106 protein-coding genes are annotated in these 100349 nt (G+C 64.7%); 52 read left to right on the top strand and 54 right to left on the bottom strand.

All coding sequences use genetic code 11. The features are described 5' to 3' along the window. Positions 1–477: 477 nt before the first annotated feature. From J1C52_RS12845 to J1C52_RS12865, 5 genes are all read right to left on the bottom strand, one after another. Positions 478–1584: a flagellar basal body P-ring protein FlgI gene (locus J1C52_RS12845; protein WP_227428348.1), complete on the bottom strand. Its 1107-nt coding sequence runs from the start codon at positions 1582–1584 to the stop codon at positions 478–480. Then, positions 1581–2588 (bottom strand): flagellin, encoded by a 1008-nt coding sequence (locus tag J1C52_RS12850; protein ID WP_227428349.1) that lies wholly within the window; start codon positions 2586–2588, stop codon positions 1581–1583. Before J1C52_RS12850 ends, J1C52_RS12845 begins: the two co-directional genes overlap by 4 nt. 1 nt (position 2589) lies before the next feature. After that, complete coding sequence (flgK, locus tag J1C52_RS12855; RefSeq protein WP_227428350.1) at positions 2590–4032, bottom strand: flagellar hook-associated protein FlgK; 1443 nt, start codon at positions 4030–4032, stop codon at positions 2590–2592. A 30-nt stretch (positions 4033–4062) separates the two neighbouring features. Continuing rightward, positions 4063–5361 carry a flagellar hook protein FlgE gene (locus J1C52_RS12860; RefSeq protein WP_227428351.1) on the bottom strand — a complete coding sequence of 433 codons (1299 nt, stop codon included), beginning with the start codon at positions 5359–5361 and terminating at the stop codon, positions 4063–4065. Positions 5362–5433: 72 nt separating this feature from the next. Continuing rightward, the gene (locus J1C52_RS12865) at positions 5434–6222 is read right to left on the bottom strand and encodes a flagellar motor protein MotB (RefSeq protein WP_227428352.1); all 789 of its coding nucleotides are present in this window, start codon (positions 6220–6222) and stop codon (positions 5434–5436) included. Positions 6223–6392: 170 nt separating this feature from the next. Between J1C52_RS12865 and J1C52_RS12870 the strand changes: the two genes are divergently transcribed. Beyond that, a complete protein-coding gene (locus J1C52_RS12870; RefSeq protein WP_227428353.1) occupies positions 6393–6977 on the top strand; it encodes a lytic transglycosylase in 585 nt (194 codons plus the stop codon). Here J1C52_RS12870 and J1C52_RS12875 read toward each other — a convergent pair whose 3' ends face one another. Both J1C52_RS12875 and J1C52_RS12880 read right to left on the bottom strand, forming a co-directional pair. Next, entirely contained in the window at positions 6978–7187 is a 210-nt protein-coding gene (locus J1C52_RS12875) for a hypothetical protein (protein WP_227428354.1), read from the bottom strand. 6 nt (positions 7188–7193) lie between these two features. Next, the gene (locus J1C52_RS12880) at positions 7194–7631 is read right to left on the bottom strand and encodes a LysE family translocator (RefSeq protein ID WP_227428355.1); all 438 of its coding nucleotides are present in this window, start codon (positions 7629–7631) and stop codon (positions 7194–7196) included. Between the two features lie 56 nt (positions 7632–7687). Here J1C52_RS12880 and J1C52_RS12885 point away from each other — a divergent pair, with 56 nt between their 5' ends. The 4 genes from J1C52_RS12885 to lpxK are packed head-to-tail and all read left to right on the top strand — an operon-like array spanning position 7688 to position 12032. Next, entirely contained in the window at positions 7688–9049 is a 1362-nt protein-coding gene (locus tag J1C52_RS12885; protein ID WP_227428356.1) for a TldD/PmbA family protein, read from the top strand. Next, positions 9042–9842, top strand: coding sequence for an inositol monophosphatase family protein (locus J1C52_RS12890; protein ID WP_370633272.1), 801 nt, complete (start codon positions 9042–9044; stop codon positions 9840–9842). The genes J1C52_RS12885 and J1C52_RS12890 overlap by 8 nt, the downstream gene beginning before the upstream one ends. Before the next feature lie 28 nt (positions 9843–9870). Then, positions 9871–11043, top strand: coding sequence for a 3-deoxy-D-manno-octulosonic acid transferase (locus tag J1C52_RS12895; RefSeq protein ID WP_227428358.1), 1173 nt, complete (start codon positions 9871–9873; stop codon positions 11041–11043). After that, the gene (lpxK, locus tag J1C52_RS12900) at positions 11043–12032 is read left to right on the top strand and encodes a tetraacyldisaccharide 4'-kinase (protein ID WP_227428359.1); all 990 of its coding nucleotides are present in this window, start codon (positions 11043–11045) and stop codon (positions 12030–12032) included. The genes J1C52_RS12895 and lpxK overlap by 1 nt, the downstream gene beginning before the upstream one ends. Here lpxK and J1C52_RS12905 read toward each other — a convergent pair. From J1C52_RS12905 to J1C52_RS12915, 3 genes are read right to left on the bottom strand one after another with little or no spacing between them, the layout of a single operon-like run. Then, complete coding sequence (locus J1C52_RS12905; protein WP_227428360.1) at positions 12029–13015, bottom strand: YcjF family protein; 987 nt, start codon at positions 13013–13015, stop codon at positions 12029–12031. The genes lpxK and J1C52_RS12905 overlap by 4 nt on opposite strands. Continuing rightward, positions 13012–14433, bottom strand: a complete 1422-nt coding sequence (locus J1C52_RS12910; protein ID WP_227428361.1) for a YcjX family protein — start codon at positions 14431–14433, stop codon at positions 13012–13014. The genes J1C52_RS12905 and J1C52_RS12910 overlap by 4 nt, the downstream gene beginning before the upstream one ends. Before the next feature lie 24 nt (positions 14434–14457). Next, on the bottom strand, positions 14458–15096 hold the full coding sequence (locus J1C52_RS12915) for a glutathione S-transferase (protein WP_227428362.1): 639 nt from the start codon (positions 15094–15096) through the stop codon (positions 14458–14460). 89 nt (positions 15097–15185) lie between these two features. On the opposite strand from J1C52_RS12915, the gene J1C52_RS12920 reads away from it, so the two are divergent. Continuing rightward, the gene (locus J1C52_RS12920) at positions 15186–15803 is read left to right on the top strand and encodes a class I SAM-dependent methyltransferase (RefSeq protein WP_227428363.1); all 618 of its coding nucleotides are present in this window, start codon (positions 15186–15188) and stop codon (positions 15801–15803) included. A gap of 34 nt (positions 15804–15837) precedes the next feature. Here the strand turns inward: J1C52_RS12920 and J1C52_RS12925 are convergent, their stop codons facing one another. Then, a complete protein-coding gene (locus J1C52_RS12925) occupies positions 15838–16707 on the bottom strand; it encodes a branched-chain amino acid aminotransferase (protein ID WP_227428364.1) in 870 nt (289 codons plus the stop codon). Positions 16708–16875: 168 nt separating this feature from the next. Between J1C52_RS12925 and J1C52_RS12930 the strand changes: the two genes are divergently transcribed. Together J1C52_RS12930 and J1C52_RS12935 are read left to right on the top strand one after the other, a co-directional pair. Further along, the gene (locus J1C52_RS12930) at positions 16876–17382 is read left to right on the top strand and encodes a MarR family winged helix-turn-helix transcriptional regulator (protein ID WP_227428365.1); all 507 of its coding nucleotides are present in this window, start codon (positions 16876–16878) and stop codon (positions 17380–17382) included. Further along, a complete protein-coding gene (locus tag J1C52_RS12935; protein ID WP_227428366.1) occupies positions 17382–18101 on the top strand; it encodes a response regulator in 720 nt (239 codons plus the stop codon). Before J1C52_RS12930 ends, J1C52_RS12935 begins: the two co-directional genes overlap by 1 nt. A 37-nt stretch (positions 18102–18138) precedes the next feature. Here the strand turns inward: J1C52_RS12935 and purD are convergent, their stop codons facing one another. Further along, entirely contained in the window at positions 18139–19401 is a 1263-nt protein-coding gene (gene purD / locus J1C52_RS12940; RefSeq protein ID WP_227428367.1) for a phosphoribosylamine--glycine ligase, read from the bottom strand. Between the two features lie 77 nt (positions 19402–19478). Between purD and xseA the strand changes: the two genes are divergently transcribed. After that, entirely contained in the window at positions 19479–21020 is a 1542-nt protein-coding gene (xseA, locus tag J1C52_RS12945; RefSeq protein WP_227428368.1) for an exodeoxyribonuclease VII large subunit, read from the top strand. Here the strand turns inward: xseA and J1C52_RS12950 are convergent. Then, entirely contained in the window at positions 21017–21652 is a 636-nt protein-coding gene (locus J1C52_RS12950; protein WP_227428369.1) for a TetR/AcrR family transcriptional regulator, read from the bottom strand. The two genes, xseA and J1C52_RS12950, sit on opposite strands and share 4 nt — an antisense overlap. A 120-nt stretch (positions 21653–21772) precedes the next feature. On the opposite strand from J1C52_RS12950, the gene J1C52_RS12955 reads away from it, so the two are divergent. The 3 genes from J1C52_RS12955 (at position 21773) to J1C52_RS12965 (ending at position 26238) form a co-directional block, all read left to right on the top strand. Next, positions 21773–23809 carry an NADH:flavin oxidoreductase gene (locus tag J1C52_RS12955; RefSeq protein ID WP_227428370.1) on the top strand — a complete coding sequence of 679 codons (2037 nt, stop codon included), beginning with the start codon at positions 21773–21775 and terminating at the stop codon, positions 23807–23809. Positions 23810–23923: 114 nt separating this feature from the next. Continuing rightward, on the top strand, positions 23924–25159 hold the full coding sequence (locus J1C52_RS12960; RefSeq protein ID WP_227428371.1) for an aromatic ring-hydroxylating oxygenase subunit alpha: 1236 nt from the start codon (positions 23924–23926) through the stop codon (positions 25157–25159). 5 nt (positions 25160–25164) lie between these two features. Continuing rightward, the gene (locus tag J1C52_RS12965; RefSeq protein ID WP_304621952.1) at positions 25165–26238 is read left to right on the top strand and encodes a hybrid-cluster NAD(P)-dependent oxidoreductase; all 1074 of its coding nucleotides are present in this window, start codon (positions 25165–25167) and stop codon (positions 26236–26238) included. A gap of 208 nt (positions 26239–26446) precedes the next feature. Here the strand turns inward: J1C52_RS12965 and J1C52_RS12970 are convergent, their stop codons facing one another. The 6 genes from J1C52_RS12970 to J1C52_RS12995 form a co-directional block, all read right to left on the bottom strand. Continuing rightward, entirely contained in the window at positions 26447–26707 is a 261-nt protein-coding gene (locus tag J1C52_RS12970) for a 3-ketoacyl-ACP reductase (RefSeq protein WP_227428372.1), read from the bottom strand. Positions 26708–26859: 152 nt separating this feature from the next. Beyond that, complete coding sequence (uvrC, locus tag J1C52_RS12975; protein ID WP_227428373.1) at positions 26860–28725, bottom strand: excinuclease ABC subunit UvrC; 1866 nt, start codon at positions 28723–28725, stop codon at positions 26860–26862. Between the two features lie 322 nt (positions 28726–29047). Further along, a complete protein-coding gene (locus J1C52_RS12980; protein ID WP_227428374.1) occupies positions 29048–29824 on the bottom strand; it encodes an SDR family oxidoreductase in 777 nt (258 codons plus the stop codon). Between the two features lie 2 nt (positions 29825–29826). Beyond that, positions 29827–30768, bottom strand: a complete 942-nt coding sequence (locus tag J1C52_RS12985) for a calcium/sodium antiporter (protein WP_227428375.1) — start codon at positions 30766–30768, stop codon at positions 29827–29829. A gap of 3 nt (positions 30769–30771) precedes the next feature. Then, on the bottom strand, positions 30772–30963 hold the full coding sequence (locus J1C52_RS12990) for a hypothetical protein (RefSeq protein WP_227428376.1): 192 nt from the start codon (positions 30961–30963) through the stop codon (positions 30772–30774). A gap of 4 nt (positions 30964–30967) precedes the next feature. After that, entirely contained in the window at positions 30968–31765 is a 798-nt protein-coding gene (locus J1C52_RS12995) for a S49 family peptidase (protein ID WP_227428377.1), read from the bottom strand. Positions 31766–31874: 109 nt separating this feature from the next. Between J1C52_RS12995 and J1C52_RS13000 the strand changes: the two genes are divergently transcribed. Together J1C52_RS13000 and J1C52_RS13005 are read left to right on the top strand one after the other, a co-directional pair. Beyond that, a complete protein-coding gene (locus J1C52_RS13000; protein ID WP_227428378.1) occupies positions 31875–32774 on the top strand; it encodes a LysR family transcriptional regulator in 900 nt (299 codons plus the stop codon). Continuing rightward, complete coding sequence (locus J1C52_RS13005) at positions 32771–33706, top strand: NAD(P)H-binding protein (protein ID WP_227428379.1); 936 nt, start codon at positions 32771–32773, stop codon at positions 33704–33706. The genes J1C52_RS13000 and J1C52_RS13005 overlap by 4 nt, the downstream gene beginning before the upstream one ends. Here the strand turns inward: J1C52_RS13005 and J1C52_RS13010 are convergent. Both J1C52_RS13010 and J1C52_RS13015 read right to left on the bottom strand, forming a co-directional pair. Then, complete coding sequence (locus J1C52_RS13010) at positions 33703–34311, bottom strand: SH3 domain-containing protein (RefSeq protein ID WP_227428380.1); 609 nt, start codon at positions 34309–34311, stop codon at positions 33703–33705. The genes J1C52_RS13005 and J1C52_RS13010 overlap by 4 nt on opposite strands. Positions 34312–34370: 59 nt before the next feature. Then, entirely contained in the window at positions 34371–35777 is a 1407-nt protein-coding gene (locus J1C52_RS13015) for a helix-turn-helix domain-containing protein (RefSeq protein ID WP_227428381.1), read from the bottom strand. Positions 35778–35918: 141 nt separating this feature from the next. On the opposite strand from J1C52_RS13015, the gene J1C52_RS13020 reads away from it, so the two are divergent. The 6 genes from J1C52_RS13020 to J1C52_RS13045 are packed head-to-tail and all read left to right on the top strand — an operon-like array spanning position 35919 to position 42303. Continuing rightward, positions 35919–37136 (top strand): pyridoxal-phosphate-dependent aminotransferase family protein, encoded by a 1218-nt coding sequence (locus J1C52_RS13020; protein WP_227428382.1) that lies wholly within the window; start codon positions 35919–35921, stop codon positions 37134–37136. 23 nt (positions 37137–37159) lie between these two features. Then, positions 37160–38101 (top strand): HpcH/HpaI aldolase/citrate lyase family protein, encoded by a 942-nt coding sequence (locus J1C52_RS13025; RefSeq protein WP_227428383.1) that lies wholly within the window; start codon positions 37160–37162, stop codon positions 38099–38101. A 22-nt stretch (positions 38102–38123) separates the two neighbouring features. Next, positions 38124–39296, top strand: coding sequence for a malate--CoA ligase subunit beta (locus J1C52_RS13030; protein ID WP_227428384.1), 1173 nt, complete (start codon positions 38124–38126; stop codon positions 39294–39296). 15 nt (positions 39297–39311) lie between these two features. Then, a complete protein-coding gene (gene sucD, locus J1C52_RS13035) occupies positions 39312–40208 on the top strand; it encodes a succinate--CoA ligase subunit alpha (protein ID WP_227428385.1) in 897 nt (298 codons plus the stop codon). After that, on the top strand, positions 40208–41086 hold the full coding sequence (locus tag J1C52_RS13040) for an FAS1-like dehydratase domain-containing protein (RefSeq protein WP_227428386.1): 879 nt from the start codon (positions 40208–40210) through the stop codon (positions 41084–41086). The genes sucD and J1C52_RS13040 overlap by 1 nt, the downstream gene beginning before the upstream one ends. After that, the gene (locus J1C52_RS13045) at positions 41083–42303 is read left to right on the top strand and encodes a CoA transferase (protein WP_227428387.1); all 1221 of its coding nucleotides are present in this window, start codon (positions 41083–41085) and stop codon (positions 42301–42303) included. The genes J1C52_RS13040 and J1C52_RS13045 overlap by 4 nt, the downstream gene beginning before the upstream one ends. A 98-nt stretch (positions 42304–42401) precedes the next feature. Here J1C52_RS13045 and J1C52_RS13050 read toward each other — a convergent pair whose 3' ends face one another. The 5 genes from J1C52_RS13050 to J1C52_RS13070 all read right to left on the bottom strand — a co-directional run bounded on the left by J1C52_RS13050 (position 42402) and on the right by J1C52_RS13070 (position 48019). Beyond that, entirely contained in the window at positions 42402–43214 is an 813-nt protein-coding gene (locus J1C52_RS13050; RefSeq protein WP_227428388.1) for a hypothetical protein, read from the bottom strand. Next, a complete protein-coding gene (locus J1C52_RS13055; RefSeq protein ID WP_370633270.1) occupies positions 43211–44785 on the bottom strand; it encodes an acyl-CoA synthetase in 1575 nt (524 codons plus the stop codon). The genes J1C52_RS13050 and J1C52_RS13055 overlap by 4 nt, the downstream gene beginning before the upstream one ends. Then, positions 44782–45951 carry an acetyl-CoA acetyltransferase gene (locus J1C52_RS13060; protein WP_227428389.1) on the bottom strand — a complete coding sequence of 390 codons (1170 nt, stop codon included), beginning with the start codon at positions 45949–45951 and terminating at the stop codon, positions 44782–44784. Before J1C52_RS13060 ends, J1C52_RS13055 begins: the two co-directional genes overlap by 4 nt. Before the next feature lie 121 nt (positions 45952–46072). Next, positions 46073–46363, bottom strand: coding sequence for an HU family DNA-binding protein (locus J1C52_RS13065; RefSeq protein WP_227428390.1), 291 nt, complete (start codon positions 46361–46363; stop codon positions 46073–46075). Positions 46364–46546: 183 nt separating this feature from the next. Further along, positions 46547–48019: an AMP nucleosidase gene (locus J1C52_RS13070; protein WP_227428391.1), complete on the bottom strand. Its 1473-nt coding sequence runs from the start codon at positions 48017–48019 to the stop codon at positions 46547–46549. Positions 48020–48133: 114 nt separating this feature from the next. Between J1C52_RS13070 and J1C52_RS13075 the strand changes: the two genes are divergently transcribed. Genes J1C52_RS13075 through dxs form a run of 4 tightly spaced genes read left to right on the top strand, consistent with a single transcriptional unit; the run spans position 48134 to position 52128 of the window. Then, positions 48134–49069: a histone deacetylase family protein gene (locus J1C52_RS13075; protein ID WP_227428392.1), complete on the top strand. Its 936-nt coding sequence runs from the start codon at positions 48134–48136 to the stop codon at positions 49067–49069. Further along, entirely contained in the window at positions 49066–49308 is a 243-nt protein-coding gene (locus J1C52_RS13080) for an exodeoxyribonuclease VII small subunit (RefSeq protein WP_227428393.1), read from the top strand. The genes J1C52_RS13075 and J1C52_RS13080 overlap by 4 nt, the downstream gene beginning before the upstream one ends. After that, positions 49305–50180 (top strand): polyprenyl synthetase family protein, encoded by an 876-nt coding sequence (locus tag J1C52_RS13085; RefSeq protein WP_227428394.1) that lies wholly within the window; start codon positions 49305–49307, stop codon positions 50178–50180. Before J1C52_RS13080 ends, J1C52_RS13085 begins: the two co-directional genes overlap by 4 nt. Before the next feature lie 31 nt (positions 50181–50211). After that, positions 50212–52128 (top strand): 1-deoxy-D-xylulose-5-phosphate synthase, encoded by a 1917-nt coding sequence (gene dxs / locus J1C52_RS13090; RefSeq protein WP_227428395.1) that lies wholly within the window; start codon positions 50212–50214, stop codon positions 52126–52128. Positions 52129–52170: 42 nt separating this feature from the next. Here the strand turns inward: dxs and J1C52_RS13095 are convergent, their stop codons facing one another. From J1C52_RS13095 to J1C52_RS13110, 4 genes are all read right to left on the bottom strand, one after another. Further along, the gene (locus J1C52_RS13095; protein ID WP_227428396.1) at positions 52171–52707 is read right to left on the bottom strand and encodes a GNAT family N-acetyltransferase; all 537 of its coding nucleotides are present in this window, start codon (positions 52705–52707) and stop codon (positions 52171–52173) included. A gap of 12 nt (positions 52708–52719) precedes the next feature. Beyond that, complete coding sequence (locus J1C52_RS13100) at positions 52720–52977, bottom strand: YjhX family toxin (RefSeq protein WP_227428397.1); 258 nt, start codon at positions 52975–52977, stop codon at positions 52720–52722. 237 nt (positions 52978–53214) lie between these two features. Then, positions 53215–53439, bottom strand: coding sequence for a DUF1150 family protein (locus J1C52_RS13105; RefSeq protein WP_227428398.1), 225 nt, complete (start codon positions 53437–53439; stop codon positions 53215–53217). Between the two features lie 11 nt (positions 53440–53450). Further along, positions 53451–53867 (bottom strand): Hsp20 family protein, encoded by a 417-nt coding sequence (locus J1C52_RS13110; RefSeq protein ID WP_227428399.1) that lies wholly within the window; start codon positions 53865–53867, stop codon positions 53451–53453. Between the two features lie 178 nt (positions 53868–54045). Between J1C52_RS13110 and J1C52_RS13115 the strand changes: the two genes are divergently transcribed. From J1C52_RS13115 to J1C52_RS13125, 3 genes are read left to right on the top strand one after another with little or no spacing between them, the layout of a single operon-like run. Beyond that, entirely contained in the window at positions 54046–54264 is a 219-nt protein-coding gene (locus J1C52_RS13115; protein ID WP_227428400.1) for a YdcH family protein, read from the top strand. A gap of 59 nt (positions 54265–54323) precedes the next feature. Next, positions 54324–54806 carry a 5-(carboxyamino)imidazole ribonucleotide mutase gene (gene purE / locus J1C52_RS13120; protein WP_227428401.1) on the top strand — a complete coding sequence of 161 codons (483 nt, stop codon included), beginning with the start codon at positions 54324–54326 and terminating at the stop codon, positions 54804–54806. Then, the gene (locus tag J1C52_RS13125; RefSeq protein ID WP_227428402.1) at positions 54799–55872 is read left to right on the top strand and encodes a 5-(carboxyamino)imidazole ribonucleotide synthase; all 1074 of its coding nucleotides are present in this window, start codon (positions 54799–54801) and stop codon (positions 55870–55872) included. The genes purE and J1C52_RS13125 overlap by 8 nt, the downstream gene beginning before the upstream one ends. Positions 55873–55998: 126 nt before the next feature. Here the strand turns inward: J1C52_RS13125 and parA are convergent, their stop codons facing one another. After that, positions 55999–56640 carry a ParA family partition ATPase gene (gene parA / locus J1C52_RS13130; RefSeq protein ID WP_227428403.1) on the bottom strand — a complete coding sequence of 214 codons (642 nt, stop codon included), beginning with the start codon at positions 56638–56640 and terminating at the stop codon, positions 55999–56001. A 61-nt stretch (positions 56641–56701) separates the two neighbouring features. Then, positions 56702–57154 (bottom strand): Lrp/AsnC family transcriptional regulator, encoded by a 453-nt coding sequence (locus J1C52_RS13135; protein ID WP_227428404.1) that lies wholly within the window; start codon positions 57152–57154, stop codon positions 56702–56704. 87 nt (positions 57155–57241) lie between these two features. Between J1C52_RS13135 and J1C52_RS13140 the strand changes: the two genes are divergently transcribed. From J1C52_RS13140 to J1C52_RS13155, 4 genes are all read left to right on the top strand, one after another. Continuing rightward, complete coding sequence (locus tag J1C52_RS13140; protein WP_227428405.1) at positions 57242–57838, top strand: LysE family translocator; 597 nt, start codon at positions 57242–57244, stop codon at positions 57836–57838. An 86-nt stretch (positions 57839–57924) separates the two neighbouring features. Then, on the top strand, positions 57925–58884 hold the full coding sequence (locus J1C52_RS13145) for a TAXI family TRAP transporter solute-binding subunit (protein ID WP_227428406.1): 960 nt from the start codon (positions 57925–57927) through the stop codon (positions 58882–58884). A gap of 23 nt (positions 58885–58907) precedes the next feature. After that, positions 58908–59348 (top strand): DUF1850 domain-containing protein, encoded by a 441-nt coding sequence (locus tag J1C52_RS13150; RefSeq protein WP_227428407.1) that lies wholly within the window; start codon positions 58908–58910, stop codon positions 59346–59348. Positions 59349–59365: 17 nt separating this feature from the next. Continuing rightward, positions 59366–61396 (top strand): TRAP transporter permease, encoded by a 2031-nt coding sequence (locus J1C52_RS13155; protein ID WP_227428408.1) that lies wholly within the window; start codon positions 59366–59368, stop codon positions 61394–61396. Here J1C52_RS13155 and J1C52_RS13160 read toward each other — a convergent pair. Further along, on the bottom strand, positions 61326–61682 hold the full coding sequence (locus J1C52_RS13160; RefSeq protein ID WP_227428409.1) for an ArsR/SmtB family transcription factor: 357 nt from the start codon (positions 61680–61682) through the stop codon (positions 61326–61328). The genes J1C52_RS13155 and J1C52_RS13160 overlap by 71 nt on opposite strands. Before the next feature lie 214 nt (positions 61683–61896). On the opposite strand from J1C52_RS13160, the gene J1C52_RS13165 reads away from it, so the two are divergent. From J1C52_RS13165 to J1C52_RS13185, 5 genes are all read left to right on the top strand, one after another. Continuing rightward, positions 61897–62235, top strand: coding sequence for an AtpZ/AtpI family protein (locus tag J1C52_RS13165; protein WP_227428410.1), 339 nt, complete (start codon positions 61897–61899; stop codon positions 62233–62235). Between the two features lie 40 nt (positions 62236–62275). Continuing rightward, positions 62276–62983 (top strand): F0F1 ATP synthase subunit A, encoded by a 708-nt coding sequence (locus tag J1C52_RS13170; protein WP_227428411.1) that lies wholly within the window; start codon positions 62276–62278, stop codon positions 62981–62983. Between the two features lie 53 nt (positions 62984–63036). Continuing rightward, the gene (locus tag J1C52_RS13175; protein ID WP_071797553.1) at positions 63037–63273 is read left to right on the top strand and encodes a F0F1 ATP synthase subunit C; all 237 of its coding nucleotides are present in this window, start codon (positions 63037–63039) and stop codon (positions 63271–63273) included. 77 nt (positions 63274–63350) lie between these two features. Further along, a complete protein-coding gene (locus J1C52_RS13180; protein ID WP_227428412.1) occupies positions 63351–63869 on the top strand; it encodes a F0F1 ATP synthase subunit B' in 519 nt (172 codons plus the stop codon). After that, on the top strand, positions 63869–64429 hold the full coding sequence (locus J1C52_RS13185) for an ATP F0F1 synthase subunit B (RefSeq protein ID WP_227428450.1): 561 nt from the start codon (positions 63869–63871) through the stop codon (positions 64427–64429). The genes J1C52_RS13180 and J1C52_RS13185 overlap by 1 nt, the downstream gene beginning before the upstream one ends. 62 nt (positions 64430–64491) lie before the next feature. Here the strand turns inward: J1C52_RS13185 and J1C52_RS13190 are convergent, their stop codons facing one another. From J1C52_RS13190 to J1C52_RS13200, 3 genes are all read right to left on the bottom strand, one after another. Next, on the bottom strand, positions 64492–65259 hold the full coding sequence (locus J1C52_RS13190; protein ID WP_227428413.1) for a FadR/GntR family transcriptional regulator: 768 nt from the start codon (positions 65257–65259) through the stop codon (positions 64492–64494). Between the two features lie 117 nt (positions 65260–65376). After that, the gene (locus J1C52_RS13195) at positions 65377–66015 is read right to left on the bottom strand and encodes an OmpA family protein (RefSeq protein ID WP_227428414.1); all 639 of its coding nucleotides are present in this window, start codon (positions 66013–66015) and stop codon (positions 65377–65379) included. A gap of 91 nt (positions 66016–66106) precedes the next feature. After that, positions 66107–66958: a methylated-DNA--[protein]-cysteine S-methyltransferase gene (locus tag J1C52_RS13200; protein WP_227428415.1), complete on the bottom strand. Its 852-nt coding sequence runs from the start codon at positions 66956–66958 to the stop codon at positions 66107–66109. Positions 66959–67079: 121 nt separating this feature from the next. On the opposite strand from J1C52_RS13200, the gene J1C52_RS13205 reads away from it, so the two are divergent. Next, the gene (locus J1C52_RS13205; RefSeq protein ID WP_227428416.1) at positions 67080–68243 is read left to right on the top strand and encodes an MFS transporter; all 1164 of its coding nucleotides are present in this window, start codon (positions 67080–67082) and stop codon (positions 68241–68243) included. Here J1C52_RS13205 and fmt read toward each other — a convergent pair. From fmt to def (J1C52_RS13220), 3 genes are read right to left on the bottom strand one after another with little or no spacing between them, the layout of a single operon-like run. Beyond that, positions 68240–69145, bottom strand: a complete 906-nt coding sequence (fmt, locus tag J1C52_RS13210; protein WP_227428417.1) for a methionyl-tRNA formyltransferase — start codon at positions 69143–69145, stop codon at positions 68240–68242. The two genes, J1C52_RS13205 and fmt, sit on opposite strands and share 4 nt — an antisense overlap. 38 nt (positions 69146–69183) lie before the next feature. After that, positions 69184–69678 (bottom strand): peptide deformylase, encoded by a 495-nt coding sequence (def, locus tag J1C52_RS13215; RefSeq protein ID WP_227428418.1) that lies wholly within the window; start codon positions 69676–69678, stop codon positions 69184–69186. Further along, positions 69675–70196 (bottom strand): peptide deformylase, encoded by a 522-nt coding sequence (gene def / locus J1C52_RS13220; RefSeq protein ID WP_227428419.1) that lies wholly within the window; start codon positions 70194–70196, stop codon positions 69675–69677. The genes def (J1C52_RS13215) and def (J1C52_RS13220) overlap by 4 nt, the downstream gene beginning before the upstream one ends. 98 nt (positions 70197–70294) lie before the next feature. Between def (J1C52_RS13220) and J1C52_RS13225 the strand changes: the two genes are divergently transcribed. Next, the gene (locus J1C52_RS13225) at positions 70295–71467 is read left to right on the top strand and encodes a MalY/PatB family protein (protein ID WP_227428420.1); all 1173 of its coding nucleotides are present in this window, start codon (positions 70295–70297) and stop codon (positions 71465–71467) included. Positions 71468–71671: 204 nt separating this feature from the next. Here J1C52_RS13225 and J1C52_RS13230 read toward each other — a convergent pair whose 3' ends face one another. Next, complete coding sequence (locus J1C52_RS13230; RefSeq protein ID WP_227428421.1) at positions 71672–72598, bottom strand: MBL fold metallo-hydrolase; 927 nt, start codon at positions 72596–72598, stop codon at positions 71672–71674. Positions 72599–72731: 133 nt separating this feature from the next. Further along, the gene (locus tag J1C52_RS13235; RefSeq protein ID WP_227428422.1) at positions 72732–73532 is read right to left on the bottom strand and encodes an endonuclease/exonuclease/phosphatase family protein; all 801 of its coding nucleotides are present in this window, start codon (positions 73530–73532) and stop codon (positions 72732–72734) included. A gap of 190 nt (positions 73533–73722) precedes the next feature. Between J1C52_RS13235 and J1C52_RS13240 the strand changes: the two genes are divergently transcribed. Next, on the top strand, positions 73723–74703 hold the full coding sequence (locus J1C52_RS13240) for a glutathione S-transferase family protein (RefSeq protein ID WP_227428423.1): 981 nt from the start codon (positions 73723–73725) through the stop codon (positions 74701–74703). Here the strand turns inward: J1C52_RS13240 and J1C52_RS13245 are convergent. The 8 genes from J1C52_RS13245 to J1C52_RS13280 form a co-directional block, all read right to left on the bottom strand. Then, positions 74672–75337 (bottom strand): L,D-transpeptidase family protein, encoded by a 666-nt coding sequence (locus tag J1C52_RS13245; protein ID WP_370633271.1) that lies wholly within the window; start codon positions 75335–75337, stop codon positions 74672–74674. The genes J1C52_RS13240 and J1C52_RS13245 overlap by 32 nt on opposite strands. Before the next feature lie 77 nt (positions 75338–75414). Next, positions 75415–76191, bottom strand: a complete 777-nt coding sequence (locus tag J1C52_RS13250) for an ion transporter (RefSeq protein WP_227428424.1) — start codon at positions 76189–76191, stop codon at positions 75415–75417. A 36-nt stretch (positions 76192–76227) separates the two neighbouring features. Further along, a complete protein-coding gene (locus tag J1C52_RS13255) occupies positions 76228–77442 on the bottom strand; it encodes a class I SAM-dependent RNA methyltransferase (RefSeq protein ID WP_227428425.1) in 1215 nt (404 codons plus the stop codon). Continuing rightward, the gene (locus J1C52_RS13260; RefSeq protein ID WP_227428426.1) at positions 77439–77864 is read right to left on the bottom strand and encodes a glyoxalase; all 426 of its coding nucleotides are present in this window, start codon (positions 77862–77864) and stop codon (positions 77439–77441) included. Before J1C52_RS13260 ends, J1C52_RS13255 begins: the two co-directional genes overlap by 4 nt. Further along, positions 77833–79725, bottom strand: a complete 1893-nt coding sequence (locus J1C52_RS13265; RefSeq protein WP_227428427.1) for an ABC transporter ATP-binding protein — start codon at positions 79723–79725, stop codon at positions 77833–77835. Before J1C52_RS13265 ends, J1C52_RS13260 begins: the two co-directional genes overlap by 32 nt. A 48-nt stretch (positions 79726–79773) precedes the next feature. Beyond that, positions 79774–80907 carry a CCA tRNA nucleotidyltransferase gene (locus J1C52_RS13270; RefSeq protein WP_227428428.1) on the bottom strand — a complete coding sequence of 378 codons (1134 nt, stop codon included), beginning with the start codon at positions 80905–80907 and terminating at the stop codon, positions 79774–79776. Further along, positions 80898–81485 carry a CoA pyrophosphatase gene (locus J1C52_RS13275; protein WP_227428429.1) on the bottom strand — a complete coding sequence of 196 codons (588 nt, stop codon included), beginning with the start codon at positions 81483–81485 and terminating at the stop codon, positions 80898–80900. Before J1C52_RS13275 ends, J1C52_RS13270 begins: the two co-directional genes overlap by 10 nt. After that, positions 81478–82419 carry an Hsp33 family molecular chaperone HslO gene (locus tag J1C52_RS13280; protein WP_227428430.1) on the bottom strand — a complete coding sequence of 314 codons (942 nt, stop codon included), beginning with the start codon at positions 82417–82419 and terminating at the stop codon, positions 81478–81480. Before J1C52_RS13280 ends, J1C52_RS13275 begins: the two co-directional genes overlap by 8 nt. 82 nt (positions 82420–82501) lie before the next feature. Here J1C52_RS13280 and J1C52_RS13285 point away from each other — a divergent pair, with 82 nt between their 5' ends. Together J1C52_RS13285 and J1C52_RS13290 are read left to right on the top strand one after the other, a co-directional pair. Then, positions 82502–82939, top strand: coding sequence for an NUDIX domain-containing protein (locus J1C52_RS13285; protein WP_227428431.1), 438 nt, complete (start codon positions 82502–82504; stop codon positions 82937–82939). Further along, positions 82936–83391 carry a GNAT family N-acetyltransferase gene (locus J1C52_RS13290; protein WP_227428432.1) on the top strand — a complete coding sequence of 152 codons (456 nt, stop codon included), beginning with the start codon at positions 82936–82938 and terminating at the stop codon, positions 83389–83391. The genes J1C52_RS13285 and J1C52_RS13290 overlap by 4 nt, the downstream gene beginning before the upstream one ends. Here the strand turns inward: J1C52_RS13290 and J1C52_RS13295 are convergent. Beyond that, on the bottom strand, positions 83388–84707 hold the full coding sequence (locus J1C52_RS13295; RefSeq protein WP_227428433.1) for a PP2C family protein-serine/threonine phosphatase: 1320 nt from the start codon (positions 84705–84707) through the stop codon (positions 83388–83390). The genes J1C52_RS13290 and J1C52_RS13295 overlap by 4 nt on opposite strands. Positions 84708–84873: 166 nt before the next feature. On the opposite strand from J1C52_RS13295, the gene J1C52_RS13300 reads away from it, so the two are divergent. Continuing rightward, complete coding sequence (locus J1C52_RS13300) at positions 84874–85209, top strand: Hpt domain-containing protein (RefSeq protein WP_227428434.1); 336 nt, start codon at positions 84874–84876, stop codon at positions 85207–85209. Between the two features lie 8 nt (positions 85210–85217). Here the strand turns inward: J1C52_RS13300 and ilvA are convergent, their stop codons facing one another. Both ilvA and J1C52_RS13310 read right to left on the bottom strand, forming a co-directional pair. Then, positions 85218–86465, bottom strand: coding sequence for a threonine ammonia-lyase IlvA (gene ilvA / locus J1C52_RS13305; RefSeq protein ID WP_227428435.1), 1248 nt, complete (start codon positions 86463–86465; stop codon positions 85218–85220). Continuing rightward, the gene (locus J1C52_RS13310) at positions 86462–86875 is read right to left on the bottom strand and encodes an acyl-CoA thioesterase (protein ID WP_227428436.1); all 414 of its coding nucleotides are present in this window, start codon (positions 86873–86875) and stop codon (positions 86462–86464) included. The genes ilvA and J1C52_RS13310 overlap by 4 nt, the downstream gene beginning before the upstream one ends. A 135-nt stretch (positions 86876–87010) precedes the next feature. Here J1C52_RS13310 and J1C52_RS13315 point away from each other — a divergent pair, with 135 nt between their 5' ends. From J1C52_RS13315 to J1C52_RS13335, 5 genes are all read left to right on the top strand, one after another. Continuing rightward, a complete protein-coding gene (locus J1C52_RS13315; protein ID WP_227428437.1) occupies positions 87011–88243 on the top strand; it encodes an argininosuccinate synthase in 1233 nt (410 codons plus the stop codon). A gap of 79 nt (positions 88244–88322) precedes the next feature. Further along, complete coding sequence (gene gpmI / locus J1C52_RS13320; RefSeq protein WP_227428438.1) at positions 88323–89837, top strand: 2,3-bisphosphoglycerate-independent phosphoglycerate mutase; 1515 nt, start codon at positions 88323–88325, stop codon at positions 89835–89837. Then, positions 89834–90949, top strand: a complete 1116-nt coding sequence (locus J1C52_RS13325) for a murein hydrolase activator EnvC family protein (protein WP_227428439.1) — start codon at positions 89834–89836, stop codon at positions 90947–90949. Before gpmI ends, J1C52_RS13325 begins: the two co-directional genes overlap by 4 nt. A gap of 53 nt (positions 90950–91002) precedes the next feature. Continuing rightward, positions 91003–92334, top strand: coding sequence for a S41 family peptidase (locus J1C52_RS13330; protein ID WP_227428451.1), 1332 nt, complete (start codon positions 91003–91005; stop codon positions 92332–92334). Between the two features lie 4 nt (positions 92335–92338). Continuing rightward, positions 92339–92824: an RNA pyrophosphohydrolase gene (locus tag J1C52_RS13335; RefSeq protein ID WP_227428440.1), complete on the top strand. Its 486-nt coding sequence runs from the start codon at positions 92339–92341 to the stop codon at positions 92822–92824. Positions 92825–92959: 135 nt separating this feature from the next. Here the strand turns inward: J1C52_RS13335 and J1C52_RS13340 are convergent, their stop codons facing one another. Beyond that, positions 92960–95152, bottom strand: a complete 2193-nt coding sequence (locus tag J1C52_RS13340; protein WP_227428441.1) for a primosomal protein N' — start codon at positions 95150–95152, stop codon at positions 92960–92962. A gap of 78 nt (positions 95153–95230) precedes the next feature. Between J1C52_RS13340 and fsa the strand changes: the two genes are divergently transcribed. From fsa to J1C52_RS13365, 5 genes are all read left to right on the top strand, one after another. After that, positions 95231–95884: a fructose-6-phosphate aldolase gene (gene fsa, locus J1C52_RS13345; RefSeq protein WP_227428442.1), complete on the top strand. Its 654-nt coding sequence runs from the start codon at positions 95231–95233 to the stop codon at positions 95882–95884. A gap of 57 nt (positions 95885–95941) precedes the next feature. Beyond that, positions 95942–96655, top strand: coding sequence for a DUF484 family protein (locus tag J1C52_RS13350; RefSeq protein WP_227428443.1), 714 nt, complete (start codon positions 95942–95944; stop codon positions 96653–96655). Positions 96656–96687: 32 nt separating this feature from the next. Beyond that, positions 96688–97593, top strand: a complete 906-nt coding sequence (locus J1C52_RS13355) for a tyrosine recombinase XerC (RefSeq protein WP_227428444.1) — start codon at positions 96688–96690, stop codon at positions 97591–97593. 18 nt (positions 97594–97611) lie between these two features. Continuing rightward, complete coding sequence (locus tag J1C52_RS13360) at positions 97612–98301, top strand: CDP-alcohol phosphatidyltransferase family protein (protein ID WP_227428445.1); 690 nt, start codon at positions 97612–97614, stop codon at positions 98299–98301. A gap of 71 nt (positions 98302–98372) precedes the next feature. After that, positions 98373–99248, top strand: a complete 876-nt coding sequence (locus J1C52_RS13365; protein WP_227428446.1) for a 3-hydroxybutyryl-CoA dehydrogenase — start codon at positions 98373–98375, stop codon at positions 99246–99248. Positions 99249–99742: 494 nt separating this feature from the next. Here J1C52_RS13365 and J1C52_RS13370 read toward each other — a convergent pair whose 3' ends face one another. After that, positions 99743–100201, bottom strand: coding sequence for a hypothetical protein (locus tag J1C52_RS13370; RefSeq protein WP_227428447.1), 459 nt, complete (start codon positions 100199–100201; stop codon positions 99743–99745). Positions 100202–100349: the final 148 nt, after the last annotated feature.

Raw genomic sequence — 100349 nt, forward strand, 5'->3', positions numbered from 1 at the left:
GCGCAGTTCCTCTGGATAACGTGTTCCGTTCTTCATCTTTCCCATGACCCAGTATCCTTACTTCTGGGTCTCCGGCAAACAAGGGGCGGTTCAGGTCGGTGCCGTTGTCCGAGAGAGGCACTCCCTGTTGGGCCCGTTTTTCCTCCAAATCAGCCAACTACATCGCGCTGCGACTCTGCTAAGGCTCGTTGGCTGTGGATGTGGTTCGCCCACTTGCAGTTCCCTGCTTTCGGGCCTAGAGGCGTGAATTGTTCAACAACAAACGGTCTAAACGTGGGGCACCACTTGAATACACTCTGCATGTACCTGGCATGCGCTTTCGCGCAAGGTCGCGGCAAAATACCTCGTGCCCTTTTGCTCTTGCAAGGAACGAAACTTTACCGTGCATGACGGAACTGCATCTAGGATTGCGCTCCAATTTGCGTTCCTGATACGCAAAATGGCTTTTCTTGGGGGCTTTCGAGGTGCCACCGTTTGTCACTGAACGATCAACTGTGCATGAAGGGCACCGGCCGCGTTGATGGTGTTCAGAATGTCGATCATGTCGCGCGGGTTTACACCTAGAGCATTCAAGCCCGCCACTATTTCCGATAGCGATGTGCCACCTGTAACTTCCGCAAGCGCAACGGGAGGAGCGTCTTCCAGCTCTGCGGTGGTTCTGGGCACCACGATGCTTTCACCTTCGGCGAAGGGGTTGGGTTGAACGACAAGCGGTGTTTCCTCAACCCGCAGGGTCAAGCCGCCTTGGGCGACTGCAACGCGGCTGATGCGAACGTCCTCGCCCATGACAATCGTGCCCGATCTTTGATCGACGACAACGCGCGCCCGGCTGGTCGGACGAATGCGCAGGTTCTCGATCCGTGCCAGCGCATGTGCCGTCGAACGCGCTTCGGTGCGCTCTATGTTCAAAATGACTGTTCCCGGGTCTGTCATGCGCGCTGCGTTGCGCGAAAATTCGGCATTTATGGTTTGTTCAATTTGCAGAGCAGTCGAGAAATCCGGGACTTTCAAAGCGATGCGCACTTCCCTCAAGCTGTCCAAGGCGAAGTCGATTTCGCGCTCGACACGCGCGCCGCCTGGAATGATGCCTGCGGTTGGCACCCCGCGGACCACTCTTGCGGCGTCCCCCTCTGCCGACGCGCCGCCGGCAATGATGCTTCCCTGTGCGACGGCATAGATGGTGCCATCTGCCCCGTTCAAGGGTGTCATGACCAAGGTTCCGCCCAACAGGCTGCTGGCATCGCCGATCGCCGACACTGTCACGTCTATTGTACCACCGGCCCGCGCGAACGGGGGCAGGCTTGCGGTTACGATGACCGCAGCGACATTCTTGGGACGGAACTGTTCGCCGGTAACGTTTACTCCCAGCCGTTCGAGAATATTCGACATGGTGTCTTCGGTGAAAGGTGCGTTGCGCAAGCCATCGCCCGTGCCGTTCAGCCCGACGACCAAGCCATAACCCAACAAGTCGTTCGACCGGACGCCGTCGAATTCCACGATGTCTTTCAGCCTGACATTCGCATCCGCAAACCGCGGCGAAAGCAGGGCGACCATGGCGCAAAGGGCAATCAGGAAGGGTCTCATCGCAGATACTCTGTCAGGGAAAGACGCGAAAGCCGGGCTGTGATCATGTAAAGGGCATCCAGACGCTGGGTGGCGGTTTCCAATGCCGTTGCGGTCTCATAGGGGTCGGCTGCGAGCAACTCTGTGCGAACTATTTGCAGCGAAGTGGCTTTTGCCTCGGCCTGCGTTCTTGCGGCCTCCACTCTGGCTTCGGTTGCCCCAATACGGGCTTGCAGGCCGACACGGGACGCGTCGGCACCCAATAGCGCGGTGGAACTGAGGCTTAGAAGTGAGCGCCGCTGCGCCGCCGTCAGCGAGGGGGCAAGCGTTTCGCCCAAAGCGCCGAGCGCAAGAGCCGCGAGCGTGTCGCGGATTGCGTCTTCCGTACCGGCCAGCTCCGGTCGCAGGGTGATCCCATCGCCAAGGTCGACGCCCGCGGTCGCGGAGGGGCCGCCAAGATAGGCGATCGTGTCAAAATCGCCGCCGCTGGCGAACCATGTGTTCACATGGTCCCGGATGTCGTTCACCGATGCTCCGGGCGGAAGCGATGCTTCCAGCGAGGTCAGAATGGTGTCGGGATCGGCAAAGGGGCGTTCTTGGCCAGAGGTGCCGGAAAACAGGAAGCGGCCGGCAATCTTGGTGTTCAGAGCACCGATCGCATCGGCAAAACCGGTGCGCGCGCGGGCAGTGGCTTCTGACATGACGAGGTTGTCCGCTCCTTGCGTGCTCATCTGGAAGTCGAGCGCAAGTGTTTGCGTGATGTCGCCCAAGCGGTCGAGCGCGTTTTGCTGGCCTGAAAGGATGGTCGACAAGAAATCGGAATTGGCGATATGCCGTTCCGAGAGGTGGATCCCGTGCTCGACATGGGCGAGACGGGTCAAAGCCCCGTTCAGAGCCTTTGATCTGTCGGCATATTGGCCGGACGCGAGCTGCTCTGTCAGTTGCGACACGGTGTTTCGCAGGGACGTGCCGGACCGTCGCAGCATAAGGGATTGCGCGATGTCAGCGGTGCCGAGTTGGAACATGTCAGATCTCCAGTAATTGGCGCAGCATGTCGTCTATGGTGGTCAGGACGCGCGCGTTGGCCGCATATGCTCTTTCGAGTTCGAGCAGGTCTTGCATCTGCGCGTCAGTATCGACGCCCCTGCTGGCGAGCGTTTCCTGTTTGGCTGTGTAGCTTGCTTGCGCATAGGCCAGCGCGCTTTCCGCACCAAGGCGCTTAGTCGCGACGCGTGAGAGGGTTTCAGAGATATTTTCTGCCATGGAAAGTGCGGGCAGACCGGGTCCGAGCGTGCGGGGATCTGACAGGGCATCTATCATCCGCGACAGGTTTGCCGGGTCGACGCTGGGGCCGGGCATGGCCGCATTCAGGCCGCTGCGCAGGCGCCAGAGGCTGGACGAATCTGCCGGGTCGATCATGGGCGTGATGCGCAGCGCTTGCGCCGCACCGGTGGGGTCGGCGGGAAAGGACGTGCCGCTGGTCAGGGTGAACAAGCCCAGCTCACCCGCCGCCAAGCTGGTATCGGCGTCCGGGCCGGCAAAGCGTGTCAACAGATCCATCGCGAGCCGGTCAAGGTCGCTTTGGGCTTGGGGGGCGATGGTGTCGCGGACAGCAAGATTGGCCCCAAGTTTGCCACCGGCGAGAGTGCGATCCCCAAGCCCAAGTTCGCGCCCGTTGAGGGAGATGCTGGAAACTGCGCCAGAGCTTCGCGTATCGTCCGCGGCAATGCCGGGTGTCGCGGTGAAGCCGAATTCGGCCGCATCCAGATCGACAAGGATTTCGCCACGCGCGGTGACAAGCATAACCCTGTTATTGTCCCTCGGAATTTCGCTGACGGGCAAGAGTGTCGCAATGTCAGAGATCACGCGCTCGCGTTCGTCCATTAGGGCAAACGGGGTGCCGCCCAGCAGTGTCTGGCGCTGAATGTCCTTGTTCAGGCTGGCCACGCGCTCCAGCTGGGTGTTGAGCGTTGCGATGTCGGTTTCAACCGCCGTATCAGCCTGTTGGCGCATGGCTTGAATGTGCTGCCCTATCGCATTGAACTTTGCGGCGATGCGCTCCGCGTCTTGGGCCACGGCTTGGAGCGCGGCAGGCGAATCGGGCGTCGTCGCAGCTTGATGCAGGTTTGCGTCCAAGCGGCTGAAAAGATCGTTGAGCGAGCCGGTTTCGCCCGGCAATCCGTAAGCCTGTTCAAGTTCCGAGAGCGCGGCCGTTTCGATTTGCGCCGATTGCCGGACCGTGTCTGCGCTACGCACCGCAGCAAGCAAGACCGGGTCGACATCGCGAATAACGGCCCCGTTCCGCGCGACAGTCGATGCCCCGCCCGAGATTGTGCCGGTGGCAAGAGTGCTTCGCAGCCCATATCCTTCGATATCGGCATTCGCGAGGTTCTCGGCGACGACGCGGGTGCCCTGAGAGGTGAAGCGCAGGCCGCCCAATGCGATGTTGTTGGCAACTCCAAGGCTCATAGTCAGGTCACTCCGTCATGTCACTTTGTCTTAGCGCTTGATATTGTTGGTTTCCTGGAACATCTCGTCGACCGTCTGGATAACCTTGGCATTCGACGAATAGGCGCGTTGCGTCTGGATCAGGTTGGTCAGTTCTTCGGCCACGTCGGTCGCGGATTCCTGAAGCGCGAAGCCCACGAATTCGCCGACCGGGCCATCGCCTGCGTCCCACAGAAAGAAAGACCCGCTATCGCGAGAGACCTTGAAAGCCTGATCGTTCAGCGCGGTCAGGCCGTTGGGGTTCGGCACATCGACCAGCGGAATGCGGTAGAGGGTGCGGCGAAAGCCTTGGTCATAGACGGCATCGAGATTGCCATTCGCGTCGATCATCAGGCCAATCAGGTTGCCCGCGCCGAACCCGTCCTGCGTGACGCCTGCGGGCGAGAAGGTCGAGCCGCGCTGGGACAACCCGCCGGTTTCGCCGATCGCACCAAGTTCCATGGTGATCTGTTGCGCGCCGATCGTCAGGTCAATGCTGCCGGTGGTCCCGTCATAGGCCGGGGATGCGCCGACAGGCGTGACCGAGGCCAAGGTGCCGCCGGTGCCCGGCGCATCGCTGAAAACAAGGTCATATTCGCCGATCGTGGCCCCGCTGCCCTGGTCCACAATGCTCATACGCCACGAATTGGCCGCACCAGACGGCTGGAAGGACACATCAAGGGTTCCGGGCAAGCCCAACGTGTCGACATAGGCGACCGACAGGTAGGACGGATCCCCGGCGGCGCTTGGAAGCGTTTCGCTGGCCGGCAAGTTGACCGCCATGTTGATGGTGCTGGTCGGAAAAGAGGCCTGTTGGTTCACCCCCACCTGGATGGGCCGCAAGCCGGATGCGTTGTCGCGCACATTGGGCGGGACCGTGCCGTCCTCGTTGGCGGGCCACCCCATCAGCACCAACCCGGCAGGGTTGCGCAGGAAGCCGTCGGCATCCTGTCGGAACGAACCAGTCGTGGTCAGCAACAGGGGCGCTGTGCCGTCCTGCAACTGCGCGCCCAGTTCGGACGTGACGGGCAAGAACCCGCGCCCGTTGATGGCGATATCCGTGGGGTTTTGCGTGCCGATCAACGCGCCGCCTTGATCGACCAGCCGCAAGGTCGAGGTGCGCACACCCCCCGCGCTGTAAGCGCCTTGTCCTGCCAGCCCGCTGCCAATGACCATGGAGTGGAACGAGGTATGCGCCCGCCGGAACCCATAGGTCGCCGAGTTCGCGATATTGTCCGAAATGGTCGACAGCCGGGTGGCATTGGCACGCAAGCCGGAAATGCCTGCATTCAGGGAGGAAGTAATACTCATGTCCGCTCCGTCGCGTTGATGATTCTTTCCCCGACTATCGCCCCGCGGTGTTAATTTCCCCCTAATGCCCCCCTAACGCCGGGTTTGCCGCAAAAGCACCAGTTCGATGCGGTTGTTTTCGGGGGCCATGGCATTGCCGGTATCGGCCAGCGAGCGGTCGGCGTGCCCGGTCACGCGGCGCAGCCTGTCCGGGGGGAAATCGCTGCCTTCGACCAGTTCGCGCATGGCTTGGGCGCGTTGCACGGTCAGCCGCCAGACCGGATTGTCACGCAGCACGGCGGGAAAGGATTGCGAATGCACCCCGATGGCCAGCGGGTTTTCGACAATCCGAATGGCGCTGGTGATGAGCGCGGTCAGGTGCACCAGAACCGGCCGCGGCTCTGCGCCATCCCCCTCGAACAGGGGCGCCCCGGCAAGGTCTGTCAGCTCGAACACCAGCCCTTCATCGGTCAGCTTGATGTTCACATGTTGCAAAAGCTGTTCGGCGAAGGCGCTTTCGCCGGCAAGTGCCGCGAATTGGTCGGCCACGTCTTGCAATTCTGCGGTTTCGGCCTGAAACGCTTCTGCGGTCGCGACCTCATCCGTGACAGAGGTGACGGTCGAGAGCGAGGCCCCGCCGAACGCGCCATCGCTGCCAGAGGAGGAACTGTCGAGCGAGAAGGTCGGCGTGAAATAATCCGCGATCCCCTTGCGCTCATCCTCGGAGACGGAGCCAAGCAGCCACAGCATGAGAAAGAATGCCATCATGGCAGTCACGAAATCGGCATAGGCCACTTTCCAGGCCCCACCGTGATGCCCACCACCCGCGACAACCTTCTTGCGCTTGATGATGATCGGCCTGACATTGTCAGAACGGTCCATGTTCACCCACCTTTTTACCCAAGGACGACCCTAGCAGCCGGGTCTGAACAGAAGGTTAAGCTGTGCGCACAGGGTCACGTTTTTGCCATTGCAGCCCGTGTTTCATGGCCGGGGGCTTACTTTTGGGCGCGAAACCGCTAAACTGGCGCAAAAGAAAAATCGAGGCAGACATGAGCAGAACATTCCTCGCCATCGCGTTCGCGGTGCTTCTCTCCGCATGTGGCGGCAAAGAATTCTCCGCCCCCCGCAACCTTGACGACGCCTGTGCCATGGCGTCGGAGCGCCCGCGCTATTTCGCGGCCATGCGCGCGACCGAACGCAAATGGGGCGTGCCGGTGGCGGTGCAGGCGGCGATCATCCATGCCGAAAGCCGCTTCATCGGCGATGCGCGCACGCCGGTGCGCTACGCGTTGGGGATTATCCCGATGGGCCGCCAAAGTTCGGCCATGGGCTACAGCCAGGCGCTGGACGGCACATGGGACGAATACCGCCGCGAGACCGGCAACCGCCGCGCCGACCGCACCGATATTCGCGACGCGACCGATTTCGTGGGCTGGTATTCGAACAAGTCGCGCGAACGCAATGGCATTGCGCTGAACGACGCGCGCAACCTGTATCTGGCCTATCATGACGGGCATACCGGCTTCTCGCGCGGGACGTATAATTCCAAGCCGTGGCTTCTGGATGTCGCCAATCGCGTGGCCACGCGCGCGGTCATGTATGACCAGCAATTGCGCACTTGCCGCCGCTGGTAACTAGCCAAGCGCAATCCCGACTGCCGCGCCGCACAGGATCAGCGCCATGACACGGTTGGCCGCCCGCGCGTGGTGCGGCTGGCCCAAGAGCCATTGGCCCGCGATTGTCCACAGCGCGAAGGCCAGCGCGTTGTTCAGCGTGAAGATGGTGGCGACCTGCGTGATCCGGGCGGTGTCTGCCTCGGGGTATTGCGCGAAAAGCGTGGCCATGATGACCTAGGCCTTGGGGTTCAGCGCCAGCAGCGCCGCGCCATCGGTGGCGCGGGCGCGCGGGGCCATGGCGGCTTGCGGCGCACCGGCGCGCCACAGCGCCCGCGCCAGCCACAGCATGTAAGCCGCGCCCGCATAGCGCAGCCAGCCCATCGCGAGCGGCCCCGCCAGCGCCAGCAGGCCAGCGCCGGTTGCAACGGCGGCCAGAAAGGTCGCGGCATGGTAGCCCGCGAAGGCGGGCCAAGCCGCGCGCCAGCCCGCGCGCGCGCCGAGTGCGGCAAAGAACAGGTTGCCGGGGCCGGGGCTATAGGCCAGCGGAAACAGGAAGATCAGCAGGTTCAGCGTGGACATGGCGCGGCTCTGTTCGGGCAGGGATATGCCGCGATAGCGCGCATCGCCCGCGCCACCGACCCGAAAGCTGCGCAAAATGCACCCGCGCGGCATTCCAATTCGCGGCATATGGCACTAGATCAGGCGCAAGGATGCAAAAGGATGATCTTATGGCCGCGACCGATCTGACCGCCCCGCTGGCGCCCTTGACGCAAGACCTGCTGCGCGCCGCGAAACAGGCGGGTGCCGATGCTGCCGATGCCATCGCGGTTGACGGGCGCTCTGTGTCCATCGACGTGCGCAAGGGCGGGCTGGAACAGGCGGACCGCTCGGAAGGGCTGGAAATCGGTCTGCGGGTGTTCGTGGGGCAGCGTCAGGCGTGTATCTCGTCCTCTGACACCCGGCCAGAGACTTTGGCCGCCATGGCCGCGCGCGCCGTTGCCATGGCCCGCGAAGCGCCCGAAGACCCTTATGCCGGTCTGGCCGATAGCCGCCAGCTTGCCATGTTGCGCAGCGCCGAGGGGTTGGATCTGTGCGACCCCGCGCCCGAAACCGACCCCGCCAGCCTGCAAGAGGATGCCCGCCGCGCAGAGGCCGCCGCCTTGCAGGTCTCGGGCGTGACACAGGTGCAATCGGCCTCTGCCGCCTATGGCCAGCAAGCGATCTGGCTGGCCGCGACCAACGGGTTCAGCGGCGGCTATGCGCGCACGTCCCGCCACATAAGCTGCGTGGCCATTAGCGGCGAGGGCACGGGGATGGAACGCGACTGGTGCGGCGAGGGCCGTGTCTACCAGTCCGACCTGCCCGCCCCCGAAGAAGTGGGCCGCCTTGCCGCCGAACGCGCCGTCGCGCGGCACGGGGCGCGCCGCCCCAAGACCGGCGCCTACCCGGTCCTCTATGACGAACGCGTCGCCAGTGGCCTGATCGGGCATCTGGTCGGGGCGATCAACGGAGCCTCGATCGCGCGCGGGTCTAGCTGGTTGCGCGACGCGATGGGAGAGCAGGTTCTGCCCAAGGGGCTGTCGCTGGTCGAAGACCCGCATCGCCGCCGCACCAGCGCCTCGCGCCCGTTCGATGCCGAAGGCTTGCAAACCCGTGCCCGCGATCTGGTCGCGGACGGGGTGCTGCAAGGCTGGGTGCTGGACCTGGCCTCTGCCCGCAAGCTGGGGATGCAGAGCACGGCCAACGCCATGCGCGGCACGTCCGCGCCCCCCAGCCCCGGTACCACCAACTGGGCGCTGACCCAAGGCAGCGCCACCCGCGAAGAGCTGATCGCGCAGATGGGCACGGGGCTGCTGGTGACGTCGCTGATCGGGTCCACCATCAACCCCAACACGGGCGATTATTCGCGCGGGGCAAGCGGCTTCTGGGTGGAAAACGGCGAAATCGCCTATCCGGTCAATGAATGCACCATCGCGGGCAACCTGCGCGACATGCTGGGCCGGATCATCCCGGCCAATGACGCGCGCACCCATCTAGCCCATGTCGTGCCGTCTCTGCTGGTCGAGGGGATGACCCTTGCCGGTGACTGACGATCTGGCCCTTGTCACCCAGGCCGCGGAACTGGCGGGCCAGATCGCGCTGCGCCATTTCGGGCGCGCACCGCGCGCGTGGGACAAGGGGCAGGGCCAAGGCCCGGTGTCGGATGTCGATCTGGAAATCGACGCGGCGCTGCGTGATCTGCTGCTGGGCGCGCGGCCCGATTACGGTTGGTTGTCCGAGGAAACGCCCGACACGCCCGACCGTCTGAACCACGCGCGCATCTTCATCCTTGACCCGCTGGATGGCACCCGCGCCTATCTGGACGGGCAAGACGGTTTTTGCCACCCGGTTTGCGTGGTGGAAAACGGCCAGCCAGTTGCCGCAGCGATCCATGTGCCGCGCCTTGGGCATACCTACAGTGCCGCGCGCGGGCAGGGGGCGTTTCGCAATGGCCAGCCTATCCGCGTGGGCGAGACGGTGGCGGGTGCCTCGGCGCTGGCCGCGCGCAGCCAGTTCGACGCCACGCATTGGCCCGGTGGCGTGCCCGACCTGACGCGCCATTTCCGCCCGGCGCTGGCGTGGCGCATGGCCCTTGTGGCCGAAGGCGCGTTCGATGCCATGCTGACCTTCAAACCCGCGTGGCACTGGGACATTGCCGCAGGCGCGCTGTTGGTAGCCGAAGCGGGCGGCGCCGTCAGCGACGAGATGGGCGCGCCCCTTGCCTTCAACACCCTCGATCCGCGTGCGACCGGGGTGATTGCCGCCAACCCGGCCTTGCACGCGGCGCTGCTGGCGCGGCGCAAATCGGCATTGACGGATGCCCCCGCCCCGCGCGACGTTTAACGCCCATGGCACCAGAAGCAGGACGCGCGTGACTACCACCGCCACCGACCAGATGCAGGAGGCCGCCCTGCCCTTGCTGAAAGGGCTGGGCACCCCGCTGGTTTGGCTGCACTGCGACAGCCGCACCCGGCTGAACAAGTTCACCGCCCTGTCGGATGCCGTGTTGCAGGCGGATGAGGGGGCAGGTGTATTGCTGACCTATCCGCCCGATTGCCCGGCCCCGGTCGAAACCCCGCGCCGCCTGTCGGTGCCCTGCGCGGTCGATGCGCCGGGCTTCGTTCGCAAGGTTGCCAGCGCGGTTCCGGTCGCCGCCGCGCTGATCGCCGCCCGCAGCCTGTCGGGCGACATGATCGCGCAATGGGTCAAGGCGGGCACACAGGTTTTCGTGGCCGATGTCGCGGTGCCGCGCGTGGCGGGCAGTTGGTCGCTTGCGCCGGGGCACACGCGGCGGGTGCTGAACAAGCTGGCGCATGTCTTTCTGGCGTCCGAGCGGATGCGCGCGCCATGGCTGGCCGCTGGCCTGCCAGAGGAGCGGCTCAGCACCATCGGCACCCTCTCGCAAGCGCCGCTTGCCCTGCGCTGCAACGAGGCCGAGCGCGACGCCTTGGCCAGCGCGTTGCGCCAGCGCACCATCTGGCTGGCCGCAGGTGTGCCAGAGGCCGAGGAAGAGCTGATTATCGCGGTGCAGCAGGAAGCCTTGCGCGATTCTCACCGGCTGGTTCTGATCCTGCACCCGGCCGACCCGATGCGCGGGCCAGAGCTTCATGCCCGCGTCTCGACCCGGTTCAACGCGGCGCTGCGCTCGCGCGATGACTCGATCACGCCGGAAACGCAGGTCTATATCGCCGACACCGAAGGCGAGCGCGGCCTGTGGTATCGGCTGGCGGTGGCCTGCTACCTTGGCGGCAGTTTCACCGATGGCAGCAGCTTTTCCCCCATGGAGGCCGCGGCGCTGGGCTGCGCCATGGTGCATGGGCCAGAAGGCGGGCGCTATGGCGACGCGTTCGACCTGCTGACCGAGCGCCGCGCCACCCGTCGTATCACCCGCCCAGAGGCGCTGGGGCGGATGCTGCGCGCGGTGCTGCGGCCCGAGCAGGCGGCCGATATGGCCCATCGCGGCTGGCAGATCGTATCCGAAGGGGCAGAGGCCACAGAAAGCCTTGTCGCAGCCCTGCTTGCCCCCCCGGCGGAGGCGCGCTGATGCAACCGCCCGGCTTCTGGTTTCGCCCGCGCTCTGTCTTGGCCAGTCTGCTGTCGCCCTTGGGTGCGGTCTACGCGGCGGCCACCGCGCGCCGGGTGGCGCAACCCGCCCGCTATGCGCCCGATGTGCCGGTGATCTGTGTCGGAAACCTGAATATCGGCGGCACGGGCAAGACGCCGACGGTCATCGCGCTGGTGCAGATGTTGCAAGGCATGGGCGTGGCTGTGCATGTGCTGTCGCGCGGCTATGGCGGGCGGCTGAAAGGCCCGGTGCAGGTGATAGAGCGCAGCCACAGCGCCGATGATGTGGGCGACGAGCCGCTCTTGATGGCCGCCTTCGCGCCGGTCTGGGTGGGCCGCGACCGCGCGGTCACGGCACGCGCGGCGGTCGCGGCGGGGGCAGAGGCGCTTATCCTAGACGATGGGTTCCAAGACCCGGCCCTGCGCAAGGATCTCTCGCTTGTCGTGGTCGATGCCGCGCTCGGCTTTGGCAATGGCCGCGTGCTGCCCGCCGGTCCCTTGCGCGAACCGGTCGCTGCCGGGTTGCGCCGCGCCGACATGATCCTTGCGATCGGCGCGCCGCCGCAGATCGGGGCGTTTCGCGAAAGCACCGCATATACTGTGCCGGTTTTGGCCGCCGCGCTGAAACCCTTGCAGATGGGGCTGTCTTGGCCCGGTCAGCGCGTGCTGGCCTTTGCCGGTATCGGGCGGCCAGAGAAGTTCTTCGCCACGCTCCGGGCCGAGGGCGCGGTGCTGCTGCGCGCCGAGGCGCTGAGCGATCACCAGCCGCTAAGCGAGGCGCTGATGAAACGGCTGGAGATAGAGGCCAAGGCACTCGGCGCGCAGATGGTCACGACCGAGAAAGACGCCGTGCGCCTGCCGCGCAGCTTTCGTCAGAAGGTGATGACCCTGCCTGTGCGACTGGACTGGGAGGATGAGAACGCGATCCGGGCGGCACTTGGTAAAGTGCTTGCGTCCGACGCGCGCTAACCCCGGTCGAACAACCCGCTGACCGCGCGCGACACGATATTGCTGGTGCGTGGCTTTTGCGCGGCCACGAAGGGCAGGGGGCGACAGACGCTCATCGCGGCAATCCCCAGTCGCGCGGTCAGCGCACCGTTCACAAGCCCTTCGCCGAAGCGGCGCGACACTTTCGACACCACCCCGCCAGAGGCGACCGATCCCAGCATATCCTCGCCCACCGCCACGGCGCCCGTCGCCAGCAGATGTGCCACCACCCCGCGCAGCAGGCGAATGCTGCCCAAAGCGCCCGCGCGCCCGCCGTAGATTTCAGCAATCCGGCGGATCATGCGCAGGTTCACCGCCATCGCCGCCACCACATCGACCAAGGCCAGCGGCAACATGGCGGTCAGCAGGGCCACTTGGCGCGCGGCGGCCTCGACCTCTGTGCGGGCGGCTTGGTCCAAGGGCACCAGAAGCGTGGTTTCCGACAGGTGCAGCAGCCCCTCGGCATCGGGCTGGTCCGGGGCAAGCTCTGCCAGCCGGTCGCGGTGCCAGCGCATCTCTGGCCGCGCGGCGTAAAGCGCTGATAGCTGGTTGGTCAGTCGCAGCGCAAGATCGCGGCTGTCGTCGCTGCGCGCGCGGTCTGCCAGTTGGCGCAAATCGTCCAGACGGCGCAGGCGGCGAAATCCCATCCATTCGCGCAAGGCCACGCCCAAAGCGGCCAGCGCCACCAGCGCCAGAAGCCCGGTTGCGACCCAGCCCAAGGCCGGGTAACGCGCCAGAAGGCCGGTGGCGAAATCCCACGCGGCCAGCGACAGTGCCATCGTGAACAGCGCCAGCGCCGCCGCCCAGCCCATGCGCCCCAGCCATGTCATGCGCCGCCGTCCCAGCGCCAAGGTCGCCTGCATCGCCGCGCCGGTGGGCGGCGCATCTTCGGGCGGCTGGGGGGCCGTGGCGGGGGTGTCGGCGGGGGTGTCATCCAGCTCGAACAAAGTGGGGCCGCGGCTCATAGCATGTCTCCGATCAGGAATTGCGCGGCGCGGTCCAGCCGGATATGCGCCAGCCCGTCGCCGGGGCGGCGCGACAGCCCCACGGGGGCGAATTGCATCACCCCGAAATCGGCATCCAGCCATTTCGCCGCCCCGTCACGCGCAGGCCCGATCAGCGCCATCGGGTCATCCGGCAGATCGCCCGCGAAAAACGCCGCTTGTTTGCCGTTTTCCATCAGCGTGCCGCGCACGCAATCGAGGGTTTCGCCGCCGTGGCTGCGCTGGTCCTCCACCGTGGCGCGCACGGCGGCAATGGCCATGGCTTCGGTCCGGGCACCCGCGAAATCGGCCCGGTCGCGCGCTTGGCGCAACAGCGCCGCCATGATTGCGGTCAGCTTGGCGTGCTGGCTGTGGTGCAGATGGTCGGCCTTGGTCGCGGCGAACAGAATGCGTTCCACCCGCTTGCCGCCCAAAAGCCGCGTCAGCCACGCGTTTCGGCCGGGGCGAAAGGCCGACAGAAGTTCGGTCATGGTACGCCCCAGTTCGGCCACGGCATCCGGCCCGGCATGGACCGCGCCCAGCACGTCGGCCAGCACGATCTGGCGGTCTATCCGGGCGAAATGATCACGGAAGAAGGGGCGCACGACACGCGATTTATAGGCCTCGAACCGGCGCTCCATCTCGCGCCCCAAGCTGCCGCGCTGGTTGCTATGGGCCATGGGCGCAAAGGTCAGCGCGGGGCTTCCGGCCAGATCGCCCGGCAGCAGGAACCGCCCTGGGGAAATATCGGGCAAGCCCGCCGCGCGCGCCCCGCGCAGGTAGTCGGTGAAGCGGGCGGCCAAGTCTTGCGCGCGGGCTTCGTCATGGGGGGCGTCTGGGTCGATTTCGGCCAGCGCCGCCAAGTAATCCTTCGCATAGTCGCGCCGGGGCAGGGCGGCCAGCAAATCGCTGCTCCACCCTGCGAAGGACTTGTCCAGCAGCGTCAGGTCCAGCAGCCATTCGCCCGGATAGTCGATAATATCCAGATATTGCACCCGCGCACCGCGCAACCCGCCCAGCACCCCGCCAGAGCGCACGCGAAACGACAGCCGCAGTTGCGACACCTGCCGCGTGCTCTCGGGCCAATGCGGGTTCGGCCCGGTCAGCGCGGCCAAGTGGCGCTCGTATTCAAAACGCGGGATCGTGTCGTCTGGCTGGGGTTGCAGGTAGGCGGCTTCTATCCGGCCATCGCTGACGGCCTGCAAGCCGCCCATGCGCCCCCGGTCCAGCAGGTTCGCCACCAGAGAGGTGATGAACACCGTCTTGCCCGCCTGCGACAGGCCGGTGACGCCCAAGCGCAGCGAATTGTCGAACATCCCGCCCGTGATCGCGTGGCCGATTTGCGATGTGGTTTCTTCCACCCCGCGCAACACATCGCCTGCAACTCGCCCGATACCCATCAGCCCCGCTTCCTTGTCTTTACCCTAGATAGGGGGTGCCGCGGCTTGGGGGAAGAGGCGGGGGGCATCGCCCTCGGCCCAGACGGGGTGCTTGGCCATGACGGCGGCAAAGCGGTCAGAGGTCAGGAAACGGTCAAGCCATGCCTGAACGCGCGGCCAGGGCTGTGTGTCGAACCATGGCTTGTCGATGAACGCGAATTGCCGGACGAAGGGCAGCATGGCGTAGTCGGCCAAGCTGGGGCGGGTGAACAGCCAATCGCCCAAGGCATCCTCCAGCGCGGCCAGATGCGTGCAGGCAGCATCCAGATGCGCGCCCGCGTCGTCGTCCGGGTAGCGGCTGGCGTATTTCACCCGGTCCAGAGCGTGTTTGAACGGGCCGTCATTGGGGGCAATCCAGTCGCGGCCGGCGTCGGGCATGTCCAGCCAGCCCTCGGGGTCGGACTGCCGCAAGGCCCAGAGCATGATGTCGAGGCTTTCGTCGATCACGCCCGCATCGGTTACAAGGCACGGCACGGTGCCAGAGGGCGAGGCCGCCAGAAACGCGGCGGGCTTGTCCCGCAACAGGATTTCGCGCAGCTCAACCGCCACCCCGCTGGCCGCGAGCGCCAGACGCGCGCGGATGGCATAGGGACAGCGGCGAAAGGAATAGAGGATCGGGGTCATCCCGCCGGTCTAGCGCGCAGGCGGACAGATGCCAATTCAAAGACGCGCGGCGCTCTGCTAGAGAGGGCCAAACCCGGACTGGACCGCCCATGCAAGACGCCGATTTCTGGAGCAAGATGGCCCCGCGCTACGCCCGCGCCAAGATCGGGGATGTGGCGGGCTACGAGCGCAGCTTGCACCGGACACAGCCTTTCTTGCAGGGCGCGCGCGTGCTGGAACTGGGCTGCGGCACGGGGCTGACGGCGATGGCACTGGCCCCACATGCCGCAAGCTACCATGCCACCGATATTGCACCGGGGATGATCGAGATCGCGCAGGGGCGGCTGGCCGAAACCCCGGTCGCGGGTTTGTCCTTTGCGGTCGCGCAAGCCGAGGATTTCGGGCCGGACCGCTTCGATGTCGTCTTTGCGCAGAACTACCTGCACCTGCTGCGCGACCTGCCGGGCACCTTGGCGCATATCTACGCGCTGTTGCCCAAGGGCGGGGTGCTGATCGCGAAGACCCCGGTGCTGGGGCAAGCGCCGTTCTATATCCGCTGGCTGGTGCCGATCCTGCAAGCGCTGGGCAAGGCGCCGTTCCTGACCATGGTCACGGCAGCGGATCTGGAGCGGGCGCTGACACGGGCGGGTTTTGCCTGCGCGCCCACCGAATGGCACGCAAGCAGCGGACGCGACCTGCGCGCCTTCATCGTGGCGCGCAAGGTCTGAGGGGGTAGGGTGCGTGCTGAGCACGCACCCTACATCAGGCGCGCACCAGTTCCTCGTAGCTTTTCGCCACGTCGCGGGTGATCTCGCCCACTTGAAAGTGATAGTCCCCGATCTGGCCCACCGGCGTCACTTCGGCGGCGGTCCCGGTCAGCCAGCATTCGCTGAATGTCTCCAGCTCTTCCGGCAGGATGTGGCGCTCATGCACGACCATACCCTTGTCGCGCAGCATGGCGATGACGGTCTGGCGCGTGATGCCGTTCAGGATCGCGTCGGGGATGGGCGTGTGCACCTCGCCATCCTTCACGAAGAACACGTTCGCGCCGGTCGCTTCGGCCACGTAGCCGCGATAATCGAAAAACAGCGCGTCCGAGCAGCCTTTTTCCTCTGCCGCGTGTTTCGACATGGTGCAGATCATATACAGGCCCGCGGCCTTGGCAGCGGTCGGGATCGTCTCGGGCGACGGGCGGCGCCATTTCGCGATGTCGAGCTTTGCGCCCTGCATCTTGGCATCGCCATAATAGGCACCCCATTCCCACGCGGCCACGGCCAGGCGCACCGGGTTGCGACGGGCCGCGACGCCCATATCTTCGCCCGCGCCACGCCATGCGACCGCGCGCACATAGGCGTTGGTCAGGTTGTTGGCGGCCAGAACCTCGGCCTTGGCGGCGTCGATTTCTTCGGCGGTAAAGGGGATTTTCATGTCCAGCAGGCGGCCCGATTCAATCAGGCGCAGCGAATGCTCGTGCCCCTTAAAGATCTTGCCATCATAGCAGCGCTCGCCCTCGAACACCGAGGACGCGTAATGCAGGGCATGGCTCAGGATATGCACATTGGCCTCGCGCCACGGCACCAGTTTGCCGTCCATCCATATAAACCCGTCCCTGTCGTCATATGCGCCGGCCATCGGTGCCTCCATGCCCAAAGTTTTCAAAAGTTGCGCAGATTAGGTCCGCTTCGGACATAAAGTTACGCGAATTCGCTTGATTGCTAGCGATTCGGTCTTGGAATGTCAACAAGGCTGACATAACATTGCTGAAAGAGTGATCGTAACGGCAATTTCGGTAGGCAAGGCATGGTGCAACGCGGTCCAAACCCCGGTAGCGGCGAGAATCTGCTTTTCCTGACCGACGAGCAGCTGCGCAAAGGGATCGAGGCGATGTTCTTCGCCTATCGCGGCTTCACCGCCGACCCTGACCGCATTCTGGACGAATACGGCTATGGTCGCGCCCACCACCGCGCGCTGCATTTCATCAACCGCAGCCATGGCACGACGGTGAACAACCTTTTGACCACGCTGGGTGTGACCAAGCAATCGCTGAACCGCGTGTTGCGCGGGCTGATCGAGGACGGTCTGGTCGAGGCGCGCGTGGGCCGCACCGACCGGCGCGAGCGCAACCTGTTCCTGACCGACAAGGGGCAAGAGTTGGAGCGCAAGCTGGCCGAAGCGCAACGCGTGCGGATGCGCGCGGCCTATCGCGCGGCGGGGCCGCAGGCGGTGGCGGGCTTTCGGCAGGTGCTGGAAGCGATGATGGATGACGACATCCGCCAGACCTATCTGTCGCTGAAGGATGGCCGCTGATGCCGCAAGACACCGCCCCGCATCTGCTGATCGTGGATGATGACGAACGCATCCGCACCTTGTTGCAGAAATACCTTGTGCGCAACGGCTTCTGGGTGACGGCTGCGCGCGATGCGGCCCATGCACGACGGGTCATGGCCGGGCTGGCCTTTGACCTGATCGTGCTGGATGTGATGATGCCGGGCGAAGACGGTATGGCGCTGACCCGTGCCATCCGCAAGGACAGCGATGTGCCGATCCTGCTTCTGACCGCGCGGGCCGGGTCCGAGGACCGGATCGACGGGCTGGAGGCGGGCGCGGATGATTACCTGCCCAAACCGTTCGAGCCGCGCGAACTGGTCCTGCGCATCAACGCGATCCTGCGGCGCAGCCCGACCGACACCGCCGAACCCATCCGCCCGCAATTGCTGATGATCGGCCCCTTGCGCTACGATCTGGAAAAGGGCGAATTGCGGCGGGGCGATGACCCCGTCCGCCTGACCCAGACCGAAGCGGCGCTGATGCGGCTTTTTGCTCAACACCCCGGAGAGGTTCTGACCCGCGAGGCGCTGGTCGAGTATCTGGGCCGCGACCGCGCCCCCCATGGCGGCGAGGTGGGGCAAGAACGCGCGGTCGATGTGCAAATCACCCGCCTGCGCCGCAAGATAGAGAGCGACCCGAAATCGCCCCGCCACCTGCAAACCGTGCGCGGTGCAGGCTACATGCTGGTGGTGGAGTAGGGGGCCTATCGGTGGGGCGATGTGCGCGGTTCGCGGCCTAAAGCGCCCGCCAGCCAATATCGCGGCGAAAGAACCCTTCAGGCCAGTCGATGCTGTCCACCATCGCATAGGCGCGCGCCTGCGCTTCGGCGAGCGTTGCCCCGCGCGCGGTCACGTTCAGCACCCGCCCGCCATTGGCCAAGACTTGGCCATTCTCGGCGCGCGTGCCCGCGTGGAACACCATGTGAAAGCTGTCCTCGGCGCAATCCGCCAGCCCGCCGATCACGCTGCCCTTCGCGTAGCTGCCCGGATAGCCCTGCGCGGCCATCACAACCGTCAACGCATGGTCATCGGCCCAGTTGACACGGGCCTGATCCAGCCGCCCTTCGGCGCAAGCCAGCATCAGGTCCAGCGCCTGCGCACCCAGCCGCATCATCAAAACCTGGCATTCCGGGTCGCCGAAGCGGGCGTTGTATTCGACCAACCGCGCACGGCCGTTTTCAATCATCAGCCCGGCATAGAGCACCCCCAGATAAGGCATCCCGCGCCGCGCCATCTCTGCCATCGTGGGGCGCACGATCTCATTCAAGGCCTGCGCTGCAATCGCGTCCGTCAGCACCGGCGCGGGGCTGTAGGCGCCCATGCCGCCCGTGTTCGGACCGGTATCGCCCTCGCCCACGCGCTTGTGGTCCTGCGCGGTGCCGATGGGCAGACAGGTCTCGCCATCGACCAGCACGAAGAAAGACGCTTCTTCGCCCTGCATGAATTCCTCGATCACGACCTCGGCCCCGGCGCTGCCGAATTCGCCGCCGAACATGGTGTCGATGGCGTCCAGCGCCTCGTCCAGCGTCATGGCCACGATCACGCCCTTGCCCGCCGCAAGCCCGTCGGCCTTGACCACGATGGGCGCGCCTTGGGCCTGCACATAGGCGCGGGCAGAAGCGGCATCGGTGAAATGCGCATAACCGGCGGTCGGCGCATTCACGGCCGCGCAGATTTCCTTGGTAAAGGCCTTGGACGCTTCCAGCCGTGCCGCCGCAGCGGACGGCCCGAAACAGGTCACGCCCGCATCGCGCAGCCGGTCGGCCACGCCTGCCGCCAAGGGGGCCTCTGGCCCGATGACGACGAAATCAATCGCCTCTTCCTCGCAAAAGGCCAGAACGGCAGAGCCGTCGCAAATATCCAGATCGGCGCAATCGGCAATCTGGTCCATGCCCGCATTGCCCGGCGCGCAGATCAGCCGGTCGCATTTCGGGTTTTGCAGGATCGCCCATGCCAGCGCATGTTCACGCCCGCCGCTGCCCAGAACCAGGATATTCATCGCGCGCCCTCTCTTGGCCTTTGCCTGCGCGCGTTCTAGGCTTGTCGGGCATCGGTGACAAGGATGACCCGCGCGACATGGACCTGATTGACGAACCGCCCAGCAACACGCCCGAATTTACCGTGTCAGACCTGTCGGGCGCGGTCAAACGCACGCTGGAAGGCGAATTCGGCCGCGTCCGCGTGCGCGGAGAGGTGGGCCGCGTCGTGATCGCGCGCACCGGCCACATGTATTTCGACCTGAAAGACGACCGCGCCGTGATCGCGGGCGTTAGCTGGAAAGGGCAGGTGGCCCGGATGCAGGTGCGCCCCGAAGAGGGGATGGAGGTTATCGCCACGGGCCGCCTGACCACCTTTGCGCCGCAGTCGAAATACCAGCTACAGGTCGAAAGCGTTGAGCCCGCAGGTGCGGGTGCACTGATGGCGATGCTGGATGCACGGCGCAAGGCGCTGGCCGCCGAGGGGTTGTTCGACGCGGGCCGCAAGCGCCGCCTGCCGTATCTGCCACGCGTTGTGGGGGTCGTCACCTCGCCACAAGGGGCGGTGATCCGCGACATCCTGCACCGGCTAAGCGACCGCTTCGGCGTGCATGTGCTGGTCTGGCCCGTGGCGGTGCAGGGGCAGGCTTGCGCGCCGCAGGTGGCCAAGGCGATCGAAGGGTTCAACGCCTTGCCCAAGGGCGGCCCGATCCCGCGCCCCGATGTGCTGATCGTGGCGCGCGGCGGCGGGTCCATCGAAGACCTGTGGGGCTTCAACGAGGAAATCGTCGTGCGCGCGGCAGCCGCCAGCGACATTCCCTTGATCTCTGCGGTTGGGCACGAAACCGATACCACGCTGATCGACCACGCGTCCGACCAGCGCGCGCCAACGCCCACGGCGGCGGCGGAGATGGCGGTGCCCGTGCTGGCCGATCTGCTGGCGCATATGGCCAATCTGGACGGGCGTCTGGTGCGGGGTGGGGCGCAAAGCGTGGCGCTGCGCCGCCAACGCCTGCGCGATCTGGGCCGCGCTTTGCCCCGGCCCGAAAACCTGCTTGCGCCCGCCATGCAACGCTTCGACCAATGGGCCGAACGGGTGCCGGGCAGCCTGCGCGCGGCGCTGCAAAGCAAACGGCAAGAGCTGCGCAGCGCAGGCGCTGGGCTGCGGCCCACCACGCTGCTGGGCCAGATCGCGCGCGGGCAGGACCGCTTGGGCGCGCAGGTCGCGCGCGCCGACCGCGCGGCGCTGGCGCGGCTGGAGAATGCGGGTGCGAAGCTGTCGCGCGCCGACCGGATGCGCCCCGACATGCTGACCGTGCCCATCGCGCGCGGGGCCGATGCCTTGGCCAGCAACGCACAGCGCGCCGAGCGCGCGGCGAAAGCCCGGCTGGATACGCTTGGAACAAGGCTTGCGGCGCTTGAACGCTTGCGCCAGTCGCTTGGTTACCCTGCCACGCTGAAGCGCGGCTATGCCGTGGTGCGTGATGATGCGGGGGGCGTTCTGACCTCTGCCAAGGCGGCGGGGCAGGCGGGTGCGCTGAAGGTGGAATTTGCCGATGGCGAGATTGACGCGCTGCCCGGCAAACGCCCCAAGCCCGCGAAGGGCGCAGCCCCCAAGCCCGAACAGGGTTCGCTTTTCTAGGTGCTGACGCCCATCCGGGCATAGAACCGTGCAAGTTCGGGCGCGGTGGCGCATTCCCCGCAGAAAATCTGCACATAGCCCGGCACGCGGGCGATGCGGGTGGCCAGATCCTCGCGGACCTGCATAGAGATATAGCCGATCTGCGTCAGATACACGGTGCGCGCCCGGACATCTGCATCTGTCGGCGCATATCCGAAACGCTGGAACAACCCGCGAATCGCGTCTAGCCGCGTGGCATCCGCAGCCTCGACCCTTGCCATGACGGCGTCTGATTGGTGCGCCCAACCGCGCACGGCAAAATCCAAACGCGGGTCGAACACGGTTTCGTCCTGAAACACGACGATCAGGTTCAGAATGCCCTCGGCAATGCTGGCGGCATAGGCATCGCAGGCGGCGATGAAAGCGCCGGTATTCTGCGCCTCCCACTCTGCCAGAAGCGCGTCCAGAAGCGCGGTTCTATCCTTGAAAAACCAGTAGAAACTGGTGCGCGACAGGTCCAGTTTCGCGGCCAGGGGCTGGATTTTCACGGCGTCCAGCCCGCCGTCCAGAAAGGCTTGCCTGGCGGCAGCCAGCCACAGCTCGCGAGAGCCGCGCCAGCCGGTGGTTTTGTCCAGATCGCCCGATGTGTCCATGCCCGCAGGATAGGCGCAGCGCGGCTTGCCAACAAGCCAAAATAGACAGCGCTGAACGAATACTTGACACAACTGAACATTTTACGGTTTGCTGCCCCAAACCCTTGCGGAGCCAGCGCCATGTCGACCGACCCCCTTCTCCAGCCCTACCGCCTGAAGCACCTGACGCTGAAAAACCGGCTGATGATTTCCAGCCATGAACCCGCCTACCCCGAAGACGGGATGCCGAAGGACCGCTACCGCGCCTACCATGTCGAGCGCGCCCGCGCGGGCGTGGGGCTGACCATGACGGCGGGGTCGGCCAGCGTGGCGCGCGACAGCCCGCCCGTGTTCAACAACATTCTGGCGTGGAAGGACGAGGTCGTCGGCTGGATGCGAAAGCTCGCCGATGAATGCCATGACCACGGCTGCGCGGTGATGATTCAACTCACCCATCTGGGCCGCCGCACGCGCTGGGACAAGGCGGATTGGTTGCCTGTGGTGTCGCCCGGACACGAACGCGAACCGTCGCACAAGGCGTTCCCGAAAAAGGCCGAGGATTGGGACATCGCCCGCATTATCGAGGATTACGCCGATGCCGCCGAGCGGATGCAGGCGGCGGGGCTGGACGGGATCGAATTGCAGGCCTATGGCCACCTGATGGACCAGTTCTGGTCGCCTTTGACCAACGATCTGGACGGCCCTTATGGCGGCAGCCTCGACAATCGCCAGCGGTTCACATTTGACACGCTGCGCGCCATCCGCGACCGCTGCGGGCCGGATTTCATCGTCGGCGTGCGCTACACGGGCGACGAAGACCTGCCCGGTGGCCTGACCCGCGACGACGGGTTGGAAATCTCGCGCCGGCTGAAAGACAGCGGCATGGTCGATTTCCTGAACGTGGTCAAAGGCCATATCGACACCGATGCGGGCCTGACCGATGTGATCCCGGTGCAGGGAATGCGCAGCGCGCCGCATCTGGATTTCGCGGGCGACATTCGCGCGGCCACGCAATTCCCCACCTTTCATGCCGCGAAAATTCAGGATGTGGCGACCGCGCGCCACGCCATTGCCAGCGGCAAGCTGGACATGGTCGGCATGACCCGCGCGCATATGGCCGACCCGCATATCGTGGCGAAAATCCAGCGCGGCGAGGAAGACCGCATCCGCCCCTGCGTGGGCGCGAATTACTGTCTGGACCGCATCTATCAGGGCGGCATGGCGCTATGCCTGCACAACCCCGCCACAGGCCGCGAATTGGAGCAGCCGCATGTGGTGCCGAAAGCCGACTTGCCTCGCCGGGTGGTGGTCGTGGGCGCTGGTCCCGCCGGGCTGGAAGCCGCGCGCGTGGCGGCAGAGCGCGGGCATGACGTGACGGTGTTCGAGGCTGCGAATGATCCCGGCGGCCAAGTGCGCCTGACCGCGCAAACGCCGCGCCGGGCAGAGATGATGCAGCTTGTCCAATGGCGGCAGATGGAATGCGAACGCCTTGGCGTGCGCTTCCGGTTCAACAGTTATGCCGATGCCGACATGGTGCAGGCCGAAAGCCCCGATGTCGTTGTCATCGCCACGGGCGGATTGCCGCATACCGATGTGCTGGCTGCCGGGAATGAGCTGGTCGTTTCTGCTTGGGACATTCTGGCGGGCGACGTGGCCCCCGGCGAGAATGTGCTCATCTATGACGATGCGGGCGACTACCCGGCGCTGCAAGCGGCGGAAAAGATCGCCGCGACCGGTGCCAAGGTCGAAGTCATGACCCGCGACCGCACCATTGTGCCAGAGGTGATGGCCATGTCGCTCACACCGTCCATGCGCATTTTGCAAGGGCTGGACGTGACCTTCACCGTCGCGTGGAAGCTGGAGGCCGTCGCCCGCGATGGCAACCACCTGCTGGCCCGGATCGGTAGCGATTACGGCGGTGTTGCGCGCGAGCGGCGGGTCGATCAGGTCGTCGTCAACCACGGCACGCGGCCCTTGGATGACCTGTATTTCGACCTGCGGCCCCTGTCGGTGAACCAAGGAGAGGTCGATTACGAAGCCCTCGTCGCAGGCACCCCGCAACAGGTTCAAAGGAACCCAGATGGCGCGTTCCAATTGTTCCGCATTGGCGATGCGGTCTCGGCCCGCAACACCCATGCCGCGATCTATGACGCGCTACGCCTGTGCAAGGCGATCTGACATGCCGCGCCCCGCGCAAGAAATGCCGCAATCAGGCGCGCCAGAGGGCCGGATTCGGCGTCATTTCGCGGCAACTGCAAAGACCCCCTTCCACCCGCTATGAAGGCCGCCCAGATGCTCAGCAATTCTGACCTGCTTTACCTGCTCATGTCCCGCAAGCCGTGGCATTCCTTGCCGCAAGCCTTCTACACCGACCCCGATGTTTACGAAGCCGACCTGCGCAACATCTGGCAACGCGACTGGATTTTCGCGGCCCCATCGGCGGAACTGCCCAAGGGCGGCAGCTATATCACGCTGGAATTGGGCAATGCGTCTGTCATCATCGTGCGGGGTATGGACGGGGTGGTGCGCGCGTTCCACAATTCGTGCCGTCACCGGGGCAGCCGGATTTGCTCTGCCCATAAAGGCACCGCGCCGAAGCTGGTCTGCCCCTATCACCAATGGACCTATGATCTGGATGGCAAGCTGCTTTGGGCACGCGAGATGGGCGATGATTTCGACCCTTCCGCGCATGGTCTTGGGCTGGTTCATTGCCGCGATATTTCGGGCATGATCTTTATCTGCCTCGCCGAACACGCGCCCGACACGCGCGATCTGGAAGCGCAGGCCGCGCGCTACATGGGGCCGCATGATCTGGCCAATCTAAAGGTCGCGCATCAATCCAGCATTATCGAGGAAGCCAACTGGAAGCTGGTGCTGGAAAACAACCGCGAATGCTATCATTGCTCCGGCTCTCACCCATCGCTATGCGTGACCTTCCCGGATGACCCGAACCTTGTGGGCGCCGATGACAGCACCACCAGCAATGCGGGCCGCGCCCATGTCGACCGGTGCGAGGCGGCGGGCCTGCCCGCGAAATACCTGATCGATGCGTCCGAGCGCTGGCGCTTCGTGCGCATCCCGTTCCTTGGCAAGGCCGTCAGCTACACGCTGGACGGCAAGGCGGCTGTGTCCAAGCGCATTGGCCGCGTGCCCTTTGATGATGCCGGGTCATGCCTGTTCTTCCACTACCCGAATACATGGAACCATTTCCTGTCCGACCAGGTTCTGACCTTTCGCGTGTTGCCGGTCGGGCCAATGCAAACGCAGGTCACGACCACATGGCTGGTGCACAAGGATGCCGAGGAAGGGCGCGATTATGACCTGAAGCGCCTGACCGAGGTCTGGATTGCCACCAATGACGAGGATCGCCGCATCGTCGAGGAAAACCAGCGCGGGATCAATTCGCCTGCCTACAAGCCCGGCCCCTATAGCCGCGCGCAGGAAGGTGGCGTGAATCAGTTCGTCGATTGGTATTGCCGCACGCTGCACAGCGCGCTGATGGGCCCGTCCCGTATCGCGGCGGAGTGACGCCCATGATCCCCATGCCGACCAAGGACAGCCCTGTCTGGTCCGACAGTGAAATGCTGGAATGCGTGGCGATCCTGCCAGAAGCGCCGGGGGTCAAGACCTTCGCCTTTCGTCCGCCCTCGGGGGCGATGTTCGTCTACCGCGCGGGACAATTCCTGACGCTGGACCTGCCGGTGCCGGGCGGCAATGTGCAGCGGACCTTCACGATCTCGTCCTCGCCCGTGACGGCGGCCTATGTGACCATCACCGCCAAGGTTCAGCCGGGGTCGGTGGGCACGGCCTGGATGCATGAGCATCTGCAAGTGGGGATGCGCCTGCGCGCTTACGGGCCTGCGGGGCTATTCCACCTGCCGCCGCAGCCCGATGGGAAATACCTGTTCATCTCGGCAGGCTCGGGTGTGACGCCGATGATGTCTATGGCGACCACGCTGTTCGAGCGCGGCGAAGACCCCGATATCTGCTTCATTCAATGCGCGCGGCGGCCCAGCGATCTGATCTTTCGACGGCGGCTGGAATACATGGCCTCGCGCGTGTCGGGGCTGGCCTTGCATTTCGTCGTCAGCCGCCCCGAACCCTACGAGGTCTGGACCGGTTATCGCGGGCAGTTCAACCAGTTGATGCTGGGGCTGATGTGCAACGACTACCTGGACCGCGACGTGTTTTGCTGCGGGCCGGAAGGGTTCATGGACGCGGTTCGCGAGATCCTGATCTCGCTGGGCTATGACATGTCGCGCTACCATCAGGAATCCTTCCACGCGCCCGCCGAAACCGTGGCCGAGATCACCGAATTCGACGACCCGGTGCCCGATGACAGCGCGCCCGCGCAGATCGTGTTCGCCCGCTCTGGCGTGACGGCAGACTGCACCGAGGGCGACACGATCATGGAAATCGCTCGCGCCAGTGGTCTGGCGGTGGCGTCGGGCTGCAATTTCGGCCTGTGCGGCACCTGCAAAACCCGCAAATTGTCGGGCGAGGTGCATATGGTCCATAACGGCGGCATTACCGAGGACGATATAGAGGCAGGCTACATCCTGCCCTGCTGCTCGAAACCGATTGGACGGGTTGAGGTTGAGGCATGACATGTTTCACGTGAAACGCAAGCTATTGTTTTAAATATGAAAAATCTGTTTCCTTGGCGTCCGGTGCGTTTGGCTGCGCCCAAACCACTGCGCGGTCAGATTGTCTTGGATCACCCGAATCAGCATATCCCAAGGGATTACGGGACGGCTACACGCGCACAGGGCGGTCAGGCTTGACGGCCCTGTGCGCGTGCCGTGCTGCTGTCTTTTAGGAAATGCGCGTGTCGATGCTGTTGAGCCAGTCGAACACGTCCTGTTCCAGCGCACTCACTTGTTTGCCCTGCGTTTCAAGGTCTGCAACTTCCTTCTGGAGCACGCCTTGCAAGTATTCATAGCGCGCTTGCAGCTCTCCGCTGCTCAGGTTGTGACCGTCGTTCAGCCCCTGCTTGAAATCCAACTTTTGTCTGGCTTGTTCGATCTTGCTGCCGATCGCTTCCAGCTTTGCGTGAAGTTCATCTGTCGTTGGCATGGGAACGCCTTTCCTTTGATTTCACCCGGAAAGACTACAGCCATTCCCTGAGCGGGGCCATAGCCGAAGGGTGGCGCGGTCAGTCAGAAAAGGGTGAGGACGAATGCTGTCCGCCGATCTTCTGCATCGACAGCCGTCACCCTCTGCGCAAGTCACCGCTCGTTCAAATGGTCGTGGATCACCTGCGCCAGCGCGTCAGAGATGCCCGGCACCGCGCGCAGATCGGCCAGCCCGGCCCGCGTGACGGCCTTGGCAGAGCCGAAATGCGCCAGAAGCGCCTTTTTGCGACCCGCGCCCACGCCGGGAATGTCATCGAGCGGTGATGCCGTCAGCGCCTTGGCGCGTTTCGCGCGGTGGGTGCCGATGGCGAAGCGGTGCGCCTCGTCGCGCAGGCGCTGGACGAAATACAACACCGGGTCATTGTGGCGCAAAGCGAAGGGGCGTTGGCCCGCGCGGTGGAATTCTTCCTTGCCCGCGTCGCGGTCCACGCCCTTGGCCACGCCCACCATGGGAATATCGGCCACGCCCAGCTCTTCCAATATGCCCGCCACCGCCGACACCTGCCCCGCCCCGCCGTCGATCAGCAAAAGGTCGGGCCATGCGTCCGACTGGCGGTCGGGGTCTTCTTTTTGCAGGCGGGTGAAGCGGCGGGTCAGCACTTCTTTCATCATGCCGAAATCGTCGCCGGGGGTGATACTCGTGTCCTTGATGTCGAACTTGCGATACTGGCTTTTGATAAAGCCCTCTGGCCCCGCCACGATCAGAGCGCCGACCGCGTGGCTGCCCTGGATATGGCTGTTGTCATAGACCTCGACCCGGTTCGGCGCGGCGTCCAGCCCGAAGGCATCGGCCAGCCCTTGCAAAAGCTTGGCTTGCGCCGTGCTATGCGCCATGCGGCGGGCAAGGCTTTCGCGGGCATTGCGCAGGGCGCCTGCGACCAGATCTGCCTTTTCGCCCCGTTGCGGCACAAGGATTTCCACCTTTCGGCCCGCGCGTTGGGCCAGAAGGTCGGCCATCAGGTCGGGTTCCTCCAGCCCGTGCGACAGCAAGATCTGCCGGGGCGGTTCCTTGCCGTCGTAGAACTGCGCCATGAAGGCTTCGAGGATTTCCGGCTCTGCCGCCCCTGCGCCGGTCGCCGGGTAGAAATCGCGATTGCCCCAGTTCTGGTTGGCGCGGATGAAGAAGACCTGCACGCAGGCCTGCCCCTTTTCCAGGTGCAACGCGATCACGTCCGCCTCTGGCACGCCTTGGGGGTTGATGCCCTGTTGTTGCTGCACATTGGTCAGCGCGCGGATGCGGTCGCGGAGTGCTGCGGCGCGCTCGAACTCCATCGCGTCAGAGGCGACCTGCATCTCTGCCGCGAGTTCCTTTTGCAGGTTCGTGTCCTTGCCCGACAGGAAGCGTTCGGCGTCAAGCATGAGCGCGCCGTAATCTTCTTCCGAGATATAGCCCACGCACGGGGCCGAGCACCGCTTGATCTGGTATTGCAGGCAAGGCCGAGTGCGGCTGTTGAAAACGGAATCGGTGCAGTTGCGCAAAAGGAACACGCGCTGCAACTGGTTGAGCGTGCGGTTCACCGCGCCCGCGCTGGCAAAGGGGCCGAAATACTTACCCTTGGTCGACCGCCGCCCGCGATGTTTGCGCAATTGCGGATAGGGGTGATCGCGGGGCAGCAGGATATAGGGAAAGCTTTTGTCGTCGCGCAGCAGCACGTTGTAGCGCGGCTTGAGCTGCTTGATGAGGTTCTGCTCCAGCAGCAGCGCCTCTGTTTCGGTCTTGGTGGTCAGGAACATCATCGAGCGCGTTTCGTCGATCATGCGCGCGATGCGGGCGGTGTGGCCCGAGGGGCGCGCATAGTTCGACACCCGCGCCCGCAGGTTCCGCGCCTTGCCGACGTACAGCACTTCCGAGCGCTCGTTCAGCATACGGTAGACGCCGGGAGAATTGTCCAGCACCTTCAGGTAGGACTGGATGCAGGCATGGCCGGAAAGGGGTGTGTCCTGATCTGTGTCGGGCATTTCAAGCTGTATTGGGGTTGGCTGCGTGTCGGGGCGATTCTATGCCGCGCTGCACCGAAATCAAAGGCTGTTCAACCGGAAACCTGTCCACGGAATCTGTGGATAACTTGGTGGATAGTCTTTGGAAGGCGGCGATTTTTCCTTGAGTCACAGGCGATTTCTTGCCGTGCCCAAAAAATAGGCACATAAATAAGCCTTTGAAAAGACGTGAAATATTTTTGGCACTGTTACAAGTCCTTGATAAACCATCGGTTTTGGTCGCAGTTTTGTGACGGTTTCGTGAGCGGTGCACAACTTGCGCGCTAAATGTCAGTTCTGGTTGTCATACCGGCGTGACATCGGGGGTTTGCCATGTCAGGTGCTGGCCCCCGTCGATGCACAAAAGCTGGCCCGTGACGGCCTTGGCGTCGATGAAATAACCCAGCGCCGCGGTGATGTCGTCAAGGTTCGCGCCGCGCCCCAGAACGGTCGCGCGGCGGCTGGCGTCATAGACCTCTGCGCTCTGGTCATGGGCCTGTAGCGTCGGGCCCGGCCCGATGGCGTTGACGCGGACTTGGCCGCCCAGCTCTTGGGCCGCCATGCGGGTAAAGGCCCACAGCCCCATCTTGGCAATGGAATAGGTCATGTGCTGCGGCGTCAGCTTGCGCACCTTCTGGTCGATCATGTTCACAACCAGCCCTTGCGCCAAGGGTTCGCCCTGCGCATCGCGCGCGGGCGGCGGCACTTGCGCGGCGAAGGCCTGCGTCAGCACGAAGGGCGCGCGCAGGTTGCTCATCATGTGCCGGTCCCAGTTTTCGCGGGTGGCGGTGGCAAGGCTGTCCTGTTCGAAGATCGACGCGTTGTTGACCAGCACGCTGATCGGCCCGCCCAAAGCCTGTGCCGCGTCTGGAATGATTGGCGCCAGCGCGGCCTCGTCCAACAGATCGGCCTGCACGCAGGTGGCGCGGCGGCCCATGGTGCGGATTTCATCGGCCAAGGCTTCTGCCTCTGCGCCGGAGTTGGCGTAGTGGATGGCCACGTCATAGCCGCGACCTGCCAGATACAGGCACATGGCGCGGCCCAATCGGCGCGCGCCACCGGTGACTAGGGCGTTGGGCATTGTCAGGCTCCGGTTTGGACAAGAACCCACAGATAGCCCGCATAGGCCAGAAGCAAGACCACGCCCCAGACCCGCGTGATGGGGGCCGCGCGCCAGATGAAGGGGGCCAGCACCAGCGATGCACCCAGCATGACCCACAGGTCCAGGCGGAACATCTCTGGCGGGAAGGTCATGGTGCCGAACAGCCCCGCCGTGCCGATGATGAACAGCAGGTTGAACAGGTTTGACCCAACAATGTTGCCCAGCGCGACTCCGCCCTCGCGCCGGATGGCGGCCATCACGGTGGCGGCCAGTTCCGGCAGCGACGTGCCCACGGCAACCAGCGTCAGCCCGATCAGCGCGTCCGAGACGCCCAGGTCACGCGCGATCGCCGTGGCCCCGGTGACAAGGAAATTCGCCCCCAGCGGCAGGCCGATACAGCCCAGCACAAGGAAAATCGCGATCTTGGGCCAGCCGATGCCGGGGTCCGCGCCTTCCAGCTCGTCCGGTTCGACCCGCGCTTTCAACCCGCGGCGAATGCTGTCAACCATGAAGAGCGTGAACGCCCCCAGCAGCACCAGCGCCTGCCATGTGCCGATCTGCCCGGTGAAGGCCACGGCGATGAACAGGACCGATGCGCCGATCATGATGGCATAGTCGCGCGCAATATCGCGCCCCACCGCCATGGCAGAGATCAGCGCGGGCGCGCCCAGCACCAGCAGGATATTGGCAATGTTCGACCCCACAACATTGCCCAGCGCCAGCCCGCCCGCATCGGCCATGGCCGCGCGCACCGACACCAGCAATTCCGGGGCCGATGTGCCAAAGGCCACGACCGTCATCCCCACCAGCAGCGCCGGAATGCCCAGCCGCAGCGACAGGTTCACCGCGCCTTTCACCAGCAGATCGCCCGCAAGCAACAGGGCGACAAGGCCGCCCACGACCATCCCGAGATCAAGCAACATAGGTTATTGGTCCTTGCAGGTGCAATCGTCCTGCCCCAGCAGGAAACGACCACAGGTTTTGCATTTGCGGGGTTTGGGCAGCTTGGCACTGCGCAGCCGGTCCAGCGGCGTGCGGCGGTTGGGGTTCAGCCATTTCTGAACCGCCCCCATCACGATCATGAACAACAGAAACCCGACAACGACTTTCAGCAACATGGGCTTACAACCCGAACCGTGCGTAAAGCGCGCGTTCTTCCGACAGCGCCAGCGCGTCTTGCATCAGCGACAGGCCGAAGCGCGACAGGAAGGGGCGGCGCGGTCCATAGGCGCGGAATTGCACCTTGTCGCCGTAGCGGTCCTTCATGGTGGGCACCAGATGGCCGATGCCATCGGCCAGCCCCAGCTCGACCGCCTGCGCGCCCAGCCAGAATTCGCCGGTGAACAGGTCTTGCTCGGCCAGCTTCGCGCCGCGCCGGTCTTTGACCTGTGCGATGAAGTTCTGATGTATCTGGTCCAGCAACGTCTTTAGCCGCGCCACGTCCTCGGGCTTTTCGGCGCGGAACGGGTCTAGCTGCGACTTGGATTGCCCGGCGGTGTAGACCCGGCGTTCGACCCCGTAGCGCGCGATCAGGTCTTGCAGGCCGAAGCCCGCCGAGATGACACCGATGGACCCAAGAATGGAATTGCTGTCGGCATAGATTTCATCGGCGGCGGTGGCCAGCCAATAGCCGCCAGAGGCCGCCACATCCTCGACAAAGGCGAAGACGGGAATGTCCTTTTCCGCCGCCAGCCGCCGGATGCGCGCGGCGATCAGCGCGCTTTGCGTGGGGCTGCCACCGGGCGAGTTGATGACCAGCGCCACCGCCTTGGGCTTGCCGCGCTTGAAGGCAGTTTCAATGACGGGGGCAAGGGCCACGTCATTCAGCCGGCCCGCGCCGGGGCCGCTGGCGATCATGCCTTGCAGACGGATCACGGCCACGCTGGGGGCCGTGTTCAGGAAGGGGATGAAACGTTTCATGCCTTGGCAGATAGGGGGGTCATGCAGGGCCAGCAAGAGGGTGCGCCAGATTATCCGCTTGCGTGGCGAAATAGGCTCTGCCCATATGGCAGGGCGAGGAGACTGCCCTATGCTCGACCGTCTGGAAATGTTCATGGCGCTGGCCGCAGAGCGCCATTTCGGCCGCGCGGCAGAGAAATGCGGCATCTCGCAGCCCTCGCTCTCTGCCGGGATCAAGCAGCTAGAGGGCGAATTGGGCGTGCAGTTGGTCTGGCGCGGCTCGCGTTTTGAAGGGCTAACGCCAGAGGGCGCGCGCGTGCTGGACTGGGCGCGCCGCATCGTGGGTGATGCGCGCAGCCTGCGGCAGGAAATGCGCGCGGCGCGGCATGGGCTGTCGGGCAATCTGCGCTTGGGCGTGGTGCCGACGGCGCTGCCCATGGTGGCCGATTTGACCGGCCCCTTCATCGCCCGCCATCCCGGGGTGCAGATCGAGATCCTGTCGCGCAGCTCGGTCGAGATCTTGCAACAGATCGACGATCTGCAACTGGATGCCGGGATCAGCTATCTGGACAACGAACCCTTGGGCCGCGTGGTGACAGAGCCGCTTTACACGGAACGCTACCTGCTTTTGACCGCCAAGACGCGGCCCTGCGCGGCCAAGTCGGAACTGGATTGGGCCGATCTGGCCGGTCTGCCCTTGGCGCTTCTGACAGAGGACATGCAGAACCGCCGCATCATCAACCATGAACTGCAACAAGCCGGCGTGCCGATTGCGCCGCGCATCGAATCGAATTCCATGATCGCGCTGGTCGCGCATGTGCTGACCGGCGAATGGGTCAGCGTGGTCAATGCCGATACCGCCGCGCTGTTTGCCGCGCGGCCCGAATTGGCGGCGGTTCCCCTGCGCGGGGGGCTGGGCGCGAAACATGTGGGCCTGATCGCGCCTTGGCGAGAGCCGCACACGCCCGTTCTGGCCGCCCTTCTGGCACAAGCGCGGCGCTTGTCGAAAGCGCGCGAGGGTGTGGCATGAAGGTGTTGCTGACAGGGGCCACGGGCACGATCGGGCGCGCGGTGCTGGCGCGTTTGCAGGCCTGCGGGCATGACGTGACCTGCCTTGTGCGCCCCGGCAGCGCTTTGCCCGAAGATATGTCGCGGCTGGACGCGGATCTTGCGCGCGGCCCGCTCGCCCCGGACGCCTTGGCGGGCATAGAGGCGGTTGTGTCCTGCATGGCCTCGCGCTCTGGTGCGCCTGCCGATGCGTGGGCCGTGGACCACGCCGCCAATCTGGCGCTGTTGCGCGCGGCGCAAGCGGCGGGGGTGGGGCAGTTCGTTCTGCTGTCGGCGATCTGCGTGCAAAAGCCGTTGTTGGAATTCCAGCGCGCGAAACTCGCGTTCGAGGCGGAGTTGCAAGCCTCTGGCCTGCGCCATGCCATCGTGCGCCCGACCGCGTTTTTCAAATCGCTCTCGGGGCAAGTGGCGCGGGTGCGCGCGGGCAAGCCGTTCCTGCTGTTCGGCGATGGGCGGCTGACCGCGTGCAAGCCGATCTCTGACCGTGATCTGGCCGACTACATTGTGGGTTGCCTGACCGATCCCGACCGGACGGGCATTCTGCCCATCGGTGGGCCGGGTCCGGCGATCACCCCGCGCGAACAGGGCGTGATGTTGTTCCAGATGACCGGCCAGCCGCCCAAGTTCCGCAGCCTGCCCGTGGGGGTGATGGACGCGATCATCGGCGCGTTGTCAGCCGCCGGTCGCCTTGTGCCATCCCTGCGCGCCAAGGCCGAGTTTGCGCGCATCGGGCGCTATTACGCGACCGAATCCATGCTGGTCTGGGACGGCACCCGATATGACGCAGACGCCACGCCCGAATATGGCACCGACACGCTGCACGACCATTACGCGGCCCTGTTGCGGGGCGAGGCGACGAGCGATCTGGGCGCACATGCGGTGTTCAAGGGCTAGTTCAGGTCCGCCGGGCACTCTTCGTACAGCCCGATGATGTGCAGCGCGTTAGAGCACATGATCCCACCCCATTGATAGCCGCGCAGCCCTTCGGAATACTCGATCTCGAACCATTCATAGCCGTCGAACATGACGCCGCTGCGCGCGAGGATCGCCACCGGCTCGCCATATGGTAGGCTGTCGGTGCGGGCAAAGTCTGTGCCCGGCCCGGCCCGCACATTCCCCCCGAGCGAGAAATTCCCCATGGCCGACACGACCGTGTTGTGGCTATCCGCTGTCGCTTGGCACATGACCGGGGCCTGACCATCGAAGGACAGTTCGACATCCGACCCTTTGCCGCGCACCAAGAAATGGCCGATGGGCAGGGCAATGTCATAGCCAAAGCCGGACCCGACAGGGGTTGGGGCCATCTCCAGCGCTTCGCTGTCCAGCATCAGGGTCGCGTTCTGTCCGGGCGTATGCGGGATGACCACCTGGATAGTGGGGCGATCAAGGCTGCCTTCGTCGCACATATAGACGGTGCCGGGGGGCACATCGCCTTGTGCAAGCGCAGGGGCAACGCAAGTGCAGGCAAGGGCTAGCGACAGGGGAATAAGGCGGATCATGGCGTGGTGCTCCGGTTGGGATGGGGCAGCCTAGACGCATGCCCCCGGTTCACAAAGCCTTAGCTTGCATAGCGCGTGGCCCCGCGCCGCCGGGCATCGACCGGCTTGGACAGCACCACGGCGTTATGCGCGCGCTGATCGCACCCCACGCGCGGGCATGTCCGGCAGTTGATGCCGATGGGCACGGGCCGCGTCTGGCTGGCGCGCAGGCTTTCGGCATAGCCGATCTGGCCCGCGTGATCGACATCGCAGCCCATGGCGACGGCCAGGCGCACATCGGTTGCAGGGCGTGACAGGCTGGGGCGGTCCACGGTGCGGGCAAAAACGAAGAACTGGCTGCGATCGGGCATTTCCACGAATTGCGGCACGATCTGCCCCGGCGTGCGGAACGAGGTATGCACATCCAGCCTTGGGCACGCGCCGCCATATTCGGCCAGATGGAAATCGGTCGCGTTGAAGCGCTTGGTCACGTTTCCGGCCTTGTCGATGCGCACGAAGAAGAATGGCACCCCCTGCGCGCCCGCGCGCTGCAAGGTGGTGGCGCGGTGGCACGCCTGCTCAAAACTGACGCCAAAGCGCGTGGCCAGATGCGCGAAATCGTATTTCGACCCCAGCGCTTCGGTCAGAAAGGCGCTATAGGGCATCAGCACGGCGGCGGCGAAGTAATTGGTCAGTTCCACCCGGCAGCGCGCCAGCCCATGCGGGTCGGTGATGCGCGATTGCGACAGAAGCTTGTCCAGCAGGTCGGCATGTTCGATCAGCCCGGCCACATGAACAAGCTGGAAGACGCGGTTGGGATAGTCTAGCGCCTCTGACAGGCGTACCTCGCGCGTAACCTCGTCGTAATCGCGCAGGGTGTCGGGCATCTCTGCAATCGTGACCAGCCGGACATGCAGGCCCAACCGGTCGCGCAGCAGCGCCTTCAGGGCGCTATAGGTGTCATCGGGCGCGACCTGTTTGCCGCCCCAGAAGGTGGCAGCAGCCGATTCGAGCACCGCGAAGTGATTCTGGTTGCGCCGGAAAAAGTTGTGGACGGCGGCTTCGGGCGAACTTGGCAGCACGTCGCCCGCATTCGTGCCGCTGGTCGCTAGCGCCATGAGTTGATCTGTCGCAGCCTGATAGGCGCGGTGCAGCGTCAGGAAAGACGCCACAAGGTCGGGACTGTGGATTTGCGCCGCGCGCAGTTGCGGCAAATCGGGGCGGTCGGCGTCGAACAGGTTGTCATGCAGCGCGGCGCGCAGGTCGGTCAGGGTGGCGGTGTCGTCATCTTCGGCAATGTCGCGCCATTCCACGCCATAGGTTTCGAATATCTTCAGCAATACCGGAACGGAAACCGATCTTTCGTTCTTTTCCAACAGGTTGACATAAGAGGTCGAAATTCCCAGCGCCCGCGCCATCTGGGCCTGCGTCTGTCCATGGTCCTGTCGCAACCGGCGCAAACGGGGGCCGATGAAGGTTTTTAGCATACCTTTGTATCCTGTAAAATTCACATATTTACAAAATTTATATCATGTAAATCTTCGCATTTACAGCAGGACGCGGAAAGAATTCACGATCCTGATTTTGTGCCGCATGGTTGTGTCATCGCGTTTGGGAGGACGCCTGCCATGACCATCGGACAACGCCACCTGTTTTGCCCTGGCCCCACGCCCATTCCCGAAATGGTGCGCCGCGCCATGAATGTGCCCGCCGAAGACCACCGCGCCCCCGGCTTTGGTGATCTGGGCCGCGATATCGCCCAAGGCCTGCGCCAGATCATGCGCATGGAGGGCGGGCAGATGTTCCTCTTCCCCGGTTCCGGCACCGCCGCGTGGGAAGCCGCGATCACCAATACGCTCTCGCCCGGCGACCGGGTTCTGATGGCACGTCACGGCCATTTCTCGGAACTTTGGGCGCAGATGGCGGTTCGCCTTGGGCTGGATGTCGAGTTGATCGACGTCGCTTGGGGCGCGGGCATTCCGGTCAAGGAAATCGAGCGCCGCCTGGGTGCCGACAAGGATGACCGCATCAAGGCCGTCTTTGTCACGCATAACGAAACCGCGACCGGCGTCACCTCTGACGTGGCTGCCGTGCGCCGCGCGCTGGACATGAATTTCCATGACGCGCTTCTGTTCGTGGATGGCGTGTCGTCCATCGGCTCTATCGAGTTTCGGATGGCCGACTGGGGCGTGGACCTTGCTGTCACCGGCAGCCAGAAAGGGCTGATGTGCCCGGCTGGCGTGGGTATCTTGGGCGTCAGCGACAAGGCTATGGAAGCTGCGAAACACGCCACCATGCGCCGCGCCTATTTCGAATTTGCCGACATGGTCCGCCTGCAAGCGGATGGGCACTTCCCCTATACGCCCCCCATTCCGCTGCTGCATGGAATGCGCGCGGCGGTCGATCTGCTGCTGGCCGAGGGCATGGATAACGTCATCGCACGTCATGCCCGCATGGCTGGCGGTGTGCGTGCCGCCGTTCAGGCCTGGGGGCTGGAGATGGTCGCCGAGCATGAAACGCTTTTCTCTGACACCGTGACCGCCATTCGCACGCCCATGCATATCGACGCGCGCGAGGTCATTTCCATCGCCCATGACGAACTCGGCGCCTCTTTCGGCGGTGGCTTGGGCCGTTTGGCGGGCCGGGTGTTCCGCATCGGGCATCTGGGCTGGGTGAATGAGGGCACCTTGGCCGGGGCGCTGTCGATGGCCGAAATGGCCATGTGGCGCGCGGGTATGGATATCGAACTGGGCGCGGGTCTTGCGAGCGCTCAACGCTATTGGTCCGACGGCAAGCGTCGCGACCGTCCGCGGGTCGTGGAAAGCACCCCGATCGCGGCTCAATAACATAACTCTGAAAGGGACATAGAATGTCACACACACTGCACCCGCTTCGGCGGCAACGGCTGCATCGTTCCGAACTGGCGGTGCCTGCGTCCAATATCGACATGGTGGTGAAAGCCGCTGACAGCGACGCCGATGTGGTGTTCCTGGACCTGGAAGACGCGGTCGCCCCGCCCGAGAAAGAGCAGGCGCGCAAGAACGCGGTCAAGCTGCTGAACGAAATCGACTGGGCGGCCAAGGGCAAGACCGTGTCGGTGCGTATCAACGGTCTGGACACGCATTACATGTATCGCGACGTGGTCGATATCATGGAACAGGCAGGCGACCGGGTGCACACGCTGCTGGTGCCCAAGGTCGGCGTTCCGGCTGACCTGTATATGGTCGAAGCCATGGTCAACCAGATCGAACAGGGTCGTGGCCTGAAGACCCGCGTGGGTCTGGAAGCGCTGATCGAAACCGCGCTGGGCATGGCAAATGTCGAAGCCATCGCGCAATTCGGTGGCCGTCTGGAATGCCTGCATTTCGGCGTGGCCGATTACGCGGCGTCCATGCGCGCCCGCACCACCAATATCGGCGGTCTGAATCCCGATTATCCGGGCGACCAGTGGCACGCCTCGATCACCCGCATGGTCGTGGCCTGCCGCGCCTATGGTCTGCGCGCGGTCGATGGGCCGTTCGGCGATTTCTCGGATCCCGAGGGCTACAAGGCTGGCGCGCGCCGCGCGGCCGCACTGGGCTGCGAAGGCAAATGGGCCATTCACCCCAGCCAGATCGCGCTGGCGAACGAGGTGTTCAGCCCGCCCGAGGCCGAAGTCACCAAGGCGCACCGTATCATCGAAGAGCTGAAGAAAGCCGAAGCCGCAGGCAAAGGCGCCGCGTCGCTCGATGGCAAGATGATCGACGCAGCCTCCGAGAAGATGGCCCGCAACCTGATCGAGGTTGCCGAACAAATCGCAGCCCGTGGCTAAGCCCTGAGAGGGAGGAGAGACAATGGATATTCATGAACATCAGGCCAAGGACATTCTGGCCAAATTCGGTGTCCCCGTGCCGCGTGGCGGTCTGGCCTATTCGCCCGAACAGGCGGCCTACCAAGCGCGCGAAATCGGCCTGCCCGTGGTCATCAAGGCGCAAATCCACTCGGGTGGGCGCGGCGAAGCGGGCGGCGTGAAATTCTGCCGCACCGATGAAGAGGTGCGTGAATTCGCCGCCAACATCCTTGGCCGCCAGCTTGTGACCAAGCAAAGCGGTCCGGCGGGCAAGGGCGTCTATCGGCTGTGGGTCGAAGCCGCGACCGATATCGCGCAGGAAGTCTACCTCGGCTTCGTTCTGGACCGGAAATCCGAGCGTATCATGATCGTGGCCTCTGCCGCGGGCGGGATGGAGATCGAGGATCTGGCCGAAAACGACCCTGACAGCCTTGTGCGCATGATTGTCGACCCGGCCACCGGCCTGTGCGACTTCGAGGCGCGCGAGCTGGCCTTCCGTCTGGGCTTGACCGGCAACCAGATCGGCCAGATGGTCAATACCCTGCGCGCCTGCTACCGCGCCTACCGCGATCTGGACGCGACCATGGTCGAGATCAACCCGCTGGCCATCACCGGCTCGGGCGATCTGGTGGCGCTGGATGCGAAGATGAGCTTCGACACCAACGCCATGTTCCGCCGCCCCGAAGTGGCCGCCCTGCGCGACCTGAGCCAGGAAGACCCGCGCGAGGCGATGGCGGCAGGCTCTGGCCTGTCTTATATCGGCCTTGACGGTGACATCGGTTGCATCATCAACGGTGCGGGCCTCGCCATGGCCACGATGGACATGATCAAGCTTGCAGGGGCCGAACCCGCCAACTTCCTCGACATCGGCGGTGGTGCCAGCGCCGAGCGCGTCGTGACCGCGTTCCGTACGGTTCTGACCGACCCGAATGTCAGCGTGATCCTTGTGAACATCTTCGCAGGCATCAACCGCTGCGACTGGATCGCGGCAGGCGTCGTCCAGGCCTACAAGGAAGTCGGCATGACCATTCCCGTGGTGGTTCGCCTGGCGGGCACCAATGTCGAAGAAGGCCGCCGCATTCTTGAGACCGCCGATGTTCCGATCATCACCGCAGGCACCCTGGCTGAGGCCGCCGAGGCCGCCGTCAAGGCGCGCCCCAACGCTGCCGCTGCATAAGAAAGGACTACCAGAATGGCTATCCTGATTACTCCAGAAACCAAGATCATCGTGCAGGGCATCTCTGGCCGCATCGGTCAGTTCCACGCGCAGGAAATGATCGAAACCGGCACCAATGTCGTGGGCGGCGTAACGCCGGGTCGCGGCGGCACCACGGTGCTGGGCAAGCCCGTGTTCAACACCGTGCGCGAAGCGGTCGAGGCGACCGGCGCCGATGCGTCGCTCATGTTCGTGCCCCCGCCCGTTGCCGCCGATGCAATGATGGAAGCGGCGGATGCAGGCATCCGCGTGGCCGTCAGCGTGGCGGATGGTATCCCCGCGCAAGACATGATGAAGGTCAAACGCTTCCTGCGCCGCTACAAGGCCGACCGCAAGATGCGCCTGATCGGGCCGAACTGCGCGGGCGTCATCAGCCCCGGCATCGGGTTCATGGGCATCATGCCGCCGCATATCTACATGCCGGGCCGCGTGGGCATCGTGGGCCGTTCGGGCACGCTGGGCTATGAAGCCGCCAGCCAGATGAAGGCGCTGGGCATCGGCGTCTCGACCTCGGTCGGCATCGGCGGCGACCCGATCAACGGCTCCAGCTTCAGGGATATTCTTGAACTGTTCGAGAATGACCCCGACACCGATGCCGTGATGATGATCGGCGAAATCGGTGGCCCACAGGAAGCCGAAGCCGCCGAATATATCCGCGATCACATGACCAAACCGGTCGCGGCCTATATCGCCGGTCTATCCGCTCCCAAGGGCCGGAAGATGGGCCATGCTGGCGCAATCATCTCTGCCTTTGGGGAAAGTGCGCAGGAAAAGGTTGTCATCCTTCAGGAAGCCGGCATCAAGGTCGCGCCGAACCCGTCCTCCATGGGGGCGACGGTGGCAGAGATTCTTGGCAAAAAGGCTGCTGCATAATGCACCCCGAAGGGTATGAAACCAAGGACGTGGCCGACCCCCAAGCATGGGTCGGCCGCGTGGAAGAACACGAAGGCGCGCTGACGCCAAATCTGGCCGGCATGATGGGCGCGACGCTCTCGCACGCATCGGCCCCGGCACATGATCTGCGCATCGGCGCGCCGCTGCCACCCTTGTGGCACTGGATCGCCTTCCCCGAATTCGTGCCGCTTGCCGAATTGGGCACGGATGGCCACCCGGCACTCGGGGGCTTTCTGCCGCCCTTGCCCTATCCGCGCCGCATGTGGGCGGGGGGCAATCTGGAATGGACGGGGGCGCTGGAAGTGGGCGAAACCCTGCACCGCCGCTCGGAAATTCTGGCCGTGACGGAAAAGCAGGGCACGACCGGGTCCATGTATTTCGTCCGCGTGGGCCATGACCTGCATGGCAAGGCCGGGTCCATCCGCGAAGAACAGGACATCGTCTATCTGGACATGCCCGACGAATTCCGCCCGCCCCGCGCCATTCCCGCGCCCGACGCGCCCGATTTCCGAGAAGTGGTGCCCATGAACGAAGCGCGGCTGTTCCGCTTTTCCGCCGTGACCTTCAACGCGCACCGCATTCATTACGACATGCCCTATGCCCGCGAGGTCGAGAAATACCCGGCCCTGATCGTGCACGGGCCGATGCAGGCCTGCCTGCTGATGGAAGCCGCCTGCCGCCATACCCGGCAGACCCCCAAACGCTTCCGCTTCAAAGGAGTGCACCCGATGTTCCACATCGAAGACATGGCCGCCGTGGGCCAGATGGACCGAGGAGCACCCGCCGTGGACCTGTGCAGCGTTGCCGCCACCTCGAACCACCAGTGTATGCAGGCCCGGATGGAGTGGTCCGCATGAGCGGCATCCTGAAGGGAATGCGCGTGGTCGAAGGCTCTGCCTTCGTCGCCGTGCCGCTGGCGGGCATGACGCTGGCGCAGATGGGGGCCGATGTCATCCGCTTCGACCGTGTCGAAGGGGGCTTGGATGCAGGCCGCTGGCCCGTGGCCAAATCCGGCGCCAGCATGTTCTGGGCGGGTATGAACAAGGGCAAACGCTCGATCGCGATCGACATGAAACACCCGCGCGGGCGCGAGATCATCTCGGAACTGATCTGCGCACCGGGCGAGGATGCGGGCCTTTTCATCACCAACCTGCGCGTCAAGGGCTGGATGGATTACGAAACCCTCTCGGCCCGCCGCCCCGACCTGTGCATGGTCACATTGACCGGCGACCGCGCAGGCCGCCCGGCGGTGGATTACACCGTCAACCCGGCGCTGGGCTTTCCCATGGCCACCGGGCCAGAGGGCTCGACCGAACCGGTCGCCCATGCGCTGCCCGCATGGGATTGCATCGCGGGCAACATGGTCGTCTCGGCGCTTCTGGCGGCAGAGCGCAAGCGCCTGCGCCATGGCCATGGCTCTGCGGTCGATCTTGCGCTCAAGGATGTCGCCGCCGCCATGCTCGGCCATCTGGGTGTGATTGGCGAAGTCGAGGTCAACGGCATCTCGCGCCCGAAATCCGGCAACGCGCTCTACGGCGCTTACGGACAGGATTTTATCTGCGCCGACGGCAACCGCGTCATGGTCATCGGCCTGACCGACAACCAGTGGCGCGGCTTGCAGAAAGTGACCGGCACGACCGAGGCGATAGCTGCGCTGGAAACCCAACTCGGCACCTCGCTCAAGGGCGAAGGCGCGCGCTGGGAACATCGCCACGCGATCACCGACGTGCTGCGCCCCTTCTTCGCCACGCGCCGCGTTGCCGATTTCGCCGAAGCGTTTGAAAAGGCGGGCGTCACCTGGTCGCAATTCCGCGACTTCAAACAGGCGGTGGCAGAGGACGAGGACATGTCCCTCGACAACCCGATGTTCACCATGCTCGACCAGCCCGGCATCGGCCGCTACCGCGTGCCCGGCACGCCCATGTCCTTCAGCCACGACCCGCGCGAAGCCCCACGCCGCGCGCCCGTCCTTGGGGAGCATACCGAGGCGATCTTGGGCGATGTCCTGTGCCTGCCCGACAGTGAAATCGCCTCCCTCTTCGACGAAGGCGTGGTGAAGCAGGGCAAGCCCTGACCCTTTCATCCTTGTCCAAATATCCTGGGGGAGTCCGACCCCGACACGGGGTCGGACGGGGGCAAAGCCCCCTGAAAGATAGACTTGGGCGCAGCCCGCTATTCGGTCAGCACCAACAGCTCTGCCGTGACCAATACCGCATTCGCGCCCGCCGCCAGTCGTCCCTCGATCATCCGCCCGTCCAACCCGATGCTGGCGGCGTCGAGATCCGCCCCTTCCGGCCCGACACGGCCCGCTGTCAGCAAGATCTCGGTCGCGTAGCTCTCCAATGCCGCGCCGCCCACCATCCGGGTGCCGATCAGGCTGCCCAGACCCATCACGCGGCCCGTCAGCCCCAGCCCGACCAGCGCCGCGCCAATATCCTGATTGGGCCGCAGCGTGACCAGATGCGCGGCTGTGCCACCTTCTGCGCCCGCCCGCGCCTCTGGCTGAAAAAGCGTAAACGCCGTTTCCGGGTCGGGCCGCGCCACAAGGCAGCCGCCCGTCAGCCCCCAGCCCGTGACCGTGCAGTCGCGGGCCAGAATCGCTTGGTCGGGCAGGATATGCCCCATATGCCGCGCGCCGCTCTCATCTTCCCAAATGCCATGGGTATGGGTAAACTGCGCGCCCTCTCGCCAGCCCAGATGGGTGCAGCCTTGCACGATCTGCGCGTCCGCGCCCATGTGGTGCGTGGCGCTATACCATGCGGCGTGTCCGTTCTGCGCGGGGCCGGGGATGACATAGGCAAGCGGGTCCATCGCGACATCGCGAAGTTCCAGAAACCCGCCATCGAAGGCGGCCAGTGCCTCTGCCACTGCCTGCCCGAAGGGCAGACCGCCGCGCAAGATCACCTCGACCGGGTGCGCCCGCACCGGCAACACGGTCGTGCGCGGGGCAAGCGCCGGGCCGGGATGGATGACGCGGCGTATCACGGCAATTGCCCGCGCGCGTCCAGTTCTTCGCGGATCATCTTCTTGGTGATCTTGCCATAGGCCGATTTCGGCAGCGCGTCCCAGAACACCACGTGCCGCGGCAGCTTGTAGCGGGCAATCTTGCCCGACAACCAGTCCAGCAGGTCGGCCGGTTCGTCCCCGTTGCACACGCAGACCGCCATTCCCACCTCGCCCCAGACCGGGTCGGGCACACCCAGCACCGCGACCTCGGAAATCGCGGGGTGCATCAGCAGCTTTTCCTCGATCTCGCGCGGGTAGATGTTCGACCCGCCAGAGATATACATGTCTGACGCGCGCCCCGTCAGGTAGACGAAGCCCGCCTCGTCCATATGCCCCAGATCGCCCGTCAGGAACCAGCCATTGCGGAAGGATTTGGCATTGGCCTCGGGGTTGTTGAAATAGCCCGCGAACACGGCGGGGCCGATGACGGCAATTTCGCCCGTTTCACCGGGTGCCACCTCGCGCCCTTCGGCATCCTGTATCTGCACCTGCATCCCCGTGCGCGCAAAACCGCAGGTGCCGATGCGCATCGTGTCATCGTCGATGTGGTGATGGGCGGGCGGCAGCACGGTGATGTTGCCCGTCACTTCGCCCAAGCCGAAATACTGCACAAGCACCGGCCCCAGCTTTTCCAACGCGCGTATCTGGTCGGCGCGATACATGGGCGCGCCTGCGTAAACCACGTAGCGCAAGCTGGAATGGTCGTGCTGGTCCACGGCGGGGTGTTCGACCAGCAGTTTCACGATAGTCGGCACGGTGAACATGTTGGTCACGCGCCATTTCGCGACCAGCGCCCAAAGCTCATCCGGGTCGAATTTCGCGCCCGTGGGCAGGATCGTTTTCACCCCATGCGCCACTTGGCTAAGCTGGTGCACGCCCGCGCCATGCGACAGCGGGGCCACGACCAAAGACGCATCCTCCGGCCCCGTCGCGGGCATCAGGTCGCACAGGTGGTTGGTGATGACGAAGGCCATCTGGCCATGCGTCAGCACCGCCGCCTTGGGCCGCCCCGTGGTGCCGGATGTGAAGAAGAACCAGCACGGGTCGTCGCGGTAGACCTCTGCCACGGGTTGCGGCTGGCCCATGTGGGGGGCGATAAGTGTGTCGTAATCCGGGCCGAAACTGGCCGCGCCAATAGCGATGGTGGGCAGGTCGCAGGCGGATGCGTGCTCCGCGAATTCCGCCCCGCATAACAGCAGCTTCGCGCCCGACGATTGCGCAAGGAAGGCCACATCCTCGGGCGATTGGCGGAAATTGGCGGGCACCCAGACCGCACCCGCGCGCCAGCAGCCGAACACCGCTTCGAACATCTGGTTGCAATTCGCCGATTGCACCAGCACGCGGTCGCCCTTGCCCACGCCATAATCCTGCACCAACACGCGGGCAAAGGCGGTGGCGCGCGCTTCCAGCTCGGCCCATGTCCAGACCTGCGCGCCCCAGACCAGCCCGATGTCATCCGGCGCGCGCCGGGCGCTTTCCGTCAGCAGATGCGACAGGTTCATCACGCGGGTCGAGACGGGCGTCATGCCTTGTGACAGGTCCGTGCTCACTTCACCCGCTCCATGATGGACACGTAGTTGGTGACAGCCGCGCCGCCCATGTTGAACACGCCCGCCATGGTGGCGCCGCGGATCTGCATGTCACCCGCGTCATGCGTCAGTTGTTGCGCTGCCATGACATGCATCGACACGCCCGTGGCCCCGATGGGGTGGCCCTTGGATTTCAGCCCGCCCGACGGGTTGACCGGCAGGCGCCCGTCCTTGGCGGTAATGCCCTCGCGGATGACGCGGCCGCCTTGGCCCGGTTCCGCCAGCCCCATCGCCTCGTATTCCAGCAACTCGGCGATGGTGAAGCAATCATGCGTTTCCACCAGCGACAGGTCGTCGAGCGTGACGCCCGCCTGCGCCAGCGCCTTGGCCCAAGCCAGCCGCGCGCCCTTGAATTCCAGCACGTCGCGGCGCGACAGCGCCATGATGTCATTGGCATGGGCGCGGGCGCGGAATGCGATCGCACGGTTCAACCCCGCCGCCGTTTCCGCATCGGCCAGAACCAGCACCGCCGCGCCATCGCTGACAAGCGAGCAATCGGTGCGCCGCAACGGCCCTGCCACACGCGGATTCTTGTCCGACACGGTGTTGCAAAATGCCACGTCGAAGGGTTTGCGCATATGCGCGATGGGGTTCGCCATGCCGTTCGCGTGGTTCTTGGCGGCGATCATGGCCAGTTCTTCGGACTTGTCGCCATGGCGCTGGAAATAGCTGGCGGCGATCTGGCCGAACAGGCCCGCGAAGCCGCCGTCTACTTCGGCTTCCTCGGCGCGGTAGCTGGCCCCCAGTAGAATATCGCCCACCTCTGCCGTGGGCGTGGCGGTCATCTTTTCCGCGCCCACCACCAGCGCGATGCGCCCACGCCCGGATTCGATGAAATCCATCGCGCCGTGCAGCGCGGCCGATCCGGTCGCGCAGGCATTTTCATAGCGGGTCGCAGGGGTATGGGCGAAGCGCTCATCCGCCATCGCGACAAGCGCGCCTTGGAAATCCTGGCGCGAGAAACCGTTATTGTAGACGCCCACGAAAATGCCATCGACATCTTCCGCGCCAATGCCCGCATGGTCCAGCGCCGGGGCAAGGGCAAGGGCCATCAGGGCTTCGGTGCTGTCGGCGTCGGATTTGCCGAAAGGGGTGTGGGACCAGCCCACGATCTGCGCGTTCGCCATGGTGTAACCTCCCGTTTGGGCCAGAGGTTAGACCGCGCCCCGCGCCTTGGCCAGAGCCGTGTGCGCATAGAAAAAGGCGGGCCGCTTGCGCAGGCCCGCCTTTCGGGAAAGGATACAACCCTTAGCTGTTGACAGCGTCTTTCAGGGCTTTGGCGATCGTCACCTTCACGGCGCGGTCGGCTTCCTTGGTCATCGTCTCGCCGGTGGCGGGGTTGCGGACCTGACGCTCGGGGCGGGCGCGGCACATGACCTTGCCGATGCCGGGCAGCGTGACCGCACCACCGGCCGAGACCTCGCGCATGACCAGCGCGGCAATGGCGTCCAGCGCGGCGTTTGCGGTTTTCTTGTCGGCGTCCATCTCTTCGGCCAGTGCGGCGACAAGCTGGGTCTTGGTCATCGGTTTCGCGGTCATTCGTCTCTCCATCTCTCGGGTTCGCCGCGCCTCGCGCGGCTGTGAACTGTGTTGCGAGGCGCATCTAGCCTTGTTTTCACGCAGGTGACAATTCCCACAGGCGCAGAAAAAACCCTTTTTCTGGGGAAAACCACTGAAAAATGCCGGTTGACGGCGCTTTCCGTCGCGGCATTCGGGCAAAAGCTACAAAAACGCGGTTTCGCTGAAGCTGCGCAGTTTCCGGCTGTGGATGCGTTCCAGCGGCATGTCGCGCAGCAATTCCATGGCGCGGATGCCGATCTGCAAATGCCGGGCGACCTGCGTCTTGTAAAAGCTCGATGCCATGCCGGGCAGTTTCAACTCGCCATGCAGGGGTTTGTCGGACACGCATAAAAGCGTGCCATAGGGCACCCGGAAGCGGAACCCGTTGGCCGCGATGGTCGCGCTTTCCATGTCCAGCGCGATGGCGCGCGACTGGCTGAGGCGCTGGACGGGGCCGGATTGATCGCGCAACTCCCAGTTGCGGTTGTCAATGGTGGCCACGGTGCCGGTGCGCATGATCTGTTTCAGCGCATAGCCTTCCAGCTGCGTGACCTGCGCCACCGCGTCTTGCAGCGCGATCTGGATTTCGGCCAGCGCCGGGATCGGCACCCAGACGGGCAGATCGGCGTCCAGCACGTTGTCTTCGCGCAGGTAAGCATGTGCCAGCACGAAATCGCCCAAAGCCTGAGAGTTGCGCAGCCCCGCGCAATGCCCGACCATCAGCCACGCATGGGGGCGCAGCACGGCGATATGGTCGGTCGCGGTTTTCGCGTTCGACGGGCCAACCCCGATATTCACGAGCGTGATGCCCGCGCCCTTGGCCCGCTTCAGGTGATAGGTGGGCATCTGCGGCAGGCGGGGCAGGGGAGGGATGTCGGCATCCGGGTCGGTGATGACCGCGTCACCCGGCGCGACAAAGGCGGTATAGCCGCTCTCGGGGTCGCGCAGCATGTCGCGGGCGAAGGCCTCGAATTCGTCGACATAGAACTGGTAGTTTGTGAACAGGATGTGGTTTTGGAAATGCTCGGGCGTGGTCGCGGTATAATGCGCAAGCCGCGCGAGCGAGTAATCCACACGCTGCGCCGTGAACAGCGCCAGCGGCAGCGACCCGTCGGCATTGCGCACCCGGTCGCCATTGACGATGTCGTCATTCGTTGTGTCCAGATCGGGCACGTCGAATACATCGCGCAAGCTGAGCGCCATCTCACCGCCTTCGGGCAAGGCCACGTCCCCGCGCCCGGCCATGGCGAAATGCAGCGGAATCGGCGTCGAGGACGGACCGATGCTGACCGGCATGTTGTGGTTTTCCATCAACAGCGCGATCTGCTGGCGCAGGTAATGGCGGAACAGGTCTGGGCGGGTGACGGTTGTGGCATATTCGCCGGGTTCCGAAACATGCCCGAAGCTCAGCCGCGAATCCACTTGGTCGAAGCGCGTGGTGACGAACCGAATCTCTGGGTAATAGGCCCGGTAGCGCCCTTTCGGCGCCGCGCCCTTGGCCAGATCGTTGAAGGCCGCGATCAGGAATTGCGTGGCGTCCTTGTATAGCGCCTCTAGCTTGGCCACCGCTGCATCGGGGTCGGTGAAGGTTTCATGTGGCGCATCTGGCGGCGTCAGGATGTCGGCAAAATTCATATCATGTCCAGTTCGGGCTTTGACGCAGATTGCCCCAAGCCCGCCCCCGCGACAAGCGGGCCGCCGCGTCAAATTGCGCTTCCCCCCTGCACGCCAATCGACTAGCGTTCGGGCATGACAACCGCATTCTATACCCATGCCGATGGCGAGGCGCACCAGACCCCGCACGGACACCCCGAATCGCCCGCGCGGCTGGCCGCGATTGCCGATGCCTTGGCCGCGCCCGAATTCGCAACCCTCGACCGCCATTCCGCGCCCATCGCCAGTGAAGAGCGCGTGCTTCTGTGCCACCCGCAAGCCTATATCGACCGCATTCGCCGCGCGCTGCCTGCGGCGGGCATATACCAGCTCGATGCCGATACACATGTGTCGAACATGTCCATGCAGGCCGCCTTGCGCGCCGTGGGCGGGGCCTGTGCCGCCGTGGACCGGGTCATGGGCGGGCAGGCGGGAAATGCCTTTGTCGCCATGCGCCCGCCCGGCCACCATGCCGAAACGGAAAAACCGATGGGCTTTTGCCTGTTCGGCACCGTGGCGATTGCCGCGAAATACGCGGTGGAAATGCACGGGCTGTCACGCGTGGCGGTGGTGGATTTCGACGTGCACCACGGCAATGGCACGCAAGACCTGCTGTGGGACGAACGCCGCGCGCTGTTCATCTCCAGCCACCAGATGCCGCTATGGCCCGGCACCGGCACACCTGACGAGCGCGGCGCGCATGGCAACGTGATGAACGTGCCGCTGAAGCCGGGCACCGATGGCGCGGCGTTCCGGCGTGTCTATGAAGATGTTGTGCTGCCGCAACTTGACCGTTTCGCGCCCGAGATGGTCCTCGTCTCTGCCGGGTTCGACGCGCATCGTGACGACCCGCTGGCGCAGCTTGACCTGCTGGAAGAAGATTTCGCCTGGGTCACGGGCGCCCTGTGCGATGTGGCGGAAAAACATGCCCAAGGGCGGCTGGTTTCCGTGCTGGAAGGCGGCTATGACCTGCCCGCGTTGGGCCGTTCGGTCGCGGCGCATGTCAAGGTCTTGATGGAGCGATCCGCATGAGCAGCGAAACCCCGATTGACGAAATGAGCTTCGAGGCCGCCCTGGCCGAGCTGGAGCAGGTTGTCACCCGTCTGGAACGGGGCGACGTGCCGCTGGAGGATTCGATCACGCTCTATGAACGCGGCGCGAAGCTGAAAGCGCATTGCGAGGCGCGGCTGCAAGCAGCGCAAATGCGGGTGGAAGCGATCCGGCTGGCCGAAGATGGCACCCCGAAAGCGACAGAACCGTTCAACCCATGACCAGCTTTCCCGCCGCCCTGAGCGCCGCCGCCGAGACTGTCGAGGCGCGGCTGCAAGCCGAGATCGCAACCCTGCCCGCAAGCGTGGTACGCGACGCGATGGCCTATGCAGCGCTGGGCGGCAAGAAACTGCGCGGGTTTCTGGTGCTGGAAAGCGCGCGGCTGCACGGGATCGGGCCAGAGCAATCCGTGGCCGCCGCGGCTGCGATCGAAGCCATTCATGCCTATTCGCTGGTGCATGACGATTTGCCCGCCATGGATGACGACGACCTGCGCCGGGGCCAGCCCACGGTGCATGTGAAATGGGATGACGCGACCGCCATCCTGACCGGCGACGCGCTGCAAACGCTGGCTTTCGGGTTGCTCGCGCAGCCCGATGCCGCGCCGTCGGATGCGGGGCGTCTGGCGCTTCTCGCGTCGCTTGCCCATGCCTCTGGCGGGGCGGGCATGGTGCTGGGGCAGGCGCTTGATATTGCCGCCGAAACCGCCACCACGCCGCTCGATCTGGACGCGATCACGGCCCTGCAAGCGGGCAAGACCGGCGCGCTGATCGAATGGTCCGCCTGCGCGGGCGCGCGCATGGCCGGGGCCGACCCCGCGCCGCTTGCCGCCTATGCGCAGGCGCTCGGTCTGGCGTTCCAGATTGCCGATGACATTCTGGATGTCGAGGGCGACGCCAAACTGGCCGGCAAACGCCTGCAAAAAGACGCAGAGGCCGGCAAGGCCACTTTCGTGTCATTGCTGGGGCTGGACGGTGCGAAAGCCCGCGCGCTTGACCTGATCGCACAGGCACAAACCGCCCTTGAGCCATACGGTCAACAGGCCGATCTATTGCGGGACGCGGCGCAATTCGTTATTGCCCGCAAGGCGTGATCCCCCGCGCGACGCAAACAGGACCAAGCCGATGCCCGATACCCCTCTTCTGGACAAGGTTCACAGCCCCGCCGATCTGCGCGGCATGACCGATGCCCAGTTGCGGCAAGTGGCCGATGAATTGCGCGCCGACACCATTGCCACCGTGTCCGAAACCGGCGGTCATCTGGGTGCGGGGCTGGGCGTGGTGGAGCTGACCGTTGCGCTGCACGCGGTGTTCGACACGCCGCGCGACCGGCTGATCTGGGACGTCTCGCACCAGTGCTATCCGCACAAGATCATCACCGGCCGCCGCGACCGTATGCGCACCCTGCGCCAGGAAAACGGGCTGTCGGGTTTCACCAAGCGGTCTGAATCGCCCTATGACCCGTTTGGCGCGGCGCATAGCTCGACCTCTATTTCCGCTGCGCTGGGCTTTGCCGTGGCGCGCGATCTGGGTGGTGCGCCAGAGCCTGCCTTGGGCGATGCGATTGCCGTGATCGGCGATGGCGCGATCAGCGCGGGCATGGCCTATGAAGCGCTGAACAATGCCGGCCATTGGGGCAAGCGGCTGTTCGTGGTGCTGAACGACAACGAGATGTCCATCGCACCGCCGACCGGGGCCATGTCCAGCTACCTGTCGCGGCTTTATGCCGACAAGCCGGTGCAAGACCTGAAACAGGCTGTGAAGGGGGCGTTGTCCTTCATGCCCGGCCCCATTCAGGAAGGCGCGCGCCGGGCCAAGGACTTGCTGAAACACGCCACCGTCGGCGGCACCTTGTTCGAAGAACTGGGCTTCAACTATGTCGGCCCCATCGACGGGCACGATCTGGACCAGCTTTTGTGGGTGTTCCGCACGCTTCAGGCTCGCGCGGACGAACCCGTGCTGATCCATGTGCTGACCAAGAAGGGCAAGGGCTATGGCCCCGCCGAGGATGCCGAGGATCGCGGCCATGCCCGCGCCAAGTTCGACCTTGTGACCGGCAAGCAGCAAAAGGCCACGCCCAATGCGCCCAGCTACACCAAGGTATTCGCGCAAGCGCTGATCGACGAAGCCGACCGCGACGACAAGATCGTGGCCGTCACCGCCGCCATGCCCGACGGCACCGGGCTGGACCTGTTCGCCAAGGCGCACCCGTCGCGCATGTTCGACGTGGCGATTGCGGAACAACATGGCGTGACCTTTTGCGCGGGGCTTGCGGCGGGCGGCATGAAACCCTTTTGCGCCATGTATTCGACCTTCTTGCAGCGCGGCTATGACCAAGTGGTGCATGACGTGGCGATCCAGCGCCTGCCCGTGCGCTTCGCCATCGACCGCGCGGGGCTTGTGGGTGCCGATGGCGCGACCCATGCGGGCAGTTTCGACGTGGCCTATCTGGCGAACCTGCCGGGTTTCGTGGTCATGGCCGCCGCGGACGAGGCGGAACTGGTGCATATGGTCGCCACTGCCGTGGCGCATGACGATGGCCCCATCGCCTTCCGCTATCCGCGCGGCGAAGGCGAGGGCGTTGAAATGCCCGCGCGCGGCGTTCCGCTGGAAATCGGCAAGGGCCGGATGATCCGCGAGGGCAGCCGCGTGGCGATCCTGTCCTTCGGCACCCGTCTGGGCGAGGTGCTGAAAGCCTGCGAGAGCTTGGGCGCGCAGGGGATTACCCCCACCGTGGCCGATGCACGCTTCGCCAAGCCCTTGGACCGCGAGTTGATCCTGAAACTCGCCGCCGAGCATGAGGCGCTGATTACCATAGAGGAAGGCGCGGTCGGCGGCTTCGGCAGCCATGTCGCCCAGCTTTTGTCGGACGAAGGCGTGTTCGACCACGGGCTGAAATTCCGCTCCATGGTGCTGCCTGACATCTTCATCGACCAAGCCAGCCCCAAGGCCATGTATGACGTCGCCGCCATGAACGCGCCGCAGATCGTGGACAAGGTGCTGTCGGTGCTGGGCAAGGACAGTCAGGCGAAATCAGCGTAAAGGGAAGCATCCGAGGGTGTGCGCCCCGGATGCTCCGCCAGTTTACCAAAGTGCCGGGTCGTTCAGCGCGGGCACGCAGGTTGCGGCCCCCTGTAGCGGCGTCAGCTCGGCGTCTGTCAGCGATTGCGCCAGCCAACCTTCGGGATAGCTGAGCGGCAGGGGCGCTTGCGCCATTGCCTCGTCAATCTGCTGATAGCCCACGCGCCCGTAGAAGTTGATGTCGCCATAAGTCAGCGCGACATCCACGCCCGCGCCGCGCAACTGCTCAAAGGCGTGGCGCAGCAGCTTCTGCCCCAGCCCCCTGCCTTGCTGCGCTGTCGCCACCGCCATGGGCGACAGGATGAACGCCCTGCGCGCATCTTCCGCGAAGCGCAGGCGGGTGAAGATGGCGCAGGCGTGCACGGTGCCCTCCTCCAAAGCAGAGAACACGAAAATATCCTCTGCGGGCGTGGTGGACAAAAGCGCCGTGACGAAATCGCCGATCACCGCACCTTCTTCCGCCCCTTCCGAAGCGGTGAAGGTGGCGCGGAACAGGTCGATGATGGCCTGCGGTTGGGCCATGTCTGTTGTAAATTCCATCGGTTTTTTCCTTCAGCGTTGGTTCAGTTGCGCGCGCACGGCGTCTATGCCCTGGCGCGATACACGGTAAGGCTGCCCGTTTTGCGAGCGGATGAAGCGCCGCCGTTTCAGGCGTAAAAACAGATCGAGCGTGCAGTCGGACAGCACGAAGCCGTCGCGGGTGAAGCAGGTGATCTTGCGTATCTTGCCACCGTCGCACCGTTCATGGTGGATGGCCCCGCCAAGGGCGAGTTCGTGCAAAACACGTTGTTCGTGCTTTGAGATATTCATCGGAGTGTCTCGATTTCGTGCAGATGCAAAAACAGGTCACTCGGCACGCTGCCAGAGTGGCCTTTCGGTTTCGCGTCCCTCTAGCCGTTGGCCGGGAACGGGCTTATGCCCGGGTCTCTTGCATAAAATCTCCGTCGCGCGGACATTCTTCCGCCGCGCCATACGAAAATAGCCTTGGCGCAGGTTGACGCCAAGGCTGCGGCTGTGAATTTGCTAGAAAACCCGACGCCTGTGGCGTCAATGCACGCTCACCGGCTCAAAGTCATTTTGGCGGGCCATGACAAACGCCATGGTGCGGTTCGTCACCAGCGCCAACTGGTCGCCTTCTTCGTGGTGGATGGCATACATCTCGTTCACACCGTGCAATTGCTCTCGGATATCGTCGGGCAGGTCGGCCACTTTCACGGGGCGGACATAGGCAATCGGCTTGGTGCTGGTCAGGTTCGGGAATTTGGTGTTCATTGGCTTCCCTTTCACTTGCGATCTATGCGGATGATCTGGACGGTTTCCTCGGGCTCGTGACGTTTCAGGTCGATATGCAGCAACCCATCACTTAGCGCCGCTTTTGCCACGTCCACCCCGTCGCCCAAGGCGAACACGCGCTGGAACTGGCGGGCGGCGATGCCCCGGTGCAGGAAAACGCGGTCCTCTGACCCGGCATCGGTCTGCTGGCCGCGCACCACAAGCTGGCGGCCTTCCAGCGTGATCGACAGGTCATCCTCGCGGAATCCGGCCAGCGCCAGCGTGATGCGAAAGCTGTGCGGCCCGGTCACTTCGATGTTGAAGGGCGGGTAGCCGTCGGCCCCGTTGCGCGCCGTGCGCTCGACCAGCCGTTCCATCTGGTCGAACCCCAGCAAAAGCGGGTGCGACGGGAAGGTGAGTTTGCTCATCTGCCATGTCCTTTCCAGCGTCCCTTGTCCAAGGCGACGGTGCGGCGGACCCCATGTCTGGCGGTCCCTTGCCCAAAGATATGGGTGCGGTGTGAACAATCTGCAAGCGCGCCCATCAAAGGCTTTTGTCGCGCAAGCATCCGGGCTAGTCTGGCGAAAAACAAGGCTGGTCCCGCATATGAACGCGCCCCATGAACTGACACATGAAGAGGTGTTGCGCCTGAAGCTGGAGGTGCTGCGCCAAAAGCACCGCGACTTGGACGAAGCGATTGCCGCCTTGCAGGCGCAGGGGCCGAACACGCAACTGACCGTGCAGCGCCTGAAAAAGGAAAAACTTGTGCTGAAAGACCAGATTGCCCGGATCGAGGACGAATTGACGCCCGACATTATCGCCTGAAGGAATTGCGCCTTCATGCCTGCCTTGTATAAGGCGGCAATCAATGTCGCGGGGTAAACATGGCACAGATCAAGGTCGGGATCATCATGGGCAGCCAGTCGGACTGGCCCACCATGCGCGAGGCAGCGGCGATTCTGGATGAATTGGGCGTGGCTTACGAGTCGCGCATCGTCTCCGCCCATCGCACGCCCGACCGTCTGTGGGACTATGGGCGCGGTGCCGTGGCGCGTGGTTTGCAGGTGATTATCGCGGGCGCGGGCGGTGCGGCGCATCTGCCCGGCATGATGGCGTCGAAAACCCGTGTCCCGGTCATCGGTGTGCCTGTGCAGACGCGGGCGCTTTCGGGCGTCGATAGCCTGTATTCCATTGTCCAGATGCCACGCGGCTACCCGGTGGCGACCATGGCGATTGGCGGTGCGGCCAATGCCGGGCTGATGGCGGCGGGTATTCTGGCGCTGCAAGACCCCGACCTCGCGGCGCGGCTGGATGCTTGGCGCGCGGCGCTGTCGGAGTCTATCCCGCAGGAGCCGTCCGATGACTGAAACCCTGCCGCAAGGCGCGACCATCGGCATTCTGGGCGGCGGCCAGTTGGGGCGGATGCTGTCGGCGGCCGCCAGCCGTCTGGGCTATCGCTGCCATGTCTATGACCCCGGTGCGAACCCGCCCGCGGGCGATGTCTGTGCGCAGGTCACAACCGCACCATGGGAGGATGTGGCGGCGCTGAACGCCTTCGCGGCCTCTGTCGACGTGATTACGTTCGAGTTCGAGAACATCCCCACCGCCACGCTGGACCTGCTGGAGGCCACGCGCCCCATCCGCCCCAATCGCCGCGCCTTGGCCGTGTCGCAAGACCGGCTGACCGAAAAGCAATTCCTGCGCGATCTGGGGTTGATGACGGCCCCGTTTGCGCCCGTGTCCGACGCGGAAAGCATGGCTGCCGCTGTCGCGCAGATCGGTGCGCCCGCAATCCTGAAAACCCGCCGTATGGGGTATGATGGCAAGGGGCAGGCGCGGATCATGGCGCCTGCGGATGCCGACGCTGCCTTGGCCGAGATGGCCGGGGCGGATGCGATCCTTGAAGGGTTCGTGGACTTCAGTCACGAAGTGTCGGTGATTGCTTCGCGCGGTCTGGATGGCCGGGTGGCGGCCTATGATCCGGGCGAGAACCTGCATGAGGGCGGCATCCTGCGCCGCACCACCGTGCCCGCGCGGCTGACCGGGTCGCAGCGCGCCGATGCGGTGCTGCTGGCCGGGCGCATCCTGAACGCGCTCGATTATGTCGGCGTCATGGGGGTCGAGCTGTTCGTCACGCAGCAAGGGCTGATCGTGAATGAAATCGCGCCGCGCGTGCATAATTCCGGCCATTGGACGCAGAATGGCTGCACCGTGGACCAGTTCGAGCAACATATCCGCGCGATCACCGGGCTGCCTTTGGGCGACGGGCACCGCTATGCCGATGTGGTCATGGAAAACCTGATCGGTGACGATATGGACCGCGTGCCCGACCTGCTGACCGAGCGCGACGTGGCGCTGCACCTATATGGCAAGCCAGAGCGCCGCGCGGGGCGCAAGATGGGCCACGCGAACCGGATTGTGTCGCGGGGGTAACGTGTCGTGACAGCCGCTCGTCCCAGAGCCTGCGACGCCGGATAATTCCGTTGGAAGTTTCAAGCTCACTGAAAGTGAGGCCCCGGATCAGGTCCGGGGCGCGATGGGAAAAGGTGGCAGGCCTGCCTATGCCTCGTCCAGCGCCGCCAACAACTCTGCCAGAAGCGCGTCCAACTCTGCGCGCAAGGCGGGGTTCGCGGCCCCCTCGGCGGCCCCCAGCCCTTCGCCCAGACTGGCGGCATAGGCCACGCGGTTGGCGATCTGCGTCTCGGCCAGTTGCGCGGCAAGCCCCTTGGCGGCCTCTGATATTTCGGCCCCCAGCTTGGTGCCCGCGCGGGCGCGGTTCAGCACCAGAAGCACCTCACGCCCCTCGCGGCGGGCAAGATCTAGCACGCCATCGGTCGCCCATAGATCGACATGGCTGGATGCGATCGGCACCACCACCAGATCAGCCGCGCGCAAAGCCGGGCGCAGGTCGCTGTCTGCCTTGGGCGGCGTGTCGATGATGACGAATTGCGCCATGTCGCGCAGCTTGCCGACCTCGTAGCCTACGCCCCAGGCCGATGCGGTGGAAAACTCCATCCCATCCGCGCGGCCCGCTTCGTGCCGGGTCATGAACCAGCGGCCCAACGACCCTTGCGGGTCGGTGTCCAGAAACGCGACCGACTGCCCCGCGCGGGCCAGCATCACCCCCAGATTGACGGCGAGCGTCGTTTTGCCCGACCCGCCTTTTTGCTGCGCGATGGTGATTACCTTGCCCTTGGTCATGTCCCGCCCCTTTTGCTGCGGTGCAGCATAGCGTAAGGCCGCCGCGAATGCACGTCAAAATTCAGGCGCGTTCATCCTTGGGCGAGCCCATGACAACCAGCGTGGTCAGCGTGTTCAGATAGGGGAACGCGCCCAGGTATTCAGTGTGGAAATGCTTGTAGGCGGGCAGGTCGCGCGCCTCGACCCGCAGCAGGTATTCGACTGTGCCGGTGATGTTGTGACACTCGCGCACTTGCGGCGCGGCGCGCATCAGGCGCTCGAACTCTGCCTGCGCGGCCTTGGTATGCTGCGACAGGCCCACCGTGACATAAGCGACAAAGCCGATCCCGGTCTTGGCCGGGTCCACCACGGCGCGATAGCCGGTGATGATGCCGCGCCGCTCCATATCCTGCACCCGGCGCAGACAGGCCGAGGGCGACAGGCCCACGCGGTCGGCCAGTTCCAGATTCGCGATGCGCCCCTCGCGTTGCAGGATGCGCAATATCTGTTGTGATTTATCGTCAAGATCGCTCATCAATTGCGAAGATAGCGCCATACGCGCAAAGTTTGCAAGAATTACGCGCCATTCAGACGCTAGATTGCGTGAAACTGGAGCAGCCCCATGACCATCGAGATTTTCGCCGCCCTTCTGACCTTCGCCTTCGTCACCGCCGTCACGCCGGGACCGAACAACGTCATGCTGATGGCATCGGGCGTGAATTTCGGCTTTCGGCGCACCATTCCGCATATGGTGGGCGTGGCCCTTGGCCATGCGTTCATGGTGTTTCTGGTCGGGATCGGGCTGATGGGGGCGTTCATCGGCTACCCGCCCTTGCAAATGGCGCTCAAGGTGGTGTCGGTGCTGTATATGCTGTGGCTGGCATGGAAAATCGCCACCGCCGTGCCGCCCTCTGGCACCAAGGTCGAGGGGCATCCGCTGACCTTCCTGCAAGCTGCCGCGTTTCAATGGGTGAACCCGAAGGCATGGATCATGTCACTGGCCGCCGTGGCGATTTATGCGCCGGATCAGCAATTCACTGCCGTGGCATGGGTGGCGCTGGGCTTTCTGAGCGTGGGTTGGCTGACAACGGTGATCTGGACCGCGGTCGGCGTCAGCCTGCGCCGCCTGTTGACCCGCCCCACATGGTTGCGTGTGTTCAACTACACGATGGCGGTGCTGCTGGTCGCCTCGCTCTACCCGGTGGTGTTTCAGGGCTGAAAGGCTTGCACCCTGTCAGGGCCGGGGCTAGTGTTTCCCTCGGCCCTGTGGCCCCACAAAAACACACATATCCGTGGGAGGATACCATGACATTCAAGACAACGGCCCTTGCGGCCGCAGTTGCGCTTTTGGCGGCACCTGTCGCGGCGCAGGAATTGTCCATCGCGACGGGCGGCACCGGGGGCACCTATTTCCCCTATGGCGGCGGTCTGGCAGAAGTCATCAACAACCATGTCGAGGGCGCATCCGCCAGCGCGGAAGTGACCGGCGCGTCGGTGGAAAACGTGGCGCTGATTGCGCGCGGCGATAGCGACATTGCCATTGCGCTGGCCGATACCGTGTTCGGCGCCTATACCGGCACCGGCGCGTTCGAGGGCCGTCAGGTGGGCGAGCTGCGCGCATTGGCCTCGATCTACCCCAACGCGGTGCAGATCGTCACGCTGGCCGGTAGCGGCATCAGCAGCATCGAAGACCTGCGCGGCAAGCGCGTGTCGGTCGGCGCGCCCGGCTCTGGCACCGAAGTCAGCGCGCAGACGCTGCTGGCTGCGAACGGCATCACCTATGAAGATTTCGATGAACAGCGCCTGAACTTCAACGAGACCGCCGATGCGCTGCGCGATGGCGACATCGACGCGGGCTTCTGGAGCGTGGGCCCGCCCACCTCGTCGATCCTGAACCTGGCGACCACGCGCGAGATTTCGATGATCGCGATGACGGAAGAGCAGATCGCCGCCGCCATCGCGGCAGAGCCGACTTTTGCCCCCTACACGCTGCGTGCGGGCCTGTATGAAGGCATGACTGATGGTGTGCCGACCATCTCCACACCCAATGTGCTGATCGTGCACGAGGATATGGACGAGGAACTGGCCTATAACATCACCAAGGCGATGTATGAGAACGTGGCAGAGCTGATTGCCATCCATCCGGCGGCCAACGACACCACGCTGGAATTCTCGGTCGCGGCAACGCCCATCCCCTTCCACCCCGGCGCGCTGCGCTACCTGGAAGAAGTGGGTGCCGCCGTGCAGGATCGCCAACGCCCGTGAGGCTGACGGCACTGGGGCGGCCCATGGTGGCCGCCCTTTTCCTGTGGCTGGCCGCGCCCGCTTGGGCCGACCCCATGCTTCAGGTGGTGGACCCTGCGGGCAAGGTGCTGGCAGAGCTGCCCTTTCCGCCCGAAGGCGAGATTTGCCTGAGCTGGGCGCATTCGGTGACGGGCGGGGCCGTGGCGGATTGTTTCGGCACCACATCGGGCCGCCTTGTCCTGCGCCGCAGCTACCTGCATGACTACGCCGCAGGTTTGGGAGAGGTTGCTGGCCGGGGCCGCGTGCTGCCTGCCGAGGGTGGCGGTTACTGGATTGTCGAGATTAATGAGCCCCTGCCCCCCACCGGCTTGCCCTTGCGTGTTGGCCCCGCCTTCGTGGGCCACAGCCTGACCAATGGCCGCGACACGATTGACCTGTCGGCTCTGGCCGCGAACCAGCGCGTCAGCTTGCGCGCCACAGACTGACCTGACGGGATAGACAGATGACCCAGACCGACCCGCAAGATGTGATCCCGGAGTCTATGCGCTCTGCCGACCGTGTGCAGCCGCGCCCCGTATTATGGGCGATCACGCTGACGGGCGTGGCGCTGTCGCTGTTCCAGCTTTACACGGCAGGTATCGAACCCCTTGGCCTGTTCTATCAGCGCACCGCGCATCTGGGGTTCATCCTGTTCCTTGCGTTCCTTCTGTTCCCGCTGACGGGCCAGTCGCGCCCGCGCACTTGGTGGGCATGGGTCATCGACGCGGGCTTTCTGGTCGCGTCGTTCCTGAGCGGGTTCTACATTATCTGGTATCTGGACGACATCATCGCCCGCGCGGGCTGGTGGACCACGGCGGATATTGTCGTGGGCATCGTCTGTATCGTCGCGGTGTTAGAGGCCAGCCGCCGCGCGGTGGGTTTCGGCCTGACGCTGATCGGGATCATCGCCATTCTTTACGCGCTTGCAGGCTCTCGGGGGGCGCTGCCGTGGCTGGGCGACATGATGCCGGGGATCTTGGCGCATCGCGGCGCCAGCGTGGACCGTCTGGTTGGCCAGCTTTACCTTGGCCAAGAAGGCATATTCGGCCTGCCCTTGGGCGTGGCTGCGACCTTCGTCTTCATGTTCGTTCTGTTCGGCGCATTCCTTGAAAAGACCGGCGCGGGCAAGTTCTTTATCGACCTTGCCTTTGCCGCGACGGGGCGCAAGCCCGGCGGGCCTGCGAAAGCGGCGGTCATCGCCAGCGCGGGCATGGGGTCGATTTCCGGGTCGGCCATCGCGAATGTGGTCACGACCGGGGCTTTCACCATCCCGCTGATGAAGAAGCTGGGCTACCGCCCTGCGCAGGCGGGCGGGGTAGAGGCGGCGGCATCCACCGGCGGGCAGATCACGCCGCCCCTGATGGGGGCAGGCGCGTTCCTGATCTCTGAATACACGCGCATTCCGTATATCGACATCGTTCTGGTGTCGATTTTCCCGGCGATCCTGTATCTGGGCACGGTCTACCTGTTCGTGCATATCGTCGCGATGAAGCAAGGGATGCGCGGGCTGGACGCGGCGGAACTGCCGGTGGTCAAGCAAGTGCTGGCGGCAGGCTGGCAATTCATCGTGCCGCTGATCCTGCTGGTGGTGCTGCTGGTCAATAACATCTCTCCCATGCGGGTGGGGTTCTGGGCGATTATCTCTGTCATTGCCATGGCGGGGCTGCGGGGCGCTTGGGCGCTTTATGCCGACGGGCCAATGACGGGCGCACGCATCCGCGAGTCGGTCATGCGCGGCATCCGCATGATCTTTGAATCGCTCGAACTGGGCGCGCGCAACGCGGTGGCGGTGTCGATCGCTTGTGCAGTCGCGGGCATTATTGTGGGCGTTGTGGGCCTGACCGGGCTGGGGCTGAAATTCAGCTCCATGATGGTCTCGCTTTCGGGCGGGAATATCGTGATCGCGCTGGCGCTGGTGCTGGTTGCGTCGCTGATCCTTGGCTTGGGCCTGCCGGTCACGGCCAGCTATATCGTGCTGATCGTGCTTGTCGGCCCCGCGCTGAACACCGAATTCGGCATCCCACTTCTGATCGCGCATCTGGTGGTGTTCTGGTATTCGCAGGATAGCAACGTCACGCCGCCCGTGGCGCTGGCGGGCTTCGCAGGCGCGGCCATTGCCGGCGCGAAACCCATGGAAACCAGCGTTCAGGCGTGGAAATTCGCCAAGGGTCTGTATCTGATCCCGGCCTTCATGGTGTTCAACCCGGAACTTATCATGGGCGGCCCGGTGCCCTATGTGATCTGGACGGGCTTCAGCGCGGCGCTTGGCCTGATCGCCTTTGCCGCCACCATCGAGGGCTACCTCTTCGCCCCCATGAAAGCGTGGATGCGGCTGGCGCTGGTTCCGCCCATCATCGGGCTGTTCTGGCCCAGCTTTGCCGCTGAACTGGCGGGCGCTGCGGCGATCTTGGTGCTTTTGGGGCTTAACTGGATGGCGGGGCGTCAGGATCGGACAGTTCTTGCGCCAGAAACCGCTCGAACGCGTCCAGATTAAGCGCATCATACTGGCCGAACGCCTGCATCCAGACCGACGCCTCGCGTAGGGCGTCGGGTTCCAGCTTGCACCATTTCACGCGACCGCGTTTTTCCTGGCTAATCAATCCGGCATTGGCAAGGATCGCCAAGTGCTTGGACACGGCGGCCAGCGACATGTCGAACGGCTCTGCCACATCGGTCACGGCCATGTCGTCTTCCAGAAGCATGGACAGAATGGCCCGCCGGGTCGGGTCCGCCAGCGCGGTAAAAACCTGGTCAAGCGATGGGGCGGGGCTGCTGCTCATGCGCCTATCTTTCGCGGGCGCGGGAAAAGGTCAACTGATTGGTTGAATATGCTGCAAGCGCGAAATCCAGCGTTCGGGCACGGGCCGTGAATCGCGGCGAAGGACAAATCCGTTAATTTTCAATATCTTATGAAGCGGGCTGCCCCGCGTTTGCTTGCTTGACTCTGAAGCCCCCTCTGCATAGCTTGCGCGCAACTTGTGACCGGGAGAGGGCATGACCGACAGCGACGAGCGTGAGCGCCTCAAGGCACTCGAGACGCGCATCTCGCAGGTTCGGGCCAAGCATGACCCAAAGCCGGCCGCGCAAGACCATCATTCCATGGCCCAAGTGGGCTGGCGCATGGTGATCGAACTGGTTACCGGCCTGCTTATCGGGGCCGGCATCGGATACGGGCTGGATTGGGTGTTCGACACCATGCCGCTGTTTCTGGTGCTGTTTACATTGTTGGGCTTCGCCGCCGGTGTGCAGACCATGATGCGCTCGGCACGCGAATTGGGCCTGAAAGCAGATCAATCGACCCCGCCGCACGCGGGCGCGGACAAAGAGGACTAGAGCTGTGGCAGAAGAAAGTGGCGGCCTTCACATTGCGCCCATGGATCAGTTTCGGGTCGAATCGCTCTTTGGGGGCGACATCGCCTGGTATACGCCCACCAACGTTACGCTGTGGATGGCGCTGACCGTGGTTGCCGCCACCCTGCTGATGGTCTTCGGCGCACGCGGTCGCGCGATGGTGCCTAGCCGCGCACAGTCAGCGGCGGAAATGACCTACGGCTTCATCTACAAGATGGTCGAGGATGTCGCTGGCCACGATGCCGTGCGCTTCTTCCCGTATATCTTTACCCTTTTCATGTTCGTGCTGTTCGCGAACCTGCTGGGCCTGATCCCCTTCGCCTTTACCACGACCTCGCATATCGCGGTCACGGCGGTGCTGGCATTTACCGTGTTCTTTACCGTCACGGCGCTGGGTTTCATCCTGCACGGCACCAAGTTCCTGAAACTGTTCTGGGTCAGCAGCGCACCCTTGGCCCTGCGCCCCGTTCTGGCGTTGATCGAGGTGATTTCCTACTTCGTGCGCCCCGTCAGCCATTCCATCCGTCTTGCAGGCGCGATGATGGCGGGTCACGCCGTGGCCAAAGTGTTCGCTGGCTTTGCTGCGGCACTCGGTGCCTTCTTCTTCCTTCCCATTCTGGCAGTGACCGCGCTTTATGCGCTGGAACTGCTGGTGGCCGTTATTCAGGCCTATGTGTTCACCATTCTGACCTGCGTCTACCTGAAAGACGCGCTGCACCCGGCTCACTAAGGGCGCAAGGTCCGAACCAAATCCAGCCAATTCCAACGTAAGGAGAAACGACTATGGAAGGCGATATCGTACAAATGGGCGCTTATATCGGTGCTGGCCTCGCATGCTTGGGCATGGGTGGTGCAGGTATCGGTGTGGGCCACGTTGCTGGCAACTACCTGGCAGGCGCGCTGCGCAATCCGTCGGCTGCTGCTGGCCAGACCGCATTCCTGTTCATCGGCATCGCGTTCGCAGAAGCACTGGGGATTTTCTCGTTCCTCGTCGCTCTGCTGCTGATGTTCGCTGTCTAAGATCGTCCCGACGTATCCTTACGGCTGGCGGGGCGCGAGCGCGCCTCGCCGGTGTTTTCCGGGGTTAGGGGGATGATATGGCAGAGACTGCCGCTTCGGGGCCGGGTATGCCCCAACTGGATGTAACCACATTCTCGAACCAGATCTTCTGGCTGGTCGTGGCCATGGTGGTTCTGTATTTTGTCATGTCGCGCGTGGCGCTGCCGCGTGTTGCCTCGGTTCTGGCCGACCGCCGGAGCGCGATCACCGCAGACATTGCGGCGGCAGAGGAATACAAGCTGAAAGCGCAGGAAGCCGAAGAGGCCTTCAAGAAGGCCGAAGCGGACGCCCGTGCCGAAGCCGCTCGTATCGTCGAGGCTGCGAAGGCAGAGATGCAGGAAGCGCTGAATGCGCAGATCGCCAAGGCCGATGCAGAGATCGCTTCCAAGTCGGCAGAGTCGGAAAAGCGCATTCGCGAGATCACCGCCAATGCGGTCGAGATGGTGAACGAGGTTTCTACCGACGTGACCAAGGACATTCTGGCGGCCTTCGACGTGAAAGCCGACGCGCGCAGCGTGAACGCCGCGGTGAAAGCCCAGATGAAGGGGGACGCATGATGTTGCGGATTGCTATTCTGGCGTCGCTTGTGGCCAGCCCCGCGTTTGCGGCGGTCGAAGGCAAGCCCTTCTTCTCGCTCTACAACACCGACCTGATCGTTCTCGCCGCATTCCTCATCTTCTGCGGTGTGCTGATCTATGCGAAGGTGCCCGGCAAGCTGGGCGGTTTCCTTGACAGCCGCGCCGAGACGATCAAGGCCGAACTGGACGAAGCCCGCCGCCTGCGCGAGGAAGCCTTGGAACTGCACGCCTCTTTTGAGCGCAAGCAGGCCGAGGTCAAGGAACAGGCCGCCCGCATCGTTGAAAAGGCCAAGGCTGACGCGCAGCTTGCTGCCGAACAGACCAAGGCAGAGATCGAAGCCTCTATCGCCCGCCGCTTGAAGGCCGCCGAGGATCAGATCGCGTCCGCCGAAGCGACGGCTGTGCGGCAGGTTCGCGATCGCGCGACTGCGGTTGCCGTCGCAGCGGCCAGCACCGTCATCGCCAAGAACATGGACGATGCACGCGGCGACGCGTTGGTTGATGCCGCCATCAAGGCCGCTGGCGAGCGTCTGCACTAAGCGCCCGCGCCCGACTTTGCGAAAACCCGGCCACCTGTGCCGGGTTTTTTCATGCGCGGGTCTTAGCCTTGTTGGGCGTGCTCATAGCGCAGGCGGGCAATCGCCTCGTTATGTTCGCTGCGCTTGTAGTCGTTCATAATCCGCTCGACGAAATCCAGATGCGCGGTGGCCGCGGCCTTGGCGGCGGCGGGGTCGCGCGCCTGAATGGCGCTGTTGATCGCCTTGTGCTGCGCCAGCAAATCGCCGCGCGTGGCGCGCTGGCGAAAGATCATCTGGCGATTGTAGAACACGCCCTTGTGCAGCAGGTCGAACATGGCCCGCATCATGTGCAGCATGATGATGTTATGCGACGCCTCGACAATCGACAGGTGAAACTCGGCATCCAGCTGCGCTTCCTCGGTCGGGTCGCGCTTTTGGTGCGCGGCTTCCATCCGTTTGTATAGCGTGTCGATGATCTGCAAATCGGTGTCCGAGCCGTAGCGCGCGGCGCGCTCGGCAGACATCCCCTCCATGTCGCGGCGAAAGCTGATATAGTCGAACAAGGCTTCGTCATGCTCGGCAAACAGCCGCACCAGAGAATCCGAGAACGCGCTGTCCAGCAGTTCCGCCACGAACACGCCCGCGCCCGCCCGGCTTTCCAACAGGCCGCGCGTTTGCAATTCGGCCAAGGCGTCGCGCAGGCTGGGGCGCGACACGCCCAGACGTTCGGCCAGATCGCGCTCTGCGGGCAAACGTTCGCCGGGGCGCAGCACGCCGCGCAACAGCAACAGCTCTATCTGCCGGACGACAGAACGCGACAGCCTCTCCGGCTGGATGCGTTGAAAGGGCATGGTTCCTCCTCATCCCCGCGCCCCGGGGTATTGGTAAAAAGATATGACCGGTTTACCCATGACGCAATGAAAAAGGGTGGCCTGTCGGGCCACCCTTGTCGTCCAATTGTAGAACACTCAGCCTTGTTGATGCGGCCGGATATAGATTTCCACACGCCGGTTCTGCTGCCGCCCCGCTGCCGTGCCATTATCGGCAATTGGTTGGGTCAGGCCGCGCCCTTCGGTGCGCACGCGCGAGGGGGCCACGCCATTGTTGAACAGCACCTGCGCCACGCTGGCCGCGCGCCGTTCCGACAAGTCCTGATTGTAGCTGGCCGACCCGGTATTGTCGGTATGGCCGACAACACGCACATCGCTGCGGGGGTAATTCACAAGGTTATTTGCGATCACCCGCAGGTCGTTTTGCAGGTCGGGGCGCACGCTCGCGCTGTCAGTCGCGAACAGCAGGTCTTGCGGCAGGGTCAGGATCAGCTCTTGCCCGGTGTTCTGGATATTCACATTGCCACCCAACTGGCGGCGCAGCTCTTCGGCCTGACGGTCCAGTTGCTGCCCGATCAGCGCACCCGCCGTGCCGCCGATGACCGCGCCCGCCAGCGCACGACGCCCGCCGCCATCGCCGGTGGCCGCGCCCACCACGCCGCCCACGGCAGCCCCGGTGAGAGCGCCGACCAAGGTGCGGTTTTGCGGGTTGTTGGGGTTCGGGGCGCAGGCGCTCAGCGCTAAGGCGGAAACAGCAAGAGTTACGGCCAGTTTCATCGGTATGCTCCTTCGCAGCGTTTGGCCCTGTCATACCATTCGCGCACGCTGCCGCCTATTGCCAAGCCGCGCGATGCGCAAGCTTTCGCCATCACGCTTGCGACAGCGGGGCCGCCTCGGCCTCTGTTCGGGCCGCTTCCCAGCCCAGCATGGCGCGTTTGCGCGTCAGCCCCCAATGGTAGCCGCCCAGCGCGCCGCTGCCTTGCAACACCCGGTGGCACGGGATGACAAAGCCCAACGGGTTGCGCCCCACCGCCGTGCCCACCGCGCGGGCGGCACGCTCTGAGCAGACGCGCTTGGCCACCTCGCCGTAGCTTGTGACATGGCCGGGGGGCACGTGCAAAAGCGCTTCCCAGACCTTGATCTGAAAGGGCGTGCCCATCATGTGCAGCCGCGCCGTGCCACGGGTCTGGAACAGATCGCCCATCTGCTCTGCCACCGCGCCCGCATCCGCGATGTAGCGCGCTTTCGGCCAGCGCCGGGTCATGTCGGCCAGCGTGCCGGGGTCGTCGATCATTTCAGCAAAGGCCAGCCCGCACAAGCCGCGTTCCGTGGCCATGGCCAACGCGGGGCCAAAGGGGCTGTCCAACCACGCGTGGCGAATGGTCAGGCCGTCGCCGCGTTTGGCGTAGTCGCCCGGCGTCATCGCCTCCCAGCGCAGGAACAGATCGTGCAGCCGCGCCTGCCCCGACAGACCCAGTTCCAGCGCCGTGTCGAAAGTGGAAAACCGCGCTTCCAGCAGCCGCCGCGCGTGGCCCAGCGTCAGGTATTGCTGGTAACGCTTGGGAGAGACCCCAGCCCAAGCGCTGAACACCCGCTGGAAATGCGCGGCGCTCAGGCCCAGCTCTGCCGCCAGATCGTCCAGACTGCGCGAGGTGCCGCCCGGCGCGTCGATCAGCGCAATCGCCCGCGCGATCAGCTTGTAATGATAGCTTTGGTCCATGGCGGTTCCTTTCGCCGCCCAACCTAGCCCGCCCGCTGCCGCCCCGCACCCCGAAACCTGCGCATTGCGCGTGTTTCACAAGTGCACTAAAGCACCCTAGTCCTTTGGGAGGAGGTCTTGCGTGAAACTCGGTGTCGCCTGTCTGGTGCTGGGCTATCTGCTCAGCCAGTTTTACCGTGCGTTCCTGGCCGTTCTGGCCGGCCCGCTGGCGCAAGATCTGGGCGTGACCCCGGATGATCTGGCGCTGTCATCGGGCCTGTGGTTCCTGGTCTTTGCGGCGGCGCAAATTCCGCTAGGGGCCGCGCTGGACGCAATCGGCCCACGCCGGACCACCGCGTTGATGCTGGGGATCGGCGGCACGGGCGGCGCCGCGATCTTCGCCATGGCGCAAAGTGCCACGCATATCCATATCGCGATGATGGCGCTAGGCGTGGGCTGCGCGCCGGTGCTGATGGCGTCCTATTTCATCTTCGCGCGCAGTTTCGCGCCCGCCGTCTTTGCCACGCTGGCGGGTGCGGTCATCGGCCTTGGATCGCTGGGCAACATCTTGGGCGCGTGGCCGCTGGCCTGGGCGTCAGAGGTTTATGGTTGGCGCGCCGCCCTGTGGGTCATGGCGGGAATCACGGCGCTTGTGGCTTCGGTGCTGTGGGTGGTCATCCCCGACCCGCCCCGCGCCACCGCCCCCGAGGGCACGAAAGCCCGCCTGCGCGACGTGCTGCGCATTCGCGCGCTGTGGTGGATGATGCCGCTACTATTCGTCAATTACGCGCCATCGGCCGGGCTGCGCGGGCTGTGGGTCGGCCCGTACATGACCGACACTTACGGCGCCGATGCCAATCTGGTCGGCCAAGTCACGCTGCTGATGGCCTGCGCCATGATCGCGGGCAATTTCGCCTATGGCCCGCTCGACCGGCTGCTTGGCACGCGCAAATGGGTCATCCTTGGCGGCAACCTGCTGGGGGCCGTGGCCCTTGGCAGCTTGGCGCTGGCCCCCGGCATGGGGCTTTGGGCCAGTGCGGCGCTGCTGGCGGCGGTGGGCTTTTTCGGGGCGTCCTTCCCCATGCTCATGGCGCATGGGCGCAGCTTCATCCCCGCGCATCTGACCGGGCGGGGCGTGACGCTCATCAACCTGTTTTCCATTGGCGGGGTCGGGCTGTTGCAGGTCGCAAGCGGGCATGTTCACGCGCTGGGGGGCGGGGCGTATGGGCTGCTCTTCGGCTTCTTCGCCGTGCTGCTGCTGGCAGGCTGCGCGATCTACCTGTTCGCCACGGACCGCACGGATTAACCGCCCAACACCGTGCCGGGGGCAAAGCGGTGGCCGTTCAGGAACGCCTCTGCGTCACTCGGGCGCTTGCCCTCGCGCTGCACGGCTAAGACCTGCACCGCGCCCGTGCCGCAAGCGATGGTCAACCCGTCGAGCACTTCGCCCGGTGTGCCTTTGCCCGTAACCGCCCGCGCGTCCAGCAGTTTCAACCGCCCCGCAGGGCTGTCGCACCACGCGCCGGGAAAGGGCGAGAGCGCCCGTATCTGACGCGCCACCACCTCGGCGGGTTGTGTCCAGTCGATCCGCGCCTCGGATTTGTCGATCTTGGCGGCATAGGTCACGCCGTCCTCCGGCTGCGGTTGGGGCACCAAGCTGTCCAACTGCGCCAGCGCCTCCACTATCAGACGCGCCCCAATTGCCGATAGACGGTCGTGCAGGGTGGCTGTGGTGTCGCTCTCGGCAATCGGTGTCGCCTCTCGCAACAGGACGGGGCCAGTGTCCAGCCCCGCCTCCATCTGCATGATGCAGACGCCGGTTTCCGCGTCACCCGCCATGATTGCGCGATGGATGGGCGCGGCACCGCGCCAGCGCGGCAACAGGCTGGCATGGATGTTCAGGCAGCCATGGCGCGGGGCATCGAGCACCGCTTGCGGCAGGATCAGCCCATAGGCCACAACGACCGCCACATCGGCACCCAGCGCGGCGAATTCCGCCTGCGCCTCGGCCCCTTTCAGGCTGACAGGGTGGCGCACGGGCAGGCCAAGTGCTTCGGCACGGGCCTGCACGGGCGAGGGGCGGTCCTTCTTGCCACGGCCCGCAGGGCGCGGCGGCTGGGTGTAAACGCAAACCACCTCATGCGCGGCATGGACAGCGTCCAGCGCGGGCACCGAAAACTCTGGCGTTCCCATAAAGACAACCCGCATCGCGTCCCCCTTCCTCTTGCACCAAGGCGACCAGACGCCTAACGCGCCTTCTGCGCGCGCCGCAGCAACATGTCGCGTTTCACCCGGCTGAGGCGGTCGAAGAACATTCGCCCGTCCAGATGGTCGATCTGGTGCTGCACGCTGGTGGACCAAAGGCCGACCATCTCGCGCTCTTCCCAAGCCCCATCCGCGTTCAGATAGCGGACCGTCACGGCGCGGGGCCGTTCGATCGTGGCGTGCACGCCGGGCAGGTTCGGACTGGCTTCATCATGCAGGCGCATGACGGCGCTGGCGTGCAGAATTTCAGGGTTCGCCATGCGTATGGCCTGCCCACGCGCCTGCGACGCATCGACCACGGCCAGCCGCAGGCTGATGCCGATTTGCGGCGCGGCAAGGCCCACGCCCGGCATTGCCTCCATCGTGTCGATCATGTCGGCCCAGATGGCGCGAATGTCATCCGTGATCGTATCGACCGGGGCGGCCTTGCGGCGCAGCACCGGGTCGGGCCATGGCAGGCAGCGGCGGACGCTCACGCGCGGGCCTTCTCGCGTTTGTATTTCACCATCTTGCGGGTAATCATCTGCCGCTTGATCGCGCCCAGATGGTCGATGAACAGCTTGCCGTTCAGATGGTCCAGCTCGTGCTGCGCGCAGGTGGCCCAAAGCGCGTCGAATTCGTCCTCGTGGGTTTTGCCGTCCAGCCCCATCCAGCGCATGGTCACAAGCTTCGGGCGCGTCACCTCGGCATATTGTTCCGGGATGGACAGGCAGCCTTCCTCATAGGTGTTGGTTTCCTCAGAGGACGCGATGATTTCCGGGTTTATCAGCACCATCGGGCGCTTTTCTGCATCATCCTCTTTCACGCAATCCATGACGAAGATGCGCTTGAGAACGCCCACCTGTGGCGCGGCTAGGCCCACGCCCGGCGCGTCATACATGGTTTCCAGCATATCCTCGGCCAGCTTGCCGATGTCGGACGTGACCGCGGACACCGGCTCGCACAGCTTTTTCAGCCGCGGGTCGGGATGGATCAGGATGGGGCGAATGCTCATGCACAGCGATGTAAGCGAAGCCTTGCCCGCGTTCAACGGCTTTTGGGCTTGAATGCCCCCGGAACACGGGTCAGCTTGGCCAAAACGGAGGGTAGACCATGACTTTCGACGAGATCATCGACCGGCGCGGCACGCATTGCGCGAAATGGGACATGATGCAGCCGATCTATGGCGTCTCGCCCGAGGATGGTCTGGCGATGTGGGTGGCGGATATGGATTTTCGCCCGCCCCAAGCCGTGCAGGACGCGCTGCAAGCGGTTCTGGACCATGGCGTCTATGGCTATTTCGGCGATGACAGCGCCTATCGCGCCGCCATTTGCTGGTGGATGGAACACCGCCATGGCTGGCAGGTGGACCCCGCGCATATCTCGACCACGCACGGTTTGGTCAACGCGGTGGGGCTGTGCCTGCACACATGGACTGCGCCGGGCGATGGCGTGATGCTGTTTACCCCCGTCTATCATGCGTTCGCTCGCACCATTCATGCGGCAGGGCGCAAGGTGGTCGAATGCCCGATGGTCGAAAACGATGGCCTCTACCAGATGGACCTTCAGGCCGCCGACGCGTTGGTCGATGACCGCACGCGCATGGTGATCCTGTGCTCGCCGCATAATCCCGGCGGACGGGTCTGGACGCTCAATGAATTGCGCGATCTGGCCGCGTTCTGTGCGCGTCATGACCTGCTGCTGGTGTCGGACGAGATTCACCATGACCTGGTGATGCCGGGGCATAAGCACATCGTCATGCCGCTGGCCGCGCCAGAGCATATGGACCGCATCGTGATGCTGACCGCACCCTCCAAGACATTCAACATCGCGGGTACGCATTGCGGGCAGGTCATTATCCCGGATGACCGTCTGCGCGCGCAATTCACCGCCACGCTGGGCGCGCTGGGCATTTCGCCCAACAGTTTCGGGCTGCACGCGGTGACGGCGGCCTATTCGCCCGCCGGTGCTGAATGGGCCGATGCGCTGCTGGCCTATCTGGACGAAAACCGCCGGGTGTTCGATGCGGGCGTGAATGCCATTCCGGGCCTGCGGTCGATGCAATTGCAATCGACCTACCTTGCTTGGGTCGATTTTTCCGGCACTGGGATGGATATGGCCGAATTCACGGCGCGGGTGGAGCGGGATGCAAAGATCGTCGCCAATCACGGCCCCAGTTTCGGCACCGGCGGCGCAAGCTTCCTGCGCTTCAACCTTGGCGCGCCGCGTGCGGTGATCGAGGACGCGGTCGTCCGCCTGCAACGCGCTTTCGGCGACCTGCAATAAGCCTGCCGCGCCGACCGCGCCGGCGGCAAGGCTCCGGGTCAAGCCCGGAGCGGGGGGCGCTTCTTGTAGCGTTTGAGCATCTGGCTCTGGCGGGGCCAACCCACACAACCCGCCGCGGCAGCAGAGCCGGGGCCTCTGGCCTGGCCCGACATGAAAACGCCCCGGCAAAATGCCGGGGCGCGATGTCTTGGCCCGAGCGCGGACTTAGCCCATCAACTGGCCCGATTCCGGCACCCAGCGGAATTCGGCGCCATCGCTGCCGGTATCGACATAGCCCACGGCGGGGAAGGGCATGTGGTAGCCGACCGCGGGAATGCGGTCGGCGGCGATCATGCCCAGCACGCGCCGGCGGCTTTCGGCCGCGGCGGCCTTGTCGGCGTCGAAGCGCACTTCCCAATCGGGGCGCGCCAGCGACCAGACGGGATGGTTGGCCAGATCGGCAAAGATCACCAGCCCCGCGCCTTCGCTTTCCAGACGGTAGACCATATGCCCCGGCGTGTGCCCGAAGGCGGCCATGCCGGTAATGCCCGTGACCACGTCATCGCCATCGCCCAAGAAGGTCATCATCTCGGCCATGGGGCGGACATTGGCGTCAAAGCCCTCATTGCCCGCCGCCGCCCAATGGTCGAATTCTGCCTGCCCGGTCACATAGCGGGCATTCGGGAAGGTGGGCGCGCCATCGGTCATCATGCCGCCGATATGGTCGCCATGCATATGCGTCAGAACCACGATGTCGATCTGGTCTGGCGTGTAGCCTGCGCTCGCCAGTGCCTCTGTCGTGGCCGCGCCATTCAGGCCGGTGTCGAACAGCACCAGTTCCGAGCCGGTATTGACCACGGTAGGCGTGAAATAGAATTGCGAGACATCCGTCGACAGGAAATTCGCGCGGCTGACTTCGGCGAATTCCTCGGCCGGGACGTTCATGCCGAAAATGCCCTGCGGTTCCTCGCGCGGGGTGGTGCCGCCCAGAATTGTCGTCACCTCGAACCCGCCAATCATGAAGCGGCGGTGGCGGGCAAAACTTGCGCCCATCATCGGCGCTTCGGCGCGGGCCAGTTTCGGGGCGCTCAGGCCTGCCAGCGGCAGGGCGGCACCGGCGGCGATCAGGCCGCGACGTGTCAGGGTGGTCATGGTCATTCCTCCTGTTGCGACTGTTGTCGAACGGGCAAGATAGCGCGCCGATCCCGCTTGTCGCCTGCGCAAGCGATCAAGGGCGGTCACAAAATGCACAGCACCTGCGCAAATTTGCGCCCGGTCGCGCGGGCTACAGGTGCAGCACCAGCGGGCAATGGTCCGACACTTCGGGCTGATAGACCACGTCAAACCGCGCGACCGCCGCCAGATCGTTGATGAACATGTAATCCGCATAGCGCTGGGGCTTGGTGTAATGCGAATTGCGGGTGCCCGGAAAGCCGTGATGCTGCACCAGTTCCGTCAGCCCGTGCTCTGCCAGAAGCGCCAGCGTCGCGCTGCCCGGAAGAAGGTTGAAATCGCCGCAGACGATTTGCAGATCGCCCGGTTCCGTCACCTGCCGCGTCATCGCCATCAGTCGCTCGGCTTGCGCGGCGCGGGCGGGTGTGTCCATCTTGCCCGCCAGATCGCGCAAGCCGTGCATTTGTGTCACGCTGACCATGCGCTTGCTGGCCGGGTCGAACAGGCGCATCGCATGGGCGCTGCGTGACCGTGGGTGATCGCCAAACCCATCGGCGGAAAATCCCTTGTGCACGAAGCCCTGCACCTGTGCGACGATGGCAATATCGGCGCGCACGAAGCTTGCCAGCCCCCATTGCGACGCAACAGGCGCATCGCCATCCCACAGCGCGCCTTGCGCCGCGGGGCAAAAGATGGCGCGGTGGTTCGGCAAGGCGTCACAGACCTCTTGGAAAAAGCGCGCGCGTTGCGGCAGCACATGGTCGCCGTCACGATAGGTCAGCCACTCTTTGCGGGCGTCAGGTGTGTGCACCACCTCTTGCAGGCACAGGACATCGGGCTGCGTGGCGGACAGATACGGCACGATCTTGTCGTGCAAGGTGCCACCCCAGCCATTCAGGCACATGATTTGCATGGCGCGCTCCATTTGGGTCGCGCAACCCTTTCACCTGCCCGCCGCGATGTAAACCGCGCACCCTGCCCCGGCCCCCGAGCCGGGGCGCGGCGTGCTCTTGCCCCCATGCGCACAAGTTGTGCGCGCTGGCGCAGATTGGCCCTGCGCGCGGGGCTGTTTATCTGACATGGCAGACGAAAGGAGCAATGTGATGGGTATCCTGATCGACGGCAAATGGTCGGACCAATGGTATGACACCAAGAAAACAGGGGGTGCGTTCCAGCGCGACACTTCACGGTTTCGCAACTGGATCACCGCCGACGGCAGCGCCGGCCCGACGGGTGAAGGTGGCTTCAAGGCCGAAGCCGGGCGCTACCACCTGTATGTGTCCTACGCCTGCCCTTGGGCGCATCGCACGCTGATTTTCCGCGCCTTGAAAGGGCTGGAAGACCTGATCGACGTGTCGGTCGTACATCCCGACATGCTGGATGACGGCTGGAGCTTTGCCAGCGATTTTCCCGGTGCGACCGGCGACAGGCTGTTTCAAAGCGGCCATATCCGTGACATCTACACCCGCGCCGACCCCAAAGTGTCGGGCCGCGCAACCGTGCCCGTGCTGTGGGACAAGGCGCAGGGCAAGATCGTGTCCAATGAAAGCGCCGAGATCATCCGCATGTTCAACACGGCCTTTAACCACATCACGGGCAATACGGACGACTATTACCCGCAAGACCTGCGGGCAGAGATCGACGCGGTGAATGCGCGCGTCTATGATACGCTGAACAACGGTGTCTACAAATCCGGCTTTGCCAGCACGCAGAAAGCCTATGAAGCGGCGGTCTATCCGCTATTCGACACGTTGGGCTGGCTGGAGGACCGGCTGTCGCGCCAAGCCTATGTCGCGGGCGACCGCCTGACAGAGGCCGACTGGCGGCTGTTCCCGACGCTGGTGCGCTTCGATCTGGTCTATCACACCCATTTCAAGTGCAACCGCGCCCGCATCGTGGATTACCCGGCGCTTTGGGACTATACGCGGCAGCTATACCAGCACCCCGGCGTGGCGCGGACGGTGCATTTCGACCATATCGTGCGGCACTACCATTACAGCCATGACACGATCAATCCGCACCGGATCATCCCGATCAACCCGCGCCCGGATTTCAGCGCACCGCACGGGCGGGCGATGGCCTAGGCCGGGGGCTGTCGCGGTTCGGGGTCAGCACCAGAACCGTGCTGACCGGCGAGCTTTGCGGCGCAAGCAGATCGACCGGGCCGCCCGCCACCAGCGCGGGCGCGCTCATGCCCGAGCGTTCCAGCTCTTGCTGTTTTGATGCGAAAATGGTGATGGGCGTGCCGTTGCGCACCATGGCGTAGATGTCTTCCATCTGCCGGTCTGTCACGGCAATGCAGCCATTCGTCCAGTCGCCGCGCGCACGCTGGTAATTCGGCCCGCGCCCATGGATGAAAATGTCGCCACCCGGACGCCAGCCATTGGCCCGCGCCCGTTCGCGGTCGGCCTGGTTCGGATAGTCGATCCCGATCGACAGGTGAAAGGCGCTGTTGGGGTTGCGCCGGTCGATGACGTAATCGCCCTCTGGCGTGCGGTTGTCGCCCTCGCGCTGCTTGTGTCCCTTCGGGTCTTGGCCCAGATCCACCCGGTAGCTTTTCAGGACCGTGCCGAAATGCAAAAGGTCCATCTGCCGCTCGGCCTTGTAGACCACCACGCGCGTGACTTCGGGGCCGTCATAGCTGCGAAACTTCGTCGGCGCGCAGGCCGTCAGGACGGCCAGAAGCGCCAAGGGCAGGAACAGGCGGGCAAGCTGCATCGAATCCTCTGGAATTTTTTGGCCACTATGCCCGAAAGCCCGGATTCTGCCAAGCTGCGCCCGCGCTCACGTTGGCGTCATTTCTCGCGCTCGGCCAGTTTCTTCTCGATCTCGCGCAGGCGGTTCAACACCTCGTCGCGGTAGTCTTCGGTGGCCTTGTTGCTCTCGGCGGCATGGGCGTCCTGCATCGAATTCACGATCAGACCGACCAGCAGGTTCACCACGGCGAAGGTCGTGACCATGATGAAAGGCACGAAGAACGCCCATGCGTAAGGGTAAACCTCCATCACGGGCCGTACGATGCCCATGGACCACGATTCCAGCGTCATGATCTGGAACAGCGAATAGGCGGATGAGCCCAGATCGCCGAACCATTCGGGAAAACTGTTCTGGAACAGCTTCGTGGCCATGACCGACCCGATGTAGAAAATCATCCCCATCAGCAGGAACACCGACCCCATGCCGGGCAGCGCGGTGATGAAGCCTTCGACCACGCGGCGCAGGTTGGGGCTGACCGACACCACGCGCAACAGCCGCAAGATGCGCAACGCCCGCAGTACGCTGAAACCTTGGGTCGCGGGCATGAGCGCGATGGCGATGATGACGAAATCGAAGATGTTCCAGCCCGACCGCCAGAATTGCCCCCGATGGGCGTACATTTTCAGCGCCAGTTCCAGCACGAAGATCGCAAGGCACAGCTTGTCCAGTGCCAGAATGACCGGGCTGGCGACCGCCATGATCGGGCCGGATGTCTCCATCCCCAGCAGAACGGCGTTGAACAAGATAACCCCGATCACCCCGTTGCGCACCCAAGACTGGTCCAGAAAGGCGGCGACGCTTGCGCGGCTGAACATGATCTTCCCCCGGAAACGATGTTTCGCGCAGATATGTTATCTTGCGAAGGCGGCTGCAAGCTCCACATGCGGGCTGAAGCGGAATTGATCGACCATCTGCACCCATTGCAGGCGGAAACCCGCATCGCACAGGATTTTCGCGTCGCGCGCGAAGGTGACGGGGTTGCAGGATACAGCCGCAATACGGGGCACAGGGCTTTCGGCCAGCGCGCGCGCCTGCGCCTCTGCACCCGCGCGGGGCGGGTCGATGACCACGGCGTCGAAGCGGGCCAAGTCTTCGGGCAAAAGCGGGTTGCGGAACAGGTCGCGGACCTCATGCGTCACGCGCTTCAGCCCCGTCGCGTGCCGCCAGCCATGGTCGAGCGCCGCAAGCATCTCGGCCACGCCCTCGACCGCGTGGACCTCTGCCTGTTCAGCCAAGGGCAGGGCGAAGGTGCCGCAGCCCGCAAACAGGTCGGCCACGCGCGGGGCGTCGCCCACGGCGTCCAGCACCGCCGCTTGCAGCGCGGCTTGGGCATCTGCCGTGGCTTGCAGGAATGCGCCGGGCGGTGGGGCCACGCGCGCGCTACCAAAGGTCTGCACGGGGGGCGCGGCCTGGGCGATCACCTCGCCCTCCCATGCCAGCCGGGCAAAGCCGTTGCTGCCCGCCCATTGCCCGAGCGTGGCCTGCATCGGGCCATCAAGGGGCTTGCCCCCCGTGACCGACAGGTCCAGCCCCACATCGGACAGCGTCAGCGCAAGCGCCAATTCGCCTTTGCGAGAGCCTGCGAGGCTAACCAACTCTTCCAACAGCGGCAGGGCGGCGGTCAGTTCGGGGCGCAGGATCAGGCAGTCGGGCACCGGCGTGACCGTGTCAGAGGCCCGCGCATGGAACCCCACAAGCGCGCCCTTTTTCAGCCGCCGCCCGGAAAACGTGGCCCGCCTGCGGCTGTGCAGAGGCGAGACATGGGGCGCGCGGAACTCTGCTTCCAGCCCCTGCGCGGCCAGCGCTTGCCGGATGACGCCCTCTTTCCAGTCGGTCACGAAGCCCTCGCGCGCATGTTGAAGCGCACAGCCGCCGCAGGCCTTGTAATGCTTGCAGGGCGCTGAAACGCGCTCGGGCGAGGGCGTGAGGATCCGCGGCGCGGCCATGCGGCCTTGGGCGATCTCGCCCTCGACCACCTCACCGGGCAGGGTGCGGGGCACGAAGACGGGGCCGTCGGCCACGCCGTCGCCATGATGGCCCAAGCGGGTGATGGTCAGCGCGCTCATGCGGGCCTCGCGGGGGTAAAGGCATAGCCCTCGGGCGCCAGCAGGGTGGCTTCACGCAGGCCATGGGGCTTGTCGGTCGGGCGCTCTATCACGGTCGCTGGATCGGAACGCGCCACGACCGCGTCCGGGTCCAGCCCGAACAGGTAGAACTGCGCGCCGCCGCCGCGCGGCGGGTTGTCCGGCACCAGCCCCAGCACTTGGTTGGCGTGAAAACTGGCGTCGGAATGTATTTGGAACACCATGCCGTCATGGGCGATGATCGCGTAATCGGCGCTTTCACGATACACGCTCAGACCCAGCACATCGCGCAGGAACCTCACCATCCCGGCCACGTCGCGGCACAACAGGTTTATGCCCAATCCGCGCAGGCCACGCCCGAAATCGGCGGCGTCAATGGTGTTGTAATCCGTGTTCTGTGTCATCATCCGTGCCCAGAAACCCGCCCGATTGCCGTGCCCAGAAGCGGGCATAGGTGCCGCCCTTGGCCAGAAGCTGTTCATGCGTGCCTTGCTCGACAATGCGGCCAGCGTCAAGCACCACGATCCGGTCAAGCTGCGCGATGGTGGACAAGCGATGCGCAATCGCCAGCACGGTCTTGCCCTGCATCAGCGGTTGCAACGCGTCCTGCACGGCGGCCTCGACTTCGGAATCGAGCGCCGAGGTCGCTTCGTCCAGCACAAGGATAGGCGCATTTTTCAAAAATGCGCGCGCCAACGCAATACGTTGGCGTTGCCCGCCCGACAGCCGCACCCCGCGTTCGCCAAGCTGCGCGTCATAGCCGCGACGGCCTTCGTGGTCCTGCAGGCCCTTGATGAACTCATGCGCTTCGGCGGCTTTCGCCGCGGCCTCTATCTCTGCCCGTGTGGCATCGGGGCGACCATAGCGTATGTTTTCCAGCGCCGAGCGGTTGAACATGGCGGTTTCCTGCGTGACCATGGCGATGTTGCGCCGCAGGCTTTCCTGCGTCAGCCCGCGAATGTCGCGCCCGTCGAGCGTGATGCGCCCGCCTTCGACATCATAAAGCCGCAACAACAGCGCCACGAGCGTGGATTTGCCCGCGCCCGATGCGCCGACGATCCCGATCTTTTCGCCCTTGGCGATATGCAGGTTCAGCCCGTCCACCCCGCCCGCATCGCGCCCATAGGCGAAGCGCACATCCTCGAACGCGACGGCACCGTCTGCGCGGCCAAGGTCCAGCGCATCGGGCGCATCTTTCAGATCGGGCCGGGGGGTGAGGGTGCGCATTCCGTCCTCGATCTCGCCAATGTTGGAATAGATGCCCATCAGCGTGAAGCTGACCCAGCCTGTCATCTGTGCAATACGAATGGCAATAGAGCCAGCGGCGGCAATATCGCCCGTGCTGGCCGCGCCTTGCGCCCACAGCCACAATGTGCCGCCGATCAAGAGCACCGGCAACACGCCCGCGATGGTCATCAGCGCGGTGCGGAACCAGACCTGCACCTCGCCAAACTCAACCGAGCGGTCGCGGAAACTACCCATCGCGTTCAGCGCGGCGCGATCTTCGAAATCGGCATGGGCGAACAGCTTGACGGTCTTGATATTGCTGATCGTGTCTACCACCTGCCCGCTGACGCGCGCGCGGGCATTGGCGCGCTTGCCCGCCCGTGCGCGCACCTGCGGCAGGAAATACCGGATCAGCGCCAGATAGCCCACCAGCCACACCGCCAAAGCCGCCGCGACCCGTGGGTCAATGGTCAGCAGCAGCAGCACCGACCCGATGATCGAGGCCAGCGCGAAGGCCATGGTGTTGATCGTCTCATTCGCCACATCGGTCAGCGCGCGGGCGGTCTGGACCTGCTTTTGCGCGATACGGCCCGCGAAATCATTGTCGAAGAAGGTGACTGGCTGGCCCAGCGTCCAACGATTGAGGCGCGATTGCACCAACACGAAGATATTGGGCTGAACCACGATGCTGTTGGCGGCAGAGGACATGCCGAAAGCGATGGGGCGCAGCACCATGAAGAACAGGATGAAGCCCGCCATCAGCCAGCCATGGGCGGCGAAGAACCCCTCTGCCCCGGTGTCGACCGCCGCGTCGATGATCTGGCCCAACAGCATGGCCGACACCACTTCGGTGGTGCCCACCAGCGCTGAAATGACAGTCGCCAGCGCCAGCACCGGCCAAGCACCCTTGACCGACCACAGCATGAAGCGCAGCAGGCTTTGCGGCGGCGGCCCGTCGGCATGGGCGAAACCGTCGATCAGCCCCGCCAGACGAAAGGCAAGGGTGGGTTTTTGCGAGGGGTCGGTCTTTTGCAGCATGGCGCGTCCTTTGGGCAGGACATAGGGCGTTGCGCGTGCCCGCGCCAGTCAGCCCAGCAGATCGTCGCGCGTGGAGGTGAAATCCGACGCGATCCAGCGCGCTTTCAGCGCGCGCAGGCGTTGGCCGAGCGCCGCGCCCTCCAGATGCGGCAGGTCGGCCGCGCGAATGGGGAAACGCGCGTTTGCGCCGCGCTTGATCTCTGCCTGCCAGTCGCGGGGCAGGGGGCTTTCTAATACAGCGGCACGCGCCAAAACGGCATCCGCGCCCAGATCGGCGCCCAGATCGTGACCCAGCACGGCGGGGGGCGTTGTCTGGCCGATGGCGTCGCGCAGGCGGGTCAGGTCGCGGGCTTCTGATTTGGTCAGGCGCAAATGGTCCGTGTCGGGCGCGAGCACCGCGAGGCGCCGCAACCAGTGCGGCGCGCGGCCCGCTTCCAGATGCACCAACGGGCCCAGAGCGCGCGGGTCGGCCCCCGGCAATACCCACGCCAGCACGCCCGCATGATGCATGGCCGCGACCGAAGGCGCGGGGTCGCGCGCGGCCAACAGCTTGCGCAACTCGCTGGTGACACGTTCCGCCGAGAGCCGCGCCAGCCCGTCAGCCCCTGCGGCGCAGGCGGCCAGCCCGTCGGCATCCAGCCCCTGCGCCGGGTCGCCATATTGTGCGTGGAAGCGGAAAAACCGCAGGATGCGCAGGTAATCCTCGGCAATGCGGCGGGCGGGGTCGCCCACGAAGCGAAAGCGCCTTGCGCGCAGGTCGTCCACGCCGCCCAACGGGTCCAGCACATGGCCCGAGGCATCGGCGTAAAGCGCGTTCATGGTGAAATCGCGGCGTGCGGCGTCGTCCTCGATCCGGTCAGAGAAGGCCACCTCGGCGTGCCGCCCGTCGGTGGCCACGTCGCGGCGAAAGGTCGTGACCTCGAACCCCTCGCCATTCACCACAAGCGTGACCGTGCCATGCTCCAGCCCCGTGGGCACCGCGCGAAGCCCCGCTGCTTCGGCCAAGGCGATGACCTGTTCGGGCCGGGCAGAGGTGGCGATGTCCACATCCGTCACCCCCTCGCCCAAGGCGGCATTGCGCACGCAGCCCCCCACGGCATAGGCCGCATGGCCCGCGCCGGTCAGCAGGCCCAGCACGGTCTGCGTGCGCGCATTTTCCAGCCAGTCGCCACTTACCCGCATTGCGCCATCCGTTCCGCCAAGCCGCGCAACATGCGCGCGCTGGCCCCCCAGATGTAATACGGCCCCCACGGCACCGCGTAGAAATGCCGCCATGTCCCGCGCCAGATGCGCTTTTCGATCACGTAGCGCCCGGGGTCCATGACAAGGACCAGGGGCGCGCGAAACACCTCTGCCACCTCGCCGGGTTCGGGGCGGGGGGTAAAGGCCCCTTCGATCCGCGCCAGAAAGGGTGTGACCAGGAACCCGGTCACGGTTTCATGCGTGGGCAGCGCGCCCAGAATGCGCACCTGTGCGGGGTCCAGCCCGATCTCTTCGCGCGCCTCTCGCAGGGCAGTGGCGGCAAGGTCGGGATCGTCCGCGTCCTGCCGCCCGCCCGGAAAGGCAATCTGGCCCGGATGGTGGCGCAGATGCGAGGCGCGCTTGGTCAGCACCACGCCGCCCGCATCATCCACCCCGATCAGCACGGCGGCAGCGCGCAGCTTGCGCGCGGGATCACGCGGCGCCAGCGACGGGTTCAGGTCGAAATCGCTCGACACCTCTGCCGGCAGCGCCAAGGCCGCGCGCAGGCGGTCATCCATTATCGGCCTCGAACCCCAAGGTTTCGGGCGCCATGACGTAGTGCGCGCCGCAGAACTGGCAGTCGGCGGTCACGGTGCCCTCTGGCGTGGTCATGGTGGCGATGTCCTTGGCCGAATAAATGGACAGCGCGCTGCGCACCTTGTCTTCGGAACAGGTGCAGCCGAAATGCACCGCTTGCGGGTCGTAGACGCGGGGCGCTTCCTCGTGGAACAGGCGGGCCAGCAATTCGGGCGGGCCGACCTGCGGGCCGATCAGCTCCAACTCCTCGACCGTGTCCAAGAGCATGTTGGCGCGGGTCCAGTTCTCTGCCTGCTCGGCAACCTCGCGCCGGGGGGCTTCGGAATTGCCGGGCATGTGCTGCAACATCACGCCGCCCGCGCGCCATGCCTGCGGCTGGCCGGGTTGCGTGGAACGGCCATAGGACAGCGCGAAGCGTGTGGGCAGTTGTTCGGATTGCGCGAAATAGGTCTCGGCGCAGGCGCTGAGCGACTGACCGGCCAAGGGCGTGATCCCCTGATAGGGCGTCATGTCCGGCCCCTGGTCGATCAGGATGGCGAAATAGCCCTTGCCGATCTGGCCGTAGGGGCTTGCGGCCTCGTCCAGCCGGTCGTGGTCGAAGCTGGCATAGGCGCGGATGCGCGCGGGCGCGCCCTCGTGCTCTGGCGCGTAATAGTCGGTCGCGATCAGCCGCACCGGGCCGTCGCCGCGTATTTGGATGGACAGCTTCCAACGCAGCTTGATGGTCTGGCCGATCATCGCGGTCAGAAGCGTCGCCTCTGCGATCAACCCTTCGACCAAGGCGGGGTAATCATGCTTCTCCAGCACCTTTTCCAAGGCGCCATCCAGCCGCGCGACGCGGCCCCGAATATCGCTATTGTCCAGTTGGAACGGCAAAACCGTGTCGTCCCAGGCGATCTGTTCGCCGATGCTCATGGTAAATATCCTTGCTGGTGCAGCGCGCAATGCGCGCATAGGCTTGCCCCCACATATAGGAATCAGGTTGGAAGGGCCAAGGATGATCCGCAGATTCGGCGAAGCGCGCGTGGCAGGCCAGCACTACACGCGCAGGCATGGGGCCTATGCGATCATCTTGCGCGGCGATTCGGCGCTTTTGACCCATCAGGCATGGCCGGATGACGAATGGCAATTGCCGGGTGGCGGCATAGACGCGGGCGAAAGCGCACCGCAAGCGCTACGCCGCGAGGTGCTGGAGGAAACCGGTTGGCGCGTGCAGCCCCTGCGGCGCTTGGGGGCGTTCCGGCGGCTGTGCTACATGCCGGATTATGACCTGTGGGCGGAAAAGCTGTGCACGCTTTACCTGGCGCGCGCGCTGCGCCCCGTCGGGCCGCCCAGCGAACCCGGCCACCGCGCGGAATGGGTGCCGTTGCCGCTGGCTGTCGCGCGCTTGGGCAATGCGGGCGACCGGGCGTTTCTGGCGGCCTTCCTGCGGTGACGTGGTATATCCGGCCTGCGCACGGGGGCGATCTTGGCGCGTTGCAAGCCCTCGCACGCGACGCGTTCGCCCCATATGTCGCGCAGATGGGTCGTGCCCCCGCCCCGATGCAGGCCGATCTGACAGCACCCGTCGCGCGCGGCGATGTGCGTGTGGCCTGCGCGCCGGGCGGGCCGGTCTTGGGCTTTGTGCAGTTCGGCGTTCTGGGCGGCGCGATGTCTCTGGACACGCTGGCCGTCTGCCCCGCGCATGGCGGGCAAGGCATCGGGCGTGGGCTGGTTGCCCATGTCGAGGCCTTGGCGCAGGCGCAGGGGCTGCGCGCGGTCACGCTTTACACCAACGCGGCCATGACCCGGAACCTGCGCTTCTATCCGGCGCTTGGCTACCGGCAGACCGGGCGGCGCGTGCAGGACGGGTTCGACCGCGTCTTCTTTCGCAAGGAAATGGCCTAATCCTGCATCGGTTGCCCCCGGTAATAGCGGGTGGCGGTCTGGCGCGCAGGTTTATAGGCGCTGAATTCCAGCAGCGCGCCCGACACGTCATCGCCGAATTCGTCGCGGCCCGCCCATGCCGCCAGGTCCCATTTCAGACGGTCCAGAAAACTTAGCCCGCGCGCCTTGTGCAGGCGTTGGAACAGGGCGCGCAAACCCTGCTCGCCGAATTCCGCGCCCGCGTCATTGGCGCATTCAACGATGCCGTCGGAATACAGGAACAAGCGGTCGCCGGGGCGAAGCTCGGCCTCGAAACTGGCATATTGCGCGCCGTCCAGCAGCCCGATGGGCAGCCCGCCCTCGCCCAGGTATTCGACCGCGCCGTCGCCGCGCTGGATCAGCGGGTGGGGGTGGCCGGCCTGCACCATCAGCACCCGCCCGGTCGAGAGGTCCACATCGGCATAGGCGATGGTCAGGTAGGCGTCGGTTTCGATCTCTTGCAGCATCAGCGTGTTCATGCGCGCGGCCACGTCATGTGGGGCGACGGCCTCTATCTGGCCGGTCATGTGGTTGCGCGACAGGGCGATGTTCTGCGATGTCGCGCCCCCCAGCATCCCGCCGATTCGCGCCCCCAGCAGGGCGGCGGCCACGCCATGGCCCGACACGTCCAGCGAATAGATGCCGACCCGGTCGGCGTTGATGGGAAAGGTGCCCACCATGTCGCCGCCGACATGTCCGGACGAGTGCAGCATCAGCGACAACTGGCTGCCGCCGAAATCGTGGAACCGGTCGCGGATCAGCGATTGTTGCAGTTTGCGCGCTTCCATCAGGTCGCGGTCGACCGCGTCATAAAGCGCCTGCAACTTGCGCAACGCCGCGCGCAACTCGTCATTGCGGGCGTTGACCTGTCGCTCCATCGCGATCAGCCGTTCGCCCGCCATAATGCGCGCGCGCAATTCCGGCGTGCTGACGGGCTTCGACAGGAAGTCGTCCGCGCCCACGTTCAGACCCTCTGCCACCGCGTTCTTGTCGTTCTTGGATGTCAGCAGGATGAAGTAGCAATAGGCATCGCGGTTCAGGCCGCGAAAGGCGCGACAAAACTCCAGCCCGTTCAGCCCCGGCATCATCCAGTCCGACAGAATCAGGTCGAACGGGTGGGATTTGCACAGCTCCAGCGCCGCATCGCCAGAGGCGGCTTCGGTCACGTCATACCCCCACCGTTCAAGGTTCTTCGCCAATACAAGGCGCTGCGCCGCACTGTCATCGACCACAAGCGCACGCTTATGGGCGATCGCCGCAATTTCGGCGGTATCCTGCCGGGTTACGTTTGTGTCCAAGCCAAAGGTCCATAGGTTCGCGCCCGCACGGGTGGGGCGTGGTTACAATGGCAGCGATGGATTAACGGGCGGTGAAAGCGCATGGCGGGAACAGTTTCCGCGCATCCTTACGATTCTTTAGGGGCTTTGCCGCAGTGTGACCCAAGCCAAGTCTGAGGGGTTTGATGTGATTGATTGGGCAAGAGTATCGGAATTGCACGAAGAAGTCGGCGATGACGCGCTGGAAGAGGTGCTGGAGCTGTTCGCGTCCGAGGTGGACGAAGGGCTGGTTCGCCTGCGAGCGGCCACAAGCCCCAAGGCTCTGGCCGCAGAATTCCATTTCCTGAAGGGCGCGGCGCTGAACCTTGGGCTGGACGAAGTCGCGCGCCTGTGCGCGCTGGGCGAGGCGGGGGCCATCGCCGGTGCTGCGACCGACAGCTACCGCGACGCGATCGCGCGGGATTTTCCCGAATGTTGCCGCCAGCTTCGGGCCGAATGGCGCACGCGCCTTGCGGTGCCCTAGGCCCGGCCTCAGATCACGAAATTCGCCATGATTTCGTCTTCGGTAATGTCGGAATAGGCAAAGCCCGCCGCGTCCAGCCGCGCAAACAGCCCGGTGAAATTGCCCGGATCGGTGGTTTCTATCCCCAACAGGACCGACCCGAAATTGCGGGCGGTCTTTTTCAGGTATTCGAAGCGGGCGATGTCATCGTCCGGACCCAGAATGCCAAGGAAATCGCGCAACGCTCCGGGGCGTTGGGGCAGGCGCAACAGCAGGTATTTCTTGGTGCCCGCGAATCGCATGGCGCGTTCTTTCACCTCTGGCAGGCGCTCGAAATCGAAATTCCCGCCAGAGACGACGCAGACGACCGTCTTGCCCGCGATCTGGTCGCGCAAACTGTCCAGCACGTCCAGCGACAGCGCGCCCGCGGGCTCCAGCACCAGACCTTCCACGTTCAGCATGTCCAGCATGGTGATGCAGATGCGGTTTTCAGGCGCGATCAGCACGTTTTCGGGGGCCACATGGCGCAGCCGCGCAAAGGTGCGCGCGCCGATCCGGGCGACCGATGCGCCATCTACGAAACTGTCGATGCGCGGCAGCGTCACCGGCTCGCCCGCGCGCAGCGCCGCTTGCAAGGACGCGCCGCCCGCGGGTTCCACATAGCGCAGCGCGCAATCGGGCGCGGCCTGTGCCAGATAGCTGGTCATCCCCGCGCTCAGGCCCCCGCCGCCCACGGGCAGCACGACCATGTCGGGCGCGGCATCCAGCTGCGCCATCATCTCGACCGCGACGCTGGCTTGGCCCTCGATCACGTCCTCGTCGTCGAAGGGCGACAGGAAATGCGCGCCGCGTTCCGCACAAAACGCCTGCGCCGCCGCGAGCGATTGGTCGAACGTGTCGCCCACCAGCCGGATTTCGACATTCTCGGCCCCGAAAGTGCGGGTTTTCATGATCTTTTGCTGCGGCGTCGTCACCGGCATGAAGATCGTGCCCTGCACCGCGAAATGCCGACAGGCAAAGGCCACGCCCTGAGCATGATTGCCCGCGCTTGCACAGACGAAATCGCGCCCCTCTGGCACCCGGTCCAACTGCTTGCGCATGGCGTTGAACGCGCCGCGAATCTTGTAGCTGCGCACCGGGCTCAGGTCTTCGCGCTTCAGCCAGATATCTGCGCCGTATTTCTGCGACAGGTAGTCGTTGCGCATCAGCGGTGTCGGCGGGAACAATTCGCGCATCGGCGCACAGGCGGCGGTCGCGCGTTTGGCAAAATCGCTCATGCCAGCGCCGCTTCCAGCTTGGCACGAACCGAGTCCGGCATGGCGGTGGACCCGCGCGTGTTCGGGTCGAAAAACACCTCGACCACTTCATAGGTGGCGTGCAACGCGCCGGTATCGGCGTGGCGCATCTCGAACAGGAAGACGCAGCTTTTCGTGCCGATCTTGGTGACGACGCCCGAAATTTCGATCAGGTCGCCCGCCTGCAATTCGGCCACGAAGCGCGTGGTCGCCTGCGCGGTCACGGTATGCACCCCATGCGTGGCCAGCATGTCGCGGTAAGCCAGCCCCAGCTTGGTCCACATGTGATAACAGGCATCGTCGAAGAAGGGCGCGTAATGGCGCACGTTCATATGCCCGAAATGGTCGTGGTGCCACGGGTGGATCACCCCGCGCAAAAGCTCTAGCGCCATGTTGCCTCTCCATCGCTCAAACCGTTGCAATAGCATATCCATGGCCCGTGCAAACCCCGTGCGGCCTCTTGCAGCAGGGGCGCAAAGCCAATAGACCGCTGGGCAACCGTGATCTTGCAATATTTCGGAGCCGCCATGCCCAGCCATGCCCCCAAGAAAGTCGTGCTCGCCTATTCCGGCGGGTTGGACACCTCCATCATCCTGAAATGGTTGCAAACCGAATATGGGTGCGAGGTCGTGACCTTCACCGCCGATCTGGGCCAGGGCGAGGAACTGGAGCCCGCCCGCAAGAAGGCCGAATTGCTGGGCATCAAGCCCGAGAACATCTTCATCGAAGACCTGCGCGAGGAATTCGTGCGCGATTTCGTCTTCCCCATGTTCCGCGCCAACGCGGTCTACGAGGGGCTGTATCTGCTCGGCACCTCGATTGCGCGCCCGCTGATTTCTAAGCGCCTGATCGAGATTGCCGCCGCGACCGGGGCCGACGCCGTCGCCCATGGCGCGACCGGCAAAGGCAATGACCAGGTGCGGTTCGAATTGTCGGCCTATGCGCTGAACCCCGAGATCAAGGTCATCGCGCCGTGGCGTGAATGGGATCTGACCTCGCGCACCAAGCTTCTGGAATTCGCCGAGGCGCACCAGATTCCGATCGCCAAGGACAAGCGCGGCGAAGCGCCCTTCTCGGTCGATGCGAACCTGCTGCACACCTCGTCCGAGGGCAAGGTGCTGGAAAACCCGGCAGAGGATGCGCCCGATTACGTCTATCAGCGCACCGTCGCGCCCGAAGCCGCGCCCGACCAGCCGGAATATGTCGAGATCAGCTTTGAGAAGGGCGACGCCACCGCCATCAATGGCGAAGCGATGTCGCCCGCCACGATCCTGACCAAGCTGAACGAGCTGGGCGGCAAGCACGGCATCGGGCGGCTGGATTTCGTGGAAAACCGCTTCGTCGGCATGAAATCGCGCGGTATCTATGAAACGCCGGGCGGCACGCTGCTTCTGGAAGCGCATCGCGGGATCGAGCAGATCACGCTCGATAGCGGCGCGGGCCATCTGAAGGATTCGATCATGCCGCGCTATGCGGAACTGATCTATAACGGCTTCTGGTTCAGCCCCGAGCGCGAGATGCTGCAAGCGCTGATCGACAAAAGCCAGGAACATGTCACCGGCACCGTGCGCCTGAAACTCTATAAAGGGTCGGTGCGCTGCGTGGGCCGCTGGTCGGATCACTCGCTCTATTCCGAAGCGCATGTCACCTTCGAGGATGACGCGGGCGCTTACGATCAGAAAGACGCCGCGGGCTTCATCCAGCTCAACGCGCTGCGCCTGAAACTGCTGGCCGCGCGCAATCGGCGGCTGAAGGGCTAAGCCCCTTCATCTTGCCCGAAATACTCCCGCCGGAGGCGCACACTCGCCTTTGGCACCCCGCCAGAGGAAAGGCCGCGCCATGACCAAACCTGTCGTTCTGTGCATCCTTGATGGCTGGGGGCTGAACCCCGACCCCAATGGCAACGCGGTCGCGCAAGCCGATACGCCCAATTTCGACCGCCTTATGGCCGATTGTCCCAATGCGACGCTGCTGACCCATGGCCCCGATGTGGGCCTGCCCAAGGGCCAGATGGGCAATTCCGAAGTGGGGCACACCAATATCGGCGCGGGCCGCGTGGTGGCGATGGATCTGGGGCAGATCGACCTTGCCATCGAAGATGGCAGTTTCGCCACCAACCCCGCCTTGGGCGATTTCATCACCAAGCTGAAAACCACGGGCGGCACGGCGCATGTGTTCGGCGTTGTCTCTGACGGGGGGGTGCACGGCCATATCACCCATATGAAAGCGGCGGTCGCGGCGCTGGCAGATGCCGGCGTGCCCGTCGCCATTCACGCCATCACCGACGGGCGCGACGTGGCACCCAAATGCGCCGAAGCCTTCCTTGCCGACCTGACCGCCAGCCTGCCCGAGGGCGCGCGCATCGCCACCGTCATTGGCCGCTACTGGGCCATGGACCGCGACAACCGGTGGGAGCGTGTCGAACGCGCATGGCGCGCGATCACCTTGGGCGAGGGCGCGCATGTCGCCAACCCTGCCCAAGCCGTGGCCCAGGCCTATGCGCGGGGCGAGACGGATGAATTCATCGCGCCCAGCGTCATCGGCGATTACAGTGGCGCGCGCGCGGGCGACGGGGTGTTCTGCCTGAATTTCCGTGCCGACCGGGCGCGCGAAATCCTTGCAGCCCTTGGCGCGCCCAGCTTCACCGGGTTTGACCGGGGCCAGCCCCCGCATTGGGCGGCCATGCTGGGCATGGTCGACTATTCCGATGCGCATAACGCCTTCATGACCACCGCCTACCCCAAGCAACAGGTCAAGAACGGCCTTGGCGAATGGGTGGCGGCGCATGGGTTGCGCCAGTTCCGGCTGGCCGAGACTGAAAAATACCCCCATGTCACCTTCTTCCTGAACGGCGGGACAGAGGCGCAGGCAGAGGGCGAAGACCGCGCCATGCCCAAAAGCCCCAAGGTGGCCACCTACGACCTGCAACCCGAAATGTCGGCGGGTGAAGTGACTGACAAGCTCGTGGCCGCCATTGGCGCAGGCTACGACCTGATCGTGGTCAATTTCGCCAATCCCGACATGGTCGGCCATACCGGCGATCTGGAGGCCGCGAAACGCGCCTGCGAGGCCGTGGATGCCGGGCTTGGTGCTGCGCTCGAAGCCTTGGACCAAGCAGGCGGCGCGATGCTCGTTTGCGCCGACCATGGCAATTGCGAAACCATGATCGACCCGGAAACCGGCGGGCCGCATACCGCGCATACGCTCAACCCCGTGCCCGTGGTGCTGGTGGGCGGACCTGCGGGCGCGCGGTTGCGCGACGGGCGGCTCGCTGATGTGGCCCCCACCATCCTGTCGCTGATGGGGCTAAAGCAGCCGCCGGAAATGACCGGCGAAAGCCTGATCCAGACATGACGATCTGGCGCGCGATCTGTCTGGCGGTCGCGCTTTGCGCCACGCCCGCGCTGGCCGACCCCGCCACCCGCGCGCTGGAAGCGGCGCGCGCCTTGGAAGCGGCGACCGAAGCCCTGCAAGCCGCCACCCGCCAAAGCGACCGGATCGACGCGCTGACCGCAACCGTTCAAGCCTATGAAACCGGCCTTGCCGCCCTGCGCGAAGGCCTGCGCGAGGCGCAACTGGCTGAAGCGGCGCAGGCGCGGTTGGTGTCCGAACGTGGCGGCGATCTCAGCCGGTTGCTGGCGGTGCTGATGGCCACCGCAAGCCTTGATGACGGCTCGGTCCTAGTGCATCCCGAGGGCGCGCTGGCCGCCGCGCGTGCGGGCCTGTCGCTGCGCGACGTGGCACCCGCGCTGACGGATGAAGTGGCTGAACTTCGAGAGCAGTTAGAGGACATTGCCGCCCTGCGCCGCGCGCGGCAATACGGGCTGTTGGCGCTGGAGCAGGGGCTTGCCACCGCGCAAGAGGCGCGCACCACCCTGTCGCAAGCCATTGCCGAACGCGGCCCCCTGCCCAAGAACCTGTCAGACGATCCCGACGCCATGGCGGCGCTCGCGGCCAGCGCGGCCTCGCTCGATGCGTTCGCGCAGGATCTGGCGGCGCGCGGCAGCGTGCTGGGCGCGGGCAACACGTCCAGCATTCGCGGCTTTCGCGATGCGCAGGGCCAGCTTGCGCTGCCGGTGCGGGGCACCGTTCTGCGCGCCTTCAACGCGCCTGACCCCACGGGCGTGGTGCGCCCCGGTCTGGACATTGCCACCTTGCCCGATGCGCTGGTCAGCGCGCCTTGGGCGGGCACGGTGCGCTATGCCGGTCCCTTAGCGGGGCGTGGGCAGGTTGTCATCCTGGAGCCTGACGAAGACATCCTTCTGGTCATGGTCGGCTTGGGCGAGCTGCTGGTCGAGACCGCCGAAATCCTGCCGGCAGGCGCGCCCTTGGGCACGATGCCCGCACAAAGCGGTGATGACAGCGGCGCTGGCGGGCGCGGGCAAACACTCTATTTTGAAATGCGCGAGCAGGGAAACCCCATTGACCCGGCGGCGTGGTTCGCATTGACTGGCGCTCGACCCTGAGCGGATACGCCTCCGCCCGGAAACAGGCGCGCAAGGAGCGGAAAAGCGACATGATGAAAAGATTTGTTCTGGCAAGCCTCGGCGGTATCATCGGCGGCGTTGTGATCGCGACGCAGGTGACGGGCCCGCTGATGGCGCAGGAACGCGCGCAGACGACCGATGTCTATGAGCAGCTTGACCTGTTCGGCAACGTGTTCGAGCGCATCCGCGGCCAATATGTCGAAGAGGTAGACACCTCTGAGCTGATCGCCGCCGCGATCAACGGGATGCTGACCTCGCTCGACCCGCATTCCAGCTACCTGCCGCCCGAGGATTTCGACGATATGCGCACCCAGACGCGCGGGTCTTTCGGGGGGCTGGGCATAGAGGTGACGCAGGAAGAAGGTTTCATCAAGGTTGTCACGCCCATGGATGACACCCCCGCCGATCTGGCGGGCGTGGAACCGGGCGACCTGATTACCCATGTCGATGGCGAGCCGCTTCTGGGCCTGACCCTGTCCGAGGCGGTCGAGATGATGCGCGGCCCGGTCGGGTCCGAGATCATCGTGACCATCGTGCGCGAAGGCGTGTCCGAACCCTTCGATCTGTCGATCATCCGCGACACGATCCGCCTGCAAGCCGTGCGCGTGCGCACCGAGGGCGACACGGTCATCCTGCGCCTGACCACATTTAACGAACAAACCTATCCCAACCTGCGCGACGGGCTGGCCGACGCCGTGGAAGAGCTGGGCGGCATCGACAATCTGGGCGGTGTCGTGCTGGACTTGCGCAACAATCCCGGCGGTTTGCTGACGCAGGCCGTCAGCGTGTCGGACGCGTTCCTCGAACAGGGCGAGATCGTCTCGACCCGTGGCCGCGCCGAGGGCGAAGGCGACCGCTACAATGCCCAAGAGGGCGACCTGATCGAGGGCAAGCCGTTGGTGGTCCTGATCAATGGCGGCTCTGCATCGGCGTCCGAGATCGTGGCGGGCGCGTTGCAGGACCATCGCCGCGCGATCATCGTGGGCACCCGCAGCTTCGGCAAAGGGTCGGTGCAGACGGTCATGCCCCTGCGCGGCGACGGCGCGATCCGCCTGACCACCTCGCGCTATTACACGCCTTCGGGGCGGTCGATTCAGGCGCTGGGCGTGTCGCCCGACATCGTGGTCGAGCAGCCCATGCGCGCCCCCATTGAAGAGGCCGAGGACACCCAGCGCCCGCAACGCTCCGAAGCCGATCTGCGCGGGCGCCTGGACAATGGCGACAACCTGTCCGAGGAAGAGCAGCGCCAGATGGAAGAAGAACGCGAGCGCGCCGAAGAGGTGGCCCGCCTGCGGGAAGAAGACTACCAACTGGCCTATGCGCTCGACATCTTGCGCGGGCTGACCGCGCTGAACGGGCAGTAACGCGATGACGCCCAAGCAGATCGCGGCGCTGCCCTATCGGCCTTGCGTGGGGGTGATGCTTATCAACGCGCAGGGCTGGATATTCGGCGCGCAGCGGCTGGATAGCGACAGCCCGGCCTGGCAAATGCCCCAAGGTGGCATCGACGACGGCGAAAACCCCGGTCTGGCCGCGCTGCGCGAGCTGGAAGAGGAAATCTCTGTCACGCCCGACCTGGTCGCGCCCTTGGCGGAAACGCCGGATTGGCTGCATTACGACCTGCCGCCAGAGCTGCTGGGCAAGGTCTGGGGCGGCAAGTATCGCGGCCAGAAACAGCGCTGGTTCCTGATGCGCTACCTTGGCCGCGACGACCAGATCGACCTCGCCACGGAACACCCGGAATTTCGCTATTGGCGCTGGCAAACCGCTGACCAGATGCTGGCAGAGATCGTGCCCTTCAAGCGCGACATCTACGCCGCCGTGATCGACGAATTCCGCGACTGGCTGGCCTGAGCGGCCCAAGCACAACCACCCGCGCCGACCGCGCCAGCGGCAAGGCCCCGGGTCAAGCCCGGGGCGCGTGTCACAGGGCCCACCCGCCCCGGGCTTGACCCGGGGCCTTGCGGTCAACTGCGCCGGTGCCGCCCGTCAATAGAAACTCTGCGGATCAATATCTATGGCCAGCCGCATCTTGGCCCCCAGCTTGTGCGGGCGGACCCAGTCGCGCAAAGCGGCTTGCAAGGGCGCGCCCTTCGCGGCTTTGACCAGCAGACGCACACGGTGCTGTCCGCGAATGCGTGCAATCGGCGCGGGGGCAGGGCCGAAAACCTGTGCACCGATGCGGCGCAGGGGCGCATCACCCCGCGCCAGCGCCTCGCCCAAGGCGAAAAGCGGCTCCATCTCTGGCCCAGACAGGATGATCCCGGCCAAGCGCCCATAGGGCGGCATCCCCAGCGCGCGGCGGGCCTCGGCCTCTGCCTGCCAGAAGGCTTCCTCGTCGCCCGACAGGATCGCGCGGATCACGGGGTGCTCGGGCTGGCTGGTCTGGATCAGCGCGCGGCCCGGCTTGTCGGCACGCCCCGCGCGGCCCGCCACCTGCCGCGTCAGTTGGAACACCCGTTCGGCCGCCCGCAGGTCCGACCCAGACAGCCCCAGATCCGCGTCGATCACGCCCACAAGCGTCAGCAGCGGAAAGTTATGCCCCTTGGCCACGATCTGCGTGCCGATGATGATGTCCGCGCCGCCCGCCGCGATCTCCTCTATCTGGGCTTTCAGCGCGCGGGCCGACCCGAACAGGTCCGACGACAGCACCGCCACACGTGCGTCGGGCCAGAGCGCGCGAGCCTCTTCCTCCAGCCGTTCCACGCCGGGGCCGACGGGGGCCATGCGGTCTTCGGCCCCGCATTCGGGGCATGTGGTGGGAATGGGCGCAGTTGCCCCGCATTGGTGGCAGACAAGGCGTTGCAAGAAGCGGTGCTCGACCATGCGCGCGTCGCAATCGGCACAGGCAATCTGGTGGCCGCAGGCGCGGCACATGGTCAGCGGCGCATAGCCGCGCCGGTTCAGGAACAAGAGCGCCTGTTCGCCAGCCGCCAGCCGCGCCGTGACCGCCGCTTGCAGGGCGGGCGAAACCCAGCGGTTCGCGGGCAGGTCTTGGCTGCGCAGGTCGATGGCGGCCATGTCGGGCAGCGTGTTCGGCCCGAACCGTGTGCTCAGGTCCAGCCGGGTGTATTTGCCGGCCTCGGCATTGGCCCAACTCTCTAGGCTGGGGGTGGCAGAGGCCAGCACCACCTGCGCCCCGTTCAACGCGCCGCGCAGCACCGCCATGTCACGGGCGTTGTAGAACACGCCCTCTTCCTGCTTGTAGGATGTGTCATGTTCTTCATCGACCACGATCAGCCCAAGGTTCTGGAAGGGCAGGAACAGGGCAGAGCGCGCGCCCACGACCATCTGCGCATTGCCTTGGCCGATCATGCGCCACAGGCGGCGGCGCTCGGCTTGGGTCACGCCCGAATGCCATTCGGCGGGTTTCGCGCCGAAGCGTTTTTCCACCCGCGCGATGAACTCGGCCGAAAGCGCGATTTCCGGCAACAGGACCAAGGCTTGCCGCCCGGTGCGCAAGGTGTCGGCCACGGCTTCCAGATATACTTCGGTCTTGCCCGACCCGGTCACGCCTTTCAAAAGCCATGTGCCATAGCCGCCCCGGCCCTTGCGCAAGGCGTCCGCCGCGCGGGCCTGATCGGCTGACAGCGTGGGGCCGGGGCGCGCGGGGTCGAGGCGCGGGAAGGGTTGGTCGCGCGGGGCGTCGCGCTCTGCCAAGGCACCCGCCGCGACCAGCCCCCGCACCACGCTTGTGCCCACGCCCGCGGCCCCGGCCAATTCGCCGGGCGACAGGCCCGCGCCGCCGAACTCGTCCAGCGCGGCCAAGACGCGGGCGCGGGCGTCGGTCATGCGCTCTGGTAGGCCATCGCCGCGAAACAGCAGCTTGCGCGTGACCGGCCCATCGGCCAGCCCCGGCACGCGGGTCGCCAGCCGCAAAACCATGGGCAGTTGCGTCAGCGTATAATCGGCCAGCCGCGTCAGGAATTCCCGCAGCTCTGCCCGCATGGGAGCTGCATCCAGCACGCGGATGACCTGCCGCAGCTTGGCGCGGTCGAACCGACCCTCTGCTGCCCCCCAAACCACGCCCACCACGCGGCGCGGCCCCAGTGGCACCTGCACGAACGCGCCCAGCCAGCAGCCCCCTTCCGGCGCGCGGTAATCCAGCACGCGGCCCAGCGGCTCTGCGGTCAGAACCCCGCAGGGTGTCCCTTCGTCAAAGAATTCGGGCGTGTCCGACATGGGTTTAGGGGTTCCGCAAGTTTGCGCTATCAGCTATGACGCCACCGGAAACAGGTCGCAAGCCGAAGGGGGATGAAAATGAAATTCTTTGTCGATAGCGCCGATGTCGCTGCAATCCGCGAGTTGAACGAGCTGGGCATGGTGGACGGGGTGACGACGAACCCCTCTATCATCCTGAAATCGGGCCGCGACATTCTGGAGGTCACGCGCGAGATTTGCGAGATCGTGGACGGCCCCGTCTCTGCCGAAGTGGTCGCACTCGACGCCGACGCCATGATCGCCGAGGGGCGCAAGCTGGCAGAGATCGCGCCCAACATCACCGTCAAGCTGCCGCTGACATGGGACGGGCTGAAAGCCTGCAAGGTGCTGTCGGGCGAAGGCAAGATGGTCAATGTCACGCTGTGCTTTTCCGCCAACCAGGCGCTTCTGGCCGCGAAAGCGGGCGCGACCTTCATCTCGCCCTTCATCGGGCGGCTGGATGACATCGCGCTGGATGGTTGCGAGCTGATCGAGGACATCCGCACGATCTACGACAATTACGGGTTTGAAACGCAGATCCTCGCGGCCTCTATCCGGTCGGTCAACCATGTGCTGGACGTGGCCCGCATCGGGGCAGACGTGATGACCGCCCCGCCCGAGGTGATCCGCAAACTGGCCAGCCACCCGCTGACCGATGCAGGTCTGGCACAATTTATGAAAGATTGGGAAAAAACAGGTCAAAAAATCCTGTAACCTTGCTATAGTCCGCCAAAGAACACGAAAAAGCAGCAGTCAACGGACAGGCAAACCATGTCATCAGCGGCCATTGGCGCAGAGCTGGATCAGCTTCGCGCCCAAATTCTGTCGGACCCGGCCCTCATTCTGGACGACAAGGACGTGATGCGCGCCCTTGTCGCCGCATCCGAGCGCGAGATGGGCAGCAATATCGTGGACCTGCGCGGTCTGGCGATGGAGCGGCTGGAAGCGCGGCTGGACCGGCTGGAAGAAACCCACCGCGCGGTGATTGCCGCCGCCTATGAAAACCTGTCGGGCACCAACCAGGTGCACCGTGCCATCCTGCGGATGCTGGACCCCACCCAGTTCGAAGATTTCCTGCGCAACCTTGGCACCGACGTGGCAGAGATCTTGCGCGTGGACGCTATCAAGCTGGTGCTGGAAAGCCCCGAAGCCGGCCCCGATCCGGCGCTGGAGCGTATTTCCGACGTGCTGGTCGTGGTAGAGCCGGGTTTCATGGAAGACTATGTCAACATGGGACAGGCACCGACCACGCGGCAGGTGATCCTGCGCCAGACCGTGCCCGCGACCACGCGGCTTTATGGGCCGCGCGCAGCCGATTTGCGCTCGGAAGCGTGCCTGCGGCTGGATCTGGGTTCGCAGCGCATGGGCGGGATGCTGGTCATGGCGTCCGACAACCCGCATACGTTCAAGCCGGGGCAGGGCACCGACCTTTTGTCCTTCTTCGCGGGCATATTCGAGCGGTCCATGCGGCGCTGGCTGGCATGACGGCCCCAAGGGCGGCATTTCTGGCGCCCGCCATGGCCGACGCGCTGGCGCGCTACCTTGCGCGCAAACAGGGATTGGCCGGTGCATCCGCCAATACCATTGCCGCCTATGCAACCGACCTGCGGGGCTTTCTGGGGTTCATGGCGCAGCATCTGGGCGGGTTGGACAGCCCGCGCGCTTTGGGCACCATCACGCAATCCGACATGCGCGCCTGGATGGCGGACGCGCGCGGGCGCGAGCTGTCGGCCCGCGCTTTGGCCCGCAAATTGTCCGCCGTGCGCGGCTTTGCGCGGTTTGTCGCGGATGAGACGGGCATCGACATCTCGGCCATCCTTGCCACCCGCGCGCCGAAACACGCGCGCGGGCTGCCCCGGCCCTTGTCCGCGTCAGACGCGCGCGACGTGCTGGACACGGTCGCGCTGCAAACCACTGCCGACTGGGCGGGCTTGCGCGACATGGCCGTGGTCACGCTGCTATACGGCTGCGGCTTGCGCGTGTCCGAGGCGCTGTCGCTGACAGGTCGCGACGCGCCCTTGCCCGATGTGCTGCGCATGACCGGAAAAGGCGGGCGCGAGCGGCTGGTGCCGGTGCTGCCCGTCGCGCGCCGTGCGGTCGATGACTACCTGCGCGCCTGCCCGCACCCCATGGCCCCCGATCTGCCCCTGTTCCGCGCCATGCGCGGCGGGCCGCTCGACCGTCGCCATATCGCCCGCGTGATGGAAGCGACGCGAATGCAACTGGGCCTGCCCGCCAGCGCCACCCCGCACGCGCTGCGCCATTCCTTCGCCACGCATCTGCTGGCCAAGGGGGGCGATTTGCGCGCTATTCAGGAATTGCTGGGCCATGCCTCGCTGCGGTCGACGCAGGTTTACACGGCGGTTGACACGACCCGCCTGATGGATGTTTACGACGCCGCACATCCGCGTGCGCGCGGCTAACCCGAAAAAGGCCCGCCCGTGCTGCTAACGCTCAAAGCCTATTCCGTGCATCTGTTCACCGCCACCGGCGCGGTGTTCGCGATGCTTGCCCTGCTGGAAGCGGCCAAGGGCGATTGGGCGATGATGTTCCTGTGGCTGGTCGTGGCCTTCATCGTCGATGGCATAGACGGCCCCTTGGCGCGGCGTTACCACGTCAAGAAAAACGCCCAGATCATTGACGGCGTGCTTCTGGACCTGATTATCGACTACCTGACCTATGTGTTTATCCCGGCCTTCGCTCTGTTCCAGTCGGACCTTTTGCCGGGCTGGACAGGTTGGGTCGCGATCATCGCGATCACTTTCACCTCGGCGCTCTATTTCGCCGATACGCGGATGAAAACGACCGATAACAGCTTTCAGGGCTTTCCCGGCTGCTGGAACATGGCGGCGCTGGTGTTCTTCGCGGTGCAACCTTCGGCCGGGGTGATCCTGGCGGCGGTGGTGTTCCTGGCGGTCGCCATGTTCACCAAGCTGAAATTCATCCACCCCGTGCGCACCCAGCGCTGGCGCACGCTGTCGCTGCCCGTGGCGCTGGTCTGGACGGCACTCGCCGGTTGGGCGGCATGGGAAGGGTTTGCGCAGCCGGACATGGTGACATGGGGGCTGGTGGCGACCTCGGTTTACCTGATGTCGGTCGGCATTGTGCAACAACTGATCCCGGCGCGCTAAAGGCATTCGCACTTGCGGCATACCCTGCGCGGTGCCTATGTTAGCGCCATAGGTTACAGGAGCAGCGCGCCATGGAGATCAAGACAGTCGGCATCGTGGGGGCAGGCCAGATGGGCAGCGGCATCGCCCATGTCTTCGCGCTGTCGGGGCATGACGTGGTGCTGAGCGACATGTCGTCCGATGCGCTGTCGAAAGCGGTGGCGCTGATTGATCGCAACATTGACCGGCAAGTGGCCAAGGGCAAGGTCAGCGCCGAGGACAAGGCGGCTGCAATGGCGCGCATCCGCACCACCACGAAGCTGTCCGACCTTGGCCCAACCGACCTGATCGTCGAGGCCGCGACCGAGCGCGAATCCGTCAAGGCCGCGATCTTCGAAGACCTTCTGCCGCATATCCAGCCGCATACGATCCTGACCTCGAACACCTCGTCCATTTCCATCACGCGCCTTGGCGCGCGCACCGACCGGCCCGAGAAGTTCATGGGCCTGCATTTCATGAACCCGGTGCCGGTGATGCAACTGGTCGAGCTGATTCGCGGCATTGCGACGGATGAGGCGACCTATAAAACCCTGCTGGGCGTGGTGGAAAAGCTGGGCAAAACGGCGGCGAGTGCCGAGGATTTCCCGGCCTTCATCGTCAACCGCATCCTGGTGCCGATGATAAACGAGGCGGTGTATACGCTCTATGAAGGTGTGGGGTCGGTGAAGTCGATCGACGAGTCGCTGAAACTGGGCGCGAACCACCCGATGGGGCCGCTGGAACTGGCGGATTTCATCGGGCTGGATACCTGTCTGGCGATCATGAACGTGCTGCATGACGGGTTGGCGGATACCAAGTATCGGCCTTGCCCGCTGCTGGTGAAATATGTCGAAGCGGGCTGGCTGGGGCGCAAGACGCAACGGGGGTTCTACGACTACCGGGGCGAGGTGCCTGTGCCGACCCGTTAAGGGGGCGTCAGGCTGTTTCACGTGAAACGGTAAGGCGTTGATTTTATTTGTAAATAATTGGTTTGCGCGGCGTGCGGTGGGGTTACTTTGGGCTGCGCCCCGGACGTGATCCGGGGCTTTTGCCTTGGCGCGACTGGCTAAGAGGCCCCGGATCAGGTCCGGGGCGCGGTGCGTGTTTTGGCGCAACGCTTGCACAGATCGCCCCGCTCCGGACTTGAACCGGGGCCTCGATCCGTGGAGCGCTTAGCTTAGAGGCCCCGGATCAGGTCCGGGGCGTGGGGTGTTTGGGGCCGCTGCACCGCGCAAGGGATGCGCAAAGCCGGGTAAGGGGCGTCGCGCGCGGTGGCGCTGCGCGGGTGGAGCGGGCGCGCTTTATGGCGGCCATGTCCGAAAGACGGGGGAGCGGTGCGCAGGTGGAAGCCAAAGCGCCGCCGCTCGGGGGCGCGACGGCGCTTGCGCGGCGGGCCTAACGGCCCTTGATTCCGCGCCTTAGGCTAAGGTTTTTCCATATATTTTTTTACCGACGGCTGAAAATTTTCTAAATGACGTGCTGCCCAGTCAGAGGCTTCTTTTCTTTCTTCGTCTGATTTGAAAAAGTCCACTGGCAAGTAACCTGCATCACGAAATAAGTGATAGTTCGTCAAACGTCCAAAGAAAAACTGCACTAAGAATAGAGAAATAATAATTTTGTAGACTAGTTCATTTTCTGTAAATATGTCTAGTACACCCATTAGAAAGTTTGGCCTTGCTTCTGAGCTTAATAATATCGCGACGAAAAGCAAAATGTATATTCCTGTAGTGGTTATCTCACCTTCCATCGCTTTAGCTTGCGATTTTTCCCATTCATCTATTCGATTTGACATCTCACCTTTCGAGTTTTTGAAGGCATATTTTTTGGCGATTTCTACGCTCACACGACCAGATTTCTCTCTGTCGTTTAGGGCGCGAAACACTGGGACTCCAGAGACCTTGATTCGATCACTGACAATGCGCCTTATGCCATCAACAGGGCAATCGCGTTTGGCTCATCTCTCTGGGGCCGGCGCTTTCAAGCCATTGAGAATGCTGCGTAAGAACCCCTCATCCCACCCCGCGCGCTTG

Source organism: Roseibaca sp. Y0-43 (genome assembly GCF_020667835.1).
Taxonomy (GTDB): Bacteria; Pseudomonadota; Alphaproteobacteria; order Rhodobacterales; family Rhodobacteraceae; genus Roseinatronobacter.

Excerpts from the sequence above, each read along its gene's own strand:
- J1C52_RS12910 (WP_227428361.1), bottom strand. The coding sequence starts at position 14,433 with ATGGGTATCGGGCGAGTTGCAGGCGATGTGTTGCGCGGGGTGGAAGAA.
- purD (WP_227428367.1), bottom strand. The coding sequence starts at position 19,401 with ATGAATATCCTGGTTCTGGGCAGCGGCGGGCGTGAACATGCGCTGGCA.
- J1C52_RS12935 (WP_227428366.1), top strand. The coding sequence starts at position 17,382 with ATGCCGCAAGACACCGCCCCGCATCTGCTGATCGTGGATGATGACGAA.
- J1C52_RS12925 (WP_227428364.1), bottom strand. The coding sequence starts at position 16,707 with ATGGCCGGCGCATATGACGACAGGGACGGGTTTATATGGATGGACGGC.
- J1C52_RS13135 (WP_227428404.1), bottom strand. The coding sequence starts at position 57,154 with ATGAGCGATCTTGACGATAAATCACAACAGATATTGCGCATCCTGCAA.
- J1C52_RS13285 (WP_227428431.1), top strand. The coding sequence starts at position 82,502 with ATGATCCGCAGATTCGGCGAAGCGCGCGTGGCAGGCCAGCACTACACG.
- J1C52_RS13190 (WP_227428413.1), bottom strand. The coding sequence starts at position 65,259 with ATGCCCTTTCAACGCATCCAGCCGGAGAGGCTGTCGCGTTCTGTCGTC.
- J1C52_RS13280 (WP_227428430.1), bottom strand. The coding sequence starts at position 82,419 with ATGAGCATCGGCGAACAGATCGCCTGGGACGACACGGTTTTGCCGTTC.
- J1C52_RS13040 (WP_227428386.1), top strand. The coding sequence starts at position 40,208 with ATGCACCCCGAAGGGTATGAAACCAAGGACGTGGCCGACCCCCAAGCA.
- J1C52_RS12990 (WP_227428376.1), bottom strand. The coding sequence starts at position 30,963 with ATGTTGCTGAAAGTCGTTGTCGGGTTTCTGTTGTTCATGATCGTGATG.
- J1C52_RS13250 (WP_227428424.1), bottom strand. The coding sequence starts at position 76,191 with ATGTTCAGCCGCGCAAGCGTCGCCGCCTTTCTGGACCAGTCTTGGGTG.
- J1C52_RS13245 (WP_370633271.1), bottom strand. The coding sequence starts at position 75,337 with ATGCAGCTTGCCCGCCTGTTCCTGCCCTTGGCGCTTCTGGCCGTCCTG.
- J1C52_RS13325 (WP_227428439.1), top strand. The coding sequence starts at position 89,834 with ATGACGATCTGGCGCGCGATCTGTCTGGCGGTCGCGCTTTGCGCCACG.
- flgK (WP_227428350.1), bottom strand. The coding sequence starts at position 4,032 with ATGAGCCTTGGAGTTGCCAACAACATCGCATTGGGCGGCCTGCGCTTC.
- def (WP_227428419.1), bottom strand. The coding sequence starts at position 70,196 with ATGAGCATTCGCCCCATCCTGATCCATCCCGACCCGCGGCTGAAAAAG.
- J1C52_RS13330 (WP_227428451.1), top strand. The coding sequence starts at position 91,003 with ATGAAAAGATTTGTTCTGGCAAGCCTCGGCGGTATCATCGGCGGCGTT.
- J1C52_RS13235 (WP_227428422.1), bottom strand. The coding sequence starts at position 73,532 with ATGCAAATCATGTGCCTGAATGGCTGGGGTGGCACCTTGCACGACAAG.
- J1C52_RS13310 (WP_227428436.1), bottom strand. The coding sequence starts at position 86,875 with ATGGCGCTAGAGCTTTTGCGCGGGGTGATCCACCCGTGGCACCACGAC.
- J1C52_RS13180 (WP_227428412.1), top strand. The coding sequence starts at position 63,351 with ATGGCAGAGACTGCCGCTTCGGGGCCGGGTATGCCCCAACTGGATGTA.
- J1C52_RS12865 (WP_227428352.1), bottom strand. The coding sequence starts at position 6,222 with ATGGACCGTTCTGACAATGTCAGGCCGATCATCATCAAGCGCAAGAAG.
- J1C52_RS13335 (WP_227428440.1), top strand. The coding sequence starts at position 92,339 with ATGACGCCCAAGCAGATCGCGGCGCTGCCCTATCGGCCTTGCGTGGGG.
- J1C52_RS12875 (WP_227428354.1), bottom strand. The coding sequence starts at position 7,187 with ATGGCCACGCTTTTCGCGCAATACCCCGAGGCAGACACCGCCCGGATC.
- J1C52_RS12985 (WP_227428375.1), bottom strand. The coding sequence starts at position 30,768 with ATGTTGCTTGATCTCGGGATGGTCGTGGGCGGCCTTGTCGCCCTGTTG.
- J1C52_RS13260 (WP_227428426.1), bottom strand. The coding sequence starts at position 77,864 with ATGACACAGAACACGGATTACAACACCATTGACGCCGCCGATTTCGGG.
- J1C52_RS13150 (WP_227428407.1), top strand. The coding sequence starts at position 58,908 with ATGGTGGCCGCCCTTTTCCTGTGGCTGGCCGCGCCCGCTTGGGCCGAC.
- J1C52_RS12845 (WP_227428348.1), bottom strand. The coding sequence starts at position 1,584 with ATGAGACCCTTCCTGATTGCCCTTTGCGCCATGGTCGCCCTGCTTTCG.
- J1C52_RS13270 (WP_227428428.1), bottom strand. The coding sequence starts at position 80,907 with ATGCGGGTAAGTGGCGACTGGCTGGAAAATGCGCGCACGCAGACCGTG.
- J1C52_RS13005 (WP_227428379.1), top strand. The coding sequence starts at position 32,771 with ATGAAGGTGTTGCTGACAGGGGCCACGGGCACGATCGGGCGCGCGGTG.
- uvrC (WP_227428373.1), bottom strand. The coding sequence starts at position 28,725 with ATGCCCGACACAGATCAGGACACACCCCTTTCCGGCCATGCCTGCATC.
- J1C52_RS12965 (WP_304621952.1), top strand. The coding sequence starts at position 25,165 with ATGATCCCCATGCCGACCAAGGACAGCCCTGTCTGGTCCGACAGTGAA.
- J1C52_RS13275 (WP_227428429.1), bottom strand. The coding sequence starts at position 81,485 with ATGGATGACCGCCTGCGCGCGGCCTTGGCGCTGCCGGCAGAGGTGTCG.
- J1C52_RS13185 (WP_227428450.1), top strand. The coding sequence starts at position 63,869 with ATGTTGCGGATTGCTATTCTGGCGTCGCTTGTGGCCAGCCCCGCGTTT.
- J1C52_RS13255 (WP_227428425.1), bottom strand. The coding sequence starts at position 77,442 with ATGAGCGCGCTGACCATCACCCGCTTGGGCCATCATGGCGACGGCGTG.
- J1C52_RS13030 (WP_227428384.1), top strand. The coding sequence starts at position 38,124 with ATGGATATTCATGAACATCAGGCCAAGGACATTCTGGCCAAATTCGGT.
- J1C52_RS13265 (WP_227428427.1), bottom strand. The coding sequence starts at position 79,725 with ATGCTGCAAAAGACCGACCCCTCGCAAAAACCCACCCTTGCCTTTCGT.
- J1C52_RS12860 (WP_227428351.1), bottom strand. The coding sequence starts at position 5,361 with ATGAGTATTACTTCCTCCCTGAATGCAGGCATTTCCGGCTTGCGTGCC.
- J1C52_RS13010 (WP_227428380.1), bottom strand. The coding sequence starts at position 34,311 with ATGATCCGCCTTATTCCCCTGTCGCTAGCCCTTGCCTGCACTTGCGTT.
- J1C52_RS13045 (WP_227428387.1), top strand. The coding sequence starts at position 41,083 with ATGAGCGGCATCCTGAAGGGAATGCGCGTGGTCGAAGGCTCTGCCTTC.
- fsa (WP_227428442.1), top strand. The coding sequence starts at position 95,231 with ATGAAATTCTTTGTCGATAGCGCCGATGTCGCTGCAATCCGCGAGTTG.
- J1C52_RS12995 (WP_227428377.1), bottom strand. The coding sequence starts at position 31,765 with ATGAAACGTTTCATCCCCTTCCTGAACACGGCCCCCAGCGTGGCCGTG.
- J1C52_RS13170 (WP_227428411.1), top strand. The coding sequence starts at position 62,276 with ATGGATCAGTTTCGGGTCGAATCGCTCTTTGGGGGCGACATCGCCTGG.
- xseA (WP_227428368.1), top strand. The coding sequence starts at position 19,479 with ATGGACCTGATTGACGAACCGCCCAGCAACACGCCCGAATTTACCGTG.
- J1C52_RS12870 (WP_227428353.1), top strand. The coding sequence starts at position 6,393 with ATGAGCAGAACATTCCTCGCCATCGCGTTCGCGGTGCTTCTCTCCGCA.
- J1C52_RS13000 (WP_227428378.1), top strand. The coding sequence starts at position 31,875 with ATGCTCGACCGTCTGGAAATGTTCATGGCGCTGGCCGCAGAGCGCCAT.
- J1C52_RS13065 (WP_227428390.1), bottom strand. The coding sequence starts at position 46,363 with ATGACCGCGAAACCGATGACCAAGACCCAGCTTGTCGCCGCACTGGCC.
- J1C52_RS13075 (WP_227428392.1), top strand. The coding sequence starts at position 48,134 with ATGACAACCGCATTCTATACCCATGCCGATGGCGAGGCGCACCAGACC.
- J1C52_RS12850 (WP_227428349.1), bottom strand. The coding sequence starts at position 2,588 with ATGTTCCAACTCGGCACCGCTGACATCGCGCAATCCCTTATGCTGCGA.
- J1C52_RS12880 (WP_227428355.1), bottom strand. The coding sequence starts at position 7,631 with ATGCCGCGCGGGTGCATTTTGCGCAGCTTTCGGGTCGGTGGCGCGGGC.
- J1C52_RS13340 (WP_227428441.1), bottom strand. The coding sequence starts at position 95,152 with ATGTCGGACACGCCCGAATTCTTTGACGAAGGGACACCCTGCGGGGTT.
- J1C52_RS13195 (WP_227428414.1), bottom strand. The coding sequence starts at position 66,015 with ATGAAACTGGCCGTAACTCTTGCTGTTTCCGCCTTAGCGCTGAGCGCC.
- J1C52_RS12950 (WP_227428369.1), bottom strand. The coding sequence starts at position 21,652 with ATGGACACATCGGGCGATCTGGACAAAACCACCGGCTGGCGCGGCTCT.
- J1C52_RS13225 (WP_227428420.1), top strand. The coding sequence starts at position 70,295 with ATGACTTTCGACGAGATCATCGACCGGCGCGGCACGCATTGCGCGAAA.
- J1C52_RS12980 (WP_227428374.1), bottom strand. The coding sequence starts at position 29,824 with ATGCCCAACGCCCTAGTCACCGGTGGCGCGCGCCGATTGGGCCGCGCC.
- J1C52_RS13315 (WP_227428437.1), top strand. The coding sequence starts at position 87,011 with ATGCCCAGCCATGCCCCCAAGAAAGTCGTGCTCGCCTATTCCGGCGGG.
- J1C52_RS12915 (WP_227428362.1), bottom strand. The coding sequence starts at position 15,096 with ATGACCCCGATCCTCTATTCCTTTCGCCGCTGTCCCTATGCCATCCGC.
- J1C52_RS12955 (WP_227428370.1), top strand. The coding sequence starts at position 21,773 with ATGTCGACCGACCCCCTTCTCCAGCCCTACCGCCTGAAGCACCTGACG.
- J1C52_RS13200 (WP_227428415.1), bottom strand. The coding sequence starts at position 66,958 with ATGGACCAAAGCTATCATTACAAGCTGATCGCGCGGGCGATTGCGCTG.
- parA (WP_227428403.1), bottom strand. The coding sequence starts at position 56,640 with ATGACCAAGGGCAAGGTAATCACCATCGCGCAGCAAAAAGGCGGGTCG.
- lpxK (WP_227428359.1), top strand. The coding sequence starts at position 11,043 with ATGCAACCGCCCGGCTTCTGGTTTCGCCCGCGCTCTGTCTTGGCCAGT.
- J1C52_RS13100 (WP_227428397.1), bottom strand. The coding sequence starts at position 52,977 with ATGAATATCTCAAAGCACGAACAACGTGTTTTGCACGAACTCGCCCTT.
- J1C52_RS12905 (WP_227428360.1), bottom strand. The coding sequence starts at position 13,015 with ATGAGCCGCGGCCCCACTTTGTTCGAGCTGGATGACACCCCCGCCGAC.
- J1C52_RS13155 (WP_227428408.1), top strand. The coding sequence starts at position 59,366 with ATGACCCAGACCGACCCGCAAGATGTGATCCCGGAGTCTATGCGCTCT.
- J1C52_RS13365 (WP_227428446.1), top strand. The coding sequence starts at position 98,373 with ATGGAGATCAAGACAGTCGGCATCGTGGGGGCAGGCCAGATGGGCAGC.
- J1C52_RS13175 (WP_071797553.1), top strand. The coding sequence starts at position 63,037 with ATGGAAGGCGATATCGTACAAATGGGCGCTTATATCGGTGCTGGCCTC.
- J1C52_RS13105 (WP_227428398.1), bottom strand. The coding sequence starts at position 53,439 with ATGAACACCAAATTCCCGAACCTGACCAGCACCAAGCCGATTGCCTAT.
- J1C52_RS12885 (WP_227428356.1), top strand. The coding sequence starts at position 7,688 with ATGGCCGCGACCGATCTGACCGCCCCGCTGGCGCCCTTGACGCAAGAC.
- J1C52_RS13070 (WP_227428391.1), bottom strand. The coding sequence starts at position 48,019 with ATGAATTTTGCCGACATCCTGACGCCGCCAGATGCGCCACATGAAACC.
- J1C52_RS13140 (WP_227428405.1), top strand. The coding sequence starts at position 57,242 with ATGACCATCGAGATTTTCGCCGCCCTTCTGACCTTCGCCTTCGTCACC.
- J1C52_RS13230 (WP_227428421.1), bottom strand. The coding sequence starts at position 72,598 with ATGACCACCCTGACACGTCGCGGCCTGATCGCCGCCGGTGCCGCCCTG.
- J1C52_RS13060 (WP_227428389.1), bottom strand. The coding sequence starts at position 45,951 with ATGGCGAACGCGCAGATCGTGGGCTGGTCCCACACCCCTTTCGGCAAA.
- J1C52_RS13355 (WP_227428444.1), top strand. The coding sequence starts at position 96,688 with ATGGCCGACGCGCTGGCGCGCTACCTTGCGCGCAAACAGGGATTGGCC.
- J1C52_RS12960 (WP_227428371.1), top strand. The coding sequence starts at position 23,924 with ATGCTCAGCAATTCTGACCTGCTTTACCTGCTCATGTCCCGCAAGCCG.
- gpmI (WP_227428438.1), top strand. The coding sequence starts at position 88,323 with ATGACCAAACCTGTCGTTCTGTGCATCCTTGATGGCTGGGGGCTGAAC.
- J1C52_RS13020 (WP_227428382.1), top strand. The coding sequence starts at position 35,919 with ATGACCATCGGACAACGCCACCTGTTTTGCCCTGGCCCCACGCCCATT.
- J1C52_RS13165 (WP_227428410.1), top strand. The coding sequence starts at position 61,897 with ATGACCGACAGCGACGAGCGTGAGCGCCTCAAGGCACTCGAGACGCGC.
- fmt (WP_227428417.1), bottom strand. The coding sequence starts at position 69,145 with ATGCGGGTTGTCTTTATGGGAACGCCAGAGTTTTCGGTGCCCGCGCTG.
- J1C52_RS12970 (WP_227428372.1), bottom strand. The coding sequence starts at position 26,707 with ATGCCAACGACAGATGAACTTCACGCAAAGCTGGAAGCGATCGGCAGC.
- ilvA (WP_227428435.1), bottom strand. The coding sequence starts at position 86,465 with ATGAGCGATTTTGCCAAACGCGCGACCGCCGCCTGTGCGCCGATGCGC.
- dxs (WP_227428395.1), top strand. The coding sequence starts at position 50,212 with ATGCCCGATACCCCTCTTCTGGACAAGGTTCACAGCCCCGCCGATCTG.
- purE (WP_227428401.1), top strand. The coding sequence starts at position 54,324 with ATGGCACAGATCAAGGTCGGGATCATCATGGGCAGCCAGTCGGACTGG.
- J1C52_RS13085 (WP_227428394.1), top strand. The coding sequence starts at position 49,305 with ATGACCAGCTTTCCCGCCGCCCTGAGCGCCGCCGCCGAGACTGTCGAG.
- J1C52_RS13350 (WP_227428443.1), top strand. The coding sequence starts at position 95,942 with ATGTCATCAGCGGCCATTGGCGCAGAGCTGGATCAGCTTCGCGCCCAA.
- J1C52_RS13015 (WP_227428381.1), bottom strand. The coding sequence starts at position 35,777 with ATGCTAAAAACCTTCATCGGCCCCCGTTTGCGCCGGTTGCGACAGGAC.
- J1C52_RS13095 (WP_227428396.1), bottom strand. The coding sequence starts at position 52,707 with ATGGAATTTACAACAGACATGGCCCAACCGCAGGCCATCATCGACCTG.
- J1C52_RS12930 (WP_227428365.1), top strand. The coding sequence starts at position 16,876 with ATGGTGCAACGCGGTCCAAACCCCGGTAGCGGCGAGAATCTGCTTTTC.
- J1C52_RS12920 (WP_227428363.1), top strand. The coding sequence starts at position 15,186 with ATGCAAGACGCCGATTTCTGGAGCAAGATGGCCCCGCGCTACGCCCGC.
- J1C52_RS13240 (WP_227428423.1), top strand. The coding sequence starts at position 73,723 with ATGGGTATCCTGATCGACGGCAAATGGTCGGACCAATGGTATGACACC.
- J1C52_RS13110 (WP_227428399.1), bottom strand. The coding sequence starts at position 53,867 with ATGAGCAAACTCACCTTCCCGTCGCACCCGCTTTTGCTGGGGTTCGAC.
- J1C52_RS13160 (WP_227428409.1), bottom strand. The coding sequence starts at position 61,682 with ATGAGCAGCAGCCCCGCCCCATCGCTTGACCAGGTTTTTACCGCGCTG.
- J1C52_RS13080 (WP_227428393.1), top strand. The coding sequence starts at position 49,066 with ATGAGCAGCGAAACCCCGATTGACGAAATGAGCTTCGAGGCCGCCCTG.
- J1C52_RS13145 (WP_227428406.1), top strand. The coding sequence starts at position 57,925 with ATGACATTCAAGACAACGGCCCTTGCGGCCGCAGTTGCGCTTTTGGCG.
- J1C52_RS13025 (WP_227428383.1), top strand. The coding sequence starts at position 37,160 with ATGTCACACACACTGCACCCGCTTCGGCGGCAACGGCTGCATCGTTCC.
- J1C52_RS13115 (WP_227428400.1), top strand. The coding sequence starts at position 54,046 with ATGAACGCGCCCCATGAACTGACACATGAAGAGGTGTTGCGCCTGAAG.
- J1C52_RS13125 (WP_227428402.1), top strand. The coding sequence starts at position 54,799 with ATGACTGAAACCCTGCCGCAAGGCGCGACCATCGGCATTCTGGGCGGC.
- sucD (WP_227428385.1), top strand. The coding sequence starts at position 39,312 with ATGGCTATCCTGATTACTCCAGAAACCAAGATCATCGTGCAGGGCATC.